Origin of the sequence: Pseudomonas kulmbachensis, assembly GCF_963681935.1 — a bacterium.
Lineage (GTDB): Bacteria > Pseudomonadota > Gammaproteobacteria > Pseudomonadales > Pseudomonadaceae > Aquipseudomonas > Aquipseudomonas kulmbachensis.
On the sequence record NZ_OY817088.1, the window covers coordinates 4,502,672 to 4,618,014 of the forward strand.

The window sequence follows — 115,343 nt, forward strand, 5'->3', positions numbered from 1 at the left end:
TGGTACCGCGCACAGCCTCTTCCAGATCCAGCTCCAGCGTATAGCGCAAATCGCTACCACGCTGAGCGCCGCCCCGGGAGCCGCCACGACCACCGCCAAAGAAATCACTGAACACATCACCGAAAATATCGGAGAAGTTCTGACCGCCAAAACCGGCACCGCCGCCGCCCATTTGCGGATCAACACCGGCATGGCCGTATTGATCGTAGGCCGCACGCTTGCTGGAGTCCGACAGAACTTCGTAAGCTTCGTTGGCTTCTTTGAACAGATCTTCCGAGGCCTTGTCATCCGGATTACGGTCCGGGTGATGCTTCATCGCCAGGCGACGATAAGCTTTTTTCAGCTCGACCTCGGTCGTAGTGCGTTCAACACCCAATATTTCGTAATAATCGCGCTTTGCCATAATTCTTTGCACTCTCAAGGACGTTCGACAAAACCCTCCCGAGCCTCGCCAAACCCGCCAAGCCCGAAAAGGATCAGACCCGACTCACGTCTTTTCAACGATATTGGTTTGTGTTTAACAGCCAATGCATTGGCCGACAGGAGCGGTTACCTCTGGCTGGAAAACAAGAAAGATCCAGTCCAAACCGCCAGCATTCGACCTTGTCGCATGCTGTAAAAATTCTGATACTCCAGACACGCCAACGCGGGAGCAAGCTCCCGCGCGGCGACATCCTACCAGTCACCGCTCAAGCGCGGTCAACTGGGCGACAAACAAGCGTCTTACTTGTTGTCTTTTACTTCTTCGAACTCAGCGTCGACAACGTCGTCCGCTTTTTCAGCCGAATCAGCTGGCTTGGCCGCTGCGTCTGCCGGGTTCGCCTGCTCGGCGTACATTTTCTGTGCAACCGGTGCAGACACCTTGGACAGCTCTTCAACCTTGGCTTCGATAGCAGCCTTGTCGTCGCCTTTAACAGCGGCTTCAAGTGCAACTACAGCAGCTTCGATTGCAGTTTTCTCTTCCGCAGTCACTTTATCGCCAGCATCGACGATCATTTTACGCGTCGAGTGAACCAGTGCGTCGCCCTGGTTACGTGCAGCTGCCAGTTCTTCGAACTTGCGGTCTTCTTCAGCGTTGATCTCGGCATCGCGAACCATCTGAGCGATTTCTTCCTCGGACAGACCCGAGTTAGCCTTGATCACGATCGACTGAGACTTGCCAGTCGCCTTGTCTTTTGCACTTACGTGCAGGATGCCGTTGGCATCGATGTCGAAGGTCACTTCGATCTGAGGCACGCCACGTGGAGCAGGTGGAATGTCAGCCAGGTCGAACTTGCCCAACGACTTGTTCTGTGTGGCTTGCTTACGCTCACCTTGCAGAACGTGAATGGTCACAGCGCCCTGGTTATCGTCAGCAGTCGAGAACACTTGCGATTTCTTGGTAGGAATCGTGGTGTTTTTCTCGATCAGAGCAGTCATTACGCCGCCCATGGTTTCGATACCCAAAGTCAGCGGGCTCACGTCCAGCAACAGAACGTCTTTAACATCACCCGACAGTACCGCGCCCTGGATAGCAGCACCCATTGCAACAGCTTCGTCCGGGTTCACGTCTTTACGTGCTTCCTTGCCGAAGAACTCGGTTACCAGCTTCTGTACCAGCGGCATACGAGTCTGACCACCGACCAGAATTACGTCGTTGATCGCGCCAATGTCGATACCGGCGTCTTTCAGAGCGATACGGCAAGGCTCGATGGTGCGCTGAACCAGGTCTTCAACCAGCGATTCCAGCTTGGCGCGCGAAATTTTCACGTTCAAGTGCTTAGGACCGGTGGCATCTGCAGTGATGTAAGGCAGATTCACGTCAGTCGACTGGCTAGAAGACAGTTCGATCTTGGCTTTTTCAGCGGCTTCTTTCAGACGCTGCATCGCCAGCGGGTCACCCTTAAGGTTCATGCCGCTTTCTTTCTTGAACTCGTCAACCAGGTAGTCGATCAGACGGATGTCAAAGTCTTCACCACCCAGGAACGTGTCACCGTTGGTTGCCAGCACTTCAAACTGGTGCTCGCCATCAACTTCGGCAATTTCAATAACCGATACGTCGAAAGTACCGCCACCCAGGTCATAAACGATGACAGTGTGGTCGCCTTTCGCTTTGTCCATACCGTAAGCCAGAGCAGCTGCGGTTGGTTCGTTGATGATGCGTTTTACGTCCAGACCCGCGATACGGCCGGCGTCTTTGGTCGCCTGACGCTGGCTGTCGTTGAAGTAGGCCGGAACGGTGATTACCGCCTCAGTCACTGGCTCGCCGAGGTAATCTTCGGCGGTTTTCTTCATTTTCTTCAGAATTTCAGCCGAGATTTGTGGCGGAGCCATTTTCTGGCCGTTCACTTCAACCCAAGCGTCGCCGTTGTCAGCCTTGGCGATCTTGTACGGAACCATCTGAATGTCTTTCTGTACAACTTCTTCGTCAAAACGACGACCGATCAGACGCTTCACCGCGTACAGGGTGTTATGCGGATTGGTCACTGCCTGACGCTTGGCCGATTGGCCAACCAGAATTTCACCATCGTTAGCGTACGCAACGATCGACGGCGTAGTACGCGCGCCTTCTGCGTTTTCGATAACTTTTGCCTTACCGTTTTCCAGAACCGAAACACACGAGTTAGTGGTCCCGAGGTCAATACCGATAATTCTGCCCATGTTTACTCTCCCTAAATTTGAATTTTTTTGCCGCAGCAGTAATGACCAACTGCGGCATTACTTAACGCTTGACTTCTAAATGGGGGCCTTGCGGCCGATTTCAAGCCTGCTCGTCAATCGATGGCGAAACCGGCGCTGGCGCCTTGCTGACTACGACCATAGCCGGGCGCAGCAAGCGACCATTGAGCTGATAACCTTTTTGAAACACCTTGAGCACGCTGTTTGGCTCAAGCTCAGCGCTTTCCTGCATTGCCATCGCTTGATGCTGCTCGGCATTGAAAGGTTCGCCATGCGGGTCGATAGCTTCCAGCTGATAACGCTTCAGGGTGTCCTGGAACATTTTCAGGGTCAGTTCGATCCCTTCGCGCATTGGACGGATGTTTTCATCGTCCGGGCTGGACAGTTCAAGACCGCGTTCCAGGCTGTCGATCACCGGCAACAGGTCACCGGCGAATTTCTCCAGTGCAAACTTGTGTGCCTTCTCAACATCCTGCTCGGCGCGACGGCGAACGTTCTGCAGATCGGCAGCTACGCGCAGAGCCTGATCATTAGCGGCTGCCAGCTGCTCTTCAAGCACCTGCACGCGGGTTGCCAGATCTTCACCGGCTACATCGGCTTCCTGGTTCTGCGTATCCATAGTCTGTTCGTCTGCCATAGATTTCTCCTTTCAAACTTCGTCCGCGAGCTCGACTCGCGCTTGTGCCAAGGTATATGGGGTCGCAATTCTCAGGTTCAAGAGCCAAAAAACCAGAAAAGACATGTTTGCCCTCCCTCGCCCCACTCGCAAAAAAAACGGATCGCGCTAAAAAACCGAAAAAAACAAGCAAATCGAACTAAGCACAACCATTGTCAGCACGAAACAAAACACTGTATAAATAACCAGACATTACGTTTTGGAGCGGCTCCTATGCTGGTGCACCTGTCCGTACACAACTACGCCATCGTTGAACATCTCGATCTCGAACTGGATCGCGGGATGAGTGTAATCACTGGTGAGACCGGTGCCGGCAAATCGATCATGCTCGACGCCCTGGGGCTGACCCTGGGTGACCGCGCCGACAGCGGCGTAGTCCGTCCAGGAGCCGACAAGGCCGATATTCTGGCCACTTTCGACCTGCAGGATATTCCCGAAGCCCGGGCCTGGCTTGCCGAGCGCGATCTGGAAGGCGACGGCCCGTGCATCCTGCGCAGGGTCATCACTGCTGAAGGCCGCTCACGCAGCTATATCAATGGCACGCCCTGCCCTCAAGGCGACTTGAAAGCCTTGGGCGAGTTGCTGATCGATATCCACAGCCAGCACGAACACCAGTCGCTGCTCAAACCCGACACCCACCGTCGCCTGCTCGACGAGTTCGCCGGTGCCACCGACCTGGCTCGCCAGGTGCAACTGGCCGCGCAGCGCTGGCGCCAGACCCGACAAGAGCTTGAGCACCTGTCCAACTCCGGCGACGAACAACGCGCGCGCCATCAATTACTGAGCTACCAGCTCGAAGAGCTTGAAACACTTTCACTGGGTGAAAACGAACTCGAAGAGCTGGAGCAGGAACACAAAAATCTGACCAACGCCGAAACCCTGCTGACCATTTGCCGCCAAGTGGTTGAACAGTGCAGCGAAAGTGACTCAGGCAATGTGCTCAATGCGCTGACCGCTAGCCTCAATCGTCTGTCGAGCATCAACAACAATTCGGGCTCACTGGGTGAAGCAACCGACCTGCTGGCCAGCGCACAGATTCAGGTCGAGGAAGCCGTAGGTGAACTCAATCGCTTTATCGACCATTTTGACGCTGACCCAGGCCGCCTGCAGTACCTGGAAGAACGCCTCGACACCATCTACACCCTGGCGCGCAAACACCGGGTTCACCCGACTGAAGTAGCCGCCCTGCTGCAAAAACTGCTGGATGAGCTCGAAACCCTCAACGCCAACGATGAAAACATCGAACGCCTGGCCAATGAGCTGACGTCCTATGCCCGCCACTATCACGAATGCGCACGCGAACTCAGTAACCTGCGCAGCCAAGCGGCTACACGCCTGAGCAGCGCGGTAGAAGAAGAAATCCAGCGTCTGGGCATGCCCGGCGGCCGCTTTGTGATCGAACTGCGCCCACAAAGCAGCAGCGACCCGATGCCTCACGGCCTGGAGCAGGTCGAGTTGCTCGTGAGCGCCAACCCTGGCCAGCCACTCAAGGCCCTGGCCAAGGTTGCTTCTGGCGGTGAACTGTCGCGGATCAGCTTGGCCATTCAGGTGATCACCGCACAAACCTCCCGCGTACCGACTCTGGTGTTCGACGAAGTGGATGTGGGTATCGGTGGCCCGACTGCAGAAATCGTGGGGCAACTGCTGCGCCGTCTTGGCGAGCGCGGTCAAGTGCTGACGGTCACTCACCTGCCGCAGGTGGCTGCTCAATGCCACCAGCACCTTTTCGTGCATAAGGTTCGCGAGAGCGATACCACCCGCACTGCCGTGGCCAAACTGAGTAAAAAAGAACGCGTGGAAGAAGTCGCACGCATGCTCGGCGGTGTTGATCTGACCAAGGAATCGTTGGCCCACGCCAAAAAAATGGTCGTCACTGCAAAAAATCTGGCAGCTTAACGACGAACGGTCATAAAAAGACCAACATCAGAAAGCACGAAGGCGGCCCTTGGGCCGCCTTCGATCGTTTCGCGAACCGTAATTCGCGTGACATGCTTACTTGGACTTCTTGCGCACGTACAGCACCAAGTTGTGATCCACCAACTCAACACCGTGCTTGGCTGCAATGGCGTGCTGCAGTTTTTCGATGTCTTCGTCGAAAAACTCGATCACTTCACCGCTGTCCACGTTGACCATATGGTCGTGGTGGCCGCCATCGGCATCAGCCAATTCAAAGACCGCATGACCGCCATCGAAATTATGGCGAATCACCAGCCCCGCTGACTCAAACTGGGTCAGTACACGGTAAACCGTGGCCAGACCGACGTCTTCGCCAGCTTGCATAAGTGCCTTGTAAACATCCTCGGCGCTCATGTGACGCTGCTCTGCAGAGTCAAGCATCTGTAGAATTTTGACTCGTGGCAGAGTCACCTTAAGTCCGGCCTTACGTAGTTCGCTATTTTCAACCATGGTTAGCTTTCTCGCGGAAGCCGCTTCGCAGCTTCTCTTAATACGGGTATGATCGGCGTTTACGTTGTCCCAGCCAAGATAGTGGAAGTCGCCCACCGATGCAAAACACCAAGCTCTTGCTAACCAGTTTCACCTTTGTGGGACTGCTCGCACTCGCCGGTTGTTCATTCCCCGGGGTTTACAAAATCGACATCCAACAGGGCAATGTCGTCACGCAGGACATGATAAACCAGTTACGCCCGGGAATGACCCGTCGGCAAGTGCGGTTTATCATGGGCAACGCCCTGCTGACTGATACATTCCACCCTGATCGCTGGGATTACCTGTATAGCCTGCAGCCCGGTGGCGGTGAACGCCAACAGGAACGCGTCAGCGTGTTCTTCAACCAAAACGACCAGCTCGTTAGCTTGTCAGGCGATTTCAAGCCTGGTGTAAGCCGCGACGAAGCCATTCTCGGCAAAACCGGCGGCACAAACGTGACCGAACCGGCAACTCAAGCCCCAGTCGAGAAGAGTGATGTACCAGCCAAACCTGGTTCGTTGCTTGACCAGATCCAGAAGGACGTAGACGGCGTTGAAGCCGTACCGGTTCCTACGCCACAGCCTCTGGATACCACCGAACAATAAGCGTTCGGCACAAAAAAGCCCGGCATGCCGGGCTTTTTGTTGTCTGCAATATAGCAATCAGAGCTGACTCAGTCGTTTGGCCTCTGCCGCTTTAGCCGCACGCTGGCGTCGAATCTCTTTAGGGTCAGCCAGCAACGGGCGATACATCTCGATCCGGTCACCCGCCTGCAATAGCCGAGTTTCAGGATCAGCCACCTGCTTGCCGAAAATCCCCACCGGACAACTCGCCAGGTCCAGCTCGGGGAACTCCCGCCCCATACCCGATGCCAATACCGCCGCGCGCACAGTCGTGCCTTGCGGCACAACCACGGTCAGCAGGCACTGGCGATCGACTGCGGCATAAACCACTTCAACCTCAATCACAGGCTCAGCCATACAATTGTTTGGCGCGCTGGCAGAATGCATCCACCAGCGTATTGGCCGCCTGATTGAACAAGGGGCCCAAGGTCGCTTTGACAATGGCACCGGCGTAATCAAACGTCATGTCCAGGCTGATCTTGCAAGCCTTCTCACCGAGTGGCTTGAACACCCATAGACCGTGCAGCTTGGTGAATGGCCCTTCTTCAAGGTTCATTTCAATGGATTGCCCCGGCACCAGCGTATTGCGCGTTACAAAGTGCTGGCTCAAGCCACCTTTGGCCACGCCCAGGCTGGCACGCATCAGCACCTCAGTGCTTTCCAGGATTTGGGCAGATGAGCACCACGGCAAAAATTCCGGGTAATGCGCAACATCATTCACCAGGTCATAAAGCGCCTGGGCTGGATAAGGCAACAAGGCGGAGCGTTGGATATGGGTAGTCATGTCAGCGTTACTTCCACAGCTGGGCGGCAAACACAATCAGAATGCCGAGTGGCGCCACATAGCGCATCAAAAAAAGAGTCAGGGCGAACAACATCGGGCTACGCATCGACAACTCGTCACGAACCGCACCGCGCCCCATGATCCAGCCTGCAAAGACCACAAAGCACAGGCCACCCAAAGGCAACATGATACGCGAGGTGAAGAAATCGACGACACCAAAGAAGTCCAGGCCACTAGCCGCACCCCACTGATAGAGATGAAAACCCGACTCTTCATTCACGAAAAACTTGGCCTGCTTCCAGATATTGAACGAAAACACCGTGCCCAGGCCAACAAACCAGCAGCTAAACGCCAGCCAGAACGTGACCCACAACCGTCGCACTTTGGTCCGTTCCACCAGATACGCCACCATCGGTTCAAGCAACGAAATGGCCGAACTCCAGGCCGCCACCGCTACCAGAACGAAAAACACCACGCCCATCAACTGGCCGAATGCCACATTGCCGAACGCAAATGGCAAGGTCACAAACATCAAACCCGGCCCTTCACTGGGGTTTAGCCCCGACGCAAAGACAATTGGAAACAATGCCAGCCCGGCGAGCAATGAGACAAAAGTGTCGATCAACGCCACGCCGACTACCGTTCCGGAGATCGATGCATTCTTGGGCATATACGCGCCGTAGATCATGATAGAACCCACGCCAACGCTCAGCGAAAAGAACGCATGGCCCATCGCTGCCAGCAAGCCGTCAAGCACGCGGTCGGGGTTAAAGTCGAACATGAAATGCACGCCTTCCATAAAGTGCCCGGTGGTCATGCTGTAACCCAGCAACACCAACAGCAGCACAAATAGAATGGGCATCATGATCCGCAGGCTGCGCTCAAGCCCTGCAACCACGCCCTTGGCAATCACATAAGCAGACAGCAACATAAATGCCGTGTGCCAAAACGTGAGGCGCCAGGGGTTGGAAATCACACCGCCAAAGTACGCACCGACCTGATCGGCAGTCGCCCCCTGAAAATCGCCCTTGCCCATATTGATGATGTAATCCAGCGACCAACCGCCCACCACGCTATAGAAAGACAAAATCAGCAGCGCCGTGATCATCCCGGCAAAAGCTCCCCACGACCAACGCCCCGAATGCCCCGCCTCAACCGCCAACACCTTCAAGGCATTCGCCGGACTGAGCCGCGCACGCCGCCCGATCAGGGTTTCAGCCAGCATCACCGGCACACCGATCAGCGCGATACAGGCCAGAAACACCAACACAAAAGCGCCGCCGCCATAGACGCCAACCATGTAAGGGAATTTCCAGATACTGCCCAAACCCACGGCAGAACCGGTCGCAGCGAGAATAAAGACCCAACGGCTTGCCCAACTGCCGTGGACAGAAACCTTGTCTGTCGACATCGTTACTACGCCCAACCACTAAAAAAAGAGGGCGCATTGTCCGGGAATCAACCTAGGTGCTCAAGCACGCAGGTGCCCGTAGCCGACACGCTCGCAACTGCCTATAATGCCGCCCCTATGGCTAAACAGAAGAAACACCCTACAGGGACCATCGCGCAGAATAAAAAAGCGCGACACGATTACTTCATCGAACATCGGTTCGAGGCTGGTCTGGTCCTGGCCGGCTGGGAAGTAAAAAGTCTGCGTGCAGGCAAGGCACAGCTGGTCGACAGCTACGTGCTGCTCAAGGATGGTGAAGCATGGTTGCTCGGCAGCCATATTGCGCCTCTGACGACTGCCAGCACCCACGTTATTGCCGACCCTACGCGCACCCGCAAGCTGCTGCTTAACCAGCGCGAGCTGGAAAAGCTGTTTTCAGCGGTGCAGCAGAAGGGTTACGCCTGCGTATGCCTCTCGATTTACTGGAGCAAGCACTTGATCAAGTGCGAAATTGCCCTCGGTAAAGGGAAGAAGGAATACGACAAGCGTCATACCGAGCGCGAGCGCGATTCCGATCGAGAGCTGCAGCGAGCGGTGCGCAACAAGGGCAAGGAAGACTAGACCAAGCCCGATGGTCTTGTAGCCGCTGCCGCAGGCCGCGATCGGCCGCGCAGCAGCCGCAATTTGCGATGCCCGAAAACCTCTTCGAGGTTTATCGCAGCCTGCGGCAGCGGCTACAAAAAATAATCACAACCCATTGCGCCGCTCAGCCCGTGCCACGCGCTGCACCTCTTGGCGCACCTCTTCCAGCACTTCCTGCACATACACCAGATGTCGGCTCGCCACTTCGCGAGCATCCTCCGCCCGCCCCTCAATAATCGCCAGATACAACTCGCGATGCTGACTGATCAGCATGTCGCGCGTTTCGCTGCGCTGCTTGTACATGCCACCGATATTGGTCACCACGTTGCGCTTGAGCAGGTCGAATAACCCGCGAATCGTGTGCAACAACACGGCGTTATGACTCGCTTCAGCGATAGCCAAGTGGAAGTTCGCATCCGCCTCCCCCTCTTCGGCGCGACTGACCTCATCAACCCGCGCATAGCAATCCTGTAGCCGCTCAAAGGCTAGCCGCAGCCGCTCGCGATCCATCTCGGTGGCCCGCGATGCCGCGTAAAAAGCGCACGAGGCCTCAAGGGTGTGACGAAACTCAAGCAAGTCGCGCTGTGCCTCGGGGTTGCTTTCGAGCAACTGCAGCAAGGGGTCACTGAACGTCGAACCCAGCGATGCCGCCACGTAATTGCCACCGCCCTGGCGACTGACCAGCAAGCCCTTGGCCGACAATTTCTGGATCGCCTCACGCAACGACGGGCGTGATACACCAAACTGCTCGGCCAGTGCACGCTCCGCGGGCAAGCGCTCACCCGACTTCAACGTGCCCTCAAGGATCATCCCTTCAAGTTGCTCGACAATGTCGTCCGACAAACGGCGCTGACGGATCTGATCAAACCCCATAACTGCTCTCCACCCTCCCGACCATGCGCCGGGGGCCGCTATTCTCGCCGATTGGCGCAACTCATACACCCATCAGAAACACCGCTTGAAACCCCATCAGATGCTCCGACAACGAACACCTCGACGAAAGATTTAGAGGCGGCAAATTGACACATGCCACATAAGGCTTTTAACCTAGCCAACAGCGATTGTAAATTGGTAATACCAATTTACCAAGAGCAATCGACAGCATCGACCAATAACAATTAGGGGCCACCCCATATGCAAACCTGGCAACAGCTCTACAGTCCGCTCGGCAGCCTCGGCCTGTCCGCTCTCGCGGCCGTAATCCCAATCGTATTCTTCTTCCTGGCCTTGGCCGTGTTCCGCCTCAAAGGTCACGTCGCTGGCAGCATTACCCTTGGACTGTCGATTCTGGTAGCCATCTTTGCCTTCCAGATGCCTGTCGACATGGCCTTCGCAGCAGCGGGCTACGGCTTTGCCTACGGCCTGTGGCCGATTGCCTGGATCATCGTTGCCGCGGTGTTCCTCTACAAACTGACCGTCAAAAGCGGCCAGTTCGAAATCATCCGCAGCTCGGTACTGTCGATCACCGACGACCAGCGCCTGCAAGTACTGCTGATCGGCTTCTGCTTCGGTGCATTCCTTGAAGGTGCAGCCGGTTTCGGTGCACCGGTAGCGATTACTGCCGCGTTGCTCGTAGGCCTGGGTTTCAACCCACTCTACGCAGCAGGCCTGTGCCTGATCGCCAACACCGCCCCGGTTGCATTCGGCGCACTCGGCATCCCGATCATCGTGGCCGGCCAAGTGACCGGCATCGACTCATTCAAGATCGGCGCCATGGCGGGCCGTCAGTTGCCCCTGCTGTCGCTGTTCGTACCGTTCTGGCTGGTGTTCATGATGGACGGCCTGCGCGGCGTTCGCGAAACCTGGCCTGCGGCACTGGTTGCTGGGCTGAGCTTCGCCATCACTCAGTACTTCACCTCGAACTACATTGGCCCGGAGCTGCCAGACATCACCTCGGCGCTAGCCAGCCTGATCAGCCTGACTCTGTTCCTTAAAGTCTGGCAGCCAAAACGTACCGCTGGTGCGCAGATCGCAGGTGTTACCTCTGACGTAATCGTCACCGCAAGCGCAGGTGGTTTCGGCAAGCCGACCAACCTGATGGCGTCGCCTTACAGCCTGCTGCAAATCTTGAAAGCCTGGTCACCGTTCCTGATCCTGACCGTACTGGTCACCATCTGGACCCTCAAACCGTTCAAGGCCATGTTCTCCGCCGGTGGCTCGATGTACGGCTGGGTATTCAACTTCGCGATCCCGCACCTGGATCAACTGGTGATCAAGACTGCACCGATCGTCAATGCCCCGACCGCCATTGCTGCCGTATTCAAGCTTGATCCGATTTCGGCCACCGGCACCGCGATTTTCTTCTCCGCGCTGATTTCGATGCTGATCCTGAAAATCAACATCAAGACTGGTCTGACCACTTTAAAAGATACCTTTTTCGAACTGCGCTGGCCGATCCTGTCCATCGGTATGGTGCTGGCGTTCGCCTTCGTCACCAACTACTCGGGCATGTCTTCCACCATGGCTCTGGTACTGGCAGGCACAGGCGCAGCATTCCCGTTCTTCTCGCCGTTCCTCGGCTGGCTGGGCGTGTTCCTGACCGGTTCCGACACCTCTTCCAACGCCCTGTTCAGCTCGCTGCAAGCCACCACGGCACACCAAATTGGCGTCAGCGACGTACTCATGGTGGCGGCCAACACCAGCGGCGGCGTGACCGGCAAAATGATTTCACCACAATCGATCGCCGTGGCCTGTGCGGCAACCGGTCTGGTGGGTAAAGAATCCGACTTGTTCCGCTTCACCCTCAAGCACAGCCTGTTCTTCGCCACCATCGTCGGCCTGATCACACTGGCTCAGGCGTACTGGTTCACTGGCATGCTGGTGCACTAATACGCGCTATGGTTACAGCACATTAATGGCGCCGGGGTACTGCCCCGGCGTCAATAATTCACTACCCGGTCCACCTCGGTGGACACATAACCGGGACCACCCGGAGACGCCTGATGAGCGAGCTTTTCTATAATGCCGTGCCAAATGCGACCCGCGTCGCCCCGCCCCTTCCGACTCCCCGCCAGTACCCTGCGCACAAGCCGCGCAAGGTCTACCTGTTCGGCACCTGCGTAGTCGACCTGTTCTTCCCCGAAGCAGGGATGGACGCTATTCACCTGATCGAGCGCGAAGGCATCGACGTCGATTACCCGCAAGGTCAAAGCTGCTGCGGACAACCGGCCTACACCTCGGGTTACACCGATCAGGCGCGAGAAGTCGCACGTTCACAGCTTGCCCTGTTTGCTGAAGACTACCCGGTGGTCGTGCCGTCCGGCTCCTGCGCCGGCATGCTGCGCGAACACTACGAAGACCTGTTCAAGGACGAGCCCGAGACCCTGAAAAAGGTCCACGCCTTGGCCGAGCGCACCTTCGAGCTGACCGAGTTTTTGCTGTTTGTATGCAAGGTCCAATTCAAGGACCACGGCGCCCCGGTCAAGGTCGCATTGCACACCTCATGCTCCGCACGCCGCGAAATGAATACTCACCTGCACGGCCGCGAAATGCTCGCGCAACTGAGCAATGTGGAACGCATCGACCACAGCCACGAAAGTGAATGCTGCGGTTTTGGTGGGACATTCAGCGTCCGTATGCCGGACATTTCCGGCGCAATGGTCGCGGACAAAACCCGCTCGCTGATTGATACCGGCGCGCACCAAGTACTCACCGCCGACTGCGGCTGCCTGATGAACATCAACGGCTCGCTGGAAAAGCAGAAACAAGCTCTACGCGGCCAGCATCTGGCCAGTTTTCTGTGGCAGCGCACCGGAGGTGAACAATGAACGCAAGCACGCTGATCCCTACCGTCACCGTGGAAGAAGACTTCCGCGAACGCGCCCACGAAGCCCTGGGTGATGTGCAACTGCGAAACAACTTCCGCAGCGCCATGGATTCGCTAATGACCAAACGCGCCGTGGCCTTCAGCGACGCCCATGAGCGCGAACACTTGCGCGCCCTCGGCAACGCGATCCGCGCCCGCGCACTGTCCAAACTGCCCGACCTGCTGGAACGACTGGAAGCCAACCTGACCCGCAACGGCGTGCAGGTGCACTGGGCTGAAACCGTCGACGAAGCCAACGAAATCGTTATATCCATTGCTCGCCGCCGCGCCGCCAAACAGGTGATCAAAGGCAAGTCGATGGTCAGTGAAGAGATGGAGATGAACCACGTGCTTGGCGCCCAGGGCATTGAATGCCTTGAGTCCGACATGGGCGAGTACATCGTTCAGCTCGACAATGAAAAACCGTCCCACATCATCATGCCCGCGATCCACAAGAACGCAGGGCAAGTGGCCGACCTGTTTCACGAAAAACTCGGCGTTGAATACACCAAGGACGTCGACCAACTGATCCAGATCGGCCGTCGCGTATTGCGACAAAAATTCTTTGAAGCCGATATCGGCGTCTCCGGGGTCAACTTCGCCGTTGCCGAAACCGGCACCCTGTTGCTGGTAGAAAACGAAGGCAACGGCCGTATGTCGACCACCGTGCCGCCTGTGCATATTGCCGTCACCGGCATCGAGAAAGTCGTCGAAAACCTGCGTGACGTTGTACCGCTGGTGTCGTTGCTGACCCGCTCGGCCCTTGGTCAGCCAATTACCACCTACGTCAACATGATCTCCGGCCCACGCAAGCCCGGCGAGCTGGACGGCCCTGAAGAAGTGCATCTGGTGTTGCTCGATAACGGCCGCAGCCAGGCATTTGCCGACAGCGAACTGCGCCAGACTCTGAACTGCATTCGCTGCGGTGCCTGCATGAACCACTGTCCGGTTTACACCCGCATTGGCGGTCACGCCTACGGCGAGGTGTATCCGGGTCCGATTGGCGCAATCATCACCCCACACATGGTCGGTCTGGCCAAAGTCCCGGACCACCCGAGCGCCTCGTCACTGTGCGGCGCCTGTGGCGAAGTGTGCCCGGTAAAAATTCCGATCCCGGCCCTGCTGCGGCGCTTGCGCGAAGAGAACGTCAAAGCCCCCGGCACCTCGCCCCGCATCATGCGCGGTCAGGGCAGCAAGTACTCACGCAAGGAACGCCTGATCTGGAACATGTGGGCCAAGCTCAACAGCTCCCCTGCCCTATACCGCGTTTTCCTCAAGGCCGCGACCCGCCTGCGCGGGCTCACGCCGAACAATGTCGGCCCGTGGACACAAAACCACAGCGCCCCCAAACCCGCTGCCCGTTCGCTGCACGATATGGCCCGCGAGCATTTGGCGAAAAAGTCGGGAGACCAGTAATGAGCGCTAAGCAAAACATCCTCAACAAACTGCGCAAAAGCCTTACTGGCACCACGCCCGTGCCTGACAACTTCGATGAAGTGCTGGTGACAGAGCCATGGACCTACGCCCCGGAGCAACGCATCCCGCAACTGCGTAAGTTGATGGAAGCCGTACACACCGAAATTCACCTCAGCACCGAGCAAGACTGGCCCGCGCTGCTGGCGCAATTGGTCACCGACCGTCAACTGCCAAGCCTGCTGATCGCGCCAACTACACCCCACGGGCAAAAAGTGACCGACCACTGGGCACAAAACCCTGCGCTACCAGCACTCAAGGCCTACGACCGCCCGGTAGAAGAATGGAAAGCCGAGCTGTTCAACGACACCCCGGCCAGCCTGACCACCACCTTGGGCGCGATTGCTGCCACCGGTAGCCTGATCATGTGGCCGACACCGGAAGAGCCACGCCTCATGAGCTTGGTACCACCGGTGCATTTCGCCCTGCTCAAGGCCAGCGAAATCCGCGATAACTTCTATCAAGTACAGCGTGAGATGAACTGGGCGGCGGGTATGCCGACCAACGCATTGCTGGTGTCCGGCCCGTCGAAAACCGCCGATATCGAACAAATCCTCGCCTACGGCGCCCACGGTCCGAAAGACCTGATCGTGCTGATTCTGGAGGACGCATGAGTCTGCCCGCCGCCTTTGTGCAAGATGCCCAACGGCTGATCCCGCAAGACCGTCGCTTCAGCGACCCGCTATCAACCCTGGCCTTTGGCACTGACGCGAGCTTTTATCGGCTGATTCCCAAGCTGGTGATTCGCGTTGAGTCCGAAGACGAAGTGGTCGAACTGCTGCGCCTGGCCCGTCGCGATCAAGTGTCGGTGACCTTCCGCGCAGCGGGCACCAGTTTGTCTGGCCAAGCCATCAGCGACTCGGTACTGATCGTACTGGGGGATAACTGGAATGCTAAGGAAATACGCGGCCAGGGTATGCAGATCCGCCTGCAACCCGGCGTAATCGGCGCTCAGGCCAACGCTTGGCTGGCCCCGTACGGACGCAAGATCGGCCCCGACCCGGCATCGATCAACGCCTGCAAAATTGGCGGCATTGTCGCCAATAACGCCAGCGGCATGTGCTGCGGCACCGCGCAAAACACTTACCACACCTTGGCAGGCCTACGCGTAGTGCTGGCCGATGGCACCCGGGTCGACACCGAAGACGCAGCCAATATTGCCGCCTTTCGTCAAAGCCACGGCACATTACTCGAACAACTGGCGACATTGGCCCGCGAGACCCGCGCCAATACCGAACTGGTTGCCCGAATTCGCCACAAATACCGACTGAAAAACACTACCGGCCTGTCGCTTAACGCCTTGGTGGATTTCGACGACCCGCTGGATATCCTCAGCCACTTGCTGGTGGGCAGCGAAGGTATTTTGGGCTTTATCAGCGCAGTAACCTACGACACCGTGATCGACCATCCGAACAAAGCCTCGGCGCTGATCGTGTTCCCGGATGTTGAAACCTGCTGTAACGCCGTAACCGTGCTCAAAAGCCAGCCTGTTTCCGCTGTAGAACTGCTGGACCGCCGCAGCCTGCGCTCGGTACAGGACAAACCCGGCATGCCAGCTTTCGTACAACAACTGTCGGCCAATGCCTGCGCTCTGCTGATCGAATCTCGCGCCGCGTCCCAAACCTTGCTGCACGAGCAACTGGCGCAAATCATGGCCTCGCTGTCGGCCTTTGCGGTCGAGAAACAAATCGATTTCACCGAAGACCCAAAAGAAAACGCCAAGCTGTGGGCGATCCGTAAAGACACCTTCCCCGCCGTTGGCGCGGTGCGCAAAACCGGCACCACGGTGATCATCGAAGACGTGACGTTCCCGGTCGAACAACTGGCCATCGGCGTCAACCGCCTGATCGAGCTGTTTGACAAGCACCACTATGACGAGGCGATCCTGTTCGGCCACGCGCTGGAGGGCAACCTGCACTTCGTCTTCACCCAGGGCTTCAACAACCCCGAAGAAGTCGCGCGCTACCAAGCCTTTATGGATGACGTCGCACAACTGGTGGCCGTGGAGTTCGGCGGCTCGCTCAAGGCCGAACACGGCACCGGGCGCAATATGGCGCCCTTTGTCGAACTGGAATGGGGCAGCGACGCCTACCAACTGATGTGGACACTCAAACGTTTGCTCGACCCACAGGGCATTCTCAACCCCGACGTGGTACTCAGCGAAGACCCGCACATCCACCTCAAGCACCTGAAACCGATGCCAGCCGCTGACGAGATTGTGGATAAGTGCATCGAGTGCGGCTTCTGCGAACCCGTGTGCCCATCCAAAGGGCTGACCCTCAGCCCGCGCCAGCGGATTGTGATCTGGCGTGATATTCAGGCCAAAAAAAGCGCCGGTATCGACACTACTGAACTGGAAAAAGCCTACGCCTATCAAGGTATCGATACCTGCGCGGCAACCGGCTTATGCGCGCAACGCTGCCCGGTTGGCATCAACACTGGCGAACTGGTGAAAAAACTGCGTGCCCGCAGCGCTCACAGCGTGAAAACCGCCGACTGGCTGGGCAATCATTTTGCAACCACGCTGCAAGGTGCACGCTTCACCCTGCATGTGGCCAATGGCGCGCGCATGCTACTGGGCGCGCCGCGTATGGCAAAAATCTCGTCTGCACTGACCAGAGCCAGCAAGGGCCGCGTCCCGCTGTGGACAAACGCCATGCCCCAGCCGGAGCGGGCGATTCGCTTCACCGCGCCCCTCACGGATGCCCGACCACGGGTGGTCTATCTGGCGGCCTGCGTATCGCGGGTCATGGGCCCTGCGGCAGGTGACCAAGAACAAATGTCACTGCTGGATAAAACCCGCGGGCTGCTGGAAAAAGCCGGTTATCAGGTCGTGTTCCCCGACAATATGGACAGCCTGTGCTGCGGCCAGCCGTTTGCCTCCAAGGGCTACAGCGAACAGGCCGAACATAAGCGCCAGGAACTGATCGGCGCATTGCTGCATGCCAGCCGTGGCGGGCTTGACCCGATCTACTGCGACACCAGCCCGTGTACCTTGCGCCTGGTGCAGGACCTGGGCGAAAGCCGCCTCGACCTGTACGACCCGGTACGGTTCATCCGCACCCACCTTGTGGATAAGTTGAAATTCACCCCACAAACCGCGCCGATAGCCGTGCATGTAACCTGCAGCACCCAGCACTTGGGCGAAAGCCAGGCGCTGATCGATATCGCCCGTCTGTGCAGCACCGAAGTCGTCATCCCGGAAGGCATTCACTGCTGCGGTTTTGCAGGCGACAAAGGCTTTACCACCCCCGAGCTGAATGCCCACTCACTGCGCACCTTGAAAGACGCGGTCCAGCATTGCAGCGAAGGAATATCGACCAGCCGAACGTGTGAAATTGGCCTGAGCCAACATGGCGGGATTGACTACCACGGCCTGGTGTATCTGGTGGATCGGGTGACAACCTCCAGCACGCTATAACTCTGTAGCCGCTGCCGAGAGGGAGCGAGGCAGCGGCTACAAAATCCGGCCTGACCTCACCAAAAGTGATCAGCATCAATCCCTGTGTTCGAGCGCAAAAAAAACCTGAAATTAATAGCCTGCCACAAGCAAAACTCCTGAGCGTGGCTATAGTCAATTGGCTTAAGGCCCCAATGTTTGGGGCATAAAACCGAGCCTGGAGCCACCGGGCCTATCATGAGCACAAGGAGTTTTCCCCATGAAGCGTACCGCTCTTGCTGGTTTGTTTATTTCCGCTGTGATGTTGGCCTCACCGGTGTTTGCGGCAGAAGACCTTTGCCAAATCAACCTGCAGAAAATCAAGGACGCTGTGGTCAGCTCCGGAGAAATGAGCTCAGATTTACAAGACAGCATCGATAGCCGAGTCGCTGATGCCAAGGCTGAGCAAGCCAAAGGCACGAAAGAAGGCCTCGATAACTGCATTTCACTGACGACCCAGACGCTTCAGGATATTGCCGATAACAACAAAGGTGGTGAGTAGCCCCTTTAGGTTGGCCTTCTGCGCCAGAAAGGCGTAGACTCCGCAAGCTTGCTGGTTACACACAGCAAGCATCGGGGCCGTTTAGGATTCGACGCCGGTTGCGAAACTCTAGGTGCATGCCGAGTTGGTAACAGAACTCGTAAATCCACTGTTGCAACTACTTATAGTTGCCAATGACGAAACCTACGAGGGTCAAGCTCTCGCAGCGTAAGCTGCCTTAGCCATCCTCCTGGTACCTTCGGGTCCAGCAATCACTAGGGGATGCCTGTAAACCTGAAGTGATTGTCATATAGAACAGGATCGCCGTGCAGTACGTTGTGGACGAATCGGCTAAAACTTACACAACTCGCCCAAAGCACCCTGCCCTTCGGGTCGCTGAGGGTTAACTTAATAGATACGGCTAAGCATGTAGTACCGACAGCGGAGTACTGGCGGACGGGGGTTCAAATCCCCCCGGCTCCACCAAATAGCTGCCCAGACCTGTCTCAGACAGTCTGCGAAACACCCAAGAAGCCCGCCCCGTGCGGGCTTTCTTGTTTCTGGCTATCCGTCCCTGTCTCCCCTTATGCATTCCCGCCGTGTATCCCTGCGTCTCTTTGCTCTAATTTTTAACCAAAGGGATACACACCAATGAAACGTGCCGATATCAAGCGCCGCCCTTTGTCTGATACCACGCTGCTTGGCCTGGAATGCACGCAACGACTTGCAGAGCTACTTCCAAGGCTTCGACAGCGCACAGCGCGCACGCTTGGTCGCACGACTGGGCTGGTATGACAGCGCCTTTCTACTGCCAGAACAGCAAGTCGGCTCCCACACAGAGCATCTGCACTTCTATGAAGCAGGCGCCCAGCTTCCGCCTATCAGTGAAGCTGGCACCCTGGAGCAGTGGCAAGAGCAAATCGGCGCCTTGTGCGTGGGTAATCATCGCTTGGCATTTGTGGCCAGCGCGGCGTTTGCTGGACCACTGCTGCACATGCTTGGTCATGAATCAGGCGGCTTTCACCTGTACGGCGATAGCTCGGGCGGTAAAACCACCCACCTGCAAGTCGCTGCCTCTATCTACGGCGGGCCGCGCTTGGTGCGGTCATGGCGCTCGACCGATAACGCTTTGGAGTCCATCGCCGCAGCGCACTCGGACGGCCTTCTGGTTCTCGATGAAATCGGTATGTGCGACCCGCGCATCATTGGCGAAACCGTTTACATGCTCGGCAACGGCACCGGTAAAGCCCGCGCTAATGATCGTGGCCAAGCGGGCCGACAGGTTCAAGAGTGGCGCCTGCTATTTCTATCCACAGGCGAAAAAACCTTGGCGCAACACATGGCCGAGGCCAACAAAGAGCTCAAAGCGGGTATGGAAGTGCGCATGCTCGCCGTGCCTGCAGACGCCAGTAAAGGGCTCGGCATGTTCGACGTGTTGAAGGTTTCGAGGACGCTGCCGCCCTTTCTGACGCACTCAAGGCCCGAGTAGCCAAGTACTACGGCACACCGCTTACAGCCTTTCTATCAGCGTTGTGCGAGCCAGGGAAAATGCACGGCTGGGCGATCATCCTGCGCCGCACCCTGGAAGGGTTTATTGCCAAGTCCCTGCCCGCCTCAGCGAGTGGTCAGGCACATCGTGCAGCACTTCGCTTTGGTCTTGCGGCTGCAGCTGGTGAGCTCGCTACCGCATTGGGTATCACCGGTTGGCCTGACGGCACCGCAACCACAGCAGCCCGTGTCTGCCTCAACGCATGGCTGAATGAACGCGGCGGCACCGGTAACTATGAAGGTGACGCCATCGTTACTCGGCTGCGCCAAGTCATCGAGCGCTTTGGTGAAAGCCGATTCACTCGCTGGGAGTCTGCCGCAGCCAAGATCGATGAGCACGGTCCGCGCACCATTGACCGGCTGGGCTTTCGAAAGTCGTTGGAGCACGGCCTGGGCGACGAGCTTCACACCACCAACACTTACTACGTGCTGCCCGAGGCTTGGCGCTCCGAAGTATTCAAAGGCATGAACATCAATGCCGTGAACAAGGAGCTGCTACGTCGTGGAGTGCTCGAGCCGGGAAGCGATGGTAAGGCGTATAGCCTCGTCCGCCTGCCGGGACTAGGGCCACAACGCTGCTACATCGTAAATACGGTTCCGGGGACAGATGAGAGCGAGGCCAGGGCTGCCTGACGGTTGCCCATTGATAGAGGTAGTGCCGGCTTATTCCCGGTCTCGCCAGCCGTTCAGCCACCCTCTAATCGAATTACATTGAGATAGAACCAATGAACGAGATCCAAGAACTGAAAGACCGCCGCGAACAAAAAATTCTCGAGAAGAAACACTTGAGCGCGAACTGATCCCCTACGCCGCAGCACTCGAAGACTATGAAGAGCTGCAAAGTTTGGAAGAGAATTTGCGATATAGAATCACCGATAAAAAAAGACAGGTCGGCTACCGTGAACGGGACATCGAGCCCCTCAATCAGCAGATCCATCGCCGAGAAACACTGGCCAATCACCAAAGCCTGATGGCTGGCTACATCGAAGCCATCACTACATGGAAGGCTGACGAAGAAGAGCTAAACCAAAAACGTGACAGCATCAGTACGCGCTTGGAGCAGGTCCGTCAGCAAGCACATGAAGATATGACAAAAGCTCGGCAGGCAGAGACAGAGGCCGCTACAGCTTATGCACAGGCAGTCGCTTGGGGCGATGTCGAAGGTGAGAAAAAAGCTAATGACGACGCTCAAAAAGCTGCAAAACATCTCACCTCAGCCGCAGAGCATCATCGTCGCCAACAGCTGATTATTACTGCGCTGGAGCAAGAAATCGTCACTATTGATCGACACATCTCAGAAGCACAGAAAACGCGCGCAGACATTGAAAACCAAGCGTCACGCTTGGCAAACACAGTGCTTGAAGAAAAGTGGAATGCTGCTGCAATAGCTCTGCTCGAGGTAGGCGGCAAGCTGTGGGCCGCTCGGCGTCTTATCGATCGCGACCCAATAGCGCTGACGAACCTGAAAATCCCTGAGCAGGGCGAAAACTACGGGCCTTGGGGCTGGAGCGATCTTTCAGAACGCTCATATCAGCATAGCTTTGAAGACGTACTCGCTATGTAACGCAGCTTTCCCCCGAGACGGCTTTGAAGCAAGGCCGTCTCGGTCATCCACGAGGCCCCACCATGAACGCTGCTACACAAAGCAAAATCAGCTATTCGGATTCCCTGAAAGCCAGGAAAACGCATTTGAACGGACTAATAAACCTCGTAAAACCAAGGACAGGGAAAACTACAAAAATAGAGACTTTGACGATTGCAGCAATGAATGCAGAGATCAGCGTTATAGAGCAACAGCTGAATAAACGGAGTTAACACTATGGCGGTAGCAGACAAGGCTTCCGCCATAGTCTGAGCCACAAGCATCTACCATTAGTCATTCCTAACAGCCCTGCACTGAAAAACCTCCACGCGCCCATCAGATTTATTACAGCTGCGCACTTAACCGCTTGAAGGCCTTAGCGACAGACCTTCAAGCGGTCATAAGCGGTCACCAAGACACGCTAATGAAATCAGAGACGACTAAAACTTATTAAACACTGGACTCAATCGACACTTCAGTCGCGACATCTGCCGCGATTTTGCTAGCAATCTCGGCATACAATTCTACGTCTTCGCCTTCAGATGAAATGGATATGATTAAACTGTAACGAGCATTAGACTGATGTCTATTCAAATGCGCTCTATAACGCCACCACCCTGACACTGGATATACAGCTATTTTATCTCTAGCAGCCAAATCAATTGCATGACCAATCCAAACATCGCTATGCACTGAGCCAGCCGCAATGCTTTTAGGTCCGAAAGTCCAGTTATTATCAACTTCAGCGGGCTGAGGCTTTACATCTGCTTTTTCAAGCTTATTTATTCGATGCCTGAAATCCGAATCAGTATCTGATTTTTTCTTAAGCTCAAAACGAAGACCATACGACTGATATCTAGCAGGTATAACCTGCGCCATTTCGCCAGGGCTAGGCTCAATAAAATATGATAGCGTTATCTTCAGCTGTACCTCTCGGTTTTCTAAGCGCTCAAGCTCGCTCTTCGGCCATGGAAGATCGTAATAGTGAACCTCGTTAAACGACGGAGATCCGATCTCTCGACCTTTATCATTAACTTCTTTTTTGAAGGGTTTAATGTACGCCTCAGAAATTAATGCAAGGTCATTTTGTGCAGATGCTAAAGCCCGCTCTAGCTGCGGCACTCCATATCCAAACTGACGCGCAAGCATGATGCACTCTTTTTTGCTTTTCCTGTGAAGCCTAGCAAGCATTGCTGGAGTCCACTGGGCACTATGAATAATCAGAGCTCTTATAGTTTCTGGCCAAAGATCTGGAAACCGCGCCATAATCTCCGCTGCAAGACCAGCAGCTTGTGCCGTCGCAGAGCTAGTCGCCCAAAATTCTTCAATGGGATTTTTTGTGAAGTTTTTCCCAGTGGTTAATATCGAAAGTGCAGGCACGCCAGATACCAGTTCCCGCCCGTCAGGACTGATAGCTTTATTTCCTGCCTCAAATACTATTTCTGGCTTGATTGGACTTCTAGAGTGCTCCCAGTCTGTACTAATACGACTATAAGGGCTATGGTCACCTACTTCGGCGAGGGTTTTCCAGCCATCCATTTTCGGCTGTTCCGACAGATCTACCTTGTCCGTGAAACCACCAACAGCAATAGCATTCCATGACTGCCCTGGGTCTTCTATTGGAAACTCATCGTAATCAGAAACATCATCTGGATTCGATGAATCAGGAATATTCCCTGCTGAAAGAATGAACAGTCGCTTAGGGCCTGATTGATTGTCATCTCTGGTATCGAAATCACCAAGCATTGAGCCAGAACAAATTTGGTCAATTGCAGAACTCCAGGTTGTTGGACGCTCGCCTGAAACATCCTCATTGGAGATTGCCATGCAATAAACTCGTTTTCGCCCTGGCGCTCGAGCTTCTGCAAGGGCAACGGCCGCCTGAGTAATAACGCCATAACTGGACGGTTCGTTTCTTGACCAACCAGGAGGAGGAATAAATTTTACTGACTCTAATCGGATATTTAAGTCGATATTCCGTTGGTCCGCCAATGCAAAAGTGAGATCACCATATAACGCAGCGCCCGCCATATTGGTCCCATGGCCGTGATGGTCATCACCTCCCCAGTCAGGATGTATTGCTTGGCAATCTTCTGACGCTAGGGCGTGCTGGAGGAGCGGATGCGCTTGATTTACTCCATTATCAAGAACACAGACGGCGGGACAATCGACAGCGGGAGGGACTACTCGGTTTATTAAACTAGAAATCCAGTCTTCTTTTTCTATCGGGTTTAATCTTGTAAAGAAGTAGGGATTATCTGTTGCTTTACGCAGTTCCTCTATTGCATCAGTATTGCTAATTAATATACTCATCTCAAGTGGATTCGCATAAATTAACAAAATCTCCGAATCAGGAAAACTCAAAGCTGCTTCGTTTACGCGCAACCTTAACTTTTGAGCTATCCTTCGAAGCTTCTCAGACCTAGAAGATATGCACCAGCACTCCCACCACAAGCTTGTTGCCATGTCCCTAGGAAATGGTCTTGAGTCCGTCCAAAGACTTTCGATATCACCTATCAAAAAACTTTCCACTGGCGCAAACTTTAATTCATTTTTTGCCTTTCCTGATCCAACTCTCTCTTCAGCGTATTCCTGCACCTTTAGGGTTAGAAAATCTACAGCATCTTCCGGAACATAAAGAGCACCAACAATATCGCCCCCATCAGCAACTCTCAATGCCGAGAGTCTTATATCTTTACTTTTCCAATTTAGATTGGGAATAGCCGAATCAGAAGAAATTAAAACTTCCAGATAGATTGCCGGACAGCTTTCACTAATATCAGTACTGTAGAAACCATTTCTTCCAGCTGCAGCTTGAAAAGCCAAAGCTAACTTGTCACGAAGTTGCCTACCATGAGAAACATCCCTGCCAGACGTAATACCGCTTAAGTCTTTACTAGGCCGCTGATAAAGGTGACCACTCTGAAAACTTTCGACACGAAAATGCGGGAGATTGTAACTTAAAACCTTACTCGCTTCTTCCATAATCTTTACGGCTCCTGCCTGCACTTGCAATCTAGTTAGGGGTCAGACCCGACATAGTTTCCCTAAGTGCATGACGCTCTTTAAGTGCATTTATTATTATTTCGGCAGAAACCTGTTTTATATCGCCGAGAATCATTTCCTTCAAAACTTCACTTGCGGCCCTACTAAGCTCTGCTTGACTTAAGCCTGTAGCTGCCTCAATAATTTTCACCCAAGAAATACGTTTGGGTAAGTGAGAGTGTAAAAAAGAGCTCAATACAGCTTTTATACCTTCAGAGTCGGGGAGGTCGTACTCTAAAATGTCGTCAAATCTACGAAACAGTGCACGATCCAAAAGCTCCGGATGGTTAGTCGTAGCAACTACAAGACTATCTGTACTATTTGACTCTTCAAGGAACTGCAAGAAAGAGTTCAACACTCTTCGCATTTCACCAACGTCATTATCTGCGTTGCGACGCCCACCAATAGCATCAAACTCATCAAACAAATAAACGGCCCGAACAGATGCGATCTGATCGAAGATCAATCGCAGCTTCGAGGCAGTCTCACCCATAAACCTAGTGATAACTGTTTCGAGCCTGATTGTAAATAGCGGCAACTGCAACTCACCAGCTAATATCGAAGCAGTTAATGTTTTACCAGAACCAGGCGGCCCCACTAAAAGTAACCGAGAACTTGGTGGAAAACCATGATGTCGCAATCGGTCACGTTGTCTTTGTTGATGAATCAAGCGATTTAACCGATCGCGCATAGACTCTTGCAAGATTAAGTCTTGCATTTGTGCTTTGGGGTACGACACAGACAAGAGGTTCTCGAGATCACCTCGAGGCTTAGAGATTGGAATAGCAACTTCGCTTCCAGGCCGACCAGATACACTACGGATTGAAGTTTTACGCTTGCGTGCGGCATCCACGAGAGTCTTCAATTCGTCTGCCACTTCCTGACGGCCCCTACGCGCTTCGGCAGCGGCAACTTGTAGAGCGATCGAGAGAAACTGTTCCTCGTCTCCCTGATTGTGGCTGCTAAGCAGTGCGATAATTTGTCGGGCCGTAGCCATAGGAGCGTCTTCCCTGTCCGGTCTATGGGCTGCTGCTTGGATTCATCCCGCAGTTTAGACCATCGGCTGCCCCGAGCCTACTCTCAGTCGTCAGATAACGCCCAATGGAGTTCTCTAGCAAGCCGAATACGCACGCTACAGGGCACTCATCTCAGCTATACAGACCATATGAGCTGGCTCAGACTGATCGATTGTTGCCATTGATACCCTTGTGTGGTGCGCACCCTGTGAGACTGCGACACCCCACAAGGCTTTAAAATTGCTTTGCTTGAGTTTTAGACGATCCGATTTCAGCCAATGCTTGCCGCTAGAATTAGGTCGTTTCCTGTCAGCCGTGACAAGCCAAAATCTACCCGAAAGTGACCTCGACCCAATAGCAGCTTCCGGCAAGAAGCGCTCCTTAGCACCATTACCGTAGACTCGACGTTTGGCACCCTCTCTAGGCGTTTTTCAAATCAACGTTCCAGCTGCGACCAACGTATTAGGCAACGATCAATGAAGCACGCTTGTAGGTGTTATAACTTAGAACCAGCTCGCATCATTGAACATAATCGAAACAGTCCGAAACACGGGCTATGAGTGAGAAATAGGAATGGCTCTAGAGTGGCTTGCGGTACTCAAGACACCTGCTGTATGGATCTTGAAGAAAATCCTGACGACTGCAGGTGAAGAGTACGATCGACATAAAGCCAGCAACAGGGCCATGCAAGGTGAGGACCTAGCCAGCCAAACCAGCCTTCATAACCTGATATGCGAAGGGCTGAAAAAGCTTGCAGACAGTGGTAAATCTTTTTCAGGGCTTCAGCCTCATGCCTTCCGAAACTGGTTGCGGCAAGACGCCAACGTCGAGCTATTTGTCAAAGCGCTGGTAGCGCGGGCAGGTGGTAACTTGGAAACGTCAGAACGGTCCGAGAGAGAGCTCGCTGCAAATTACGAAGTTTTCGCTCGGAGTACAGGATCGCTAGCTGATAGCTCCGTGACACAAGTCGTCTCGTATGTCTTGGGGCAACTCCAAGCGACAGAGAAGGGCAAACAAGCATTACAGTCTGCTATTGCGTTTCGCTCATCTGCGCAACTGCAAATGCTGCTTCATCCCACGCAGCTTCAATTTCCAAGTGATGCCGATTTGGATCGTGTTCGAGCCATGGCCACAAGCTTGCTGGAGGCAGGCAAGCGCAGTTGGAAAATGCCTGAGTTCATTGCGCCACTCACGTTAGAGGCTCATGAGAAACAAGGTGACCACGACACGAGCCCGCGACCAATTAGTACCCCTGAGCTTGTGACAGTCATCGAGACTGGAGTCAGCCTGATCCTGTTCGGCGAGGGCGGTATAGGCAAAACTACATTTCTATTAGAGCTGTGTTCGTCTTGTTTCAGCGCAGGTAGCCGTATACCTCTGTTCGTGGACGCCGCGCTCTGGGGGCGGGCTAATACGAGCCTTCTTGAATACATATCTAAACGTTCCTCAGCAATAGCAAATGGTGTAACTGTCGATGAACTAACCAAATTGGCCGAAGCTGGTCGGCTGGTCGTCATGCTCAACGGCTGGAATGAGGTGCCTGCCTCACTGAAGCTGGCCTGTCTAGAGGAACTAAACCAGTTATCAGTCGCTGCTGACTCACTAGGCATTGTGGTCGTATCACGGAGTTCAAGTGATGTGCCCAGGCTACCAAATACGAGGCGTGTGGAGGTTCGAGGCCTTACATGGGATGGCCAGTCGGCGGTACTCCGTGCTGAACTTGGCGATGTCGGATCGGCACCGCTACTGGTCTTACTTGCCAAAAATACGCACCTGCGCCATGTAACTAGGAGCCCGCTCATACTTCGAGGCTTCATTGCACAAGCTAGGAGAGGTGATGCCTCGTATTCGAGCGTATTTGACCTCCTCGGTGCCACAGTGCAGGCCTTTGAAGAAGATGACCTGCGTACTTTGGTGCTGTCTGACTCACCTGTAGATGGCCATTCTCGCGAATACCTTGAAGAGCTGGCCTGCCAACTTACGCAGAAACGAACTATCTATTGCTCCAAAAACGACGCGCTTCAATTTATTCACGCCGCAGCCACTCAACTAGCCGAGCGCAGGTTAATAGGCGCTCCTCCACAATTGGCCCCAATCTTAGACTTGCTGGTCAGTCATCACTTATTGCACCTCGACGATGGTGTGGTTCGCTTCGCCCACCAACGTTTCCAAGAATACTTCGCAGCTACACGACTGCTACGGAACTGCGGTGATGATGGCGTCTCGCCTGCGATTCTGCGTGCAACGATCAACCAACCGGCCTGGGACGAATCTTTTGCACTTATCGCAGACAAGCTAAAAGGTGACAGGAGCTCGGCTGCCGCTAGAACCAGGATAGTAACGGTTGGCCTAGCGATAGACTTGGGGCGGGCTTGCGACCTGGCAGGAGTCTGCGGTTTTAGTGACGCAGACAACTCTGAGCTTCATCGTCACCTAGTGGCTAGCGTCAATGAACTAGCCTCATCCCCCTTGTACGAAGTTCGCGATATTGGAGTCACCTATCAAATTGCGTCCGGCTTACCTGCTTTCGCCGATAAGCTGTGGCCACTCCTTGAGAGCGAAGATCAACAGACCCGCTTGCATACGTATCAATTGAAAAGTTCCGGCATATCCCTGCTTCAGCTTGGAGCCGGGGCTGAACTCCGAGTTGCCTCATGGCCATCAGAGCGCCGAGTAGAATTTGTACACGAGATCGCTGATAGAGCAGACAACTACGAGTTTCTCGTGGAGCTGGCTCAAAGTGAGCCTGAACCTGCCGTTAGGGCAGCAGCGATTTGCGCCTTATTTTGGCATTTCCCTGCCTCGGATGTGCCTTTCCTAGCCTGGCTGGATGCTCCAATTGAAGTCCAGACTGAACACGAAGTCATGAACTACGTCCAATACGCTTTAGAGGATGGGTACGCTAGCGAGGAGGTACGAGAGCGTTTACTAGCCATCTATGGCAACGATATATCCGACAGCACACGGCTAAAGCTTGTGCAGGCCTTCCCTAGCGAGGTTGGGCCGAGGGCTATAGAGGTGATCTTCGAGTACTTAGGTAGTGGTGAACATCACGGAGACAATCGCCCCTTGATTGACATTGCACAGATCAATGCACCCGAACGCTTATTAGACCTTGCTTCGGAGCTCGCCTTGCAAGCACGAGTCGTGCCTGAATGGGTGGGTAAATTTCTGCACCAAGCCTCAACTGACGTAAAGACCAGTATATTCGAACGAGCATGGCTAGCTCTGCAGGGGGAAGACTTCAAGAGACTGAGTGGCGAGATACTGGGACCTCTTGCTGACCTAAACCAAACCGAGCGCAGCGTTGCCTCCTTGTTGCATCACCCAGAAACTTATCGAGGGACACTGACGGACCTAGACCACGAAAGGAATAGGCAACTGCGGTACTTGCTTGTGCATGCACCTGGGCATGACCTGCTTAATGTTGTAATGAAGCGAGCACAGGCATCCTCCTACTATGAGGCTGCTCAATTAGTTGAGCTTGTGTGGCGGCGAATTTGGCGCGACGAGGGTAGCCCCAGCACAGCTAATCAATGGCTGCCAACAGTTGATGAAGTCCGACAGTTAGTAACCCAGTTTTCTCAGAAGGAAGAGATCGCGGAGGTTCCACAGGACAGGATTTGGATATACCTTTCTTGCATAGCAAGTCAGGTCGCACCAGCGGAGTTCGGACCTCTTTTATTAGAGGCTTTTAGCCGTCATTTAGATGCTTGGAGTACTTTCAAGGAGAAAGTCGATCTGTGGTCTGAGAGCCCCTCATCGCCACGTCCATCTAACCCCCAGCTTGGCAACTATCTGCTATCGGCTATGGTGAAGCGTGGGCCTGAAGCGCTGCCGAGCCTGTTGGAACTAATGGCCCATCCTAGTGCGGTGAGGTTTATCCCAGATGTGATTGCTCGAATCGCCAGCTCTCCTTGGGCTAGCAAGAAGGAGCGGTCGTACAGCAGTGTCAGCGCGGATATCAGAGAGGGAATGCGGCGTAGGAATCTGGGCCGCGAGCATCGTCAACCTGATGACACCTTTCAATATTGGACTGATGAGGCGGCCAGCATCCTTGGGCAGAAGCTGAGCGAGCTTGTGACACGCTGCCAAGAGAAGAGATCCAATGACGAGAAGTGGAACCTACGAGAGGCGCAGTCCCAAGTTGGGTACCTCGCGGGGGTTGTCGCGAGAATTCCAAGTTCTAGCGTTATCGAGCCAATGCATCGCGCCTTAGCCAGTGCTCTGATGGATATCCACGGTACGGTTGATGCGTTGCGTGGACTCGTACGCCAAGGCTTTTACATCTCCGATACAGTAATTGTGAAGCAACTTGAAGCCCTGCACGAGCAAACGGCCGATGCCACGTGGATCGACAATGAATCGAGCTATGTGATGTCAGATCTAAGTGAACTACTGCTTATCGCGGTGCCCCCATCGCTCTTGAGCAAAACGGTGGGGTACTACCTTCAGCAATGGCGAAGATTCACGCACCCCACTGAAATCATGCGCCGTTTGGGTGCCACGCATTCAGAAGCCGCTTGGCCCGTTCTTTTGGAGTTGGGCAGTGAGTTTGATGATAGCGAAGAACTCGCACGCGCTCTGGTTTCCTCTCTGACGCCAAGGTATCTCACCGAGTTTCTTGCCCTTGTCTCCAATGGGAGACTGTTTGAGTGGTGTAGAAGCGCTTGGACGCTGGAACAACTTGCTGCCAGCGTCGCGGCCACCGTTGGCGAGGGAACTAGTCAGATTGAGGCCTTCCTGAACGCATGCCGGAAACCCAAATTGCCTCTCGCTGATGTACTTGCCGGTGCAGTTCTCACGCACATCAAAGGAAGCGAGGCGGCTCGTCAGCTCTTCCTCTTAGAGGCACTTGATACAGGGAGGGCAGCTCACCCGAACATGCCAGCGTACAGGATGCTACTAGATGCATTCACGCTAAAAGAACCTTCCAGCAGCGCACAGTATGAAGTTGTACAGAACGCCAACAACGAACTAAGGGCGGAGCTTTATGCTCGTGCAAAAGGTACGGGCCTAATAGCAGATAGTTGCAGACGTCTACTTGCTTCATTGGAAGGCATGCGCCGCAAAAATGTCCGCCCCAACGACGAGCCGCGTCATCCCTCCCTAGAAGATGGCTTAGCGTGGACTGATGCCCTACTGGGACGCTACTAACTCATTGAGAGCCCGGTTTAGTAGGGCGTTCTCTGATATTACGTGACCCTAAGGGCTGGCAAGTATGTGAGGTGATCCAGCCTACAGGAACACATTCATATCTACTTTTGGCCGGAGTCTGACGTATGTGAGTGGCAGCTCTTGGCCTAATCCTGCCGTCGGCCAACTATAGGCTTGGGGTGGGTGATAGCGACCAATGAAGAGTTAATAACATGTAACACCAGCAGCTCTTGTAACACTTACCTACGAGTACAATCCAGAGCGGTGTAACCATTACAAAACCCTTTAAAGTCAGCTATATATGTAATCAGAAACACCTGTAACACTCGTAACACTGCTTTTGAGAGGGTTCCCCCTGCCCCTCTAATCAATGGTTCCTCCAGCGATAGATGCTAAAGCGCTTTTCGGTGCCTAAAAACTGATGGGGGCCCCTAGGAATTTTGGCTAGGTACGGGGCAGGAAACCCGCGCGATTGTGGTAGAGGAAAAGTGCACAGCTTAGTGAACAGGTGATCCGGGTGAACTGCTGGTTCACCAGTGCATTTGCACTATGGCTCAGGAGCCGCTGGGGACCCTGGGCATTTCGAGGAGATACGGGGCAGGAAACCCGCACGAAATCGTTAGTGGCTGGGTTTCAAAGTTTGTTGACCACACTTGACCGGTTGACCCAGTTGACTCACCTAGGTGTTCACTATCAGCAACACATCCGGTGCCCTGCTGGGTGCCTAGTCCCCCTCTCCTCTTTTCTTCAATATCTTTCGATTTCAACGATTGAAATTTCAATAAGCTGGGTGCCCTGCTGCTAAAAAAATCCTGCGGGTTTCATGCCCCGTACCCTAAAGAATTCGTCAGGGGCCCCCGGCAGTTTTTTCATGTATAGAGCAGGGCTCAATCAGCCACGTCTGGATGTCACCACATCCATTCAAACATAGGCTCCATTCCAACCACGGAGAGGTATCGAATTGTTGAACGCAAAAAAACCCACCAAGGCTTTTTTCATCAAGCTGGGGACCAGCGGACAATGGGAGAAAGAGTGCATCGAAAACGGCACCCTGAGAATTGGCTACCGTGAGGTACCCCATGAGTACTGTTTGGGTGGCGATTGGGATGCAGCTCGAAACTCTTTTCCTGAAAGCTCGAACCCAGGCAGCGTTACAAGGCATATCAACCAAGTACGGCAATTCTACGAGGAGCCAGAATCTACCATCTGGATAACCTTCTTTTCTGACCGACTGTGGTGGTGCTTCGCTAAGCCTGGAATTACCCAGCTCCCAGACCTAACAAAAACTAGGCAGGCCTCAGGTGAGTGGCGTGACACTGACATCAATGGAAGGGTACTTATCAAAAGCCACCTGAGCGGCAAGCTCTTAGCCGTGCAGAGCTTCCAAGGAACAATTTGTACCGTCCGAGAGTTCAACTACTTGATTCACAAAATCATGGGAACATCTGAGCCTCATATCGCAGAGGCTCAGCTAGCTGTCGACAACCTGATTGCAGCTGTCATACCCATTATTAAAAACCTCCACCCCAAGGATCTTGAAACACTCACTGATTTGATTTTTCGGCAGGCCGGTTGGCAGCGAACAGGAGTGGCAGGAGAGATTGAGAAGGACATTGATCTCGATCTCTTGTCTCCCATTACCCAAGAGCGAATTGGCATCCAAGTGAAATCAAAAGCTTCAGCGTCGGTTTACCGCTCCTATCAAGAAAAATTTACAGACATGAGCGGCTTCACACACTTCTACTTCGTAACACATTCACCGGATTCCAGCCTCAAGGCCTTAGCTGCAGAAAGCAGTGACGGTTCGTTTATTTACTGGGGGCCTGAAAAGCTAGCACTCCAAGCGGTTCGAAACGGTCTCGTGGGCTGGCTTATAGACAGAGCGTCATAGGGAAAACAGAATCCACACGCCCAAATAAGGTCGCGATTACTCCTCAAGACGTGCACGGAAAAAATTCCAGGCTAAAGATTTACTCCACAACGGATCATTGAATTAACCACAGCAGATAGGCCCATGTATCCCCTGCTGTATCCCCAAAAAGTCAAAGCCCATCAAAACCCAACAAATACAGGCTTATTTCATACTTGTTCAAATTACCCCGGCACATCTAAAGACGTCCACAGACGTCTTTAGATGTGCCTGAAATCCAGCAGAACCGAGGCGCTGAGCCCCACGCAGGGCAAAATATGCTTTATGCGCTCTAACCGTTGCTGTATCCCACTTTGCATCCTAAATATTGCGCGACTATTTTTTGAAATGCTTTTTCTAAGACGAAACAGTTATCCATGCTCTGCCGCCAATAAGGCCCTGAACTGGGAAACAATCTCGGCAGACAGCCCCGCAGCTTCGAACACAGCGCAGGTAAAGCTGACAGGAGCTGGACCCGGAGCAGTGATGATGCGCTCGCTAACTACAGCGCCTTGGCTACTTTGATAAAGCGAAGCGCCCTGATAACCCAAGGCATTCTGCAGCAGGAAGTCAGCACTGTTTGAGGTATGCGCAACCTTGTCCAGAAGACCCGCCCTTGCAAGCGCAAGTGTCCCTCCACAGATCCCGGCAATTGCCGCTCCATTTGAACGACTGGTATCCAGGAAGCCACGTATATCCGGTGCATCCGCACGCTCCCAGATCATCCCACCAATCACGACGACAACGTCTGGCTTCCAGTCAAGGCACTGCTGCAAGCTGCTGTCCACCGTGACAACCAATCCACCCTGCGAGCAGAACTGTCCCGTTACAGGCGCGAAAAACCTGACGTCGATCCCGTAAAACGGAAATGCGGTCCCTGCAATAAATGCGTATTCCCAATCTGCAAAACCAGGTGTCAGTACCAAACCCACGCGAGCCATCAATTAAATCCTCCATGAATACGAATAACCTTACGCGAGCGCTGGCGCTGTGGAAGCGAGTCCGCTCGCGAAGGCCGCTAACGATACCGTGTGCCTACAGGATAATCGCGATGTTCTTAAGACCTTCGCGAGCTGGCTCGCTCCTCCAGTTGAAGTCACACGGCCCCGTCAGGTCGCGCCAGACGCACACCCCGCCGCCCTTTAATCAACCCCACAACCAGCGACGAAAGAATCAGCACAATCGATACCCCTTCATTGAAATCAGTCTGATGCCCCAGCATCAGCATCGAACCTGCGATCCCGAACACCGGAATCAGCAAGGACAGGGGTGCGACCCTCGATACCGGGTACTCACGCAGCAATAAATTCCAGCCCCAATAACAGAAATGCGTCGCCGCGTAGACCTGAAACAACAGCGAGAGCAGCGCCACCCACTCAAAGTGCGTGAGCAGTGCGGTAAACGGCGCAGGCCCATGCGCAAGCCAGGTGAGCAGCAACAAGGGGATCGGCGCAAACAGGCTGGCCCAGACCACAAAGGCGAACATTTCCCGCACTTTTGACTGCTTGATGATGACGTTGCCGACACTCCAACTGAATGCACTAACCAGTAACAAGCCATAGCCTACGGTCGTGCCATGACCGGGGCTGGCGAGGATAATGCTGGCCAGACCCAGCACTGCCAGCCCGATTCCGAGTATTTGCCCAAGGCTCAGGTGTTCGCGAAACAGCAATACGCCCCAGCCCATGGTGAAAAAAGCACTGAACTGGATCAGCAGCGCGGCGGTTCCGGGCGGCACGCCCGCTTCGATGCCAAGGTTGATCAGCGCCCACATCGCAACCCCGAAAATCAGCCCATAAGCAGCCAGCCATTTGATGTCGATCGGGGGGCGCTTGACGAAAAAAACCCACGGCAGTGCCGCGAGGGTGAATCGAAGCGCCGTCAGCAGCAGCGGATCAATCGCCGCCAGGCCCAGCTTGGTAATGGGGAAGTTCAGGCCCCAGATCGCTGTCACCAGTACAGCTAAAATCAGGTGTTTCTTTTGCATAGTGTGCTAATTCCGCAAGGCAGGGCTGACGGCTGTATGCGCCAACCAGAACAACACTATGAACAATTTCAGCATCGGCCCGCTTGCACTATCAGGTCATAGATCATTAAATTCGGGCCATGCGCGAAACTGACATAGACACCTACGAAAATATCCCCCGCGACGCGGTAGTCACGGCCAATAACTATCGAGACGGGCAGCACTTTGCCCTGCATACCCATCAGCGCGGGCAATTTGCCTATGCAGCTTGCGGTGTGATCACGGTGTTCACCAGCCAGGGCAACTGGGTGGTGCCGCCACAAAGGGCTATCTGGGTTCCCGCGGGAGTACCTCACGAAATGAGCATGGCCGGGCCGGTGACCATGCTTAACACTTACATCCGCAATCCCGTTGCCAGCCGGCTTGGCCTGACCGAGCACTGCCAGGTCTTCGACGTGTCGGCATTGCTTCGCCAGTTGTTGATCCAGGCCATGGATATTCCGGCGCTGTATGACGAGGCCCAGCGGGAAGGTCTGGTGATGAGCTTGCTGCTTCACGAGATTGCCGAAATGTCGCCCCTGTCACTCAGTGCGCCACTTCCAACCGAGCCACGGCTGGCAGAGGCTTGCCGCAACCTGCTGGCGCAGCCGTCACTGGATATCGGGATTGATGATATGAGCCGCCAGGTTGGCATGAGCCGCCGCACATTCACCCGACTGTTTCGCCAACAGACCGGCATCAGCTTTGTTGAGTGGCGCCAGCAGGCATGCCTGTTGGCCGCGGTGGTGCGTTTGGGTAACGCAGAGCCGATCACGCGAGTGGCGACCGATCTGGGCTATAGCAGCCCAAGTGCCTTCACCAGTGTTTTTCGCAAGGTATTGGGCGAGGTGCCCAGTCGGTATTTCCCCAAAGAACTGTCCTTGAACAACAAGGTGATTTTGTAGCCGCTGCCGCAGGCTGCGATAAGGGCCGCAGGTCCTTCTGAGGGACTGCTGCGCACTCCATCGCAGCCTGTGGCAGCGGCTACAAAAAATTGCTGTGTTTCCTGCCCCATAAAAAACCTCGCCGCCCTTTCACAGGAGGCGAGGTTTTTTATGAACTGCGCTTAAACCGCGTTTGTAGGCTGCGGCCGACGCACGTCAGGCTGCTTCCAGGACTCAGCCGTCGACTCGTCGATGGCTTGCTGAATGGCTTTTTTACGGTGCTCTTCAGCTCGGCGGCTGAAGAACCACACCATAAAGGTCATCAACGACACCGCCAGTAGAATCAGGCTGGCCACGGCGTTGATCTCGGGTTTAACCCCCAGACGCACCGCCGAAAACACTTCCATCGGCAGGGTCGTGGACCCCGGTCCCGACACGAAGCTGGCCAATACCAGGTCGTCCAGCGACAGGGCGAACGACATCATGCCGCCCGCAGCCAGTGACGGCGCGATCATTGGGATGGTGATCAAAAAGAACACTTTCCACGGTTTGGCACCCAGGTCCATGGCTGCTTCTTCGATCGACAGATCAAGTTCACGCAGTCGCGACGACACCACCACGGCCACATAGGCCGAGCAGAACGTGGTGTGGGCGATCCAGATGGTGACGATACCGCGTTCTTGCGGCCAGCCAATCATCTGCGCCATGGCCACGAACAACAGCAACAGCGACAGACCGGTGATCACTTCCGGCATTACCAACGGCGCCGTCACCAAGCCGCCAAACAGGGTGCGACCCTTGAAGTGGCTGATGCGGGTCAGTACAAACGCCGCCAGAGTACCCAGCGCCACCGCTGCAATCGCCGTGTAGCAGGCAATCTCCAGCGAACGCATGACCGAGCCCATCAGTTGCGTGTTATCCAGCAAGCCCACGTACCACTTCAGGGACCAGCCGCCCCACACCGTTACCAGCTTGGAGGCGTTGAACGAGTAGATCACCAGAATCAACATCGGCAGGTAGATGAAGAGCAGCCCTGCAACCAGCATAAAGCTCGAAAAACGGAAGCGATTCATATCTTGCCCTCCAGCTCTTTAGCCTGGCTGCGGTTGAACAGAATGATGGGCACGATCAGGATCGCCAGCATCACCACGGCAAGCGCGGAGGCTACCGGCCAGTCACGGTTGTTGAAGAATTCTTGCCACAACACTTTACCGATCATCAGGGTTTCCGGCCCGCCCAGCAGTTCCGGGATCACGAACTCGCCCACCACCGGGATAAACACCAGCATGCAGCCAGCGATAATGCCGTTTTTGGACAGCGGAACGGTGATTTTCCAGAAGCTGTTGAAAGTGCTCGAACCCAGGTCAGACGCGGCTTCCAGCAGGCTGGTGTCGTGTTTTACGAGGTTGGCATACAACGGCAGGATCATAAACGGCAGGTACGAATACACGACGCCGATATACACCGCGATATTGGTGTTGAGAATCTGCAGCGGCTCGCTGATCCAGCCCATCGACATCAGGAAACCATTGAGCAGACCGTTGTTGCTGAGGATGCCCATCCAGGCATACACGCGGATCAGGATCGCGGTCCAGGTCGGCATCATGATCAGCAGCACCAGCACGGTCTGCATCTCTTTGCGCGCATTGGCGATGGCATAGGCCATCGGATAACCGATCAGCAGGCACAACGCCGTGCTGAAAAAGGCCATCTTCAACGACCCCAGGTAGGCGGCGAGGTACAACTCGTCGTCGCCCAGCATGGCGTAGTTGCCCAGGTTCAGCAGCATCTGGATTTTTTGATCAACGTAGCCGTAGATCTCGGTGTACGGCGGAATGGCGACGTCAGCCTCAGCAAAACTGATCTTCAGAACGATAAAGAACGGCAGCATGAAGAACAGAAACAGCCACAGGAATGGAATCCCGATGACCACTTGACGGCCACCGGGGGTTATTCGTTGCAGTCGGCGTTTGAGTTTTCGCATGTTCATGAGCGCAGTACCACGCCGCTGTCGTCTTCCCACCAGACGTAGACTTCGTCGTCCCAGGTCGGGCGTGCGCCACGGCGTTCGGCGTTGGCCATGAACGACTGGACAATCTTGCCGCCAGGCAACTCCACATAAAATACCGAGTGCCCGCCGAGGTAGGCGATGTCATGCACCTTGCCCTGCGACCAGTTATAGGCGGACTCGGGCTTGATAGTACTGACCAGCATTTTTTCCGGGCGGATGGCGTAGGTAATCGACTTGTCCTGCAGTGACGTTGTCACCCCATGGCCGACGTAGATCTTGCGCTCCAATTCCGGGCTGTGAATGATTGCGTAGCCTTCCTCGTCGTCTATGACCGTGCCGTCAAAGGAATTCACGTTGCCGATAAACTCGCAGACCATACGGCTGACGGGTGCTTCATAGATGTCTACCGGGCTGCCGATTTGCGCGATCCAGCCCAGGTGCATGATGGCGATACGCTCAGCCATGGTCATGGCTTCTTCCTGGTCGTGAGTCACCATCACGCAGGTCACGCCTACGCGCTCGATGATCTGTACCAGTTCGAGCTGCATCTGCGAACGCAGTTTTTTGTCCAGCGCGCCCATCGGCTCGTCGAGCAACAGCAATTTCGGACGCTTGGCCAACGAACGGGCCAGGGCCACACGCTGACGCTGACCACCGGACAACTGATGCGGCTTGCGTTTGGCGTACTGGGTCATGTGCACCAACCGCAGCATTTCCTCTACGCGGGCGTCGATATCACTGGCGGACAAGCGATCCTGTTTCAAGCCAAAGGCGATGTTCTGCGCCACCGTCATGTGCGGGAACAGCGCGTATGACTGGAACATCATATTGATCGGCCGCTCATAGGGCGGCATGTCAGTGATGTCTACACCATCGAGAAAAATACGGCCCTCTGTTGGACGCTCAAAGCCTGCCAGCATGCGCAGAAGGGTCGATTTGCCGGAGCCGGAACCTCCGAGCAGGGCGAAGATTTCGCCTTGATGGATCTCCAGGGATACATCGTCAACAGCAATGGTTTCGTCGAATTTTTTGCTGACTCGGTCGACTTTTACCAACACCTTTTTCGGTGCCTGATGACCTTCAAGAGCCTTCCTGTAAGTACTGGAGGCGTTTGCCATATGAAACTCCCAACAGCTTCAGTCGCCAGGCCAACACGGCCCGACTTAATAGTTGATCGCAAACCCGCAGCGACGGGTTTATTCGGCGCCGACGTCCCGGCAGCCTGGTAGTACTTGTTGTTATCGCAGCTTGTTGTGTGACGCAAAGACACGCCCGCCAGCGTTACGCAGGCAGCAAAATCGATGTGAGCGAGCTTTTCCGGAGCTTAGTCTTGTTGATTTTAATTAACAACTCCAATGTAAAAAATCTAAAACACTTTTCAGTGATCTTCATGATCCAAGCGCGCACTGCCACCGACACGAGACCAAAAGACCCTATAAAAGCCTTTAAATTAACAATTTCAGGCCAAGTGTTCGCTATTGACTTCACATCGCCTTTCGGATTGACTGAGCTTGCGAAAGGGCAATGAACATAATAATTAACATAATAGGTGCATCATGTCGGTTCCACTGCGCGCAGTTCAGCTCAATGAAGCGAACGCATTCCTTAAGAAATATCCTGAGGTTTTGTACGTCGACCTTCTTATTGCGGATATGAACGGCGTGGTGCGCGGCAAGCGCATCGAACGCACCAGCCTGCACAAGGTTTACGAGAAAGGCATCAACCTGCCGGCTTCTCTATTTGCACTGGATATCAATGGTTCTACGGTGGAAAGCACCGGCCTGGGTCTGGATATCGGTGACTCGGACCGAATCTGCTACCCCATCCCCAACACCCTGTGCATCGAGCCTTGGCAGAAACGCCCGACTGCGCAATTGTTGATGACCATGCACGAACTTGAAGGCCAGCCGTTCTTCGCTGACCCACGGGAAGTGTTGCGCCAGGTCGTTTCCAAGTTCGACGACATGGGCCTGACCATTTGCGCAGCCTTTGAACTCGAGTTCTATCTGATCGACCAGGACAACGTGAACGGTCGCCCGCAATCGCCGCGGTCGCCGGTGTCTGGTAAACGTCCGATGTCGACTCAGGTGTATCTGATCGATGACCTCGACGAATATGTCGACTGCCTGCAAGACATCCTCGAAGGTGCCAAAGAGCAAGGCATCCCGGCTGACGCGATCGTCAAGGAAAGCGCCCCGGCACAGTTCGAAGTCAACCTGCATCACGTTGCCGACCCGATCAAAGCCTGCGATTACGCCGTGCTGCTCAAGCGCCTGGTGAAAAACATCGCCTACGACCATGAGATGGACACCACGTTCATGGCCAAGCCATATCCGGGCCAGGCGGGCAACGGGCTGCATGTGCACATTTCGATTCTCGACAAGGAAGGCAACAACATCTTTGCCAGCGAGGATCCCGAGCAGAACGCCGCATTGCGTCACGCGATCGGCGGTGTGCTCGAGACCCTGCCAGCGCAAATGGCCTTCCTTTGCCCCAACGTTAACTCGTACCGTCGTTTCGGCGCACAGTTCTACGTGCCGAACTCGCCGAGCTGGGGTATCGACAACCGTACGGTAGCGGTGCGTGTACCGACCGGCTCTGCCGATTCCGTGCGCATTGAACACCGCGTCGCGGGTGCCGACGCCAACCCTTACCTGCTGATGGCGTCGGTTCTGGCCGGTATTCACCACGGTCTGACCAACGAAATCGAACCGGGCCCACCGGTGGAAGGCAACAGCTACGAGCAGAACGAACAGAGCCTGCCGAACAACCTGCGCGACGCACTGCGCGAGCTGGACGACAGCGAAGTCATGGCCAAATACATCGACCCGCTGTACATCGACGTATTTGTCGCCTGCAAGGAAAGCGAGCTCGCCGAGTTTGAAAACTCCATCTCGGACCTTGAGTACAACTGGTACTTGCACACCGTCTGATTGGCCAAGTGGTGTACGCAGTTGCGCGTACACCACCTCCCCCTGTGGGAGCCATCCACTATCGATGCCGCCTGACACACCACTTTCGCGGACAACCGCGCTCCCACAGTGCCTGTGTTTTTCGAATCGTTAATGGATCGACTTCAAATCCGGCGACCCAATTTCCCCCTGCATCGAGTCACTTCAATGGCAAACACTCGCAGTGACTGGGAGCAACGCTTTCAGTCTTTGACACTAGAAGGCCGAGCATTTATTGATGGCCAATACCGCTCGGCACTCAGCGGTGAAACCTTCGAATGCACAAGCCCGGTAGACGGTCGCTTTCTGGCGAACGTCGCCAGCACCGACGAAGCCGACGCCAATGCGGCGGTGATCATCGCCCGCCAGGCATTCGAGTCAGGCATCTGGGCCAGGCTCGCTCCGGCTGAGCGCAAGCGCATCCTGATTCGCTTTTCCGATTTGATTCTGGCAAACCAGGAAGAACTGGCGTTGCTGGAAACCCTGGACATGGGCAAGCCCATCAGCAACGCCATGACCATCGATATCCCGGCGACCGCCAACGCGATCCGCTGGAGCGCCGAAGCCATCGACAAGCTCTACGACGAAGTTGCGCCCACGCCACACGATCAACTGGGCCTCATCACTCGTGAGCCTGCAGGTGTTGTGGCGGCCATCGTGCCGTGGAATTTCCCGCTGATCATGGCCAGCTGGAAATTCGCCCCGGCTTTGGCGGCAGGCAACTCGTTCATCCTCAAACCTTCGGAAAAATCACCACTCACGGCGATCCGCATCGCTCAATTGGCGCTGGATGCCGGTATCCCGAAAGGTGTGTTCAACGTGCTGCCAGGGTTCGGTCATACCGTCGGCAAAGCACTTGCCCTGCACATGGACGTCGACGTTCTGGCCTTCACAGGCTCGACGGCAATTGCCAAGCAACTCCTGATCTACGCAGGTCAAAGCAACATGAAACGGGTGTGGCTCGAAGCTGGCGGCAAGAGCCCTAACGTGGTGTTTGCCGACGCGCCTGATTTGCGTGTGGCCGCGCAAGCAGCCGCCAGCGCCATTGCCTTTAACCAAGGCGAAGTCTGCACTGCTGGCTCGCGCCTGCTTGTGGAGCGCTCGATTCGCGAGCAATTCATCCCACTCCTGGTAGAAGCACTGCAGGCCTGGAAACCCGGGCATGCCCTGGACCCGGCGACCACCGTTGGCGCAGTGGTCGATCAGCGCCAGCTGGAGTCGGTCCTGCGTTACATCCAGATCGGCAAAGACGAAGGCGCACAGCTGATCACTGGCGGCAACCGCACCCTCGAAGACACCGGTGGCCTGTACGTTGAGCCGACCATTTTTGACGGCGTGACCAACGCCATGACCATCGCTCGGGAAGAGATCTTCGGCTCGGTGCTGTCGCTGATCACCTTCGATACCGAACAAGAAGCGCTGGCGATTGCCAATGACTGTATCTACGGCCTGGCCGCAGGCGTGTGGACCAGCAACCTGAGCAAGGCGCATACCTTTGCCCGCGGCTTGCGCGCTGGCAGCGTCTGGGTCAACCAGTACGACGGCGGCGACATGACTGCGCCGTTTGGCGGCTTCAAACAGTCGGGTAACGGTCGGGACAAATCGCTGCATGCGTTCGACAAATACACCGAGCTCAAAGCCACCTGGATCAAGCTCTAACACCTTTACGACGGCTGTCGCCAGCACGTGTCGACAGCCATCGGAGAAATTTATGAAACAAACCCATATAGACAGTTACTACGCCGCAACCCGCAACCACACCGGCGACTTCCCAACACTTGAAGAACTGGTGGAGTGCGATGTCTGCGTGATCGGCGCTGGCTACACAGGCCTGTCCTCAGCCCTGTTCCTCGCCGAAGCAGGCTACAGCGTAACCGTGCTCGAAGCCGCCAAAGTCGGCTTCGGGGCCAGCGGTCGCAACGGCGGTCAACTGGTCAACTCCTACAGCCGTGACGTTGACGTCATCGAAGCACGCTACGGCGACAAAACTGCCGAAGTCCTTGGCAGCATGATTTTCGAAGGCGCCGACATCATCCGTCAGCGCATCCAACACTACGATATCCAGTGTGATTACCGTCCGGGCGGCATCTTTGCGGCGCTGAACAAGAAGCAGCTCAAAGGCCTGACCGAGCAAAAAAACAGCTGGGAGCGTTACGGCAACAAGAACCTGAGAATGCTCGATGCGACAGACATCAAGCGTGAAGTGGGGTGCGACAACTACGTCGGCGGCCTGTTGGACATGCAGGGCGGACACATCCACCCGCTGAACCTGGCACTCGGCGAAGCCTCGGCAATCATCGGCCTGGGGGGCAAGATTTTCGAACAGTCGGCCGCCGTTGAAATCACTTACGGCGAGCCGATTACCGTGCGCACCGCCAAAGGTGTGGTTCGGGCCAAATACCTGTTGATCGCCGGTAATGCCTACCTGCCCCAGGGCCTGGACAATCGCGTGACCAGCAAAAGCATGCCCTGCGGCTCGCAAATTGTCGTGACAGAGCAACTACCTGAAAAAGTCGCCCGCAGCCTGATCACCAACAACTACTGCGTTGAAGACTGCAACTACCTGCTCGACTACTACCGCCTGACTGCCGATAACCGCCTGCTCTACGGTGGCGGCGTGGTTTACGGTGCCCGCGAGCCGGATGACATCGAGCAACTGATCAAACCAAAAATTCTCAAAACCTTCCCGCAACTGAAGGACGTGAAAATCGACTACCGCTGGACCGGCAACTTCCTGCTGACCATGTCGCGCATGCCGCAATTTGGCCGCATCGAGAAAAACGCCTATTACATGCAAGGCTACAGCGGACACGGAGTCACCTGCTCGCACCTGGCTGGCAAACTGATTTCGGAAATGATCCGCGGCGACGCCGAGCGTTTTAATGCGTTTGCGTCCTTGCCGCACATGCCCATGATCGGTGGCCGGACCTTCCAGGCACCACTTACCGCCATGGGCGCTGCGTACTACGCAATGCGCGACCGTTTCGGGATCTAGCTGTGTAACCCTTGTGGGAGTGAGCTTGCTCGCGATTGGAGCAGCGCGGTTTAACCCGCTGACCGCGGCGCCTGCATCGCGAGCAAGCTCGCTCCCACCGCTCTCCTTGACTGACCGGTATCAGGCAATCAGGGTTGGCCAGCGCTATTTACCGAACCTGCTGAGCAACACGAACAAACGTGATTTAATAGTCGCCTTACACGTTTCTGGGACAGGGGTACGGTGTGATTTGCAGCATCCGTCGACCGCCATCTCCCCCCATCACCCTTAAGTAGTTCTCACATAAGGCTGTCATGGACACGGGCTCACGACTCAAATTAGTACGCGAAAGCTACAAAATGTCCCAGCGCGAGCTGGCCCGGCGTAGCGGCGTCACCAATGCCACCATCTCCCTGATCGAACAGAATCGCGTCAGTCCTTCTGTCAGTTCCCTCAAGAAATTGCTTGAAGGCATTCCCATGTCTCTGGCTGATTTTTTTACCTTCGACCAGCCTCCCCGCGAACACCAGTACGTCTTCCGTGCGAATGAACAGCCGGACCTCGGACGTGATGGCTTGCGGTTGCTGTTGATTGGCGCTTCGGTGCCGGGCCGGCAAATGCGCTTATTGCGCGAGCAATACGCGCCGGGCGCCAGCTCCGGGGAAGAGCCGATTGTGCACGCCGAAGGCGAAGAATGCGGGCTGGTTGCCAGGGGCACGGTTGAACTCACCGTAGACGGGCAAATCAGCGTGTTGAATGCCGGGGACGGCTATTACTTCCCGACCACCCTGCCGCACCGGTTTCGCAATATCGGCGCGGATGAGGCAGAGATCATCAGCGCCAACACACCGGCCAACTTCTGATCCTGACTACCCCGTCTGCCAGGTAACTCGCGGTGTTGCCATCGCGAGTAAGTCCGCTCCCACAGACACACCAAGATTTGTGTTCAACACATGACCTGTGGGAGCTGGCTTGCCTGCGATGCAGGCGACGCGGTCGCTCATTTACACCCGCGACCTGCGCCCAAAAAACGGATGGCTCGGGTCGTTGTAGCCCGGTGTCGATGAGTGCCCGGTCACCACCAGATCATTGATAAACGCTTCGTCCTGCGCAGTGAACCTGTAGTTCAACGCCGGTACGTAGTCTTCCCATTGCTGTTCGGTACGGGGACCGGCAATGGCCGAGGTGATCAGGGCGTTGTTCAGCACCCAGGACAAGGCGAACTGGCCAGCGGTGATGCCTTGCCCCTCGGCGTATTCACGTATGCGCTGGGCCAGGTTCAGAGACTCGGGACGCCATTCGGTCTGTTGCAGGCGCGGGTCGTTACGGCCTGCACGGGTATCCTCGCCGGGTGCCTGATCGGGGTCGTATTTGCCCGTCAGTACGCCGCGCGCCAGCGGGCTGTAAGAGATCACGCCAATACCATAGTGCTCGGCAGCCGGCAGGTGCTCGACTTCGATCTGGCGGTTGGCCAGGTTGTACAGCGGCTGGCTCACGCTGGGCCGCTGGATGCCCAACAGGTCGGCGCTGCGGCTGAATTCGGCAAGCTTCCAGCCGCGATGGTTGGACAACCCGTAACCGCGAATCTTGCCTGCCCGGATCAGGTCATCAAGGGCTCGCAGGGTTTCATCTACCGGTGTGTCGTGGTCTTCGCGGTGCAGGTAAAACAGGTCGATATAGTCGGTGTTCAGGCGTCTGAGGCTGGCCTCGGCCGAGGCGATAACGTTCTGACGCGAAGCACCACTGTTGTTCGGCCCGCTACCACCCGGGTCGGGATTGACGAACTTGGTCGCCAGCACCCATTGCTGGCGGCGCTCGCCGATCAAGCGGCCGACCACCTCTTCCGAAGCACCGCCGTTGTAGCCGTTGGCGGTGTCGATGGAGTTGATGCCCTGCTCAAACGCGCGGTCGGTGATACGCCGGGCGACGTCGTCCGGGGTCTGCCCGCCGAACATCATGGTGCCCAGGGTGATGGGCGAAACCTTCACACCGTTGCGGCCCAGGTTGCGGTACTGAATGTCGCTCATGATGACTCCCTGCGTGGTGATCGTGAAATCGAATGGCGCAAACATTAGTCAGCGTGGCTAGGGCGGTCAACGCCCAACGAGGCATAACCATAGAGCGGTTTTGTCAGGATTCCTCTTATTCGCAAACGATCTTTAAACGTCGAAATTAATTATTTATGGATCTAAAAAACCATCGGTAATCTCATGACTTTTCGGACCGCATGAAAAGGAATCATCATGAGCCGTCGCCCCCATGGCCCTGACTATTCACCTGCACTCACTCACGTTGCAGGCTCGCGCCCATGAATATCCCTACCGGTTTTCTCGACAGCAGCGGCAGCATCCCTTTTAGCCTGCCCGAGCGCGACCACCAGGGCGACGACCCCATCGCCCAGCGTATCAGCCTGAACCTGCGGCGCCTGCGCGACAAGCGCCAGGTATCGCTGGAAGCACTGGCGCATGCCAGCGGCGTACGCCGCTCGATGATTGCGCAAATAGAGGCAGGCCGCAGCTTTCCCTCGGTCAAAGTGCTGTGCAAGGTGGCTGGCGCGCTCAAGGTCTCGATCGCCGAGTTTCTCGACCCCGGCACCATTGTCCGCCGCGCCCTGCCCCCCGAGCACGGTGAAACGAAGGTGGAGTTCCATGAGCTGCGCCTGAGCCCGCAGGCCAGGCAAAACGTGCCCGGCAAACCACACAGCGGGCAAAAAAACCTGGTGGTCGCTCAAGGCACTGTGGAGCTGACCATCAATGACGAACACTTCGTCCTGAACACTGGCGATTCAATTCTGTTCCACACCGAACAGCCCCCCACCTGCCACAACCCGAGAGACAGCGAAGCCGTCGCCTATCTGGTGACCAGCCCTGCGCAAGTGCAGGAATAGCCCGTTTTTGCCTACCCACTGCCAGGAGCGTTCGCCTTGTCACGTCACCTATCCCCTCTGGATTTCCCTGAAAGCCCTCTGTCCCGTGCCTTCGAACAACCGTTGTTTCTGGGCCTGTTCCTGCCGGTGCAGTCGGGTGGCTGGAGCCCTTCGGCTCTGCCGCGCAGCACCACCTGGACATTCGACTACAACCGCCAGCTGACCCTGCGCGCCGAAGCGCTGGGTTTCGATCTGGTGTTCGCCCTGGCCGAATGGTTGGGCAAGGGCGGCTACGGTGGCGATATTCGTTATCACGATGAGTCGCTGGATGCCTTTATCACCCAGGCAGCACTGGCGTCGGTGACCGAGCGAATCCTGCTGATCTCCACCCTGCACGTACTTTACGGCCCTTGGCATCCGCTGCATCTGGCCAAGTTCGGCGCCACCCTGGACCACATCAGCAAAGGCCGTTGGGGCCTGAACCTGGTGACCGGCCACCGGCATCGCGAGCACCGGCGTTTTGGGCAGGCACCCATCGAACATGATCAGCGTTATCGCCAGGCCGATGAGTTTATCCGCGTAGTGCAGGAGCTTTGGCACAGTCAGGACAACGTCGATTTCAGCGGCGATCATTACAACCTGGAAGAGGCCTACATCAGCGTCAAACCGAGCTTCGGCCGCCCGGTGCTGGTCAACGCCACCGGCTCACCCGCAGGCATCGATTTCGCTGCCCGCCACTCCGACATCGTGTTTACCACCAGCCCCGGCAGTGCCGAAATCGAGAACGCGCTGGACAAGCTGCCCGAGCATTTACAGCGGATAAAACATGCGGCCCGCGGCTATGGCCGTCAGGTGCGCACCCTGATCAACCCTCTGGTGATTTGCCGCGACAGCGATGCCGAAGCCTGGGAAGTCCACGCCGCGATTACCGCCGCAGGCGACCCTGGCGCGCTGGAAGGCCATGCCCGTGAAGCCAGCGATGCCCATGCCTGGCGCGGCCACCAACCGGCAGAGCGTTATGTCGGCGGCAATATCCAGCTGGTCGGCAGCCCCGAGACCGTGGTGCGCGACATCATTCGCCTGAAAGAAGCAGGCATCGATGGTCTGCAACTGAGTTTCTTCGATTTCGCCCCCGACCTTGAGCAGTTTGGAGAGCGAGTGTTGCCCCTTTTGCGCCAGGCCGGCTTGCGCCGCTAACCCACTCCCAGGATGACCGCCATGCCCTTTACCCGTCGTCAATTCATTGTTGGCTTGTCTGCCCTGTCCGCACTCGGCGCCAGCATTCCGTTCCTGCCCTCAGCCCTGGCCGACGCGACGGGCGAAGCCGTCAGCGGGCGACGGGTGTTCAATCTGTTGATCAATCCTGAACCACCGTCACTGAGCTCGTTCAACACCACCGCGGGCACCAGCGTCACGGCCAGCAGCAAGGTGCTGGAGGGTTTGCTCACCTATGACGAAAACCTCAACGCCCGCCCTGCACTGGCGACCGCCTGGGAGGCTGCACCCGATGGCTTGAGCTACCGTTTCACCCTGCGCGAAGGCGTCAAATGGCATGACGGCGAGCCCTTCACCTCGGCCGACGTGGCCTTTTCCCTGGACCTGATCAAACGCTTCCACCCTCGTGGCTCCAGCACCTTTGCCAACCTTGAACGGGTCGACACTCCCGACGATCACACCGCCATCGTCCACTTGAGCAAGCCTGCGCCCTATCTGATCCGAGGCTTTGCCGGCGGAGAAACGCCGATCCTGCCCAAGCATCTCTACGCCTCAGGCGATCCTCTGAGCAACCTGCACAACAACGCCCCGGTCGGCACCGGCCCCTTCCGTTTCAAGCGTTGGGAACGTGGCAGCTTTATCGAATACGAACGCAACCCGCAGTACTGGGACCCGACGGCAACTGTGGTAGATACCCTGATCCTCAAGGTCATCCCGGACGGCGCCGCACGCATGGCAGCCTTCGAAAACGGCACGCTGGATGCCGGCGGGCAAAGCCCGGTCCCCCTCAGCGAGCTGGACCGCCTGACCAAATCCGGCCGACTGAAGGCCACAACCCGGGGCTACCGCTACACCATTACCCCGACCATTCTTGAGTTCAACCTTGACCACCCGCTGCTGTCACGCCTCGACGTTCGCCAGGCGATTGCCCATGCACTGGACCGCGAAGTCATCCGCAAAGTGGTGTACTACGGCTACGCCGAAGCCAGCTACTCGCCTATCCCGAAAAGCTTCGCCAATTATGTCTACGAAGGCCCCAACCCGTACCCGTTCGACACCGAGGCCGCCAACGCACTGCTGGACAAGGCCGGGCTGACAAAAAAAGGCCCCTGGCGCTTCAGCCTGACCCTCGATCCGCTGCCCTACGGCGACAGCTACAGCCGCACCGCCACCTATGTGCGCAGCGCTCTGGCGCGTATTGGCATCGAAGTGAAGCTGCGCGCCCAGGACTTCCCCACCTACATCAAGCGCATCTATACCGACCGCGACTTTGATTTCGCCGTGGTCGGCATGGGCACCCTGTATGACCCTACCGTCGGTGTTCAACGCCTGTACTGGTCAAAGAACTTTCGCAAAGGCGTGCCCTTCTCCAACGGCACCCACTACAACAACCCTGAAGTCGACCGCCTGCTGGAAAGCGCTGCCGTGGAGACCGATGAACAAAAACGCGGCGATCTGTTCAAGGCGTTCCAAAAAATCGTTATCGAAGAGGTACCGTCCATCACCCTGGTGATGCAGCAGCAGGTCTCGGTGTACAACTCGCGGGTCAGCGGCTTCGAAGACGACGCCAACGGCCTGGACAGCAGCCTGGCCAATATCAGCCTGGCCGCCAGCGGTGGCGAGCATGCTTGAGCGACGCAGAATGTGGCGCCTGTCACGGCGCACCTTGTGGCAGGCCATCCCCACCGTGATCGGCATCCTGGTACTTAATTTTCTGCTGCTGCGGCTGATCCCCGGCGACGCGGTAGACGTGCTGGCCGGTGAATCCGGGGGCGCCAGCGCCGAGACGCTGATCCAGTGGCGCAGCCATTTCGGCCTGGACTTGAGCCTGATGGACCAACTGCAGCGCTACCTCGTCCAACTGGCCCATCTGGACCTGGGCCTGTCGCCGCGCTTCAACCTGCCGGTCAGCCAACTGGTGCTGGATCGACTGCCCAACACCCTGCTGCTGATGGTCGGCGCACTGGGGCTGGCACTGGCTATCGGGATTGCTGCCGGGACCGCAATGGCGACCTGGGTCGGGCGCTGGCCTGACCGCGTGTTGTCACTGGCGGTGTTGTTGCTCTACTCCACCCCGGGATTCTGGATCGGCCTCATGGCGGTGCTGCTGTTCTCGGTCAAACTGGGCTGGCTACCCAACAACGGTTTCCAGACCCTGGGCCTGAACCTCAATGGCCCGGCCTGGCTGCTCGACCGGCTGCAACACGCTGTGCTGCCCGTACTGGCCCTGGCCACGTTTTATATCGCCCTGTATGCCCGCCTGACCCGCGCCGCGATGCTTGAAGTGCAACGTCAGGACTACGTGCGCACCGCTCGCGCCAAGGGGCTCACGCCCTGGCGGGTGGTGTCGCGGCACGTGTTGCGCAACGCCCTGTTGCCCGTCTCGACCCTGGCCGGGCTGCATTTTGCCGCCCTGCTTGGCGGTGCTGCCGTCACCGAAACCCTGTTTGGCTGGCCCGGGCTGGGCCGCCTCACCCTGGAGGCGGTGATGTCCCGCGACTACAACCTGCTGCTGGGCATCCTGTTGTTGTCATCGATGCTGGTGGTGCTGATCAACATCGCCGTGGACCTGCTGCAAGCCTGGCTCGACCCCCGTATCCAGGCCGACTGATAAGGAGCTGCCACATGACTTCTGCCGTGCTGCAAACCGCTCCAACCGGATACAGCGAAAGCGTCTGGACGGCCCTGCTGCGTAACCCCTCGGCACTGATCGGCGCGACGATGCTGGCGCTGGTGCTCATCCTGGCGCTGTTGGCCGGCACGCTCTACCCCGGCGATCCGCTGGACATGGTGGCCATGCCGATGCTCTGGCCCGGCGACGATCCTGGCTACTTTCTGGGCAGCGATTCACTGGGCCGCGACGTGGCTGCCGGTATCGCCCACGGCGCCCGGGGCTCCTTATTGATTGCCTCCAGCGCCACCCTGATCAGCGTGTTGATCGGCGGGCTGGTCGGTGCCTTGGCCGGCTACCACGGCGGCAAGCTGGGGGATGTGCTGATGCGCATCTGCGAAGTGTTCCAGACCGTGCCGTCGTTTTTGCTGGTGATCGTCATCGTGGCCATCGGCAACCCGACACTGGGGATCATCGCGCTGGCGATCGGCATCTCCTCATGGCCAACAGTCGCACGGCTGGTGCGCGCCGAATTCCGTACTTTGCGCGAAGCCGACTTCGTCACCGCCGCCCGCAGCCTGGGCTTCAGCGATAGCGCCATCATCCTGCGCGAAATTCTGCCCAACGCCCTCGCGCCGCTGGTGGTCACCACCTCGATTCTGATCGCCCAGGCGATTCTGGTGGAGGCCGGACTGGCCTTTCTGGGCATGAGCGATCCGAACCAAGCCAGCTGGGGTGCCATGCTCGGCAGTGGTCGCGAACAGATCGCCAGCGGCTGGTACCTGACCGCCCTGCCGGGGCTGGCAATCATCTTCGTGGTGCTGGCCCTCAACCTTCTGGGCGACGGTCTTAACGACGCCCTCAACCCTCGCCTGCGACGGTATATCCCATGAGCCTTCTGGACGTACGCGGTTTGCGCGTGAGCTACGACAACGCCGATGCGGTAAAAGACCTGAGTTTCACGTTGCAGGCTGGCGAGACCCTGGCACTGGTGGGTGAATCCGGCTGCGGCAAATCCACCACGGCCCTGGCGCTGATGGGCCTGCTGCCGGACAACGCCCGGCTGGGCGGCCAGGTCTTATTTGAAGGCCAGGACCTGCTGAGCATCGCGCCCCGGCAGATGCGCCAGTTGCAAGGCAACGCGCTGGGGATGATTTTTCAGGACCCGCTGTCCAGCCTCAATCCGGTATTGACCCTGGGCGAACAGGTAGCCGAAAACCTGCTGGCGCACACCGACCTCACCCGTCGCCAGGCCTGGAAGCGCGCCGAAGAACTCTTTGCGCTGGTGCAACTGCCCCGCCCCGCGGCGCACCTGCGCGAGTACCCGCAACATTTGTCCGGCGGCCAGCGCCAGCGGGTTGTGATTGCCATGGCGATTGCTTGCCAGCCGCGCCTGTTGATCGCCGACGAGCCGACCACCGCGCTGGATGTGAGCGTACAAGCGCAGATCCTCGAATTGCTGGCGCGATTGCGCGGTGAACTGGGCATGGGCCTGCTGTTGATCACTCATGATCTGGGCGTGGTTGGCCAACACGCCGACCGGGTGATCGTGATGCATGACGGTCACGCGCTGGAAAGCCAACCGACCCGCGCCCTGATCGATCGCCCGCAACACCCCTACAGTCGCGGCCTGCTTCAGGCTTCGCTGGGAGCGGAACATGACCAGCACTACCTGAACAACCGCCTGGCCGAAATCAACATCGAGCGCCAGCCCGACCAGGCCACGCGCTACAGCGTCAACAGCAGCCACTACGGGCCGGGGCGCAAGCCACGGGCACCCGCGGGCAACCCGGCGCTGCTCAAGGTCAGCGACCTGACCACAGGCTACGGCGACAGCACTGTGCTCAACCGCATCAGCCTGGAAGTGGGCGAGCGCGAAAGCGTGGGGCTGGTCGGCGAATCGGGCTGCGGCAAGTCGACCCTCAGCCGCACCCTGCTGCGCTTGCTGCCTGCACGCAGCGGTACTGTCGAGTTCGACGGGCGCGACATCGCCAGCCTCGCCGGTGAGGAGCTGCTGGGCTGGCGACGTCAGGTGCAAATGATTTTCCAGGACCCCTATGCCGCGCTCAATCCGCGCCACAGCGTGGAGACCATTCTCGACCGCGTGCAGCGCCTGCACGGGCAGAACGACCCAGGGCAGCGCCAACAGGCACGCCTGGCAATGCTCGACTCCGTCGGCCTTGCGCGCAGCAGTCTGGCGCGTCTGCCCCACCAGTTCTCCGGTGGCCAGCGCCAGCGCATCGGCATTGCCCGGGCGCTGATCCTCAAGCCCCGGCTGGTGATCTGCGACGAGCCGGTGTCGGCACTGGATGTCTCGACCCAGGCCCAGATTCTCAACCTGCTGGTGGAACTGCGCGAAGAGCTGGGCCTGTCCTACCTGTTTATCTCCCACGACCTGTCGGTGGTGCGCTATTTCGCCGACCGGATCCTGGTGATGGAACAAGGGCAGATTGTCGAGCAAGCCACCCCGCACACCCTCTGGCACTCACCCCAGCACCCTTACACCCGTCGCCTGTTGGCGGCGATACCGGGCGCTGCGGCGCCGAGCCCCACACCCCTGCCTGTATCCGGCCTGCGCTTTGCCGTTGGCTGGTAATTCCAAGGAGCATCACATGTCGCAAATAGACTCAGCCTGGGGCGCCGTCCCGTCGGCCGGATACGAAGACCTGGCGCAACGTTTTCGCCCCCTGTTCGCCCGGATTCGCGAGGGTGCAGTGGATCGCGAACTGGAGCGGCGCTTGCCGATCCAGGAACTGCAATGGCTCAAGGAAGCAGGTTTCACCACGGTTCGCGTACCCAAGGCATACGGCGGCGCGGGCGCCAGCCTGCCCGAGCTGTTCAACCTGCTGATCGAGCTGGCCGAGGCCGATTCGAATCTGGTGCAGTCATTGCGCGGGCACTTTGGTTTTTGCGAAAACCTGCTCAACAGCCGCGACCGTGAGTATCAGGGCATTTGGCTGGAGCGACTGGGCCGTGGCGAGACCGTCAGCCCGGCGTCCGGCGAAGTGGGCAACGCCAAACAGCTTGAATTCGGCACCCGCCTGAGCCTGCACGGCGGCCATTGGCAACTGAGCGGCAGCAAGTTCTACACCACGGGGGCGCTGTATGCCGACTGGGTCGATGTCAGCGCCAACAACCCTGATGAACAGCGGGTCTCGGTGACTGTACGCACCAGCGACCCCGGGGTTGAAATCATTGATGACTGGAACGGTTTCGGCCAGACCCTGACCGCCAGCGGCACGACCCATTTTCGCGAAGTGCCGGTCGATCCGATCAACGTCATCCTGGCTGAAAACCGCTTTCGCTATTCACCGGCTTTTTACCAGACCGTGCACACCGCGACCCTGGCCGGACTTGGCCGAGCGCTGGCCGCAGAGACGGCCGGGCACGTGGCCAAGCGCACCCGCAGCTTCAGCAGCGGCAATGCCCCGCGCGTGGCTCAGGATCCACAAGTGCTGCAAGTCGTGGGCAACCTGCGCAGCGCGGCCTACACCGCGGGAGCCATCACGGCACTGAACGCACAGGCCCTGCAACGCGCCCATGAAGCGAGTTTGAGCGACGACGAACAGGCCCTGGCCCTGGCCCTGGCCCTGGCGGTGAACATCGCGGAGCTGGAAGTGGCGCAATCACAAACCATCGTTTCGGACCTGATCATCAAGGCCAGTGGCGACTTGTTCGATGCGCTGAGTGCGTCGGCCACCCTCAAGCCATTGGGGCTGGACCGTTTCTGGCGTAATGCGCGGACGTTGTCGTCCCACAATCCGCGTATCTACAAGAGCCGCATCGTGGGTGACTTCGCGGTCAACGGCACACCGCCGCCTGCGCAATGGCGCATTGGCGTGGTGTAGACCCCGCACACCTGTAGACACTCTGTTGCCAGTCAACCCTCCCTGTGGGAGCGAGCCTGCTCGCGAAGTTCGTTCGCGAGCAGGCTCGCTCCCACAGTTGAAGTTTCCTTCAGACCTTGTAGCCGCCAAGGCTCAATGACACACCAGCCCATCCCCAATCTTCAGGCTGTCCACCAACAAGGCATTACTGCGCAAATCCCAGGCGCGGGTCTGGCCGCCACGGGCCTGCCAGTCATGCAACGCCGCATTGATCAGCGCCCGGCTCTGTTTGTCGGTGCGGCTCAGGTAAACCCGTACATCACTGCTCGCCTTTAATGTCTGCGGCAACAACGTGTAGAAACGCCAATCCGGCGCCTGTGCAAGCGCCTGCAAGCTGTTGCGTTCTTCAGCCAACAGGTTGCACTCGCCCGCCATAAACGCCACCGCGGCACGAATCGACGACACATAGGTTCGCAACTCGGCGCCCTGTTGCGTCAAGGTTTGCGCCCAAGGACTGCCAACGGCAATGCACACGCTTTGCCCCTGTATCGGGCGCCGAGGTGCATTACGCAAGCCAATCAACGCCCCCTCCCGGTACTGCACCGGCAACTTGCGCAAACTCGCCACCCGATCAGCCGTCACAGGCAGCTTCAAGCTCCCGGCTATCACCAGATCGACGCTGCCATCGTTCAAGTTGGTCATATCGGGCAACGCCTGCAGTTGCACCTTCAAGCCAAGGTAAGACCCCAGGGCTTCGGCCAACTGACTGTCCAGTTCATCCGGCTCGGCAACCAGCGCTTCCTGTCCCAGGGTCGGGCGCGGATAACTGCGTACACCCACGCGCAACACCTGGCGCTGTTCGGCTGCCTGCAACAGCGGCCCCCGGGGCATATCGCCCGGTGCCGCAGGCCAGTGCCAGGCGACCAGCGCCGCTGCGCCAATCACCGCTGACGCCAGCCACCTAACCACCGTGGCGCAAGCCCCGGCGCCAATAGGTAAAACGTCGCTCCAACAAGGCCAGCAAAAAGTTCAGCAGCAAACCCACCACCGCCAACAGCAGAATGCCTGCGTACATGCTGGGGATCTGGAACACCTCCTGGGAATTGAGCGTCAGAAAACCCAACCCGGAATGAGCACCGATCATCTCGGCGGCCACCAGTGCGGTGATGCAATACGCACCCGCCAGACGAATCCCGGTAAAGATCGAAGGCGACGCCGCTGGCAGTACGATTTTGGTAAACAAAAACCAGCGGTTCGCCCCCATCGACAGCGCCGAGTTGATCAGCAACCCATCGACCTGCTTCACCCCGCTGATGGTACTCAACAGAATCGGCCAGAACGACGCCCAGAAAATGATCGCGATCTTGGACAATTCACCAATGCCCAAAAACAGAATAAACACCGGGAACAATGCCAGCGCCGAGGTCTGGCGAAAGAACTGCAACAACGGATCAAGCACGCTTTCGACCCGTGCAAACCAGCCCATCATCAACCCCAGGCTGACACCCGAGGCGATGGCCAGCAGCAACCCGGCAAAAGAACGAAACAGGCTGGCCTGCACGTGCTTGAGCAAGTCACCGCTGCTGGCCAGGTCCAGCACCGCACCCAACACCGCCGACGGCGGGCTCAGGTAGCCGGGGTTGACGATCCCCAATTGCGGCAACGCCTCCCAAAGGGCCAGGAACGCCACAATGCCCACGGTGCTGTCGAACACCCGGCGTGAAGTCAATTTAAAGCCCATGGTCATACTCCAATCCGATAACCACCCAGAGTCGCAATGCTCTGCCAGTTCTGATGCGTCGCCGCTGCTGCTGGCTCACGGGTTATGTCGTTCACTTCATCGCGCAGGGCCTCCCAGGCGCGCTGGCGATAGTGAACAAAGGCTTGGGTATTGCGCAGTTCAGGAAGGCGGGGGCGGGCCAGGTCGATATCGAAAATCTCTTTGATCCGCCCCGGACGCTGAGTCATCACCGCCACCCGATCCGACAGGAAGATCGCTTCGTCCAGGCTGTGGGTGATGAACACGATGGTTTTTTTATGGGTGTCCCAGATGCGCAGTAACTCGCTCTGCAAGGTCTCGCGAGTTTGCGCGTCCAGGGCCGCGAAGGGCTCGTCCATCAACAGCACGTCCGGGTCGTAGGCCAGCGAACGGGCAATGGCCACGCGCTGGCGCATGCCGCCGGACAACTCGTGGGGGTAGCGCGAGGCAAAGCCGTTGAGTCCCACCAGCTCTAGGTATTCGCGGGCGGTTTCCAGTCGCTGTGCCTTGCCCACGCCGCGGATCTCCAGGCCCACGGCGATGTTGTCGAGCACCGTGCGCCAGGGCAAGAGTGCATACCCCTGAAACACCACCCCCTGATTGCGGTTGATGCCTTGCAGGGGTTTGCCGTCCACCAGCAGGTCACCGCCGGTCTTGTGCGCAAGCCCGGCGAGGATGTTCATAAAGGTCGACTTGCCGCAGCCCGACGGCCCGAGAATGGAGAGAAACTCGCCCTCGTGTACCTGCAGGTCGAACCCCTCCAGCACGGGCACCCGCTCCTCACGCCCGGATTCATCGCGGGCCTGGAATTCCATGCTCAGGTCTCGGGCGACGATCTTGTGGGCCGTCATCAGGCGTGCCCCTGGGCGAACGGATTAAATTCGTTGGTGTAGACATCCTTGACCGCAATCGAGCCTTTTTTGATCTTGCCTTCGTTCTCCAAAATATCGATGTAGTACTGAATCGGCGGTTCGGTGACGACCAGGTCGTCGACATAGGCAAAGCGCTCCACCAGTTCAAGCTTCATGCCGATACGCTCGGAGGTGATCTTGCGCGCATCATCGGGGTTGGCATTGACCCAGTTCGCCGCCCGGGCGATGGCGTTGACCACGTCGCGGGTCGCCTCCGGGTGCTCGCGACTGAACTTGCCATACACGCTGTACGGCGCCATGCCACCCAGCCCGCCGTCCAGGTCGAAATCGCTCCACAACTTGCGCAGCGCCGGGTTGTTCTCGGCACCACCGGACGATGGCGGGTGGATGATGGCAACGTCGATATTGCCGGTGGCCAGGGTTTGTTCGCCCTGATTGTCCGGCACCACGACCCAGTTGATCTTGTCGACATTGACGCCCTGCTCGCGCAGGTACTTCTTGGTGACGAACTCGGCGCACGCACCGAAGCTGTTGAAGCCGACGGTTTTACCTTCAAGGTCCTTGGGTTTGACGATGCCCGAATTGTCGCGCACGAAGTATTTCATGTGCGGGGCTTCCTGCAGCGTCCTGCCACCGGCGGCGACCACCTTGAGATCCAGGCCACTGGCGATGGCTGAAATCACCAGGGGCACCATGCGCGCACCGAAGTCGATTTCGCCGGTGCCGGTCAACGGAATGATCTGCGGTGCGGCGATGCGCCCGATGTACTTGGGCCGTGCGCGGGTGCCCTCGAAATAGCCGAGGGAGTCGGCGACGTAGACCAGATCGAATGACGGGTTGTCCGGGTACTTGAAGTCCACGACTTGATCGGCGCGGCTCTTGATCACGGCGGCGCTTTTACCGGCGCCAGCGTCCTTTTTTTCGCAACCGGGCAGCAGAATGCCGGCAGCGCCAACTGCGCTCAGTACGGCGCAACTTCTAAGAAAAGCTCTTCTGTTATTGATCGGGTTCATGCCCGCTCCTTATGGTCTTGTAGTAGCCCCGTAGCAGCTGACGAGCTCCGCGAGGCTGCGTTCGGCTGCGAAGCAGTCGCAAATCCATGCACCACTGTTAATCAGATACACCGCGATCAGAGGGTTTACGAGGGCTGCGCCCTCGAACGCAGCCTCGCGGAGCTCGTCAGCTGCTACAGGTAATCAGTTAATGCTCAAGCTGTTTTAAGGGCGTAGCGCGACTCCGGGCGCGTCAGGCCGTAGTGCTCGCGCAAGGTGCTGCCCGCGTACTCGGTGCGGAACAAACCGCGCTTGCGCAAAATCGGCAGCACTTCATCCAGGAATACTTCAAAGCCATCGGGAAATGCCGGAGGCATCACGTTGAAACCATCGGCCGCGCCGCTGCGGAACCACTGCTCGATCAAATCCGCAATCTGCACCGGGGTACCCACCGGCACCCAGTGCCCACGCGCTCCGGCCAAGCGGTTGATCAACTGGCGCAAGGTGGCGTTTTCACGGTCGACGATATCGATGATCAATTTGAAACGGCTGGACTGGCTTTCAGTACCGCTAAAGTCGATCAGGTGGCGCGGGAATGGCGCATCCAGGTCATGTCCAGTCAGGTCCACGCCCAACATGCGCCGCAGTTGGCCCAGGGAAACATGGGGCAGCACCAGTTCGTTGAGCTCGTCGAATTTACGCTGAGCCTCGGCTTCGGTACTCGCGATATACGGACTGATGCCCGGAAGGATTTTCAACTGGCGCGGGTCGCGGCCCACGGCCTTGGCCCGGGCCCGAATGTTATTGGCAAATTCGGTGGCGCTTTGCAGGGTCTGGTGCGCAGTAAAAATCGCTTCGGCATGCCTGGCGGCGAAATCACGGCCATCCTCGGAAGAACCGGCCTGCACCTGCACCGGCCGCCCCTGGGGCGAACGCGGCGAGTTCAGCGGTCCCTTGACCTTGTAGTAGGCGCCAACATGGTTGATCGCATGCACCTTGCCACTGTCGGCAAACACTCCGGCGTTCTTGTCCAGCACCAGTGCATCATCTTCCCAGCTGTCCCATAAATCCCCGACCACTTGCACGAACTCTTCGGCCTGGGCGTAACGATCATGGGCCGAAGGGTGTGCGTCGAGGCCAAAATTGGCAGCGGCAGCGGCCATTGAAGTAGTGACGATATTCCAACCGGCGCGACCTTTACTCAAGTGGTCGAGCGCGCTGAATGAGCGGGCCAGGTTGTAGGGTTCGCTGTAGGTGGTACTGGCCGTAGCGATCAGGCCAATGCGCTGGGTAACTGCAGCAATGGCCGCCAGCCAGGTCACCGGTTCAAAGCGGATCCGCAGGCCTTCACGGCCGCTTTCGGCCAGTGACGGTGAGTCGGCAAAGAAGATCGCATCGAGCTTTTCCCGTTCAGCGCGCAATGCAAGCTGCTGGTAATAACCGATGTCCATCGACGATTCCGGCACCGACTGCGGGTGGCGCCAGGCAGCTTCGTGATGACCATTGGGGTAGATAAACAGATTGAGGCTGAGCTGACGTTCGGACATTTTCCGTTCTCTGAATTTTAGGTAGCAAGGGTTCAGTGCAATTCGGCGAAGTCGCTCAGCACATCGTCGCGCAGGGCGATAAAGCGGCTGTCACTACGGTTGCGCGGGCGCGGCAAATCAATATCGAGGATGCGGCGGATACGCCCTGGATTGGGCTGCATAACGACCACGCGGTCGCCCAGAAATACCGCTTCATCCACATCGTGGGTGACCAGGATCATGGTGATTTTTTCCTTGGCCCAGATGTTTTGCAGCTCGCCTTGCAGGCGGGCACGGGTCAAGGCATCGAGGGCCCCCAGCGGCTCGTCCAGCAACAGCACGCTGGGGCGATTGACCAGGCCGCGAGCGATAGCCACCCGCTGGGCCATGCCGCCGGAGATCTGGTGCGGGTAGGCATCGATAAAGTCTTGCAGGCCCACCAGTTCAATGTGCTCGCGCACGGTGTCGCGCTTTTCCTTTGCGCTCAGCGGCGAATTCTTGAGGGCAACTGCAACGTTCTGCTCAACATTGAGCCAAGGGAACAAACGGTGATCCTGAAACACGATGCCGCGCTCAAGACCGGTGCCGTCGATGGGCTTGCCGTCGAGCAGGATGCGCCCGTCGTATTCCTCGTCCAGTCCCAGGATCAACCGCAACAAGGTGGATTTGCCGCAACCGCTGGCGCCGACGATGCTGATGAATTCGCCGGGGGCGATGTTGAGCTGAATATTGTCCAGGACCTGCAATTGGCTGGTGCTGCCCGGTCGGGAAGCAAAGCGCTTGCTGATGTTTTCCAGGGTCAGGCTGTTATTGAGCATGCTGCAATCCTTCTGAAAGTGCCGATCAACGCGGGTCAATGCCGTACAGGCGCTGCATCCGTCGCTCAAAAATCCGGGCCAGGGCATTGAGGCTCCAGCCCACCAGGCCGATGACCACCATGCCGAACAGCACCAGGTCCATCATGAAATGCTCACTGCCATCGATCAGCGTGTTGCCAATGCCCTCCCCCGATACCAGCAGGTATTCGGCACCGATAGTTGCCAGCCACGAGTACACCAGCGCCAGATACAGCCCGGTGAAAATCGACGGCAAGGCGGCGGGCAGCATGACCCCGACGATGGTTTGCCAGCGGCTGAAGCGGTATACCCGCGCCACTTCCAGCAGATTGGGCGGGACGTTGCGCAGCCCGTCGCAGGTGTTGACCACCACCGGCACCAATGCCGCCAGCGACAGAAACACCACCTTGGCCACATCCCCCAGGCCGAACCACACCGAGATCAGCGGGATCCAGGCGAACAGCGAAATCTGCTTGAACGTATTGAAACTTGGGCCCACCAGACGCTCGAAGTAGTGCGACAGGCCAAGCAGGCAGCCCAGCACCAGCCCAAGCGTGGTGCCGATAAAAAAGCCACTGAGGTTGCGCGCCAGACTGGCGCTGATGGCCCGCCAGAATTTGCCTGATGCAATCTGGTCCCAGGCCGTGGCTGCGACTTTTTCCGGTGAAACCAGCAGACCGGACTGGCTCCAGCCCATGTGCGAGGCCAGCCACCACAGGGCGACGGCGCCAATCGGCAACACCCAACCGCGATAGCGACGGCTGCTGCCTCCATGACTGATTGCCAGAGCGCTACTCATGACAGGCGCCCCGCTGCGGGTGTGCGACCACGATTGAGACGCCGCTCGGCGTAATCGAAACCGCGATCGATCAACAGGCCGATCCCGCCGACCACCACCACGGCAGCCATCACCAGATCCAGCTGGAACAGTTGACGACCATAAACAATCAGGTAACCCAGCCCTTCGCTCGACGCCACCAACTCAACCACCACCAGCGATAGCCAGGCCTTGGTGAAGCCCAGACGCAGGCCGGTAAACAGGGTTGGAACAGCCGCAGGCAAGACGATAAAAATCACGCTCTGCCAACGACTGAAACCGTATGCCCGCCCGGCTTCCAGCAAGCCCTTGGGCGCTTGATGGAAAGCCTGCAAGGTACACAGCGTGATCGGCACCAGGGCCGCCTTGGCAATCAGCACATACTTGAGCGGCTCACCGATGCCGAACAGCAACAAGGCAAACGGCAGCCAGGCCAGTACCGGAATTTGCACAATGGCGTTGAAGGTGGGCAGCAGATAATCCTCGATGGTTTTCGACAGCCCCATGGCCAGCCCCAACACCACACCAATGGAGGCCCCGAGGGCAAAACCGACCACCACCCGCTGCAGGCTGGCGGCGGCATTTATCCACAGGTCGCCGGAGGCAAAGAGGTCCGAAAGGGTTTCGTAAACATAGGCGGGTGGCGGTAAGACCTGCTCTGACAGCCAGCCCTGCTCCACCCCCAGATACCACAGGCCCAGCACGGCCAGCGGCAACAGCCAAGGCAAGGCTCTGTCACCCAACTGCGAAGACCAGGCCCAAGTGCGCGGCACCTCGACCTTGCGTACCGGGCGCGTCGGTGCTGGCGGCAAGCGCTGGACGTTGCCCTTCGGTAGCGCCGGTACGTACTGCTCTGGTGCAACTGTCTGTGCCTTGGCCATATGCGTGATTCCTTAGCTACTACAAAAAACGGAGTTCCTGTTGGCGACCTTGTGGGAGCGGGCTTGCTCGCGATGCAGACGACATGGTCTGTCTGGATAACCGCGTCGATTCAATCGCGAGCAAGCCCGCTCCCACAGGGGTATGCAGTTACTTGCCCGCTACCGCATTGCCTTCAGGCTGCTTGCCATCCGTGCCATAGGCCGTCCAGAAGTTCTCCAGGCCTTTGGCCTTGAGCGCGGTCTGCAGGTAGCCGGGCTCAAACCAGCCATCGATGCTGACCGGACGGCGGATCAATTTTTCGTCCTTGGCCTGATCCGCCACCGCCTGATAGCGGCTGACCAAAAAGGTGTCGATCAGCGGCGAAGCCCTGTCCCGCAGGCTGACCCCAGTGAAATCGGCGCGCAGTGAGTCCACAGGGTCATTGCTTTTGGCCCACTCGGTGAAGACCTCATCACGGTGGCTGTCTTCAGAGGTCCAATGCGCGGCATCCACCAGCGTATCGACCACTTTTTGCACATTGGCCGGATGCTCTTTTTCATAAGCACCACGCACCACCAATGCGGTTTGACGGGTGTAGCGCACATCCTGGTCCGGGTTGTCGTAAACAATGTCGATCAGGCCCTTGTCGCGCAGCTTGAACAGTTCACGACCGCCAAAGGCGGCATCCACGCCGTTGGAAACCAGCGCTGCCTGAGTGCTGCCGGTATCGAGGTTGATGACCTTGATATCGCGCTCGGTCAGACCGTGCTCGGCCAACAGGTTGATCGACACCAGATGGCCGTTGGTGCCGCGAAACACTGCGACCTTCTTGCCTTTAAGGTCTTCGATAGTCTTGATCTCAGAGCCTTTTGGCACCGCCAGATACAGATTGGCTCGCACACCCAGTGCTGCCAGCAGCCTGGTGTCCAGCCCATTGGAGCGCCCGACCACTGCGGGCAAGTCGCCCTGGTAGGCGAAGTCCAGCTGCTGATTGGACAAGGCTTCGTTAACCGCAGGGCCAGCCCCTTTGAAGAAGAACCACTGCACCTCGGTGCCCGTTCCGGCGAAGGCTTTTTCCAGCAGTTGCTGGTTGCGCACTATGCCCAGGGGCGAGCCGCTGAACGTGACCGGATCACCGCCACCGGCGCTCGCCACGCCGATGCGCAACACATCGGCCTCGGCCAGCGGTACAGCCATGACCACAGCCAGCACGGCAGCGATGCGGGTCTTGCGCAGCAGGGTATTTACTTTGAATGAGGCCATGGGCAGATCTTCCTTGGAGCGATGAGGTGCGGCCCGTCAGGCGGCGAGGTGTTTTTTGTCGGCTTCGGTTTTCGGCGAGCGGGTGTCCGGGGTCGGCTTGAGCGCCTGGCTCAGGCGGCCGTCCACACCCACCGGCACATCGCCGTCGATGGTGGTGCGGCGCACGATGCGCTGGGCATCGCCGTAGTCGTTGATCGCTATATGCTGGGTGGCGCGGTTGTCCCAGATCACCACATCGCCTTCCTGCCAGCGCCAACGCACGGTGTTGTCGACATGGGTAATGCGGTCGTGGAACAGGCGAATCAGCTGCTTCGAGTCGCTGCTGCTGACACCCTGGATCTCTTTGACAAAGTGCCCCAGCAACAAACTTCTTTCGCCAGACTCCGGATGAACGCGAACTAACGGATGTTCGGTTTCATAAACTTGGGCGGTGAATTGTTCGCGATAACGCTTAAGGCCAGACTCATCGGTATTGCGCGGCGCGGCATAGTCATAAACATTGGTATGCAAGGCGCGCAGGCTGTCGGCAAGTTGCTTTAGAGGTTGTGGCAAGTCGGCATAGGCTGACGCCGTATTAGCCCACACCGTGTCGCCGCCATAAGGGGGAATGACCACACCGCGCAAGATCGAAATTTTTGGATAATTGGCAACAAAGGTCACATCGGTGTGCCAGGAGTTGGCTCGGGTTTCCTTGGCATCCAGATTCAGGATGGCAGCACTTTGCTCGGCAGAGCGTACGGTTGGATGGGGTACTTGATCGCCGAAACGTCGGGAAAACGCTTCATGCTCAGCGTCATCCAGATGCTGGTCACGGAAGAACAGGACTTTATATTTCAACAAGGCCTGATTAATAAACTCGAACGCTTGGGCACTGATATCACCGCCCAGTTTAACGCCTTCAAGTTGTGCACCAATTCGACCCGCCACGGGTTTTACTTGAATAGTCATTACGCCACTCCTGCCTCACGAGTTGTTGTGGACAGATCATAAAGGCATAAAAGTAGCGCTGACTAATCACTATTTAATCTAAAGATAGATGGGCATTTTAATAGAACAAAGACTATTTAAACTCCGACAAACAGTTATAAATCCTAGGATTGTAAGTTAATAACCAATTTAATTATTTACCTGTTTACTTGGCCGCCTGCACCACCGCTGAACGCCCTGGCAAGCGGCCATTGAGCACCGCGTAGGCCACCAACCCGATCAGTAGCCCCCAGAATGCCCCGCCAATACCCAGCAACGTGATGTTGGCGGCGGATGCCAGAAAGGTGATCAGCGCCGCTTCCCGGGATTTGGCGTCTGCCATCGCGCTGGCCAGGCTGCCACCGATGGTGCCGAGTAACGCAAGCCCGGCCAGAGTCGTGATAAAAGTGGCTGGGAATGCCATGAATACTGCCGCCAGGGTCACGCCGAAAATCCCCACCAGAATGTAAAACACCCCCGCCGCAATGCCTGCGATCCAGCGTTTGGACGGATCCTGCGAGGCTTCCTTGCCCGTACAAATAGCCGCTGTGATCGCCGCGATGTTGAACGCGTGGGAGCCAAAAGGCGCCATCAGCAAAGAACCGAGCCCGGTGAGCGTGACTATCGGATTGGCGCTGGTTTTATACCCGTCGTTACGCAGCACCAGCATGCCGGGCATGTACTGCCCGGTCAGGGTGATCAGAAACAATGGCAGCGCCACGCTGAGCAGAGCATTGAGTGAGAACTCGGGCCGGGTGAAGACCGGCGTCGCCAATTGCAGTGACAGGCCCGTCAGGTCAACACGCCCCTGACTCAGCAGAAACACCAGCCCCAACACCAGAATGCCCACCACGGCGTAGCGCGCACTAAAGCGTTTGAGTACCAGGTAGGCGGCGATCAACAGCCCGACCAGCAGCGGGTCAATGCTCATGCCGGCAAACGCGCCGATACCGAACTGCAACAGAATCCCGCCCAGCAACCCGGCAGCTATACCCGGCGGGATCAAGCGAATGAGCTTTTCGAAATAGCCGGACAAACCCAGCAGCACGAAGGCCGCAGCCGAGATCATGTACGCACCTATCGCTTCGGCATAGGGCGTGGTGGCCAGCGCCACAACCAGAAACGCCGCAGCCGGTGTCGACCAGGCAGTGATGATCGGCGCACGGTATTTCCAACTGAGAAACAACCCGCTCACCCCTACCCCAATCGATACCGACCACACCCACGAGGCGGTCAGTTCAGGGCTCAACCCGGCGACCTTGGCCGCCTGAAAGACCAGAATGAACGTACCGCCATAATTGACGATCACCGAGATTAAACCCGCGATAACCGGGTGAAGCAGATCGCGTAAACGCAGGGTTGAAGTTGAGGCGGTGGATGACATGGCGATGCTCCGTGCAAGTGGCGACGGGCAAAGTGTACGGATAGAATGGCCCGCCATTGCAGGCCAATTTACCCATCCAGAGCAGACCACATGGGCAAAACATTTGAGCTTGAAACCCTGAAAATCCGGCTCAACGATGTCGAGTTTCAACCGTTGGATTTGCACCAGCGAATTCAGCGAGCCCTGCGCAGCCTGATCCTCGACGGTGCTCTGGACCCCGGCCTGAAACTGCCCGCCACGCGAGTGCTGGCCCGGTCGCTCGGGGTAGCTCGCGACACGGTGGAGAACGCCTATGTGCAATTGCAGCGTGACGGTTTTATTGTGCGCCGCGAAGGTTCGGGCAGTTATGTCTGCCAGAGTGTCGGCAGCCAATTGCACGGGGTAAGGCGCAGTCGCAATCAACGACCTGCGGCCCGGCGCAGTCAGGCGCTGCCCGGTTCGGGCTTGAGTCGACGCGGGCAGATGATCCTCGACAGCGGCGGCGTAAACGATCAACAGATGATCAGGGCGTTTGCCACCGGCCTGCCGGAAACCCGCTCTTTTCCCGTAGCGGTCTGGGAACGCCTTCAGCGCCAGGTCATGAAGGAACACCGCGCCCATATTTTGTTGCACGGCGACCCGCAAGGCGCCGAACCGCTGCGCAAAGCCATTGCAACGTACTTGAACCTTGAGCGCGGGGCCAAGTGCGTCCCCGAACAGATTCTGGTGCTGAGCAGCACCCGTCAGGCCCTGTTCCTGTGTGCCCAGTTACTGGTCGACGCCGGTAAACCGATCCTGCTCGAAAACCCCGGCTACTTCGGTGCAAAAAAAGCTTTTGAGAGTGCCGAGGCCCAGATTGTGCCGATAGACGTTGATGCCCTGGGCATCCGCACCGACCTGCTGCGCGCCGACCGCAGCGGCGCAAACTGTGTGTATGTCACGCCGTCTCATCAATACCCCACCGGGGCGACCTTGCCACTGCAGCGCCGTCTGGAGTTGATCAACTGGGCGCTCGAGCAGAGCAAGTGGATCATCGAGGACGACTACGACAGCGAATTCCACTACGACGGTTTGCCCACCGCCTGCGTGCAGGGGCTGGATAAACACCAACGCACGCTCTATATCGGCACTTTCAGCAAGACGCTCTATCCGGGCTTGCGCATGGCCTACATGGTGCTGCCTGACGAGTTGGTCAAACCTTTCACCTATGCGCGCAGCATCATGGACGGCCACACGCCCCAAGTCCTGCAACTGACCCTGGCGCGCTTTATGGAAGATGGTCACTACAACGCCCACGTGCGTGCCATGCGCAAACTCTACGCCGGGCGTCGGGCCACGATGCTCGACGCTATCGACCGACATTTGCCGGGCATCGTCACCGCCCTGCGTCCGCAAGGCGGGTTACAGATCCCCTGTTTTCTGGCCGAAGGCCTGTCAGAACAAACAACCATTCGCCAAGCTGCCGCTGCCGGTATCCAACTGCCCGGCCTGAGCCGCCTTTACGCAGGCAAAGAGAAGCAACAAGGCTGGCTGTTGGGTTATTCATCCCTGACCGCCCATGAAATCGAGACCGCCATGGCGCGACTGGCCAGCGCCATTAGCTAGAGGCTGTTCTCTGAAGCGATTTCTGCCTCTTGTGGGAGCGTTGCTCTTAAGTGAACAACATTGCACCCGTAGACTGGTTTGTTGGCTGGTTTGTGCCGGTACGGATTTAGCCCATCGTACTTTTGATAAATATATAACGCGCCTGTCGCCAATCAGGCGCGTGCTGCCTCAGTGCGTTGCCAGCGTGTCCAGCGATTTATCGACATAACCCTTGGCCAGCTCCACCAAGTGCACGGTCGACAACACCAAATCGCGCGCGGGCCCGCTCAAGCCATTCCCCGCCTCATTCGCGCAGGCACCCGCACAGCGCAACAAGTCTGACGCCTGGGCCAAAGCCGCTTCTGAATTGACGCTGTCCGGGATGGCATACAGGGCCGTGCCCACAGGGCGAAAAGGCTTATGGTTTTGCAGGTAATAATTGAGCGCACGCTCGGTGGCGATACGGTCCAGCAACGGGTCGTGACTGTCAGCAGCATCGAGGGGAGAAACAGGGGGATCGGGAGTGATTTTTTTCATCGTGAAGACTCCTAGTACATCAAAAGGAGCTGTCACTTATCGCGACTAAACGAATGGGTGGCAGCCGTGCGCAGGTTAGTCGACCGGTGTACTAGGAACCCGGCGCACCCGAAGGCGCCCTGCGCACGGCCACCATAAAACGCAGGCCGAAAAAAAGCGCCTCGCTAAGGTGGCGCATTGCGCCTAGTAACACCGGGCGACTAAACCCGACCGCTGTTTTGCAGCGGTGGAGCGAGACTATTCCCCGATTTGGACAGGCGCAAGCGAACGGGATTTTCTCGGATGTTTCACGGGAATGAAAGCGAATCGTCGTACGAATCACCTGATTATCTCTAGCTAGGCTCACAGAGCTGACCGCCCTTCTTTGGTTTGGCGGCTTAAACTCAGGAGCACATATGAACAATGCAGAACATTCAACCGCCCAATGGCACTTGAATAAGAAACGAGCAGATGCCAACGTAATGACAAATGTCATTACACGAGTCAAAACCATGGCCTCCATCAATATCCGCATCGACGATGAACTCAAAGCCCGCGCCTACAAGGAACTTGAGCGTTTGGGTGTCACCCCCTCGGAACTGGTCCGCCAGGCATTGCAGTACGTAGCCGAACGCGGCCAACTGCCCTTTCGCCCCATGCTGGTGACAGAAGAAGACGAAGCACTCATCAACACCGTGCGCGAACGCCTGGCAGCGCCGCAAAGGGTCAAGGTGACACTGGATGACCTTTGATCTTGAGTTTGACCAGCGCGCCCTCAAGGAATGGCACAAACTCGCTGACACGGTCAGGCTGCAATTCAAGAGCAAATTGTCAGAGGTGTTGCTCAACCCCCGCGTTGAAGCCAACCGGCTGCGCAAGCTGCCCGATTGTTACAAAATCAAGTTGCGCAGCGCGGGTTACCGCTTGATCTATCAGGTCATTGATCAAGAGGTTGTGGTGTTCGTCGTCGCCGTTGACAAGCGCGAACATCAGGCCGCGTATCGCAAGGCGCAAGACCGCTTGAAGTAGACCAGCCCATCAAAGGCAACGGCTAATCCAAAGCCCTTTAACAGCGGGATTTCAACTGGGTTTACCCCTCTGGCATATGCCTTGCACCCTCGCTGTATGCTTTTCGCCAAGGTGCAACTCCCATGATCGAACCACACACAGGCCCTCTGGCCTGGGTCAACGGCAGCGATGCCCCGGAAAAAACCGAAATCAACCTCGGCTTTATGGCCCTCAGTGATTGCGCCTCGGTGGTGGTCGCCGCCACGCAAGGGTTCGCCCAGCCTTATGGCCTGACTCTGAACCTCAAGCGCCAGTCGTCCTGGGCCAGCCTGCGGGACAACCTGGTCAGTGGCCAGATCGACGCCGCCCATAGCCTGTACGGCCTGATCTACGCCGTGCACTTGGGAATTGGAGGCGTGGCGGCCACTGATATGGCCGTGCTGATGGGGCTCAATCAGAATGGCCAGAGCATCAACCTCTCCCACGGTTTGCAAGCCCTGGGCGTGACCCGTCCTGAGGCGCTGCAACAACACGTGCACCAAAGTCGCTCAAAACTGACCTTCGCCCAGACTTTTCCCACCGGCACCCACGCCATGTGGCTGTATTACTGGCTGGCGAGCCAGGGTATCCACCCGCTGCAAGACGTCGACAGCGTGGTGGTGCCACCGCAACAGATGGTCGCGCACTTGCAGGCAGGACGGATTGACGGGTTCTGCGTGGGCGAACCGTGGGCCGCCAGTGCGGTAAAACAGAACATGGGCTTCACCCTGAGCACCACCCAAGCGCTGTGGCCCGACCACCCGGAAAAAGTCCTCGGCTGCACCAAGGCTTTTGTCGAGCAGTACCCCAATACCGCCAGGGCGCTGGTAATGGCGATTCTCGAAGCCAGCCGCTTTATCGAGCAAAGCGCCGAAAACCGGCGCAGCACCGCGCAGTTGTTGAGCGCCCCCGAGTACCTGAATGCCCCCGTTGAGTGCATTGAACCGCGCCTGCTCGGCGACTACCGCGACGGGCTGGGCAATCACTGGCAAGACCCCCACGCGCTGCGCTTTCATGGCGACGGCGCGGTCAACCTGCCGTACCTGTCCGACGGCATGTGGTTTATGACCCAGTTCCGCCGCTGGGGCTTGTTGCGCGAAGACCCGGACTACCTGGGCATAGCCCGGCAGGTTCAGCAACTGGCCCTTTACCGCGACGCCGCCAGCGCCGTTGGCGTGACCGCTGGTACAACGGACATGCGCAGCAGCCAACTGATCGACGGCAAGGTGTGGGACGGCACGGACCCTGCAGCTTATGCACGAAGCTTTGCGCTGCATGCCATGAGCGCCAACACTCCTCTTCTCGCCCGTCGTTGACTGGAACCTGCCCCATGCTGCGTATCTTGCTGATCAACGACACGGCGAAAAAAGTCGGCCGCCTTAAAGCTGCGCTGACCGAAGCCGGATTTGAAGTCATCGACGAGTCGGGCCTGACCATCGACCTGCCCGGGCGCGTCGAAACGGTGCGCCCGGATGTCATCCTGATCGATACCGAGTCACCCAGCCGTGATGTGATGGAGCAAGTGGTACTGGTCTCACGGGACCAGCCACGGCCGATCGTGATGTTCACCGACGAGCACGACCCCGGTGTGATGCGCCAGGCGATCAAGTCCGGGGTCAGTGCTTACATCGTCGAAGGTATTCATGCCCAGCGCCTGCAACCGATTCTCGATGTGGCCATGGCCCGCTTTGAAAGCGACCAGGCTCTGCGCGCCCAACTGCACGCCCGCGACCAGCAACTGGCCGAGCGCAAGCGCATAGAACTGGCCAAGGGCCTGTTGATGAAAATGAAAACCTGCAACGAAGAAGAGGCCTACACCCTGATGCGACGCCAAGCCATGAGCCGCCAGCAGAAGTTGATTCAAGTGGCGGAACAGATCATAGCCATGAGTGAGTTGCTGGGCTGACACCCTTCCCTGTAAATACTTCAACTGTGGGAGCGAGCAGGCTCGCTCCCACAAGGGGTGAGTTATTCACCTGTTGGCACACTTCTCGCTAAGCACTCACTACCGGTAACCAACGGCGGTTGCCCTACTTACGACAAAGACGTCGCTCACCTCATTCGCCCATGGCGGATCAGGTAGCGGCGTTTTTTCGTTTTGGCAACAGACCCACGCTCATGACTCCTTCTCGAAACGATTAACCGTTGAGGTGCGCGATGAATTCAAGCTTCTGGAAATCCGGCCATACCCCGACCCTGTTCGCGGCGTTTCTCTATTTCGACCTCAGCTTTATGGTCTGGTATCTGCTCGGCCCGCTGGCGGTGCAAATCGCCGCCGACCTGCACCTGACCACCCAACAGCGCGGGCTGGTGGTGGCCACGCCGATTCTGGCCGGGGCCCTGCTGCGCTTTGTGATGGGCCTGCTGGCGGATCGCCTGTCACCGAAAACCGCCGGGCTGATCGGCCAGGTCATTGTGATCTGCGCGCTGTTTGTCGCCTGGAAACACGGGATTCACAGCTACGAGCAGGCCCTGCTGCTGGGGCTGTTTCTGGGCATGGCCGGTGCATCGTTCGCGGTGGCCCTGCCGCTGGCCTCGCAATGGTATCCGCCGCAGCACCAAGGCAAGGCGATGGGCATCGCCGGTGCTGGCAACTCGGGAACGGTATTCGCCGCCCTGCTGGCCCCGGTGCTGGCTGCGGCCTATGGCTGGAGCAATGTATTCGGCTTTGCCCTGATCCCGCTGGTGCTGTGCATTTTCGTATTTGCCTGGCTGGCCAAAAATGCCCCCGAGCGACCAAAAGCCAAATCCATGGGCGACTATTTCAAGGCCCTGGGTGATCGCGACAGCTGGTGGTTCATGTTTTTCTACAGCGTAACCTTCGGTGGTTTTATCGGCCTGGCCAGCGCCCTGCCCGGCTACTTCAACGATCAATACGGACTGAGCCCGGTGACTGCGGGCTACTACACCGCAGCCTGCGTGTTTGGCGGCAGTTTGATGCGGCCTTTGGGCGGCGCACTGGCGGATCGCTTCGGCGGGATTCGCACGCTGCTGGGGATGTATGCCGTGGCGACCATCAGCATCGCCGCCGTAGGTTTCAACCTGCCAAGTTCCTACGCTGCATTGGCACTTTTCGTCTGCACCATGCTGGGACTGGGCGCTGGCAACGGTGCGGTTTTCCAATTGGTGCCGCAGCGTTTTCGACGTGAAATCGGGGTAATGACCGGCCTGATCGGCATGGCTGGCGGTATCGGCGGCTTCGCCTTGGCGGCAGGTATGGGCGCAATCAAGCAAAGCACCGGCAGTTATCAACTGGCCTTATGGTTGTTCGCCAGCCTTGGGGTTCTGGCCTGGTTCGGCCTGCATGGGGTCAAACGTCGCTGGAGAACCACCTGGGGCTCCGCTGCCGTGACCGCTGCCCGAGTGTGAGGCCGCGATGAGCCTGCAACTGAGCTTTGCCCACGCCAGCGCGACCGGGCCACGCCCGGAGAATCAAGACGCACTGCGCGAAGTCACGCCAGTGCCAATGCTGGCGGCGAGCAAGGGGTATCTGTTCGCCATCGCCGACGGTGTCAGCCAATGCGCCGACGGCGGTCTGGCCGCCCGCTCGACCTTGCAGGCTCTGGCGCTGGACTACTACGCCACGCCCGAAACCTGGAGCGTTGCGCAGGCCTTGGAGCGCTTATTACTCGCGCAGAACCGCTGGCTCCAGGCCAATGGCGGCGGGCAACCGCTATTGACCACGGTCAGTGCCCTGGTGCTGCGTGGCAAGCGATTTACCCTGGCCCATGTCGGCGATTGCCGGGTGTACCGCTGGTACGCCGGGGCCTTGCAGCGCATCAGCGAAGATCATGTCTGGGATCAGCCGGGCATGCAGCATGTGCTTAAACGGGCGCTTGGGCTTGATCAGCATCTGGTGGTGGATTTTCTCGACGGTGAAATGCGCCAGGACGAGACCTTTGTGCTGCTCAGCGATGGCGTATGGTCGACCTTGGGCGATAGCGCTATCGCCGCCCTTTTGCGTGACCTGCCCGACCTGCAAGACGCCGCCAGCACACTGGTCAATGCCGCGCACCGGGCAGGCAGCCAGGACAACGCCAGCGCCCTGCTGGTACGGGTCGATGCCCTGGGCGAGAGCGGCATCGGCGATGCATTGATGCAGTTGCAGCAATGGCCACTGCCGCCCGTGCTAAGGCCGGGGCAGCACTTTGAGGGCTGGCAGGTCGAAAGCCATCTTGGCCAGAGTCAGCAGTCGTTGCTCTACCGGGTACACGACGCGCAACAACAGCCTTGGCTGCTGAAAACCCTTCCCGCCCGCCTGCACGACGATCATCTGGCCGGGCAAGCGTTGCTATCGGAAGAATGGTTTCTCAAGCGCGTGGCCGGGCGACATTTTCCTGAAGTACACCCCGCCAACCTGCGTCAGCATCTGTACTACGTGATGCGTGAATACTCAGGTTCAACCCTGGAAAAACTCTACGCCAAGGGCGGGCCGCTGCCTCTGGCGCAATGGCTGGAACTGGCCGAGCGTCTGCTGGGGGCCGTGGGCCTGCTGCATCGACGACAGATTTTTCACCGCGATATCAAGCCGCACAATGTGTTGTTGGGTGACGACGGCGAACTGCGCTTGCTGGACTTCGGGCTAGCCTACTGCCCGGGCCTCTCGGAAGACCTGCCATCAGCGCTGCCCGGCACACCCAGTTACATCGCCCCGGAAGCCTTTCGAGGCGAAAAACCTGGCCCTAAGCAGGATATTTACGCGGTGGGGGTGACCTTGTATTTCCTGCTGACCGGGCATTATCCCTACGGTGAAATCGAAGCCTTCCAACGCCCGCGGTTTGGCGTTCCGGTGAGTGCCAGTCGTTATCGGCCCGACCTGCCGGAATGGATTGCCCACAGCCTGGAGCGCGGCGTTGCAGCCGACCCCGAGCAGCGTTTTGAAACGGCCGAAGAGTGGTTGCTGCAACTGGAACAGGGCGAGCGCCAGAGCCTGAACATCCGCCCCAGACCTTTGCTGGAGCGAGAGCCGCTGAAGGTGTGGCGAGGGGTGGCTTTGGTGTCGTTGGTGATCAATCTGGTGCTGATGTTTTTGCTGCTTCACACATGACATACGCTCGAAAACCTCTGTAGATACTCTGTTCCAGGTCAAGCCCCAGTGGGAGCGAGCCTGCTCGCGAATGATCTTCGCGAGCAGGCTCGCTCCCACGCTTGAAGTATCTCTGTAGCCGCTGAGGAGGAACGAAGGCTGCGATCAGCGTAATACGCTCGTCAGCGGCTACGGGAATAACGCTCCAATATTGGGCGCGGCGCTTTTATTCGGTGCACAAAACTCCGCCCCTAAAAACTTCCCCCCCTTTAAACATGGGCTTTTGACGACTTGGCACAACCGCTGCATTAGCTGAATCATCAATCATAAAACCCGGCCTTCAACGACGAAGAACGGGTTTCCCGAGAGAACGGGACAAGGACAAAGGTGTCCTCGCCAGGTAACTGGCGGGACGCCTTTTTTTGTTTGCACACAATTTGTCGAGCAAGGCCGCAATGCCCCATATAAGGCAGGCCCCAGCTCCCGGAGAACCTGATGAAAAAACTAAAGCTGGTGATGATCGGCAACGGCATGGCCGGGGTTCGCACCCTGGAAGAATTGCTCAAGCTGAGCAATGAGCTGTACGACATCACGGTCTTCGGCGCCGAACCCCATGCCAACTACAACCGCATTCTGCTCTCGCCAGTGCTGGCCGGTGAACAGACGTTCGAAGAGATCGTGCTCAACGATCTGGACTGGTATCTGGACAACAACATCAAGCTGCTGCTCAACCGCAAAGTAGTGAAGATCGACCGGGTCAAGCGCCGAGTCATCGCCGAAGACGGCACTGAAGCCGAATACGACCGTCTGCTGATCGCCACCGGCTCAACCCCATTTATATTGCCAATTGCGGGCAACACCCTGAACGGTGTTATCGGCTATCGCGACATTGCCGACACCCAGGCAATGATCGACACCGCCAAAACCCATAAGCACGCGGTGGTTATCGGTGGCGGCCTGCTCGGTCTGGAGGCGGCCAACGGCCTGATGCTGCGCGGTATGCATGTGACCGTGGTGCATATCGGTGAATGGCTGCTTGATCGCCAGTTGGACCCGATCAGCGGCCAATTGCTGCAAACCGCCCTTGAAGCACGCGGCCTGCATTTTCGCCTGCGCGAACAGACCAACGCCCTGCATGACGCGGGTAATGGCCGGGTCGGCTCGGTCGAGTTCAAGAACGGCGACATCATCCCCGCCGACCTGGTGGTGATGGCCGCGGGCATTCGCCCCAATACCGAACTCGCCGAGCAGGCAGGCATCCCGTGCAATCGCGGGATTCTGGTCAACGACACCCTGCAAACCTACGACCCTCGTATTTACGCCATCGGTGAGTGCGCCAGCCATCGCGGCATCGCTTACGGCCTGGTGGCACCATTGTTCGAGCAGGCCAAGGTCTGCGCCAACCATCTCGCGCAACTGGGCTTTGCCCGTTATCAAGGTTCGGTGACTTCGACCAAGTTGAAGGTCACCGGCATCGACCTGTTCTCCGCTGGCGACTTTATGGGCGGCGAAGGCACCGAAACCATCACCCTCAGCGACCCGATTGGCGGGGTCTACAAAAAACTGGTGATCAAGGACGATATTTTGGTCGGTGCTTGCCTGTACGGCGACACTGCCGACGGCGGATGGTATTTCCGGCAGATCCGTGAGAATCACGCCATCGGTGAGATCCGCGACCACCTGATGTTTGGTGAAAATGCCATCGGCGACGTAGGCCATCAGGGCCAAGACAAGGCCATGAGCATGGCCGACACCGCCGAAGTCTGCGGCTGCAATGGGGTGTGCAAGGGCACCATCGTCAAGGCGATCCAGGAGCACGGGCTGTTCAGCGTCGACGATGTCAAAAAACACACCAAGGCCGCCAGCTCCTGCGGCTCCTGCGCAGGCTTGGTGGAACAGATTCTGATCAACACCGTGGGCGGCGCGGCAGACGTCAAACCCAAAAGCGAAAAAGCCATCTGCGGTTGCAGCGACCTGAACCACGGGCAAATCCGCCAGGCCATCCGCGACCAACACTTGCTGACCATCGCCGGCACCCAGAGCTACCTGAACTGGCGCACGCCCAACGGCTGCGCCACCTGCCGCCCGGCACTCAACTACTACCTGATTTCCACCTGGCCGGGCGAAGCAAAAGATGACCCGCAATCGCGCCTGATCAACGAGCGCGCCCACGCCAACATTCAAAAAGACGGTACCTATTCGGTGGTCCCGCGGATGTGGGGCGGTGTCACCAACCCGTCAGAGCTGCGGCGCATTGCCGACGTGGCCGACAAGTACAACGTGCCGATGGTCAAGGTCACCGGCGGGCAGCGCATCGACTTGCTGGGGATCAAGAAACACGACCTGCCCGGCGTATGGAAGGATCTGGACATGCCTTCCGGCCACGCCTACGGCAAATCAATCCGCACGGTGAAGACCTGCGTGGGCAGCGAGTTCTGTCGCTTCGGTACGCAAAATTCGACGCAACTGGGCATTGAGCTGGAGCACGACCTGTTCAATATGTGGTCGCCACACAAGGTGAAACTGGCGGTATCCGGTTGCCCGCGTAACTGCTCGGAAGCAGGTATCAAGGACGTAGGGATTATCGGTGTGGACTCCGGTTGGGAGATGTATATCGGCGGTAACGGCGGGATCAAGACCGAGGTTGCCGAGTTCTTCGTCAAAGTCAAAACCGCTGAAGAGGTGCGCGAGTACAACGGCGCCTTTTTGCAGCTGTATCGCGAAGAAGCCTTCTACCTCGAACGCACCGTGCATTACCTGCAGCGGGTCGGTATGGAGCACATCAAAAAGGCCGTGCTTGAGGACCCGCAGCGGCGCAAGGCGCTCAATGACCGGCTGCAATTCTCCCTGTCGTTCGAGCAGGACCCGTGGAAGGAGCGTCTGGCTCAGCCCCAGCTGAAAAAAGAGTTCGACGTTATCCCCCTGAAAAACCTGGAGGTGCTGGCATGAACTGGCTGGATATCTGCTCACTTGAGGAAATCAACGCCCTGGGCTCGCGGATCATTAGTGGGCCAAAGGGTGACATCGCGATTTTTCGCACCAGCGACGACGAAGTGTTCGCCCTCGATGACCGCTGCCCGCACAAGGGCGGCCCGCTGTCCCAGGGCTTGATCTACGGTAAGCGCGTGTCGTGCCCGCTGCACAACTGGCAGATCGACCTGCAAAGCGGCGAAGCTCTGGCCCCGGACATCGGCTGCGCCCATCACCACCCGGCGCGGGTCGAAAATGGCCGGGTGCAACTGGCCCTGCGGGACGCAGGCTGATGAACCGCCAGCTCACCGCCTCCACCTGCTGCTACTGCGGGGTCGGCTGCGGCGTGCTGATCGAGCATGACGGCGAGCGCATTCTCGGCGTCAGCGGCGATCCGGCGCACCCGGCCAACTTCGGCAAACTGTGCAGCAAGGGCTCGACGCTGCACCTCACCGGCGACCTCAACGCCCGTGCGTTGTACCCACAATTGCGCCTGGGCAAGGAGCTGGCCCGTGGCCGTACCGACTGGGACAGCGCCCTCGATCACGCCGCCAATGTGTTCGCCGCCACCATCGCCGAACACGGACCCGACAGCGTGGCGTTTTACATCTCCGGGCAGTTGTTGACCGAGGACTACTACGTCTTCAACAAACTGGCGCGGGCCCTGGTGGGCACCAACAATATCGACAGCAATTCGCGGCTGTGCATGTCTTCGGCCGTGGTCGGCTACAAGCGCAGCCTGGGCGCCGATGCACCACCATGCAGCTATGAGGATCTGGAGCTGAGCGACTGCGTGATGATTGTCGGCAGCAATATGGCCTACGCCCACCCGGTGCTGTTTCGTCGGTTGGAAGAGGCAAAAGCCCAGCGCCCGCAGATGAAAGTCATCGTGATCGACCCGCGCCGTACCGATACCTGCGATCTGGCCGACCTGCATCTGGCGATTCTGCCCGGCACCGACGTCGCATTGTTTCACGGGATCTTGCACTTGCTGTTGTGGGAAGACTGGGTCGACCGCGACTTTATCCAGGCCCATACCCAAGGCCTGCCCGAACTGAAAAACCTGGTGCGCGATTACACCCCGCAAATGGTGTCGCAGTTGTGCGGCATCAGCCTCGAGCAACTGCAGCAATGCGCCGAATGGGTCGGCACGTCGCCGAGTTTTCTGTCGTTGTGGTGCATGGGCCTGAACCAGTCCACTGCCGGTAGCGCGAAAAACAGTGCGCTGATCAATCTGCATCTGGCCACCGGGCAGATCGGCCGTCCAGGTGCCGGGCCGTTCTCCCTGACTGGTCAGCCCAATGCCATGGGCGGGCGCGAAACCGGCAGCCTATCCAACTTGTTGCCCGGCCATCGCGACGCCGCCAATGCTGAGCATCGAGATGAGGTCGCCGCCTACTGGGGCGTTGAGCAACTGCCGCAGAACACCGGCCTGAGCGCTATCGAGTTGTTTGAGCAGATGGCCAACGGCAAGATCAAAGCAGTGTGGATCGCCTGCACCAACCCCGCACAGTCCATGCCGGATCAGACAGCTGTGCGGGCCGCGTTGCGGGCCTGCCCGTTTGTGGTGCTGCAAGAGGCGTTTCATACCACCGAAACAGCCGCCTTCGCCGACCTGCTGTTGCCCGCCGCCAGTTGGGGGGAAAAGGACGGAACGGTGACCAATTCCGAACGGCGTATTTCCCACGTGCGCAAAGCCATCGCTGCACCGGGTGAGGCGCGCTCCGACTGGGCGATTACGGTTGATTTTGCACAACGACTGGAGAAGCAACTACGCCCGGCGCACAGCAGCCTGTTTGCGTTTCAAAGCGCAGCGCAGGTGTTCGACGAATATAAGCACCTGACCCAAGGCCGTGATCTGGACTTGTCGGGTATCAGCCATGCCGTGCTCGATGCCATCGGCCCGCAGCAATGGCCGTTCCCGGTGGGTGCCCGTAAAGGCACTGCGCGGCTGTATCTGGACCGGATTTTCCCAACTGCCAGCGGCCGGGCGCAGTTTGTGGCCGACCCTTATAGGGCAGCCAAGGAGCAACGCGATGCACGCTTCCCGCTGACCCTGATCACCGGCCGCCTGCGTGACCAATGGCATGGCATGAGCCGCACCGGTACCGCCTCGCAGTTGTTCGGTCATGTCAGCGAAGCGGTATTGAGCCTGCACCCGGACGAACTGCGCCGCCATCGCCTGCAGCCCGGAGATCTGATCAGCCTCAAGAGTCGGCGCGGAGCGGTGATCCTGCCGGTCAGCAGCGACGACAGCGTGCGCCCTGGGCAGGCGTTTTTACCGATGCACTGGGGCGACCGCTTCCTCAAGGGCGGGGTCAATACCCTCACCCTGCCAGCGTTCGACCCGCTGTCCAAACAGCCGGAACTCAAACACAGCGCCGTACGGCTAGAGCCGGTGCAATTGCCCTGGCATCTCTTCGCCCTGATTGAGGGTGATGTTCAACAAAGCTTCGAGACACTGCGCCCACTCTGCGAAGCCTTTTCTTACGTTAGTTTCAGCCTGACCGGCCGCGAGCGCCCTGCGATGCTGATTCGTGCGGCCAGCGCCAGCGCACCGGACCCGCAGTTGCTGCGTGATATCGACCAATGCCTGGGCCTTAACCAGGGGCCGGTGCTGGCTTACGACGACCCGCGCCGCTCCATTGGCAAGCGGGTGCGTATCGAAAGCGGGCGCATTACCGCCATTCGCTTGGCTGGCGAAACCCTCGCCCAGCACTGGCTGCAAAGCCTGTGGCTGGAAGGCCGGGCCGATGAACAACTGCGGCGCTGGTTACTGGCGCCGCTGAGTGTGCCGCCGGGCAACGTCGACACCCCGGCCGGTGGCAACAAAATTGTGTGCAACTGCAAGAACGTCAGCCAAAGCGCGGTCTGCACCGGTATCAGCCAGGGACTGGACTTGCAGGGGCTGAAAAATACATTGGGCTGCGGGACGCAATGCGGTTCCTGCGTCCCGGAAATCAAGCGTTTGCTGGCTGCCCAAGCGCAGCCGATCGCCGTTATCGCGTGAGGAAAACACTATGAGTGCAAAAGTCTGGCTGGTGGGTGCTGGCCCGGGTGACCCGGAACTGCTGACGCTCAAGGCCGTGCGCGCCCTGCGCGAAGCGGATGTGGTGATGATCGACGATCTGGTCAATGACGCAGTGCTGGAGCATTGCCCCGCTGCCCGGGTAATTTCGGTGGGCAAGCGCGGCGGCTGTCGCTCGACTCCGCAGGCGTTTATTCATCGCCTGATGCTGCGTTATGCCCGTCACGGTAAATGCGTGGTGCGGCTCAAGGGCGGCGACCCGTGCATCTTCGGCCGGGGCGGTGAAGAAGCGCAGTGGTTACGCGAGCACGGGGTTGAGGTGGAACTGGTCAATGGCATTACTGCCGGGCTGGCCGGGGCGACGCAATGCGCTATCCCGCTGACCCTGCGCGGCGTCGCCCGGGGCGTGACGCTGGTGACGGCGCACACTCAGGATGACAGCCAGGTAAATTGGCCGGCACTGGCGCAAAGCGGCACCACGTTGGTGGTGTATATGGGTGTGGCGAAGCTGAGTGAGATCCGCGAGCAATTGCTGGCCGGGGGCATGGCGGCGGATATGCCGGTGGCCATGATCGAAAATGCCTCCCTGCCCCACCAGCGCGAATGCCGCAGCCAACTGAGCGCGATGGAACACGATGCCGAAGCCTTCCAACTGAAAAGCCCGGCGATTTTGGTGATTGGCCGGGTGGCGGCCCATGCGCAGCAGAACCTGGAAGAGCAGAGCCAACGTGGGAGCGAGCCGGCTCGCGAAAGTCGTTACCAATAGCGCGACGCTCTTGAGACCTTCGCGAGCAGGCTCGCTCTCACAATATGGCCGATCAGGTAATCGGCGCCGGGTTGAACAGGGTGATGTCGTTGTGCAGTTTGTGCTGCTCGGCCCAGGTGTGTTTTTTGCCGCTGGCCACATCCAGGTAGTAGTGGAACAGTTCCCAGCCCAGGTCTTCGATGGTCGCCCGCCCGGTGGCGATGCGCCCGGCATCGATATCGATCAGGTCCGGCCAGCGCTGGGCCAGTTCGGTACGGGTCGAGACTTTCACCACTGGGGCCATCGCCAAGCCATACGGCGTACCGCGCCCAGTGGTGAACACGTGCAGGTTCATCCCGGCGGCCAGTTGCAAAGTGCCGCAGACGAAGTCACTGGCGGGCGTCGCACAAAAAATCAGGCCTTTGCGCTTGAAGCGTTCACCAGGGCCAAGTACGCCATTGATCGCGCTGCTGCCGGATTTGACGATGGAACCCAGGGATTTCTCGACGATATTCGACAACCCGCCCTTCTTGTTCCCAGGCGTGGTGTTGGCGCTACGGTCCGCTTCGCCTTTGGCCAGATAGCGGTCGTACCAGTCCATTTCGCGCACCAGTTCTTGAGCAACGGCTTCGCTCTCGGCACGGGAGGTCAGCAAGTAAATCGCATCGCGCACTTCAGTCACTTCGGAAAACATCACCGTTGCTCCCGCGCGCAACAGCAAGTCCGAAGCGTAACCCAGGGCCGGGTTGGCGGTGATCCCGGAAAACGCATCACTGCCGCCGCATTGCATGCCCAGGATCAGCTCGGACGCAGGCACGGTTTCGCGGCGGCGCTGATCGAGCTTCTTCAGGCGAATTTCAGCCAGTGCCATGATCTGCTCGATCATCTCGGTAAAGCCGTGGCTGGAGTCCTGCAAGCGGTACATCCACGGCTCGCTCAGATCCACCGAGCTGTCGTTCTCGTGCATCACTTGCCCGGCCTGCAATTTTTCGCAGCCCAAACCAACCACCAGTGCTTCGCCCCCTAGGTTCGGGTTGCGCGCCAGATTGCGCACGGTGCGGATCGGGATGTATGCATCGGTGGCGCTGATCGCCACGCCGCAGCCGTAGCTGTGAGTCAGTGCCACCACATCATCAACATGCGGGTAACGGGGCAGCAGTTCATCCTTGATCCGTTTGACCGCATGGTCCAGCACCCCGGTCACGCACTGCACCGTGGTGGTGATGCCCAGGATGTTGCGCGTACCCACGGTGCCGTCGGCGTTGCGGTAACCCTCGAAGGTATAACCCTCAAGCGGCGCCTGCGCTGGCGGAACTTCGGTGGCCAGCGGCAGGCTGTCCAGCGGCGGGGCCGTGGGCATGCGCAGTTGGTCTTCGTTGACCCAACTGCCCCGTGGAATGGCTTGCAAGGCATACCCGATGGTCTGGCCGTAGCGAATCACTTCGCCCCCCTCAGCAATATCCTCCAGGGTGACTTTATGGCTCTGCGGCACGAAGTCCAGGGTCACCAGACCGTCCGCAAAGACAGTACCGGCCGGCACACCTTGATCGTTAACCACCACCGCAACGTTATCCAGCGGGTGCAAGCGGATCGAGCGCGGCGAATCGGAATGTTCAATCAACGTCATGGCACCGCTCCTCAAAGATGGGCAGGTGAAAGTTCAACGGTTTCAGGACCGCTGGTGGGTGGCTCTTTGAGTACCACTCGCTTGATCGGTCCTACGATCACCAGATAGCTGAATACCGCTACCAGTGCATTGCAGCCGACAAACACCAGCGCCCATTTGAACGAACCGGTGGAGCTGATGATGTACCCGATGACGATGGGGGTAGTGATCGAAGCGATGTTGCCGAAGGTATTGAACAGGCCACCGCTCAGCCCGGCGATCTGCTTGGGCGACGTGTCGGACACAACGGCCCAGCCCAGTGCACCCACCCCTTTACCGAAGAATGCCAGGGCCATAAAGCCAACCACCATCCATTCAACATCCACGTAGTTGCACGCCACGATACTGCTCGATACCAGCAGGCCAACGATGATCGGCGCCTTGCGCGCGAACGTCAGGGAATGGCCTTTACGCAGCAGGTAATCGGAAATCACCCCGCCCAGCACCCCGCCGATAAACCCGCAGATGGCGGGCAACGAAGCGATAAAACCGGCCTTGAGGATGGTCATGCCGCGTTCCTGCACCAGGTACACCGGAAACCAGGTCAGGAAAAAGTAGGTAATGCCGTTGATGCAGTACTGGCCCAAATAAACGCCGAGCATCATGCGATTGGTCAACAGTTGGCGTATGTAATCCCACTTAGGGCCATCAGCCTTTTTACCTTTCTGGTCCATGTCGACCATGCCGCCGTTTTCAGCGATGTACTTGAACTCGGCTTCGTTAATGCTCGGGTGTTCGCGAGGGCTGTAGATAACTTTTAGCCAGATGCCCGAAAACACCACGCCGAACAGGCCCATAACAATGAACACATGTTCCCAGCCGTAGGAATAGACGATCCAGCCCATCAATGGCGCGAACAGTACCGTGGCGAAGTACTGCGCCGAGTTGAAAATGGCCGATGCAGTGCCACGCTCTGCCGTCGGAAACCAGGCGGCTACGATGCGGGCATTACCGGGAAAGGACGGAGCCTCGGCCAGACCCACCAGAAAGCGCAGCATAAACAGCGCAACCACGGCTGTAGACATACCGAAGTCGCCGACAAAGCCTTGCAGCACGGTGAACAATGACCAGGTAAAGATACTCAGGGCGTAAACTTTTTTCGAACCGAAACGGTCGAGCAGCCAGCCACCGGGGATTTGTCCGGCCACATAGGCCCAGCCAAATGCAGAGAAGATATAACCCAAGGTAACAGCGTCGATGCCGAGGTCTTTTTGCAGGCTGGAGCCTGCGATGGCGATGGTGGCACGGTCGGCATAGTTGATCGTGGTCACCAGAAAAAGCATGAGCAAAATCAAATAGCGGACGCGCGTAGGCTGGGTCGCTTGCATGTCGTACTACTCCCACTGATTATTTTTATGCGCGGGTGAATATTTTTAGGTGTGGCGGACTTACGGGTGACGCTGTGTGTGATTCCTTGGGAGAATTTTTACAGCCGCCGAGCATATTCCCTTACGCAAAAGGCCGCTGATTTCTCAGCGGCCTTGGTGCTTACTTACTGCGGGCCTTGCTTGTCGATCAAAGCGGCCAGTGCTTCGTATTCTTCTGGCAACAGATCGGTCAACGGAGTGCGTACCGGGCCTGCGCTGTGACCGGAAATGGTTGCCCCGGCCTTGACGATGCTTACCGCGTAACCGGCTTTGCGGTTGCGGATGTCCAGGTACGGCAGGAAGAAGTCATCAATGATCTTGCCCACGGTGGCGTGATCTTCGCGGGCCACGGCCTGGTAAAAATCCATCGCCGTTTTCGGGATGAAGTTGAACACTGCCGAAGAATAAACCGGCACGCCCAGCGCCTTGTAGGCGGCGGCGTAGACTTCTGCGGTCGGCAAGCCGCCCAGGTAGCTGAATCGATCACCAAGGCGGCGACGGATCGACACCATCAACTCGATGTCACCCAGGCCATCCTTGTAACCAATCAGGTTCGGGCAGCGCTCGGCCAGACGTTCCAGCAGTGGTGCGGTCAAACGGCAGACGTTGCGGTTGTAGACGATCACGCCAATTTTCACCGACTTGCACACGGCCTCAACGTGGGCGGCAACGCCGTCCTGGCTGGCTTCGGTCAGGTAGTGAGGCAGCAGCAGCAAACCTTTGGCACCCAGACGCTCGGCTTCTTGAGCGTATTCGATGGCCTGGCGAGTCGAACCGCCGACACCGGCGAGGATCGGCACGCTGTTAACGCAGGTATCGACCGCGGTTTTAATCACTTGCGAATATTCGCTGGCCGCCAGGGAGAAGAACTCACCAGTGCCGCCAGCGGCGAACAGGGCCGAGGCGCCGTACGGGGCCAGCCATTCCAGCCGCTTGATGTAGCCCTCACGGTTGAAATCACCTTGAGCATTGAAGTCGGTTATCGGGAAGGACAACAGACCGGAAGAGAGGATGGACTTCAGTTCTTGTGGATTCATTATTCGAACACCCTGGGAGCACGTTGTGATGAAAAGTAAGTTAATGCTTCTTTGCGTCGTACGTCATCGTACAACTTAAAAAAGTAACGTCAATCTCATTTCTTCAATCGGTGCTTGCCAGGGGACAAATTCCACTCAGCAAAAACCATAAAAACCGTCTAGGACGGGCTTTATGGTGTTAAGCCAGATAAGAATTTAATTTTAGAATAGAGATAGGTTGTCTGAGAACCGTACAAAACTGTAGCCGCTGACGAGGAACGAAGGCTGCGATACTTCAAGCGTGGGAGCGAGCCTGCTCGCGAAGAACATTCGCGAGCAGGCTCGCTCCCACTGGGGGGCTTGACCTGGAACAGAGAATCAACACCGGTCCGTCAGTGCCCTACCCGCGCTGCGCCTCGGCTTCTTCATGGGCATGGCGCAGGCGTTCGCGGCTGTTAGTCAGGTGCAGGCGCATGGCCGCACGAGCCGCCTCGGAATCCTGGCGGGCAATGGCCTGGTAGATTTCTTCGTGCTCGCGGTTCAGTCGGTTCATGTATTGCTGCTGGTCATCATGGGCCAGGCGCGCCGAATTCAGCCGGGTACGCGGAATGATGCTGGTGCCCAGGTGGGTCATGATGTCTGTGAAGTAACGGTTGCCAGTCGACAGCGCGATTTGCAAATGGAACTGAAAATCCGAAGCCACGGCATCACCGTTACGGGCCGTGTTTTCGTTCAGGGCATCCAGCGCCGCCCGCATTGCAGCCAATTGCTCGGCACTGCGGCGTTGAGCGGCCAACCCGGCAGACTCCACTTCAAGGCTGATACGCAGCTCCAGAATCGCCAGTACATCGCGCAAAGTAATGACGGTTGCCGGATCGATCCGAAAACCGCTTGGGCTCGGCGTGTCCAGCACAAAAGTACCGATGCCGTGCCGGGTCTCGACCTGCCCTGCCGCCTGCAACCGGGAAATCGCTTCGCGCACCACCGTGCGGCTAACGCCGTGGGCCTCCATGATCGCTGACTCGGTAGGCAGCTTGTCGCCACGCTTGAGCATGCCGTCGCGGATCTGCTCGGACAGCACCGTCACCAACTCTTGCGCCAGGCTGCGGCGCTTGCGAGGGAGGCGGGGTACGTCGTTCTGGTTTTCCATGGTGAACATTTTTCTCGAAATCAAAAGGATCGGGGACTTTGATCATTAAAGCAGCTGAACCATCGCCCTGGCGGATCTGGACACTGTGTTGTCCTGCCCCCGTATAGGCGCATCATAGCTTAAGCCGGTTGTACGATCACCTGCTGCGGGTTCACGACAGACGCTGCTCAACAAATTGCATTTGCCTACATCCTAAGCGGAGCCCTCTCGCATATAACCCCGCCACGTCTGATTCGCAGCCTGTGGGTAATTGCCCACGCTTCACAGCTCATTTCAGACAAAGAACTTTCAGGCATGCTCAACTCAAAAAAACGCGACAGGCAGCTCGCTTCCTGCACTTTCCATCCCTCATTACGCGTATCCCCCCTGACCCTGAGCCTGCTTGCAGGTATGTGGACGATCCCCACTCAAGCATTGGCGTATAGCGAACAGGGACGCTTGCACGACGCCGCCAGCTGGCACAGCGCGGAGTTCAAACTGGATTGGGGGTTGGCCGCAATTGGCGCGGATGTGGCCTATGCCCGCGGGCTGAGTGGCAACGGTGTACGCCTGAGCCTTGGCGATACTGGTGTTGATTTACGTCACAGTGAATTCGCTGCAAAAGATAATCGCCCTGTGCGCATCGCTGACTTCGGATGCGAGAAAGAAATGCTGCCTACAAAGGGCAATCGGGGCTGCTTCTTCTCCGAGGGTGATCGCGCGAACATCGAGTACAACGACTTACCGCCAGAAACCTTGGCCCGACTGGAACAATTGATCGCCAACCGCGAACTGTCCAGAGACGAGCTTGATGAGTACAAAGCCATGCTGGGCGCAGCATACGAACCCCATGGCACTCACGTAGCGGGAACGATGCTCGCCAACCGTGATGGCAAAGGCATGCACGGCGTGGCCTATGCGGCCAATCTGAGCTCGATACGCTTGTTCGGTAACGTCTATAACGATGCTCCCGAATCACAGGGGCAAGACAAGACCGTCATGCCTGCCCTCGAGGCCTATCTGCCAGCGTATGAGCAACTGCGTGCACAGAACGTGCGAGCCATCAATCACAGCTGGGGTATCCCCGAGGACTTGTCCACCGTTGAACAACTGGATGCAGCCCTGCAAAAGCATCGCTCGGGCCTGATCGATGTGTTTGCCAAAATGTCCCAAGACAGCGGTTTACTACAGGTGTGGGCGGCCGGCAATTCCGAGAACAACCCGACCCCCGAACTGTCCCCTTTCGCGGATACGCTGGCCTCCTTGCCCCGCGCCATACCAGAGCTTGAGCCGTACTGGTTGAGCGTGGTCAATGTGAATAAAAACCTGCTGCTGAACTCGGATTCGTTTCGCTGCGGCTACAGCATGAATTGGTGCGTGGCCGCTCCGGGAACCGTAATCACCTCCTCCGTCGTCGATGGTGAGATCGACGTTAAAAAACGCTATGCCGAGGATGGCGAAGTCAACGGCGTTGATGTCATCGCCGACCGTCCCCGCTTTGGCTATGCAACCTATACCGGCACGTCAATGGCCGCCCCCCATGTAACCGGTGCGCTGGCGCTTTTGATGGAACGTTTCCCGTATCTGAGCAACCCGCAAGTACGCGATGTACTGCTGACCACGACCCAAGACCTGGGTGCACCCGGCGTGGATGACGTGTACGGCTGGGGCCTGATCGACCTGAAAAAAGCCATCGACGGGCCAGGCCAGCTGCGTGTCGATACCACCGTGGCAATGGACCGCCGCGCCGGTGGCGCCGTGATCTGGCAAGGCGGCGCCTGGGATGACTGGCGTAACGACATCAGTGGCCCTGGGCGCTTGGGCAAGACCGGTGATGGCTGGCTGCGGCTCAGTGGCAACAACAGTTTTGCCGGTGTGACCCTCAGCGGCGGCATCCTCGAACTCGATGGCAATAACCGCTTGGCCAGCGACATCAACGTTGCAGGCGGATTGCTACGCCTTAACGGCACCTTGCAGGGCACTGAGCTCAATGTGAACGGCGGCATCGCTCATATCAACGGCCAACAAACCGGCGCCATTACCCGAGTAGGTGCAGGCGGTTGGCTCAGTGGCGACGGCACACTGGCTGACACCCAAGTACTGGGAACCATTGCCCCCGGCAGCGAACACCGGCCATTGACGGTCAACGGTAATTATCTACAGGGCGCAGGTTCGGCTTTGATCGCCACTGCGGGGCAACTTGGCGCTGTACCGGCGCTGCAGGTCACAGGCCTGGCCGAACTGGAAGCGAGCACGCTGCGTTTGGCCCGCAATCCCGGTGTATTTGCGCTTGGTGAGCACTACCGCGTGTTGCAGGCCGATGCGGGAATCAAGGGCCATTTCACCTCGTTTGATCACCGGGCGTTCTCGCCATTTTTAAGCTTCACCCAGACCCAGGACACACACTCCATCGGGGTTGATGTCGCCCGTGGGTTGCCGCTGCTCTCGGCCGCCAGCACCGCCAACCAGCGCGCCACGGCCAGCGCCGCCGACAACCTGGCCATGTCCGAGCCGCTGGCCCAGCGCCTGACCTCGCTGTTCCCTGACGAGGCGAGACACGCACTGGGCCAGCTCAGCGGCGAACTGCACGCCAGCACCCAATCAATACTGCTCGAAAACACCCAGGTGCTGCGTAACGCCGCGCTGGTTCGTGCGCGTGAGGTCCTCGACAGCCCCTCCCGTCAGGGCGTCTGGGTGCAGTCGCTTCTGCAAGGCGGGCGCCTGAACGGTGACGGCAATGCTGCGTCTGCCAGTCACAAACTCAGCGGCATACTGGTCGGTGCTGACCATGACTTCGAACAGGGCACTAGCGCCGGGCTGCTGCTTTCCAGCGGTCAAACCCGCGTAAAAACCGCAGGTGGCGACCGGGCCACCCTCGACGGTTACCAGTTCGGCCTGCATGCGGGGCACGCCTGGGATGCCTTCGGGCTTTACGGCGGGCTCGCCTATGGCCACAACAGGATACAAACCAAGCGCCACATCAATATTGCCGGGATCGATGAAAACCTTTCCGCCAACTACCGCAGCCGGACCCAACAGGTATTTGTTGAAGGCAACTATCGTTTGAGTCAGGGCGCGTGGGACTGGCAACCCTTTGTGCAACTGGCCAGCGTGCGCAGCCAGACTGACGGGTTCAGCGAACGCGGCGCCAAGAGTGCCCTGAGCGGACGCGCTGCCAGCAGCGCGGTTAACCTGACCACCGGCGGCGTGCGCTTCAAGGTCGATTTGCACAGAACCTCAGCCGGGCCTTCCTGGCTCAGCCTCAACGGCAGCGCGGCCTATACCCGCGCCAGCGGCGACCTGAGCCCAACCACCGATGTCGCCTGGCAAGGCGCAAGCAGCATGCGCGTCGCAGGAGCGCCGCTGAACAGCACGGCGCTGCAACTGAACCTTGGCGCTGTTGCACGGCTCACCCACAGCAGCGCCTTGAGCATGAACCTGAGTGATCAGCGCGGTGAACGCGCGCGCGAGCGCAGCGTGTCAGCGCAGTATCAGTTCGAGTTCTGAAGACTGACCTTCCTCAACATCGCTCACGGCAAACGTGTCGTCAGGGACCCAGAACAAAAACGGGTCCTTGGCCGGACGGTTGTCATAGGGCCGCACACGGCCCTCCTCATCCACGGCACCGGCGCGTCGAAAGCCATATACCTGGCGCCGCTCGACATGAATGCTCGGTGCCGCCCCTTCGCCACTGGCAGGTTCAATGTTCATTGCCTTCAAAGTCGCCAACAAATCATCAATGATCTGCTGTCGATTGAGAGTGAACGCCGAGGCAAAGCAGCGCCAGAAGCGCCAACCGGCACGTTCCAGAATACGTTGGCGGCGCATGTCGCTGTCCCAGCGGTCCGGCCCGTGGAAACGGTCGCCGTCACACTCGATTGCCAAGCGACTGTCGTTGTCACCTTCAACCACCATATCAATGCGATAGGCCCCTACACCGACCTGCGGGATCACCCGATAGCCGCGCCGGGTCAGTTCATCGTACATGTCGCGTTCAAAGCCCGACTCGCATAACTCGCGCAAATCGCTGACCTGCGCTGCATCCTGAGTAAAGGGCGTTTCAAAGTGCTCGATCAAGCCACGGCGCAAACCATCGACCGCACTGAGGTCGGTCAGTTCGACGCTGCGCACCAGGTACATGCGATCCCGCGCCCGGGACGCGGCCACGTTGAAGCGCTGGGCTATCGAGTCGCGGCTGTTGGCAAAACAATCACCGGGGCTGGCGACCATCGACAGGAACATGATGTCCCGCTCCTTGCCCTGGAACGTGCGCGCATCACCACAGCTGATCTGGAATTGGGTGATCACCTCTTCGCCCAGCTCTTTAGTCAGCATTTGCATGACTTTTTGCGCCTGCTCCGCCCCCAGCAGCGAAACCACACCGATGCTGCGCCCGGCAATCTGCGGCAGGGCGATCAGGCGACGGATTTCCTCGACAATCACATTGGCTTCGCCGAGGTTGAACTTGCCCTTTTTCTCCCCGTCCATCACCAGCAGATCCACCAGCGGCGGATCCAGGCGCTCGGTCATCATCGGCAGGCGCAGCGGCTTGAGCTCGTGGTTATAGAACTCGCGTTTGGAGTACTCGATGATCGGCGCCACACAGCGGAAATGCTCACGCAACATGGTGCCGCTCTTGGCAAACACTACTTTAAACAGGTCATACAGCGAGCGCTCAGGAGACATCAATGGCCGATACAGCCCCACCTGATTACCCAGATAGCGCGCCATCATGTTCTGTACGCGCTCTTCTTCCATGCCGATACCGTCCGGCGAAACCTGTTTGTCATCGCCCACCACCAGCACTTTTTTCGCGCGCAGCAAGGCAGGCAAGGCGCTCAGATCGGACTGTGACGCTTCGTCGATGATCACCAGGTCAAAGGCCCCGTACTGGGCCGGCAGGCTCTCGCAGATACGGTAATGCGGCATGATCCAGCACGGGATCGCCGAAATCGCCACATCGGCGGCCAGTCGCGCATCCTGTCGATAACGCCCGGCACGCACGCCGGTGCCCTTGCCGATCTTGCGGATCGCGGTGCGATACAGCTCAAGGGCCGCCCTGACACTTGGCGTGGCGTTTTCCGAAAGGCGCAGCCAGGTTCGCTTGACCACCGCATCCTGGTAAAGGCGCGACAGACTCAGTTCCAGCTCACCGCGCAATGTGAACAAACGCTTAAGATCTTCACGCCCGTCGATGCTGTCCAGGTAGCGTGCCAGACGGCTCAGACGCCACACGTCCAGACAGTTGTCCGCCAGCAGGCCATCCACCGGGCCGGTGCTCGGCTCGTCGCGTAAACGTGCAGCCCAGAGCAAGCCGCCACTCTGCGCGATCACCTCTGTCACCCGCTGCACCGTGGCCAGCGCACTCGTCAGCGCTAACACCCGGCGCAACTCGTCCATCAACTCGGACCACTGCGCCTGAACCTCGGCGGTGGTCACCTGCGGCTGGCCCAGACTCAAATCCAGAAACCCTTGCAGGCGTTCGCTCACCGCGCCGCCACAACCGGCCAACGCCTTGTTGAAGGCTTCCTTGAGCGCCCAGGTGGCCGCCAATCGGTGGCGTATCAGGTAATGGCGCAAAATGCCCTCACCCTTGCCCATCACCGCCTCGTCACTGCGCAACTGAGCGACTTCAGCCCAGTCCGGGAGCAGGTGTTTGAGTTCGGTTTGAGCGCGGACTTCGCCCTGTTCGGCGCGGATGATATCGCCGTATTGTTCAATCGCCCTGGCCGCCGCCAGCAGTTGCTCGGCGTCGGTTTCAAGGGTCGGCAACGGCATCTCGGCGGCCAGTGCATTCCAGCGCAACAACAGGGTGCGGCCCAGTTGCTGAAAGCGCACAAACGCCTGCACGTGGGCCCAGTCCTGATCACTTTGCGGCTTGCTGCCCAGCACCACAATGTTGTCCAGCAACTGCTTCTGGCTGCCCTTGCCGATCAGGCCGGACAAGCCGAACGGGCGCCGCCCCTGGGCCAGGTTATCGATGGCGGCGACCACCTCGGGCTGTGCCTGCAGCTCGAAGGCCAAACTCACCGGCCGGGCGACAAACGCCTTGCGACCGGCCAGTGCCTCTTCGATTTCGCCCTTGAGGCTGTCGAAAAGCGCCAGCACATCGGCATTGGGGTTACGCATCAAATAGGCCTGCATGGCCGGCACCCAGCTGTGCTCCGCACTTTTGAGCTGCGTACGCAGTGCCTGCAATTGCCCCAGGTGCTCGACCAGCGTCTGCGCCTGTTCAAGGGTCTGCGCGCTGGCGTCGAGCAACCGCGGCACCTCGCCGGTGCTTTCCTTGTGCTGCAACTGGCTTTCCTGAGCCAGATCCTGATGGACCTGAATCAGCGTCTGCGCATCCGGAAAGTCGTCCAGTTGCGGGACTTTCAGGCCCAAATAAGACAGCGAGTCCTTGAGCTCAAGCCGTGCCTCGCGCAAGGCAATAATGTCTTGCAGGGTGAAGCGTGGGCGGTGCTCCTCGCCAATACCGATCTGATCGGCAAAGCCGTTGATTTCATCTTGCGCCGCGGCGACCTGCAATGCGGCATGGGTGGGGCTGAGGCGTTCACCGTCGATTTCCAGGTCCGACAGGTTACGCTCGGCCCACTGCGTAATTTCACGGTCGGCGCTGGCCATCTGACCGTGGAGCGTATTGATTTCGTCGTCGATCTGGCCGATTTCGCGCTTGTACAGCGCCCGATCAATGCGCTGGACCTCAGATGAAATCTTTTGAATGGCAAATTCGAACTGCTTCATGCCGTCCGCTTCGCTGCTCAGCAGGCTGATCGCCAGCGGGCGGATGTCTTCCGGGAGTTTTTCCTGCAACACAGCCAGCGCCGGGTCTTTCATCGACGTCACCAGCACCCGCTTGCCATTGGCCAGGTAATGGCTGATGACGTTGGCAATGGTGTGGGTCTTGCCGGTGCCAGGCGGGCCCTGCACCACCACACCATCGTGCACTTCCAGCAGTTGGATGATTTGCACCTGCTCGTCGTTGTAGGGCTTGGGGAAATACAGTTCGTGGACTTTAGCCGCTGGCGCATCACCGCCTTGGGAACCACTGACGTAGGACAAACCGCGAAACGGTGGCAGAACTACGTCTTCCAACACGCTGGAAGGCTCGGTCAAGATCGCCTGCAAGGCTGGCGGCAAATCGCCGATTGCCTCTATCTCGCCTTCAAAACGGGCCAGGTCTTCAATAAACATATTGCTGTCGCGAACACGGGCAAACAGGCACCAGGTATCTGTCACGCACAGGTGCTCACCGGCCTTGGGCACGCTGCGATCGCCTTCGGCAACCGTCACCGGCACAAACTGCCCCTGAGCATCGAGCAATGACGACGCCGAGCGAATCACCGGCTCATGACTGCCCGGATTGAACGGGCTGATCCCACCCTGGTCCTTGTTGAAAAAATCCTTGGCCAGCGTCGCCAATGGCCCGACACCGGCAATATCTGCCGCGACATAAGCATCCACTTCCAACCGCGGCTCAGCGGCACGCGGACGTACTTCCAGCGCCATGGTGTCCGGGTTGATGGCGATCTCGACCAACTGGCTAATCAACGGGTAATGGATGACACCGACCTCGGGATGTTCCCACGTCGAAACCCCTAGCCCCCAGACCAGTTCCAGCTGCGCATCCCCCAGATTGCCCTGCATCTGCTGCACCAGCAGAAACAGCTCGGCATACAGCTCGATACTTTTGCGCCGCTGCTTTTCCTCTACCGCCCACAGGCGCCAGGCAGTCTGGCTGTAGGACTTGAACTGGGCCTTGATCTCGCCTGCATCCAGGCAGTCTTCCAGATTCACCCACTCATCGACCGGGGCGTCTTCGCTGACATTGATCCCCACCAGAGTCAGGCGCGCAAGCTCGGCCTCGGACAGTACGCCGCTGTTGATCAGCGCTTCACGCGCTACCCGCAGTTTTAGCGCCGGCTCGGTTTGCGGGGTGCCTTTAAGCTCGATCCACAGCGCCAGCAGCGGGCTCAATGGCGCGGGCGGACGGGTCTCGTGCAAACGCTCAAGCCGCAGCCAGATTTCATCATCGTCGCCTTCCAGTACATCCAGGCCGACACCTGGCAATGCGCGCAGCTTTTCTTCGCTGGCGCTGAATGCGTTGTGCTGGCTGACGGTCAACGCGGGCCGCTTTTGCATGAGTGCCGTCTGTTTTACAAATTCAATCAGACCAGCGAGACGTGCGCGTAATGTATCCATGTTTGAGCTGAACCACTTTGATAAGGGGGGGCATCGAGAAAGCCTGAAGGCGCCGGAAGAAAGCGAAAAATCCTACAATGGCCGACACAATACAGAGGTTCAGGTGGTATTCAGATACATCATTCTGTAAAAACTTCTCGCTATAAAAGACGGCCCGGATATTCCCGATAAGGTCGCTACCCATGCCCCCCTCTCCCCAACGTCTCGCACTTGCCATCGCGCTTTTAAGCTCAAGCGGGTTTACCCCGTTGGCACTCGCCAGTGACACCATTTTGAGCGCTCCCAGCACCAGCGCCCTCAACCTGGGCGCCAGCGACTCGTTGACCGTGACCCCAGCCGGGAGCCTGACCACTGCCAAAGTGGCTGTCACGCTCAAGGGCAGTACCAGCGGTACAGGCGTGGTGATCGACAACGCGGGCAGCCTGATATCGACGGGTGGGCGCGCTATCGACAGCAGTGGCAGCGCAACTGGCGAGCGTAACTACAGCATTCTTAACCGCAGCGGCGCGACGATCCAGGGCAGCAACGATGCCCTGCGCATCGACACCCACTTCAGCAGTGGCAGTGTGCTGATCGACAACAGCGGCACCATTCGCTCAACCGACAGCGGCCAGGCCATCGACCTCGACGCGGTGCGCAACGATGACGTCAACATCTCCCTGATCAACCGTGCAGGCGGGTTGATTCGCGGCGAGTTCAGCGACGGCATGAAAACCGGCTCCAACGCCACGATTGTCAACTACGGCGAGATCTCATCGGGCGATGCACTGAGCGACGACAACAAGTTCGACGGCATCGACATCGACTCGGCCACCGGCGTGACGGTGACCAACTACGGCACCGTTACGGGCGGGCGCCACGGGATCACCACCGATCTGGGTGCAACGCTGATCAACCATGGCGAAGTGACCGGGCGTAACGGCTCGGGCTTCGGCTCGGACGGTGATGGCACTGTAATCAACTACGGCACCATCACCGGTGCCTACTCCGGGCTCAAGCCTAACGGTGATGGCGACGGAGTGGATATCGACCTTATCGCCCACATCGAAAACTACGGCGTGATTCAGGGCACCGGCGCGGGCGGTGTCGATAAAAACGGCTTTGCCAACGGCAGCGAAGGTATCGCGCTGGGCGGTGGTTATATCTACAACGCTCAAGGCGCGTTGGTCAGCGGCGCCAACAATGCAGTGCTGGTGGATGATGGCAGCGATGGCTCAGGGCTCGCCGCCACCACCTTGATCAACCACGGCACGATCAAGGGGCTGGACGGTTTTGGCGTGAAGTTTGTGGGCGAGTTCGATGATGTGGTGATCAACAATGGCCTGATCAGTGGCAGCAATGGCCAGGCGCTGGATCTGGGCGGCGGCAATGACCAGCTGACGCTGGGTAGCGCCAGCCGCTTCGACGGTTTGGTCGATGGCGGCAGCGGTTTTGATCAGGTCACGCTCGATGACCCGGCCGGTGGCAGTTTCGGCAATAGCCAGAACTTTGAATGGCTGGACGTGAGGTCCGGTAGCTGGACACTTACCAGCCAGAACGATTTCAGTGACGGCGGCGTGATTTTCAGCGGCGCCCGCCTGATCAATCAGGGCACCATCAGCGGTGCCCTGATCGTCGACGAAGGTGGCGTGTATGCCGGTGGCGGCAGTGTTGCCAACCTGCTGGTCAACGGCACGTTGCAAGCTAACCCACAGTTGGGAGGTCCAAGTATCATCCATGACCTGACCCTGACCAGCGACGCGACCCTGGCTTATGGAGTCAATGCCGATGGCAGCAGTGCGCCGGTAAAGGTCGGTGGCACTGCCTGGCTCAACGGCGCAACGCTGGCGATCAATGCCGGTAGCGGCAACTACCCGTGGCTCAGCCAGTACACGGTGCTCAACGCAGGGGGCGTCGACGGCACCTTCGCCAAGGTCACCAGCGACTACGCCTTCCTCACCCCGACCCTCAGCTACAGCCCCACCAGCGTCGAGCTGACCTATGCGCGTAATGACGTGGCTTTTGCCAATTACGCCAGCAGCGCCAACGGCAGGAGTGCCGCCATCGGCCTCAGCCAGCTCAAGGCCGGGAATGCGCTGTATAACGCCTTGCTCAACACCAGCACGCAAACGGCGGGAGCGGCCATCGAACAACTGGCGGGTAGCAGCACTGCAAGCCTGAGCAGCGCAACGTTGGGCGCCACCTCACAAGTGGGCAGCAGCATGTTGACGGCCATGCAGTCCTTGGGCGCAGCCGGTGGATTGCAGGTTGCCAGTGCTGCCAGCGACACCCCGGCCCTGGCCGCCACTGGCGTACCTGCGGGTGTGCGCAACCTCAATGACCCGAATGCCCAGGGTCGTCTCTGGCTTCAGGGCCTGGGCAGCTATGGCCGCCTGGACGGGACACACGGCAACAGCGATCTGACCCAACACACCAAAGGCGGACTGCTCGGTGCCGACTGGGCGCTGACACCCGACTGGCGCATGGGCGTGCTCGGCGGCTACTCAAAAACCGACGTGAACAGCACCGGCATGGATGGCACCGTCAACAGCTGGCATGCGGGCGCCTATGCGATCCGCCAGAGCGGCGCGTTGGCCCTGCGTCTGGGCGCGGCCTATAGCGGCCATAACGGTGACAGCAAACGCAGCGTGGTGTTTAACGGCTTCAGCGATCAGCCCAAGGGCGATTACCAGGCCAGCAGCCAGCAAGCCTTTGCCGAACTGGGCTACGCCTTGGGCAGCGGGCGCCTGAGTGCCGAACCGTTTGCCAATCTTGGTTATCAGCGTTACCAGCGTGATCGCTACACCGAAAAAGGCGGTGCTGCCGCGTTACAGGTCGATCAGCAAACACAGGACAACTTCAACAGCACCCTGGGGGTGCGTCTGGCGCATCTGAGCCAACTGGAAAACGGCATGAGCGTCACTCCACGCCTGAGCGCAGGCTGGAAGCACACCTATGGCGATGTCAGCAGCACAACCAGCCAGGCCTTTGTGCTCGGTGGTTCTGCCTTCAATGTCGAAGGCAGCGCGCTGGACCGCAACAGCCTGGTATTGGAGGCAGGGCTGGATATTGGCGTATCGGCCCGTCAAACACTGGGCGTGGGGTATACCGGCGATATCGGCAGCAACAGCCGCAATCACGGGCTGATGGGGCAATGGCAAATGAGTTTTTGATAACGTAGCCGCTCGGCGGCGAAGCCGTCGTAAACCTTGAGAGCCGGTTTTAACTGGCACACCGCAGCATCTGATTTCACGACGGCTTCGCCGCCGAACGCAGCCTTCGTTCCTCGGCAGCTGCTACAGGGGTTGCGTTTCACGCACAAAAAAAAGGCCCTCCCCGAAACCGGGGAGGGCCTTTTGCTTAACGCCGGGGGTTAGCCCAGGTTAACGCCAAAGTTCGATGCCAATGGCGCCAGGCCACCTGCAAAGCCTTGGCCGATAGCCTTGAACTTCCACTCTTCGCCATTACGATACAGCTCGCCGAAGACCATCGCGGTTTCGGTCGAAGCGTCTTCGCTCAGGTCAAAACGTGCCAGCTCTTTGCCGTCTGCCTTGTTCAGAACGCGGATGTAAGCGTTCGAAACCTGACCGAAGTTTTGCTTGCGGCCATCAGCGTCGTGAATGGTCACCGCGAAAGCCAGTTTTTTAGCTTCTTGCGACAGGCCCGCCAGGTTGACGTTCACTTGCTCGTCGTCACCATCGCCTGCGCCCGAGCGGTTGTCGCCCTGGTGCACAACGTTGCCGTCCGGCGAAGTCTTGTTGTTGTAGAACACAAAGCTGCCGTCATTCAGCACTTTGCCGCTCTCGCCAACAATAAACACCGAAGCGTCGAGGTCGAATTCCTGACCGTCAGTCACTCGTGGGTCCCAACCCAGACCTACGATAACTTCGGTCAGGCCCGGAGCTTCTTTGGTCAGGGAAACGTTGCCGCCTTTACTCAGACTTACTGCCATGTGCGTGAACCCTTATATGAAAAGTTGATGGGTTGCGGATTAAAATTTCAGACCGTAGCTTTCAGCCAATGGCTTGAGACCACCGACAAACCCTTGACCGACAGCGCGGAACTTCCACTCGGCGCCATTGCGATACAGCTCGGCAAAGATCATCGCGGTTTCGGTGCTGGCGTCTTCAGCCAGGTCATAACGCGCCACTTCATTGTTGTTGTCCTGGTTCACAATGCGGATGAAAGCATTGCGTACCTGGCCGAAGTTTTGACGGCGTGCGTCAGCTTCGTGAATGGTCACGGTAAATGCGATCCGGTCGATGTCGGCTGGCACCTTGGACAGGTCGACCTTGATCGCCTCGTCATCGCCGTCGCCTTCACCGGTACGGTTGTCGCCCGTGTGCTCAACCGAACCATCGGTGCTTTTGAGCTGGTTGTAAAAAATGAAATCGGAGTCAGCGCGTACTTTACCGTCAGCCTTGAGCAAGAAAGCGCTCGCATCCAGGTCGAAGTCTTGACCATCGGTGGAGCGTGCATCCCAGCCCAGACCCACGAGGACTTTAGTCATCCCCGGAGCTTCTTTGGACAGAGACAGGTTGCCGCCTTTGGAAAGGGAAAGTGCCATGTGTAGTTCTCCTTAGTAATGTGCGATCAAGCGTTCGTGTCGTTTTTAACGTCGGACTGCTCTTCTTCCTTACCGGGAAAGATGATGCTGGCCACAATACCAATGGCCAATACCACCAACACCACGATCAAACTGGTGTTTGGATCAATGCTGATACCGTGGCCAAACAGGTGATCGGTTGCGTTCAGGGCCAGCTTGCCGGCGATAAAGAACAGCAGTGCGATAACCGATTTCTCCAGGTGTACCAGGTAGCGTTTCAGCGCTTCGAGAACGAAGTACATGGTACGCAGGCCCAGAATTGCAAACATCATGGCCGAGTACACGATCAAGGGTTCACGGCTCACGGCAATCACTGCCGGCACGGAGTCGAAGGCAAACAGAATGTCTGAAACCTCAACCACCACCACACACAAAAACAGTGGTGTTGCAAAAAGAGCGCCCTTACCTACAAGGGTCATTCCCTTGTTCTGCGGCTTCGTGATCTCTTTTTCAAGCTCTGTACGTGAAACAAAGAAATTATGTCCGTGCAGCTTCGGCCAAACCGGGAACAGTTTTTTCGCAAAACGGTAGGCCATATGCGTGGAGTAATCCTCCTCTTCGTCCTCTTCCTTGCTGCGCAGCATCATGATCGCCGTCCAGGCCACGACCACCGCAAACAGCACTTCGACCCAAGGGCCGAACGCCAGCAGACCAGTACCGATCGCCACGAAGATCAGACGGAACACGATGGCGCCGATGATGCCCCAGTACAGAACACGGTGACGCAGCGCGTCCGGGATCTTGAACCAGGCAAAGATCGCCATGAACACGAACAGGTTGTCGACGCTGAGAACTTTTTCCAGCGCGTAACCGGTTACGAACAGGCTGGCCACGCTTGGGCCGTGGGCGTAATACAGGTAGCCCGCAAATGCGAGGGAGATCAGCACCCAGAATACCGACCAGACGGCGGCGTTGGTCAGCGTGACCGGTTTATCGCTTTTGTGGGTAAACAGGTCGATTGCCAGAGCAATGACCGCCAGAGCCACAAATACAGCGATGGTAGTTGGCGGAAAGCCAATTGCCGTGTTTTCCATGATGTCCTCAGAGATCAAAATCGCCAGGGTTCAGCCCCAGCTCATTGCAGATGGTGCGGCAAGCAGCCCGCTCACTTTCATCAAAGTTGCCGTCGGCGCTACCGATTGCGCAGCAAACACGCACCAGCAGACGGGCGGCATCTTCTTTTTTACGCAGCTGACCAATCGACTTAAGCGCTTCAGCGCGGCCGATTTGCTGGTCAAACTCAAATTTTTCGCAGACGGCGTTGAATGCCTTGATCACGTCTTTAACGTCAAAGGCCTTCAGCTCATTCGAGTTCTGAATAAACCCGACCATCTTCTGTTTTTCGTCGCTGCTGATATTGCCATCGGCAGCGGCCACCAGTGCGCACCCGGAAACTACGGCTTCCATGAACTCACGGTTTTTGAACTTGCTGACTTCCGTCGAGAGCTTGTCACGGGCGGCAGTGGCGTTGGTTTTGAGCCATTCGAGCATTGGAGTCACCTTGTCAGAAATTATTGGAGCGGCGCCTGCGTCAGCAGGTGGCCAATTACATAGCGCTCATTTGGAGCCAGCAGCCCAGCGCATACCCCAACCGAACGCTTTATCCATATCGGAATGGCCCTTGAAAAATTCAACCCTGCGGTTGACCTTCACACTGCCTCCGATGTTTTCAAGCAATGCGATGGCGCACATGCCTTTGGTGCCACCCTCCTCGCTCAGACGCACTTCAATCGGCGGTTCACCCGGGATATACAAGGTGATAACGCCGTCAGTCGCCTGCCAGTTCGGTGCGCCTTCGTAGATGAACGCATACACCAGCACGCGACGCATCTTGCGCCACTCCTTGCCGTTGATACGCAGCCACTCGCCGTCGCTCACCGAGCCGGTACGGTCGTCGCCCATCAACTGGATAAACGGCTCGTCACGGAAGTCGCCAAAGGCATTGCCCAGGGCCTGAACCGCGCCCTTGCGGCCGTTTTCCATTTCGTACAGGCAACCCACGTCCAGATCGATACCGCCCGACTTGCCGGTCGCCTTGTTACGCAGGGTCGCGAAAAAACCGCCACCGCCACTGCCCGCGCTGTCGTTCGGGTTGGTGCGGTTCCAGTTCAGGTTGATCTTGATCTCGCCAAAGTCACCGTCCTTTTTCTCAAGGCTGATGGACGGGCGCTGCTTGTCCAGGGTGATCTTGGACAGGTTGATCTTCGACGCCGGAGCAGGCGCAGGCGCAGCAGGTGCAGCAGGTGCTGGAGACGGCACTGGCGTCGGAGCGGCAGCCGGAGCGGGCGCGGCAATATCAACGCCAAAATGCTGAGCCAATGGCGCAAGGCCACCGGCAAAGCCCTGGGCGACGCAGCGGAATTTCCATGCGCCCTGACGGCGATAGAATTCTCCGAGGATCAACGCAGTCTCTTGCATACCCTGGGTAGGAATCGGCGCTTCAATACCGCCACTCACCGCTACATTCAGCTGTGGGAAGGCATCGAAACGGGCCTTGTTCTCGTAAATGGTCGCGGTCAGTGCGACTTTTTCGATGGCCGGGTCAATGGCCTCCAGGTTGACGCTGAACACACTGCGCCCGGCAGCCGACTCGACCAGCTTGACCGCGCCATTGTTGACGCTCTGCTGGCCGAAGAAGCACATGTCGTTGTCGCCACGCACCTTGCCCGACTCATTGAGCAGGAAGGCCGACACGTCCAGATCAGCGCCCGCCACCGGGGTGTAGCTGATGGTCACGCTCAGGGTGCCAGAGGCAACGCCAGTATTGGCGCCAGGCGTCAAAGTCGTCATGCGCGCACCGCCTTGGCCGCATCACTGGCCAGGTCTTGTGCGGTACGGCCATTGGCCACGGTTCCGATAGCGGTCAGGTCCCAGCCCGCCGAGGTGCGGCTGATGTACGCCATGACCACCCCGGTGTGACGCCCCTTGTCCGACAAGTTGAAGCGCGCCAGCTCTTTGCCGGTCAGCTCGTCAACGATGCGGCAGTAGGCGTTTTCGACCGCTTCAAAATTTTGCCCGGTGAACGAGTTCACGGTAAACACCAGGTGTTTAACCCCGGCTGGCAGTTGCTCCAGATTGACCTGGATCGATTCGTCGTCGCCATCGCCCTCACCCGTGCGGTTGTCGCCGGAGTGAACGATGGAGCCGTCATTGGACTTGAGCTGGCGGAACCACACCAGGTCTGTCGGTTGTTTGGCACTGTCGAGCAGGATGCACGAAGCATCCAGATCGATAGCGGTGTCACTGCTCAGCAGTTTGGCAAAAAAACCGCTCGGCTTGACCGGGTCCCAGCCCAGGCCCATACGGATTTTTTTAAGACCGGTTCCGGCTTCTTTCTCGAGAGAAATGGTTTGATTCTTGGACAGCGAAATGGCCATGAAGCGTCTCCTTGTCTGCGCTGAAGCACGATAGGTAATTGCTGATTATTGACACGCTTTGCTTACGCCTGGCTTACAGCCCTTCACGTAAACACACGTCAAGTGGCCGCTTGCGGCGCCACAGCGCGTGAAATTCGCGCCAATGTGGCTCCTGAGCGGCCCCGAGCATTTGTTCATCGCCTACGGTGTCACCCCAGGCGCGTAAGATGTATTGGTCCAAAGGCCCGTATTGCGCCTCTAACCGAATGACTTTTTGCTCACAACGACAGTTGATACCGTCGATCTGCCCCGTCAGTACGCCATCGACTGAAGCCAGCCGGGTACCGATCAGGCCGATACCGAGTTTTTGGGCGAACGGTGTAAGCACCAGCTCCGGGGACGCCGAGCAAATAGTGACGTTGGCGCCCTGCTCAACTTGGTTGGCGACGGATGTTAATCCTAAAGGACGCATTAGACGCTGCCAGGAAACGTCACAAAATGCTTCGGCGCGTTCTTTTACCCACGCCTCTTTGGCACCGGTCAGGTAGACGGCGATCAGTTTTTCTTTCAAATCATTGCGCGAAATCCTACCCAGCAGATAGCAAGCGGTGGCCGGGATCATCCGCAGCAAACGCATCGCGAACAGCCGATTACCAAAGGCAAAGCGCAAAAAAGGCACAAAAGTATCGTGATAGGTCAGCGTGCCATCAAAGTCGAATGCCGACAGAACTTGCTTGCCATTGATCGGTGTCTTCAAAACGTCGTTCAACCCACTAATTCAGCCAATCGCAGGCTGCCTCCAAAAGTGTCTGACGAGCTGGCAACTTCGGGACGAACCCCTTGCCAATGTGCTCGTTCAATAATTGTTTGCGCCCATTTGTAATGGGTCGCGGGTTCACACATGGCGTCATTGAACTTGAACACCGCAGGCGCCGCCTCACTCAGTATGTGGCGTGCGCTGTTGAGATCTTCAAGGCTGACTTGCAACGCTCTGTGGATAACTGCAATTTGCGACGGATGAATAGCGGTTTTACCCACAAGCCCGTGGGCCATATCCAGCGCCAGCTCTTGCTCCAGCAAGTGCGGTGCGTTCAGTTGTTCAAACACCGGTGCGGTCAGGGCAAAGCCTGCCGAGCCCATAATCCCGCATAACATGGGAATCACATAGCTCATGGGTGTGCTGTACAGGGTCATGGTCTGTGGGCGACGCAAGCCCAGGCAGCCCATCAAGTCATTGCCGCCTATGCGCAGGGCAATAATGCGCCCCGGCAATTGCTCCAGCATGGCGCTGCGCAGCTCAACCATGGCATTGGGCACAAAGACTTCAGGGGTTTCCAGGGTGGGCATCAGCATCAAGTCGTCGCGGGTAACCGCCTGCTGCCACTCGCGAATATTACCCAGGCTGAGCTTGGGTACTACAAAGCCGTCAACATGGCGCATCAGCGACCACTCGTTGAGCACCGCCGCCATGGCGGCATCCCGGGGCCGCACAAACAGGATCGGCCCGGTAGACGGTCGACCGCCACGTGCCTCAATCCCCAGCAGCAGGCTCTTGAGGTTGTTCAGCCCCTGCTGCACGTCGGTTTCGGCCACGGCGTCTTCCAGGCACACCACCAGTGAGCGCAAACCCTGAATTTTGTCCCCCAGCACCACGTCAAGAATGTCGGGACGGGTGGCCGGCATATAAAGTGTGGCGCCCAAGGCATAGGCTGAATGTTTGATCATCAGCGAACACTCCTGATTACGGTCACTGCACGATACGGCCCCAACTCATCACCGACTTCCTGGACCTCGATGTTGGCCTGGCGCGTCAAGTGCAGCAGCAGTTGCACGTCCTGATCGTCAAGGTTGCGGACCAGTACGTGGTCCGGCACCCGGCGCATAACGGCGCGGGTGGCCTCGGCAATACCCGGTTTGACCCGGTTGGGGTTGGTCACCGCAAACCGGGTCGAGATACGTTCGACCGCCGCCACCGCCGAGTGTTGCAAAACTTCGGCCTGCTCCGTTGTCCACGGCTGTGCAGCGACCAGCGGTGCTAGCTGCGCACGCTCGGTCTCGATGCTGTGGATAAAACTCATGGTCACATCGTGTTCCGCCAAATGGTCGTACACCACACAGCCATGCAGCCCAGGGTCTTGTGGCCAGATAGAGCGAGAAACCAGCCCTGAAACCGTAGCCCCCAGGATGCCCGACGGGATCAGCCAGTCTTCAGCCGAAGCCGCCAGCCAGGCGCGCCCACAGGGGTCGGCCAACACCACCAGTCGCGGATCTGCCGGGAAACGCGAGTCTCCCGCCAGGCTGTCGCGAATCTGCCCGCTGATTGCACCCTTGCCGGTCCAGCCATCGACAAACACGATGTTCTCGGCACCGTGGGCCTTGATGATAGCTTCGAGTGCGACGTTGTCGATTCCACGGTCGCGAATAATACTGATCCCGTAATGCGCAGCCTCGCGCCCCAGATCAACCAGTGCCCGACGCAGCAACACGCCCAACGGCAAGCCTGCCCGTACAAACGACACCAGCGCAATCGACGGGCCGCTGTAGCGTTCGTTCAAGGCCTGTGCCAGCGCCTGCACATCCGCTGCCATGCGTGCGCCGTTCTGTGCCAACGCAAGCTGATAGAGGCTTTTATGGGTGTCGGACGGTGCATGCTCCTGGCTGATCATCTCGGAGTAATGGCGCTGCTGGGTCTGGATCAGGCGCTCTTTTTCCTGCACGTCGGTGACTTCAATCTGCATGGCGCGCAGCAAAAAGTGCACGTCATCGGCGTCATAACTGCCACTGCCGACGGTATGCAGTCCTGCAAAAGCGTTACTCATGGTCGACACTCGCCAACACATGGCTGGCCAACTGACCGCGCTTGGGCGTGCCCCACCAGTCGCACTCGGCCATAAAGCCCAGGTCCGACACGCTGTCACCAAAGCCCAGCAGCGGGCGCTTGCCGTTGATCGCCTGATCACGGCGGATCCACTCGCGCACTGCTTCGCGCTTCTGCAAGGCCTGAGGCAGGAACGCCAGATTGTTGCCATTGCCGTGCACGTACAGCCCGTCCAGCAAGCCCCGCGCCTTGACCTCAGCCAACACGGTGAGCAACGCCTGGTCAGTTTCATTGTTGTGCTTGGTGACCACGTAATTGGCCAAGCCCTGTTCTTCTACCACCCAGCCGCGCAACGAGAAGCCAAGCTCCGTGCCAATGGCCAGGGTTTGCTCGCTCAACTGATGCAGCCGGGTTTGCTCAAGCGCCAACTCGTCGCACATGCGGGCATGCCATTGGGCATCCAGCGAGCCGTCCGGGTTGAGGATCACCCCACCGTGGGCACAGACCGCGCCGTGGACAAAGGGCAATTGCACCCGCTGATAGGCTTCGATGCTGCGCGCAGTCACCGGGACTACGTCGCTGGTGGCCAGCAGCCACTCAACAAAACTCTTCTGGGTCGCGCTCATAAAACCGTTGGGCTGACCATCCACATCCAGCGTGGCGGCAAAGCGTGGCTCATCGCCCATTTTGCGGGCGGTTTGAAACAGGGTGTCGTCCAGATCGACGAACACCAGAGGGCGATTACTGCTCATCAACGATTACCTGCGCATTCAGTGCGCTGATCAGCGCCGGGTCGACGGCGGCTGCCGGGGTTTCGCTGCAAATCAGCACCCGGTCAAACTGGCCGGGGGCGACGTTATAAAGAAAGTTGGGAATACCCAGGCCGTAGTTGTCAGAGAACGACAACGCGTGGTCGATGGCATGCCCCAGGGCAATCGGCGAGCGGCTGGTGGAGCTGAAGCGCACATCGGCACCCGCCCGCTCCAGGCGCTCGGCCAGCAGAAAGGGGCGCCAGACAAATTCACTGGTGCCAATCACCAATACCCGCTCACCGGGTGTGACCTGTAAATCAGGCGCCAGCGTGTCGAGGTGTTGGCGAACGCCCATGCGCCCCCAGTCACGACTCGAATCGAGCGCCCAGTCGCCTTGGGCCACACTACCTACTTCAGGCATATCCGGCAGCTCTGCGGTTGGATCTTCGGCGAACGTGTAACGACCGTCGAGCAAAGAGACGCTAGTGACGTGGTCACCCATCGCCTTGCGCACCGCATCCTGGGACCAGTCGGTCAGGGTCGCGGTAACGATGCGTTCAATCGAATCGAGCCCCGCCTCGGCCAGCGCCCGTGACAGGTTGATAAAGGTATTGCCGGTCGACGCTTCGTCGTCCACCAGCACCAGCGAGCGGGCGTTGAGCATCATTTCGCGGGTTTGCGCATCTTGTGGCAGATGCAGCAGGTGCGAACTGGCGTGGCTGTGTTCTTCTTCAAAACGGGCAAACAGTGCGCTGCCCGTGGGGTGACGGCTGCTGCACAGATACACGCTGTCATTGCGGGTCTGGCTCAAGGCGCGGTGTACGCCAGCACCCAGACCGACGGCCGTTTCAGCCATGCCAATCACCAACACCGGGCCGGGCAAGTCGGCAGGAATCTTGGCGGCCAGGGCATTGAAGCTTTCAGCCATCAACGATGGACGGGCCGGGATATGGCGACCCAGTACCCGGGAGACAAACAAAAAGGCCCGCTTTGGATTGCGCCGCTCGGCAAAATCGAAAAGTGCCTGTGGATCAAAGGTCGATGCATTGACCTCTACCTCCAGACGACCGCGCTTGAGGTTTGCATGCAAAACCTTGGGTTCAGTCGTGGGGTTAGCGCTATTCATCAACATTTACTACCTGAAAATACTTAAAAAGTGGGGGACGATCAGCGAGTCGATAACTTTAGACAAGCGATAAATAGTTACCGGAAACGTCAACTCAACCTGGTAGCGAGTCCCCGCGTACCGGAACCACGACCGTGATCGCCTTTACCTGAATATCATCGCGCCAGACGCTGGCAGGCACGGGCATGCCGAGGCGGCGAGCGGCAAAAATACCGGGCAGGTTGACCCCGGCTTCACGGGTGTAGCCGATGCCACCGGAGTAACGCAGATTGATCTCCAGCAAATGTGGCTGGCCCGCCGCGTCGTCACGGGTTTGCACGTTGACGATACCGTCGCACTTGAAGTGCCGTGCGGCCTTGATCGCCAGCTCAACCGCTGGGCCGTCGCGCTCGAATGTCTGCATCAGGCCTTGCTTGCGTCGCCCGACATAAGCCACGGCTTCACCGGCCTCGCACACCATGTCTACCGAGCATTCGCTACCTGGCATATAAGGCATGACCAGCAACGGCTTGGGCGTCTCGGACAGGCCATAGGCCTGGGCAAACACGGTCGCGTTGACTTCATGGGCGTCAGCGTTGGCAAAACTGCGAAACGGGTCGACATCATCGGCCAAACGCCAAAAGCCTTGGCCGTAAATGCCGCGCGTTGGCTTTACGCAGACCTGACCGTCGCGGGCCAGTTGGGCGTAGGCCTCTTGCAGCTCGGCCTGGGTGCTCACGGTAATCGCCGGAATACACGCCAGTCCCGCCGCCAATGCCTCACGAGTAAACGCCGACTTGTCATCAACCCGTTCAAAGGTGTCCAGGTCCAGAGCACCTGTGATCAGTTGCAGCCCCACAGATTCGAACTCGCCACGGTGCGCTTCATAAACCTGACCCACGCGCCCGGCCAGCACCACCTTGATCTGATGGGCCCGCGCCTGCTCGATGACCCAGTCGATGCGTTCTTGATTGTCCTGCGGCTCGCGCCAGGCGACATCGGCCAACCCGGTAATTTCAGGGCGACTTTGTCGGTGTGAAGCATAAACCCGTACCGCATCCGGCAGCGCCGCTCGGGCACCTGCAATCACGTCGCGTTGGCTGGATTGCCCTTCAAGAAACCAGATCATGAACATCCCTTGGTACGGATAAACGCGGGAGTCTAGCGGATGGGGGCTACCGACGCCCTTAGTCATTACGGGGATGCCGTGTAACCAAATATGAAAATTATTAACTAACTAGTTCATAATGTGCGGCATCGTGTCGCGCCCTGTCGCCGACACTTCATATAAAGGAGCACCCGTAGATGTTTTTCTCTTCCCGCGCCCTGCTGAACACCAGCCTGTGCGGCGGCTTGTCATTGCTGGCCCTGGCGCCTGCCTGCGTACTGGCCGATACCACCGACAACCTGATGAACCGTTCGACCCTGACCGGCGACTGGGGCGGCGAGCGCCAAAAGCTGATCGACAAAGGCGTCAAGCTGACCGGCGATTACAACTCCGAAACCTTTTCCAACCTGCAGGGCGGGATCAAGCACGGCACTCGTTACTCGCAACAAGTGCGCATCGGTGCCCAGTTCGACCTGAGCAAAATACTCGGCACCGCCGAAGCTGGCCTGGTGCAAATCACCGTCAATGATCGTCGCGGTCACAGTGCTTCCGAAGATCTGGTAGGCAACCGCTTGCCGATCCAGGAAAACGCCGGCGGTAACTTCACCCGTCTGTCCGAGTTCAGCTACCAGCGCACCCTGTTTTCCGAAGACCTGACCACCAAGCTGGGCTTCTTGCCGATGGGCAATGACTTCGGTGGCATGCCGCTGCTGACCAGCTTCGTCAACGCCGGTTTTTGCGCCCACCCGCTGACCCAGTCCAATGGCAGTGGCTGGACCAACTACCCCACCGGCCACTGGGGCGGTGAGTTGCGCTACACCGTGAGCCCGGCACTGACCCTGCAAACCGCCGTGTTCCAGGTCAACCCCGAGTACAACAGCCGTTCCTCCGAAGCCTTCAGCATGACCACCAAAGGCACCACGGGGGCGATCATGCCGCTGGAAGCGATCTTCACCAACAACGCCTGGCTCAATGGCCAATACAAAGTGGGCTGGTACTACGACACGTCCAACACCCGCAAAATTGGCAGCACACAAAAGGCCAACAATCGCACCGGCGCCTATGTGTTGGTCGACCAGGCCATCTGGCGTGACGAGCAAGACCCCGAAAGCGTGTTGCGCGCCTTTGGCCAGGCGGCCAGCAGCAATGCTGCAACCTCGCCGATGAGCCATTGGTACTCGGTGGGTCTGGTCAAGCAAAAGCCGTTTGCCAGCCGCCCCAAAGACAGCATCGCCTTCGCCTATGGCCGCGCCGTGTTCAACTCACGCTCACGGGATGTTCAAGAAGCGGCGGCCAGCAGCCCGGAACAAGCGGACATGATCGCTAACCTGGACAGCGGCGAGCAGTTGCTCGAACTCAACTATGGCGCGCAAGTCACGCCGTGGTTGCTGTTGCGCCCGGACCTGCAATACATCATCGAGCCGGGGGCCTTCTACGGCGCCAGCCGCAGCAATGCGCTGGTCGCGGGATTGCAGGTTAAAGCCACGTTCTGACCGACAACCCTCTGTAAATACTCTGTTCCAGATCAAGCCCCCAGTGGGAGCGAGCCTGCTCGCGAATGTTCTTCGCGAGCAGGCTCGCTCCCACGCTTGAAGTATCTCTCTCCACTGACGAGGAACGAATGCTGCGATCGAGTGCAAAACAGTCGTAAAAGACTTTAACGATCGCTTCGCTCCTCAGCGGCAAATTGGGCAGGCAGGTTTCACAATTTGTTAAGAATTGCCCTCCTATACTCCAGCGCAGTATTCCATTCGATTTCTGCCTGGTAGCCCAATGCGTCTGACTCGTCCTGCTTTGCTGTTATTGCTGCTCGGTTGTGTCCTGCTGTTTTTTGCACTGGGCAATCATCAACTACAAGGCTCTACCGAATCTCGGGTGGCGGGCATCGCCATGCAAATGCACTTGAGCGACGATTGGGTAACGCCCAATTTGCTCAATGACCCCTTCCTCGAAAAACCACCCCTGAGCCTGTGGCTGGATGCAGGCGCCATTCGCCTGTTCGGCGCCGAGTTGTTCGCGGTGCGCCTGGCCTCTGCCTTCGCCGGCTTATTTAGCGTGCTGTTGCTGTACGCCATGTTACGCAAACTCGGGCGTCCAACCGCTCTGGCCTGGACTGCAGCGGCGATGCTGGCAACCATGGGGATTTTTTGGGGTAACGCCCGCCAAGTGGGCGAAGACTCTCTGCTGACCTTGGGGGTAACCATGGCGTTGCTGGCGTTTTTTTATGCCAGCCGCCAGCTTCGTTTTGCCTGGGGCAGTTGGCTGTTGTTTGCCGCCGGGATTGCCATTGCGACCTTGAGCAAAGGCGTACTGGGACTTGCCCTTCCGGGGGTGGTGATTTTTGTCTATTTGCTGTGCGAAAACCTGATCGAAAAACGCTTCGCCCTGCACAATTGGCTGCGCCCCGCCCTGCTGACTCTGCTCGGACTGGTCCCACTACTGATCTGGCTGTGTGTGCTGTATCAGCGCGGCGGGATGCAGGCGGTAAGCGAACTGTTATGGACCAACAGCGTTGGGCGCTTTAGCGGATCGTTTGTCGAAGCCGGGCATTACGAACCGTTTTACTACTACCTGAGAAAACTGCCCGAAGCCTTCCTGCCGTGGAACCTGCTGACCTATCTGGGCCTGTGGCACTTTCGCAAGCAGCTGCGCGACAACCCGTTTCTGCTGTTCTTCTGTGTGTGGCTGGTGGCGCAATTTCTACTGTTGAACTTCGCCTCCAGCAAACGCGCGGTATACATGATGTCGCTGGCGCCAGCCGCCGCCGTCATTGCCGCAGAATACGCCCGGGTGATTCTGGACTGGCTACGCAAAAAAAGCCCGGAGTCGGCAACAGCCAGGTTCCTCAGCGATTACCACCGCCCTCTTGCCATCGCGCTGTTAGCTGGCCTGGTGGCCGCCTATATGCTGGCAGCGCATTGGGCCCCGCGAGCCGACAAAGAAGAGTCATTCCAGCCCATCGCCGCCCATGTCATGGACCTGCAAGCCAGTGGCAAACAGGTGGCGCTGCTCAGACCCGACGAGCGCTTGGGTGCCGTGGTGTTTTACACCCAGCAATTGCAGCACACGCTCAAGACCACGGACGAACTGCAAGCGTTTCTCAGTGCATCGCCTGACAATATCGCCCTTGTCGAGAAGCCCGAAATACCGGGCATCTCCTTGAACGTACTGGACAAGGTCAGTGTGGGGCGTCACCACTTTTACTTCGTCAGCCTGGCAGCACCCACCCCATAAACTTGATCCGAGGCAACAGATACGCAGATGGCGTGGCCGATCGTGGTGCATTGGCTACGCTCCTTGGGCGATTCCCAGCCAAGGAGCCTGTCATGACCATCAGCATCACCAGCAAGACCCTGAGCGACTACGACGCTAATCTGGCCTTCAACACCGCCACCGCGTTTCTACGCAAATCGGATCTGGCCAATTACCTGATTGATCAACTTGAACAGCAGCGCGTAAAGCTCCACGTGGAGGTCAGCACCGACCCGGCACTGGCCAATCAGGATGTATCGAATAACGGTTCGATTGTCTGGAACCTGCACAGCAACGTATCGCCCAGTGCGGATTTGACCGACGTGACAACCCTGCTCAGTCGTATCCCTGCGCCGCAAAAGCCCTATATCACCAGCCAATGGGTGCTGCTGCATTTGCTCGCCCTTGCCATCGAGCAATTGAACAGCCAGCTCAACTTCCGTGACGCGGATGCGACCTGGCCGTGGCTGGATGAAAAAGTGCTCAGCGCCAGCGATATCGAAAATGTGGTGGCTCGCGAACTCAGCGACCTGCCGTTGCCCGATGAGCAAAACTGGGACCGCCTGCTAAAGCGTATTTGATGGGTATGCAGTGACTCAGCAGGAGCGAGCCTGCTCGCGAAGCGAGGACACCTTCGCGGGTAGGCTCGCTCCCACAGACGGGGTCACACGGGCCTTCACCGCAGAGTGTTTCAGAATTGTGAGGATTCAATCCCGTGGTGTGTAGTCACCACCGGTACAATGCTCGCCCAGTCCTTGGTCTCGATATAACCGAGCATCTGCGGCGCTGCGTTCACACCATTGGTGTTGATAAACAATGAAGCGCCGTAGCCAAAGGTAGTGTCCGTTGACAGGTGCATGTCCACCAGCATTTGGTCCATGCACTCGCTGTGGCTCACGAGTATCAGATTGTGACCCGGCACTTTGTGCTTGAGCGCATCACGCAACATCGTGCCACGGCAGTTGAACAACCAGTCCTGTGCCTCTACCGGTCGATCAAACATGGCGTTGGCCGTTTGCCGGGCCCGGGTCAGCAGGCTGCTATAGATATCGGCGTTATTGAGCCCCAGCTGCTTATAGTCTGCACCCAATACCTGGACCGCCTGCGCACCGCGCACCGTCACCCCGTCTGCGGGGCCAAGGCACTGCGTAGTCGAGCGATCACAGCGTTCGGCATGCCGCACCAGCACAATCACATCGCCCTTGGCCCAACTGTTAGTCAGTTGCAACACCTGATCGGCATGGCTCGGCTGCCCCAGATTGGCCGGGGACGCGGGAGCCAATATCGCCAATGTCAGTGCTACGGCCAGCACGGCGGCAAAGATCACCACCAATGTATTTTTATAGCGGGCCAGCCCACAGCGCAGCATTACGCGATTGATTGCGTTCAAACCAAGACTCAACGTCACAGTACACACGCTCCTATGGCAGTCAGTGAACGACACTGGCCGCCACCCTATAGCCCGAATATGACAACGGGTCGCTTAGCGTCCCTGCTGCAAGAAATAGACTTACACAATGTTGTTTTCTATTAGCTGAACACGAGTTTAAAAAAGCGCAGGTCAGTGACAGGTGAAACAAATGTGAAAAAAAACGTGAGCCGTTAATGAACGACGCACACAAGAAAACGTTTCAGCTCTGACAAATGCCGCCGATATAACCGAATACAACACTCGGCTGGGCCAAAAAAATAAAACCCTCCAGCGAACTTAGATCATGCGTGCAGCGTTCCTGGAGAACTCAATGAACAGATGGCTGAGCAACATCAGCGTCAACCTGAAACTGTCCCTGGGCTTTGGCCTGGTACTGGCCCTAACCTGCGTGATGGCCGTCTGCAACTGGATCAGTCTGGACAAGATGATTGATCGCAGTAACTGGATGAGCGACATCACGCGCCTCAATACCGCGTTTACCAACCTGCGGGTCACGCGCTTGCAGTACATGCTGACGGACGGCGACGAAACTGCCGCACAGAATGTACAAACCAGCATTGATGCGTTTAAGACCCAGCAAAATGAGCTGATCAGCACTTTTCAAAGCCCTGAAAACCTCAAGTTGCTCAAGGAGCAGCAAGAGGTCATCGGCCGTTACGAGCGTGCACTGGCGAACATGCGCAAGGCGTATATTGAGTCTGCCGCGTCGCGAGCCAGCATGGACCGCAACGCCACACTGGCACAGGACGCCATCGCGACCCTGATTGCCCGTGCCCTGCAACTGCCTGTGGGTGATGAAAGCCGTTTCGACATGTTCCAGACGGTATCCGAGGTACGCGAGCAGTTCCTGCTCTCGCGTTATCAGGTGCGCGCCTATATTGCCGCGCCCAACCCCACCACCGAGAAGGCTGCACGCCAGCAACTGGACAGCGCCGTCGCCAGTCTTGAACGCTTGACCGCGCATTTCGGCGCGAATGCCGGCGACACCCTGGGCACCCTGACCCAGACCATGGCGCAGTACAAACAAGCGCTGCAGCTGTACGCCAGCACCGACAACACCATCATCGCCATGCGCAAGGACATGACCGAGTACGGCACCAGTATCCTTGGCCACAGCGATGAGTTGTACAAGCTCCAGCTGGAACGCCGCGATATCGAAAGCGCCACGGCCAACAGCATGCAACTGATCACCACCTTGCTGGTGTTGCTGTTTGGCATCACTGCAGCCGTCATCATCACTCGCCAGATCACCGTGCCCCTGCGTGAAACCCTGGCCGTGGTTGATCGCATTGCCAGCGGCGACCTCTCGCAGAACCTGCGGGTGACCCGTCGCGATGAACTGGGCGTGCTGCAACAAGGTATTGCGCGCATGGGCACAACCCTGCGTGAGTTGATCAGCGGTATTCGCGACGGTGTCAGCCAGATCGCCAGTGCTGCCGAAGAGCTGTCGGCCGTCACCGAGCAAACCAGCGCCGGGGTCAACAGCCAGAAGATCGAGACCGATCAAGTAGCCACTGCGATGCATGAAATGACCGCCACCGTGCAGGAAGTCGCACGTAACGCCGAACAGGCCTCGCAAGCGGCGGCCGCGGCAGACAATGAAGCCCGCGAAGGCGACACCGTGGTCAACCAGGCGATTGATCAGATCGAGCGTCTGGCGGTAGAAGTCGGCCGTTCGACTGAAGCCATGGCCGTGCTGCAACAGGAAAGCGACAAGATCGGCAGCGTGATGGACGTGATCAAGGCTGTGGCCGAACAGACCAACCTGCTGGCCCTCAACGCCGCCATTGAAGCGGCCCGTGCCGGTGACGCAGGCCGTGGCTTTGCCGTGGTTGCCGATGAAGTGCGCGGTCTGGCCCAGCGCACGCAAAAATCCACCGAAGAAATCCAGACCCTGGTTGCAGCCCTGCAAAGCGGCACGCAGCACGTGGCCAGCGTGATGCACAACAGCCGCAACCTGACCGACAGCAGCGTGACTCTCACACGCCAGGCAGGCACGTCGCTGCAAGGCATCACCCGCACGGTGTCGAACATTCAGTCGATGAACCAGCAAATTGCCGCAGCCGCCGAGCAGCAAAGCGCAGTGGCCGAAGAGATCAGCCGCAGCATCGTCAACGTGCGCGACGTCTCCGAGCAAACCGCAGCGGCCAGTGACGAGACGGCCAAGTCCAGCGTTGAACTGGCGCGGTTGGGTAATCAGCTACAAGAGATGGTGAGCCACTTCAAGGTGTAACCACTCGAACCTGTGGGCGCGGGCTTGCTCGCGCCCACAACAGCAATATCAGCGAGCTAAAAACACTCCGGCGCGATTGCCACTGGCTGCGCCCTGTTGATAACTCAACACGCCGTTGACCCACACCCCGTCTATCCCTTCAGCTGCCTGCTGCGGTTGGTTGAAATCTGCCACATCGCGCACTGTCCCGGCGTCGAACAGCACCAGGTCCGCCCAGCTGCCTTCGCGTATTTCGCCCCGCTCCCTCAGACCAAAACGCTGCGCCGACAACCCGGTCATTTTGTGTACTGCCGTGTGCAAAGGGAACAGGCCCACGTCTCGGCTGTAATGCCCCAATACCCTTGGAAACGCCCCCCACAGACGCGGATGCGGAAACGGGTCTTCGGGCAACCCGTCCGAGCCGATCATCGATAACGGATGCGCGAGGATCCTGCGCACATCGCTTTCATCCATCCCGTAATACACCGCGCCTGCAGGTTGCAAACGCTGCGCCGTGTCCAGTAACGACAAGCCCCAAAGCCCGGCAATGTCCTGTAAATCACGCCCACCCATCTCAGGGTGCGGCGTCGACCAGGTGATGGTGATGCGAAACGCATCAGTCACTTGCTTGAGGTCCAGGGTCGAAGAACTCGCCGCATAGGGATAGCAATCGCAGCCCACCGGGTGGGTCTTCGCCGCCTGCTCCAGCGCCGCCAGCAACTGCGGGCTGCGCCCCCAATTGCCCGCACCGGCGCATTTGAGATGGGAAATGATTACCGGCACTCGAGCCTGGTGTCCGATCAAAAACGCTTCGTCCATCGCCTCCAGCACGGGTTCGAACTCACTGCGCAAATGGGTGGTGTACAAAGCCCCGAACGCAGTCAGTTCGCCAGCCAGTTGCAGCACTTCGTCGGTCTCGGCACTGAATGCACTGGCGTAGGCCAGCCCTGTGGATAACCCCAAAGCCCCCGCTTCCAGGCTTTCGCGCAGTTGTTGACGCATGGCCTGGATTTCACTGGCGCTGGCGGTGCGCTGCAAATCGTCCATATGGTTACTGCGCAAGGCCGTATGACCGATCAGCGCGGCAACATTCACTGCAGGGCTGGCCGCCTCGACCGCGGCACGATAGTCACTGAAACGCGGGTATACAAACGCAGCCTTGGCCCCCAACAG

At 58.1% G+C, this 115,343-nt stretch carries 88 protein-coding genes, 1 other RNA gene and 3 pseudogenes (2 of these 92 running past the window's edge); 45 read left to right on the forward strand and 47 right to left on the reverse strand.

Translation table 11 applies throughout. From position 1 onward, the window contains the following. The 3 genes from dnaJ to grpE form a co-directional block, all read right to left on the reverse strand. Window positions 1–403, reverse strand: the start of a protein-coding gene (dnaJ, locus tag U5A05_RS20820) for a molecular chaperone DnaJ (RefSeq protein WP_261739743.1). 722 nt of this gene lie to the left of the window's left edge; 403 of the gene's 1,125 nt are visible here — the first part of the coding sequence; it begins with the start codon at window positions 401–403; its stop codon lies beyond the left edge, outside the window. A gap of 320 nt (window positions 404–723) precedes the next feature. Further along, window positions 724–2,640, reverse strand: a complete 1,917-nt coding sequence (gene dnaK / locus U5A05_RS20825; RefSeq protein ID WP_261739744.1) for a molecular chaperone DnaK — start codon at window positions 2,638–2,640, stop codon at window positions 724–726. Window positions 2,641–2,740: 100 nt separating this feature from the next. Further along, window positions 2,741–3,295: a nucleotide exchange factor GrpE gene (grpE, locus tag U5A05_RS20830; RefSeq protein WP_261739745.1), complete on the reverse strand. Its 555-nt coding sequence runs from the start codon at window positions 3,293–3,295 to the stop codon at window positions 2,741–2,743. 252 nt (window positions 3,296–3,547) lie between these two features. Between grpE and recN the strand changes: the two genes are divergently transcribed. Further along, a complete protein-coding gene (gene recN / locus U5A05_RS20835; RefSeq protein ID WP_261739746.1) occupies window positions 3,548–5,230 on the forward strand; it encodes a DNA repair protein RecN in 1,683 nt (560 codons plus the stop codon). Window positions 5,231–5,326: 96 nt separating this feature from the next. Here the strand turns inward: recN and fur are convergent, their stop codons facing one another. Beyond that, entirely contained in the window at window positions 5,327–5,740 is a 414-nt protein-coding gene (gene fur / locus U5A05_RS20840; protein WP_019825889.1) for a ferric iron uptake transcriptional regulator, read from the reverse strand. A gap of 98 nt (window positions 5,741–5,838) precedes the next feature. On the opposite strand from fur, the gene U5A05_RS20845 reads away from it, so the two are divergent. Next, complete coding sequence (locus U5A05_RS20845) at window positions 5,839–6,366, forward strand: outer membrane protein assembly factor BamE (RefSeq protein ID WP_261739747.1); 528 nt, start codon at window positions 5,839–5,841, stop codon at window positions 6,364–6,366. A 57-nt stretch (window positions 6,367–6,423) separates the two neighbouring features. On the opposite strand, the gene U5A05_RS20850 is transcribed toward U5A05_RS20845, so the two are convergent. From U5A05_RS20850 to U5A05_RS20860, 3 genes are read right to left on the reverse strand one after another with little or no spacing between them, the layout of a single operon-like run. Then, window positions 6,424–6,741: an RnfH family protein gene (locus U5A05_RS20850; protein WP_261739748.1), complete on the reverse strand. Its 318-nt coding sequence runs from the start codon at window positions 6,739–6,741 to the stop codon at window positions 6,424–6,426. Beyond that, the gene (locus U5A05_RS20855) at window positions 6,734–7,168 is read right to left on the reverse strand and encodes a type II toxin-antitoxin system RatA family toxin (RefSeq protein ID WP_261739749.1); all 435 of its coding nucleotides are present in this window, start codon (window positions 7,166–7,168) and stop codon (window positions 6,734–6,736) included. Before U5A05_RS20855 ends, U5A05_RS20850 begins: the two co-directional genes overlap by 8 nt. 7 nt (window positions 7,169–7,175) lie before the next feature. After that, a complete protein-coding gene (locus tag U5A05_RS20860; protein WP_321834586.1) occupies window positions 7,176–8,579 on the reverse strand; it encodes a sodium-dependent transporter in 1,404 nt (467 codons plus the stop codon). 117 nt (window positions 8,580–8,696) lie between these two features. Here U5A05_RS20860 and smpB point away from each other — a divergent pair, with 117 nt between their 5' ends. Continuing rightward, the gene (gene smpB / locus U5A05_RS20865; protein WP_261739751.1) at window positions 8,697–9,179 is read left to right on the forward strand and encodes an SsrA-binding protein SmpB; all 483 of its coding nucleotides are present in this window, start codon (window positions 8,697–8,699) and stop codon (window positions 9,177–9,179) included. Window positions 9,180–9,305: 126 nt separating this feature from the next. Here smpB and U5A05_RS20870 read toward each other — a convergent pair whose 3' ends face one another. Next, window positions 9,306–10,073 (reverse strand): GntR family transcriptional regulator, encoded by a 768-nt coding sequence (locus tag U5A05_RS20870; RefSeq protein WP_261739752.1) that lies wholly within the window; start codon window positions 10,071–10,073, stop codon window positions 9,306–9,308. Window positions 10,074–10,334: 261 nt separating this feature from the next. Between U5A05_RS20870 and U5A05_RS20875 the strand changes: the two genes are divergently transcribed. The 9 genes and pseudogenes from U5A05_RS20875 (at window position 10,335) to U5A05_RS20915 (ending at window position 21,510) form a co-directional block, all read left to right on the forward strand. Beyond that, complete coding sequence (locus U5A05_RS20875; protein WP_261739753.1) at window positions 10,335–12,029, forward strand: lactate permease LctP family transporter; 1,695 nt, start codon at window positions 10,335–10,337, stop codon at window positions 12,027–12,029. A 113-nt stretch (window positions 12,030–12,142) separates the two neighbouring features. Continuing rightward, window positions 12,143–12,967, forward strand: a complete 825-nt coding sequence (locus tag U5A05_RS20880; RefSeq protein WP_261739754.1) for a (Fe-S)-binding protein — start codon at window positions 12,143–12,145, stop codon at window positions 12,965–12,967. Beyond that, on the forward strand, window positions 12,964–14,421 hold the full coding sequence (locus tag U5A05_RS20885; RefSeq protein WP_261739755.1) for a LutB/LldF family L-lactate oxidation iron-sulfur protein: 1,458 nt from the start codon (window positions 12,964–12,966) through the stop codon (window positions 14,419–14,421). Before U5A05_RS20880 ends, U5A05_RS20885 begins: the two co-directional genes overlap by 4 nt. Further along, the gene (locus tag U5A05_RS20890) at window positions 14,421–15,092 is read left to right on the forward strand and encodes a LutC/YkgG family protein (protein ID WP_321834592.1); all 672 of its coding nucleotides are present in this window, start codon (window positions 14,421–14,423) and stop codon (window positions 15,090–15,092) included. The genes U5A05_RS20885 and U5A05_RS20890 overlap by 1 nt, the downstream gene beginning before the upstream one ends. Next, complete coding sequence (locus U5A05_RS20895; RefSeq protein ID WP_321834594.1) at window positions 15,089–17,899, forward strand: FAD-binding and (Fe-S)-binding domain-containing protein; 2,811 nt, start codon at window positions 15,089–15,091, stop codon at window positions 17,897–17,899. Before U5A05_RS20890 ends, U5A05_RS20895 begins: the two co-directional genes overlap by 4 nt. A gap of 238 nt (window positions 17,900–18,137) precedes the next feature. After that, entirely contained in the window at window positions 18,138–18,419 is a 282-nt protein-coding gene (locus tag U5A05_RS20900) for a hypothetical protein (RefSeq protein WP_321834595.1), read from the forward strand. A 73-nt stretch (window positions 18,420–18,492) separates the two neighbouring features. Continuing rightward, window positions 18,493–18,884, forward strand: a transfer-messenger RNA (tmRNA) gene (gene ssrA / locus U5A05_RS20905). Between the two features lie 223 nt (window positions 18,885–19,107). Next, window positions 19,108–20,579: pseudogene (locus U5A05_RS20910) on the forward strand (DUF927 domain-containing protein); the annotation flags it as partial. Window positions 20,580–20,671: 92 nt separating this feature from the next. Beyond that, window positions 20,672–21,510, forward strand: a pseudogene (locus U5A05_RS20915) (chromosome segregation protein SMC). 468 nt (window positions 21,511–21,978) lie between these two features. Here U5A05_RS20915 and U5A05_RS20920 read toward each other — a convergent pair. Together U5A05_RS20920 and U5A05_RS20925 are read right to left on the reverse strand one after the other, a co-directional pair. Next, window positions 21,979–24,513: a S8 family peptidase gene (locus U5A05_RS20920; RefSeq protein WP_321834597.1), complete on the reverse strand. Its 2,535-nt coding sequence runs from the start codon at window positions 24,511–24,513 to the stop codon at window positions 21,979–21,981. Between the two features lie 31 nt (window positions 24,514–24,544). Beyond that, entirely contained in the window at window positions 24,545–25,570 is a 1,026-nt protein-coding gene (locus U5A05_RS20925; RefSeq protein WP_321834598.1) for an AAA family ATPase, read from the reverse strand. A 592-nt stretch (window positions 25,571–26,162) separates the two neighbouring features. Here U5A05_RS20925 and U5A05_RS20930 point away from each other — a divergent pair. Both U5A05_RS20930 and U5A05_RS20935 read left to right on the forward strand, forming a co-directional pair. Next, window positions 26,163–30,746, forward strand: coding sequence for an NACHT domain-containing protein (locus U5A05_RS20930; RefSeq protein ID WP_321834599.1), 4,584 nt, complete (start codon window positions 26,163–26,165; stop codon window positions 30,744–30,746). Between the two features lie 961 nt (window positions 30,747–31,707). Next, window positions 31,708–32,637, forward strand: coding sequence for a hypothetical protein (locus U5A05_RS20935; protein ID WP_321834600.1), 930 nt, complete (start codon window positions 31,708–31,710; stop codon window positions 32,635–32,637). A gap of 389 nt (window positions 32,638–33,026) precedes the next feature. Here the strand turns inward: U5A05_RS20935 and U5A05_RS20940 are convergent, their stop codons facing one another. Both U5A05_RS20940 and U5A05_RS20945 read right to left on the reverse strand, forming a co-directional pair. After that, window positions 33,027–33,596: a DJ-1/PfpI family protein gene (locus tag U5A05_RS20940; RefSeq protein ID WP_321836544.1), complete on the reverse strand. Its 570-nt coding sequence runs from the start codon at window positions 33,594–33,596 to the stop codon at window positions 33,027–33,029. Window positions 33,597–33,751: 155 nt separating this feature from the next. Next, window positions 33,752–34,642 (reverse strand): EamA family transporter, encoded by an 891-nt coding sequence (locus U5A05_RS20945; protein ID WP_321834602.1) that lies wholly within the window; start codon window positions 34,640–34,642, stop codon window positions 33,752–33,754. Between the two features lie 119 nt (window positions 34,643–34,761). Between U5A05_RS20945 and U5A05_RS20950 the strand changes: the two genes are divergently transcribed. After that, on the forward strand, window positions 34,762–35,565 hold the full coding sequence (locus U5A05_RS20950; protein ID WP_321834604.1) for an AraC family transcriptional regulator: 804 nt from the start codon (window positions 34,762–34,764) through the stop codon (window positions 35,563–35,565). Window positions 35,566–35,726: 161 nt separating this feature from the next. On the opposite strand, the gene U5A05_RS20955 is transcribed toward U5A05_RS20950, so the two are convergent. The 3 genes from U5A05_RS20955 to U5A05_RS20965 are packed head-to-tail and all read right to left on the reverse strand — an operon-like array spanning window position 35,727 to window position 38,673. Then, window positions 35,727–36,617: an ABC transporter permease subunit gene (locus U5A05_RS20955; RefSeq protein ID WP_321834606.1), complete on the reverse strand. Its 891-nt coding sequence runs from the start codon at window positions 36,615–36,617 to the stop codon at window positions 35,727–35,729. Then, the gene (locus U5A05_RS20960; protein ID WP_321834607.1) at window positions 36,614–37,534 is read right to left on the reverse strand and encodes an ABC transporter permease subunit; all 921 of its coding nucleotides are present in this window, start codon (window positions 37,532–37,534) and stop codon (window positions 36,614–36,616) included. Before U5A05_RS20960 ends, U5A05_RS20955 begins: the two co-directional genes overlap by 4 nt. Beyond that, window positions 37,531–38,673 carry an ABC transporter ATP-binding protein gene (locus U5A05_RS20965; protein ID WP_261739771.1) on the reverse strand — a complete coding sequence of 381 codons (1,143 nt, stop codon included), beginning with the start codon at window positions 38,671–38,673 and terminating at the stop codon, window positions 37,531–37,533. The genes U5A05_RS20960 and U5A05_RS20965 overlap by 4 nt, the downstream gene beginning before the upstream one ends. A gap of 137 nt (window positions 38,674–38,810) precedes the next feature. Between U5A05_RS20965 and U5A05_RS20970 the strand changes: the two genes are divergently transcribed. The 5 genes from U5A05_RS20970 to U5A05_RS20990 all read left to right on the forward strand — a co-directional run bounded on the left by U5A05_RS20970 (window position 38,811) and on the right by U5A05_RS20990 (window position 44,343). Further along, complete coding sequence (locus tag U5A05_RS20970) at window positions 38,811–39,083, forward strand: hypothetical protein (protein WP_321834609.1); 273 nt, start codon at window positions 38,811–38,813, stop codon at window positions 39,081–39,083. A 28-nt stretch (window positions 39,084–39,111) separates the two neighbouring features. Next, complete coding sequence (locus tag U5A05_RS20975; protein ID WP_261739772.1) at window positions 39,112–40,488, forward strand: glutamine synthetase family protein; 1,377 nt, start codon at window positions 39,112–39,114, stop codon at window positions 40,486–40,488. A 186-nt stretch (window positions 40,489–40,674) separates the two neighbouring features. Continuing rightward, window positions 40,675–42,165 carry an aldehyde dehydrogenase gene (locus U5A05_RS20980; protein WP_321834612.1) on the forward strand — a complete coding sequence of 497 codons (1,491 nt, stop codon included), beginning with the start codon at window positions 40,675–40,677 and terminating at the stop codon, window positions 42,163–42,165. Between the two features lie 52 nt (window positions 42,166–42,217). Further along, window positions 42,218–43,501 (forward strand): NAD(P)/FAD-dependent oxidoreductase, encoded by a 1,284-nt coding sequence (locus tag U5A05_RS20985; RefSeq protein ID WP_261739774.1) that lies wholly within the window; start codon window positions 42,218–42,220, stop codon window positions 43,499–43,501. A 293-nt stretch (window positions 43,502–43,794) separates the two neighbouring features. Further along, window positions 43,795–44,343 carry a cupin domain-containing protein gene (locus U5A05_RS20990; protein ID WP_261739775.1) on the forward strand — a complete coding sequence of 183 codons (549 nt, stop codon included), beginning with the start codon at window positions 43,795–43,797 and terminating at the stop codon, window positions 44,341–44,343. Window positions 44,344–44,484: 141 nt separating this feature from the next. Here the strand turns inward: U5A05_RS20990 and U5A05_RS20995 are convergent, their stop codons facing one another. Next, window positions 44,485–45,507 (reverse strand): aldo/keto reductase, encoded by a 1,023-nt coding sequence (locus U5A05_RS20995; protein WP_321834615.1) that lies wholly within the window; start codon window positions 45,505–45,507, stop codon window positions 44,485–44,487. Between the two features lie 281 nt (window positions 45,508–45,788). On the opposite strand from U5A05_RS20995, the gene U5A05_RS21000 reads away from it, so the two are divergent. Genes U5A05_RS21000 through U5A05_RS21030 form a run of 7 tightly spaced genes read left to right on the forward strand, consistent with a single transcriptional unit; the run spans window position 45,789 to window position 54,020 of the window. Then, window positions 45,789–46,367, forward strand: a complete 579-nt coding sequence (locus tag U5A05_RS21000; protein WP_261739777.1) for a helix-turn-helix domain-containing protein — start codon at window positions 45,789–45,791, stop codon at window positions 46,365–46,367. A gap of 36 nt (window positions 46,368–46,403) precedes the next feature. Next, the gene (locus U5A05_RS21005) at window positions 46,404–47,543 is read left to right on the forward strand and encodes an LLM class flavin-dependent oxidoreductase (RefSeq protein ID WP_261739778.1); all 1,140 of its coding nucleotides are present in this window, start codon (window positions 46,404–46,406) and stop codon (window positions 47,541–47,543) included. A 21-nt stretch (window positions 47,544–47,564) separates the two neighbouring features. Then, a complete protein-coding gene (locus U5A05_RS21010; protein ID WP_321834617.1) occupies window positions 47,565–49,193 on the forward strand; it encodes an ABC transporter substrate-binding protein in 1,629 nt (542 codons plus the stop codon). Beyond that, window positions 49,186–50,172 (forward strand): ABC transporter permease, encoded by a 987-nt coding sequence (locus U5A05_RS21015; protein ID WP_321834619.1) that lies wholly within the window; start codon window positions 49,186–49,188, stop codon window positions 50,170–50,172. Before U5A05_RS21010 ends, U5A05_RS21015 begins: the two co-directional genes overlap by 8 nt. A gap of 14 nt (window positions 50,173–50,186) precedes the next feature. Then, window positions 50,187–51,065, forward strand: a complete 879-nt coding sequence (locus U5A05_RS21020) for an ABC transporter permease (RefSeq protein WP_321834620.1) — start codon at window positions 50,187–50,189, stop codon at window positions 51,063–51,065. After that, window positions 51,062–52,768 (forward strand): ABC transporter ATP-binding protein, encoded by a 1,707-nt coding sequence (locus U5A05_RS21025; RefSeq protein WP_321834621.1) that lies wholly within the window; start codon window positions 51,062–51,064, stop codon window positions 52,766–52,768. The genes U5A05_RS21020 and U5A05_RS21025 overlap by 4 nt, the downstream gene beginning before the upstream one ends. A 16-nt stretch (window positions 52,769–52,784) precedes the next feature. Further along, window positions 52,785–54,020 (forward strand): acyl-CoA dehydrogenase family protein, encoded by a 1,236-nt coding sequence (locus tag U5A05_RS21030; RefSeq protein ID WP_321834623.1) that lies wholly within the window; start codon window positions 52,785–52,787, stop codon window positions 54,018–54,020. A 132-nt stretch (window positions 54,021–54,152) separates the two neighbouring features. On the opposite strand, the gene U5A05_RS21035 is transcribed toward U5A05_RS21030, so the two are convergent. From U5A05_RS21035 to U5A05_RS21085, 11 genes are all read right to left on the reverse strand, one after another. Continuing rightward, the gene (locus U5A05_RS21035) at window positions 54,153–54,944 is read right to left on the reverse strand and encodes a type 2 periplasmic-binding domain-containing protein (protein WP_321834625.1); all 792 of its coding nucleotides are present in this window, start codon (window positions 54,942–54,944) and stop codon (window positions 54,153–54,155) included. 16 nt (window positions 54,945–54,960) lie between these two features. Next, a complete protein-coding gene (locus U5A05_RS21040; protein WP_048352525.1) occupies window positions 54,961–55,740 on the reverse strand; it encodes an ABC transporter permease in 780 nt (259 codons plus the stop codon). Window positions 55,741–55,742: 2 nt separating this feature from the next. Then, window positions 55,743–56,609, reverse strand: coding sequence for an ABC transporter ATP-binding protein (locus tag U5A05_RS21045; RefSeq protein ID WP_321834629.1), 867 nt, complete (start codon window positions 56,607–56,609; stop codon window positions 55,743–55,745). Beyond that, entirely contained in the window at window positions 56,609–57,643 is a 1,035-nt protein-coding gene (locus U5A05_RS21050) for an ABC transporter substrate-binding protein (RefSeq protein ID WP_321834631.1), read from the reverse strand. Before U5A05_RS21050 ends, U5A05_RS21045 begins: the two co-directional genes overlap by 1 nt. Window positions 57,644–57,837: 194 nt before the next feature. Further along, window positions 57,838–59,169: an LLM class flavin-dependent oxidoreductase gene (locus tag U5A05_RS21055; RefSeq protein WP_321834633.1), complete on the reverse strand. Its 1,332-nt coding sequence runs from the start codon at window positions 59,167–59,169 to the stop codon at window positions 57,838–57,840. 32 nt (window positions 59,170–59,201) lie between these two features. Continuing rightward, a complete protein-coding gene (locus U5A05_RS21060; protein WP_261739787.1) occupies window positions 59,202–59,966 on the reverse strand; it encodes an ABC transporter ATP-binding protein in 765 nt (254 codons plus the stop codon). Between the two features lie 25 nt (window positions 59,967–59,991). Beyond that, a complete protein-coding gene (locus tag U5A05_RS21065; protein WP_321834636.1) occupies window positions 59,992–60,783 on the reverse strand; it encodes an ABC transporter permease in 792 nt (263 codons plus the stop codon). After that, window positions 60,780–61,682 (reverse strand): ABC transporter permease, encoded by a 903-nt coding sequence (locus U5A05_RS21070; protein WP_321834637.1) that lies wholly within the window; start codon window positions 61,680–61,682, stop codon window positions 60,780–60,782. Before U5A05_RS21070 ends, U5A05_RS21065 begins: the two co-directional genes overlap by 4 nt. Before the next feature lie 148 nt (window positions 61,683–61,830). After that, window positions 61,831–62,925, reverse strand: coding sequence for an ABC transporter substrate-binding protein (locus U5A05_RS21075; protein ID WP_261739790.1), 1,095 nt, complete (start codon window positions 62,923–62,925; stop codon window positions 61,831–61,833). A gap of 36 nt (window positions 62,926–62,961) precedes the next feature. Further along, entirely contained in the window at window positions 62,962–63,873 is a 912-nt protein-coding gene (locus U5A05_RS21080; protein ID WP_261739791.1) for a TauD/TfdA dioxygenase family protein, read from the reverse strand. 184 nt (window positions 63,874–64,057) lie between these two features. Next, the gene (locus U5A05_RS21085) at window positions 64,058–65,275 is read right to left on the reverse strand and encodes a benzoate/H(+) symporter BenE family transporter (RefSeq protein ID WP_321834641.1); all 1,218 of its coding nucleotides are present in this window, start codon (window positions 65,273–65,275) and stop codon (window positions 64,058–64,060) included. Between the two features lie 90 nt (window positions 65,276–65,365). On the opposite strand from U5A05_RS21085, the gene pdxR reads away from it, so the two are divergent. Continuing rightward, window positions 65,366–66,859 (forward strand): MocR-like pyridoxine biosynthesis transcription factor PdxR, encoded by a 1,494-nt coding sequence (gene pdxR / locus U5A05_RS21090; RefSeq protein WP_261739793.1) that lies wholly within the window; start codon window positions 65,366–65,368, stop codon window positions 66,857–66,859. A 168-nt stretch (window positions 66,860–67,027) separates the two neighbouring features. Here pdxR and U5A05_RS21095 read toward each other — a convergent pair whose 3' ends face one another. Beyond that, entirely contained in the window at window positions 67,028–67,375 is a 348-nt protein-coding gene (locus U5A05_RS21095) for a DUF6124 family protein (RefSeq protein WP_261739794.1), read from the reverse strand. Between the two features lie 491 nt (window positions 67,376–67,866). On the opposite strand from U5A05_RS21095, the gene U5A05_RS21100 reads away from it, so the two are divergent. From U5A05_RS21100 to cobA, 10 genes are all read left to right on the forward strand, one after another. Next, window positions 67,867–68,106 carry a type II toxin-antitoxin system RelB/DinJ family antitoxin gene (locus U5A05_RS21100; RefSeq protein WP_019827369.1) on the forward strand — a complete coding sequence of 80 codons (240 nt, stop codon included), beginning with the start codon at window positions 67,867–67,869 and terminating at the stop codon, window positions 68,104–68,106. After that, window positions 68,096–68,383: a type II toxin-antitoxin system RelE family toxin gene (locus U5A05_RS21105; RefSeq protein ID WP_019827368.1), complete on the forward strand. Its 288-nt coding sequence runs from the start codon at window positions 68,096–68,098 to the stop codon at window positions 68,381–68,383. Before U5A05_RS21100 ends, U5A05_RS21105 begins: the two co-directional genes overlap by 11 nt. A 122-nt stretch (window positions 68,384–68,505) precedes the next feature. Continuing rightward, window positions 68,506–69,717: a CmpA/NrtA family ABC transporter substrate-binding protein gene (locus U5A05_RS21110; RefSeq protein WP_321834648.1), complete on the forward strand. Its 1,212-nt coding sequence runs from the start codon at window positions 68,506–68,508 to the stop codon at window positions 69,715–69,717. 14 nt (window positions 69,718–69,731) lie between these two features. Further along, window positions 69,732–70,307 (forward strand): ANTAR domain-containing response regulator, encoded by a 576-nt coding sequence (locus U5A05_RS21115; protein ID WP_261739797.1) that lies wholly within the window; start codon window positions 69,732–69,734, stop codon window positions 70,305–70,307. 251 nt (window positions 70,308–70,558) lie between these two features. Next, on the forward strand, window positions 70,559–71,770 hold the full coding sequence (locus U5A05_RS21120; RefSeq protein WP_261739798.1) for a nitrate/nitrite transporter: 1,212 nt from the start codon (window positions 70,559–70,561) through the stop codon (window positions 71,768–71,770). A gap of 7 nt (window positions 71,771–71,777) precedes the next feature. Beyond that, window positions 71,778–73,448 carry a bifunctional protein-serine/threonine kinase/phosphatase gene (locus U5A05_RS21125; RefSeq protein ID WP_321834651.1) on the forward strand — a complete coding sequence of 557 codons (1,671 nt, stop codon included), beginning with the start codon at window positions 71,778–71,780 and terminating at the stop codon, window positions 73,446–73,448. Between the two features lie 474 nt (window positions 73,449–73,922). Next, the gene (gene nirB / locus U5A05_RS21130) at window positions 73,923–76,376 is read left to right on the forward strand and encodes a nitrite reductase large subunit NirB (protein WP_321834653.1); all 2,454 of its coding nucleotides are present in this window, start codon (window positions 73,923–73,925) and stop codon (window positions 76,374–76,376) included. Continuing rightward, window positions 76,373–76,690, forward strand: coding sequence for a nitrite reductase small subunit NirD (gene nirD, locus U5A05_RS21135; RefSeq protein WP_261739801.1), 318 nt, complete (start codon window positions 76,373–76,375; stop codon window positions 76,688–76,690). The genes nirB and nirD overlap by 4 nt, the downstream gene beginning before the upstream one ends. Then, a complete protein-coding gene (locus U5A05_RS21140) occupies window positions 76,690–79,407 on the forward strand; it encodes a nitrate reductase (RefSeq protein ID WP_321834654.1) in 2,718 nt (905 codons plus the stop codon). Before nirD ends, U5A05_RS21140 begins: the two co-directional genes overlap by 1 nt. A 10-nt stretch (window positions 79,408–79,417) precedes the next feature. Then, the gene (gene cobA, locus U5A05_RS21145; RefSeq protein WP_321834655.1) at window positions 79,418–80,191 is read left to right on the forward strand and encodes a uroporphyrinogen-III C-methyltransferase; all 774 of its coding nucleotides are present in this window, start codon (window positions 79,418–79,420) and stop codon (window positions 80,189–80,191) included. 52 nt (window positions 80,192–80,243) lie between these two features. Here the strand turns inward: cobA and garD are convergent, their stop codons facing one another. The 4 genes from garD to U5A05_RS21165 all read right to left on the reverse strand — a co-directional run bounded on the left by garD (window position 80,244) and on the right by U5A05_RS21165 (window position 85,369). Then, window positions 80,244–81,797, reverse strand: a complete 1,554-nt coding sequence (gene garD, locus U5A05_RS21150; protein WP_321834656.1) for a galactarate dehydratase — start codon at window positions 81,795–81,797, stop codon at window positions 80,244–80,246. A gap of 11 nt (window positions 81,798–81,808) precedes the next feature. Then, on the reverse strand, window positions 81,809–83,164 hold the full coding sequence (locus U5A05_RS21155) for an MFS transporter (protein ID WP_261739805.1): 1,356 nt from the start codon (window positions 83,162–83,164) through the stop codon (window positions 81,809–81,811). A gap of 164 nt (window positions 83,165–83,328) precedes the next feature. Next, window positions 83,329–84,240: a 5-dehydro-4-deoxyglucarate dehydratase gene (kdgD, locus tag U5A05_RS21160; protein ID WP_321834657.1), complete on the reverse strand. Its 912-nt coding sequence runs from the start codon at window positions 84,238–84,240 to the stop codon at window positions 83,329–83,331. 379 nt (window positions 84,241–84,619) lie between these two features. Next, entirely contained in the window at window positions 84,620–85,369 is a 750-nt protein-coding gene (locus U5A05_RS21165) for a FadR/GntR family transcriptional regulator (RefSeq protein ID WP_261739807.1), read from the reverse strand. 294 nt (window positions 85,370–85,663) lie between these two features. On the opposite strand from U5A05_RS21165, the gene U5A05_RS21170 reads away from it, so the two are divergent. Further along, entirely contained in the window at window positions 85,664–88,855 is a 3,192-nt protein-coding gene (locus U5A05_RS21170) for a S8 family serine peptidase (protein ID WP_321834658.1), read from the forward strand. Here U5A05_RS21170 and U5A05_RS21175 read toward each other — a convergent pair. Further along, window positions 88,829–93,490, reverse strand: coding sequence for an AAA domain-containing protein (locus tag U5A05_RS21175; protein ID WP_321834659.1), 4,662 nt, complete (start codon window positions 93,488–93,490; stop codon window positions 88,829–88,831). The genes U5A05_RS21170 and U5A05_RS21175 overlap by 27 nt on opposite strands. 242 nt (window positions 93,491–93,732) lie before the next feature. Here U5A05_RS21175 and U5A05_RS21180 point away from each other — a divergent pair, with 242 nt between their 5' ends. Beyond that, entirely contained in the window at window positions 93,733–96,702 is a 2,970-nt protein-coding gene (locus U5A05_RS21180) for an autotransporter outer membrane beta-barrel domain-containing protein (RefSeq protein WP_321834661.1), read from the forward strand. Between the two features lie 200 nt (window positions 96,703–96,902). On the opposite strand, the gene U5A05_RS21185 is transcribed toward U5A05_RS21180, so the two are convergent. The 12 genes from U5A05_RS21185 to U5A05_RS21240 form a co-directional block, all read right to left on the reverse strand. Beyond that, window positions 96,903–97,481 (reverse strand): TerD family protein, encoded by a 579-nt coding sequence (locus U5A05_RS21185; RefSeq protein WP_261739811.1) that lies wholly within the window; start codon window positions 97,479–97,481, stop codon window positions 96,903–96,905. A gap of 39 nt (window positions 97,482–97,520) precedes the next feature. Next, the gene (locus U5A05_RS21190; RefSeq protein WP_261739812.1) at window positions 97,521–98,096 is read right to left on the reverse strand and encodes a TerD family protein; all 576 of its coding nucleotides are present in this window, start codon (window positions 98,094–98,096) and stop codon (window positions 97,521–97,523) included. Between the two features lie 26 nt (window positions 98,097–98,122). Beyond that, window positions 98,123–99,169, reverse strand: a complete 1,047-nt coding sequence (locus U5A05_RS21195; protein WP_261739813.1) for a TerC/Alx family metal homeostasis membrane protein — start codon at window positions 99,167–99,169, stop codon at window positions 98,123–98,125. A 7-nt stretch (window positions 99,170–99,176) separates the two neighbouring features. Beyond that, window positions 99,177–99,626 (reverse strand): tellurite resistance TerB family protein, encoded by a 450-nt coding sequence (locus tag U5A05_RS21200; RefSeq protein ID WP_261739814.1) that lies wholly within the window; start codon window positions 99,624–99,626, stop codon window positions 99,177–99,179. A 66-nt stretch (window positions 99,627–99,692) separates the two neighbouring features. Next, window positions 99,693–100,925: a TerD family protein gene (locus U5A05_RS21205; protein WP_261739815.1), complete on the reverse strand. Its 1,233-nt coding sequence runs from the start codon at window positions 100,923–100,925 to the stop codon at window positions 99,693–99,695. Next, entirely contained in the window at window positions 100,922–101,512 is a 591-nt protein-coding gene (locus tag U5A05_RS21210) for a TerD family protein (RefSeq protein WP_261739816.1), read from the reverse strand. The genes U5A05_RS21205 and U5A05_RS21210 overlap by 4 nt, the downstream gene beginning before the upstream one ends. A 73-nt stretch (window positions 101,513–101,585) precedes the next feature. Further along, window positions 101,586–102,260: an HAD-IB family hydrolase gene (locus tag U5A05_RS21215; protein WP_261739817.1), complete on the reverse strand. Its 675-nt coding sequence runs from the start codon at window positions 102,258–102,260 to the stop codon at window positions 101,586–101,588. After that, window positions 102,257–103,216, reverse strand: coding sequence for an HpcH/HpaI aldolase/citrate lyase family protein (locus tag U5A05_RS21220; protein WP_261739818.1), 960 nt, complete (start codon window positions 103,214–103,216; stop codon window positions 102,257–102,259). The genes U5A05_RS21215 and U5A05_RS21220 overlap by 4 nt, the downstream gene beginning before the upstream one ends. After that, window positions 103,216–104,310, reverse strand: a complete 1,095-nt coding sequence (locus U5A05_RS21225) for a cysteine protease StiP family protein (RefSeq protein ID WP_321834663.1) — start codon at window positions 104,308–104,310, stop codon at window positions 103,216–103,218. The genes U5A05_RS21220 and U5A05_RS21225 overlap by 1 nt, the downstream gene beginning before the upstream one ends. Further along, window positions 104,303–105,061 (reverse strand): HAD family hydrolase, encoded by a 759-nt coding sequence (locus tag U5A05_RS21230; RefSeq protein ID WP_261739820.1) that lies wholly within the window; start codon window positions 105,059–105,061, stop codon window positions 104,303–104,305. The genes U5A05_RS21225 and U5A05_RS21230 overlap by 8 nt, the downstream gene beginning before the upstream one ends. Next, window positions 105,051–106,187 (reverse strand): phosphoribosyltransferase domain-containing protein, encoded by a 1,137-nt coding sequence (locus tag U5A05_RS21235; protein WP_321834664.1) that lies wholly within the window; start codon window positions 106,185–106,187, stop codon window positions 105,051–105,053. The genes U5A05_RS21230 and U5A05_RS21235 overlap by 11 nt, the downstream gene beginning before the upstream one ends. Window positions 106,188–106,281: 94 nt before the next feature. Beyond that, window positions 106,282–107,295 carry an ATP-grasp domain-containing protein gene (locus U5A05_RS21240; protein ID WP_321834665.1) on the reverse strand — a complete coding sequence of 338 codons (1,014 nt, stop codon included), beginning with the start codon at window positions 107,293–107,295 and terminating at the stop codon, window positions 106,282–106,284. 176 nt (window positions 107,296–107,471) lie between these two features. On the opposite strand from U5A05_RS21240, the gene U5A05_RS21245 reads away from it, so the two are divergent. The 3 genes from U5A05_RS21245 to U5A05_RS21255 all read left to right on the forward strand — a co-directional run bounded on the left by U5A05_RS21245 (window position 107,472) and on the right by U5A05_RS21255 (window position 111,107). Further along, the gene (locus U5A05_RS21245) at window positions 107,472–108,767 is read left to right on the forward strand and encodes a carbohydrate porin (protein WP_321834667.1); all 1,296 of its coding nucleotides are present in this window, start codon (window positions 107,472–107,474) and stop codon (window positions 108,765–108,767) included. Between the two features lie 280 nt (window positions 108,768–109,047). After that, window positions 109,048–110,508 carry an ArnT family glycosyltransferase gene (locus U5A05_RS21250; protein ID WP_321834668.1) on the forward strand — a complete coding sequence of 487 codons (1,461 nt, stop codon included), beginning with the start codon at window positions 109,048–109,050 and terminating at the stop codon, window positions 110,506–110,508. Window positions 110,509–110,600: 92 nt separating this feature from the next. Then, window positions 110,601–111,107: a hypothetical protein gene (locus U5A05_RS21255; protein WP_261739825.1), complete on the forward strand. Its 507-nt coding sequence runs from the start codon at window positions 110,601–110,603 to the stop codon at window positions 111,105–111,107. A 110-nt stretch (window positions 111,108–111,217) separates the two neighbouring features. Here U5A05_RS21255 and pmrG read toward each other — a convergent pair whose 3' ends face one another. Beyond that, window positions 111,218–111,895: a lipopolysaccharide core heptose(II)-phosphate phosphatase PmrG gene (gene pmrG / locus U5A05_RS21260; protein ID WP_261742502.1), complete on the reverse strand. Its 678-nt coding sequence runs from the start codon at window positions 111,893–111,895 to the stop codon at window positions 111,218–111,220. Window positions 111,896–112,403: 508 nt separating this feature from the next. Here pmrG and U5A05_RS24340 point away from each other — a divergent pair. Both U5A05_RS24340 and U5A05_RS24345 read left to right on the forward strand, forming a co-directional pair. Next, window positions 112,404–113,336: pseudogene (locus U5A05_RS24340) on the forward strand (methyl-accepting chemotaxis protein); the annotation flags it as partial. 141 nt (window positions 113,337–113,477) lie between these two features. After that, window positions 113,478–114,191 carry a methyl-accepting chemotaxis protein gene (locus U5A05_RS24345; RefSeq protein WP_425262913.1) on the forward strand — a complete coding sequence of 238 codons (714 nt, stop codon included), beginning with the start codon at window positions 113,478–113,480 and terminating at the stop codon, window positions 114,189–114,191. 48 nt (window positions 114,192–114,239) lie between these two features. Here the strand turns inward: U5A05_RS24345 and U5A05_RS21270 are convergent, their stop codons facing one another. After that, window positions 114,240–115,343, reverse strand: the 3' portion of a protein-coding gene (locus U5A05_RS21270; protein ID WP_321836545.1) for an N-acyl-D-amino-acid deacylase family protein. It continues 327 nt past the right edge of the window; 1,104 of the gene's 1,431 nt are visible here — the last part of the coding sequence; its start codon lies off the right edge, out of view — the gene reads right to left on this strand; it ends in the stop codon at window positions 114,240–114,242.

What these genes read in the sequence shown, in the direction of transcription:
- dnaK (WP_261739744.1), bottom strand. Translation starts at nt 2,640, where the DNA reads ATGGGCAGAATTATCGGTATTGACCTCGGGACCACTAACTCGTGTGTT.
- grpE (WP_261739745.1), bottom strand. Translation starts at nt 3,295, where the DNA reads ATGGCAGACGAACAGACTATGGATACGCAGAACCAGGAAGCCGATGTA.
- recN (WP_261739746.1), top strand. Translation starts at nt 3,548, where the DNA reads ATGCTGGTGCACCTGTCCGTACACAACTACGCCATCGTTGAACATCTC.
- fur (WP_019825889.1), bottom strand. Translation starts at nt 5,740, where the DNA reads ATGGTTGAAAATAGCGAACTACGTAAGGCCGGACTTAAGGTGACTCTG.
- U5A05_RS20845 (WP_261739747.1), top strand. Translation starts at nt 5,839, where the DNA reads ATGCAAAACACCAAGCTCTTGCTAACCAGTTTCACCTTTGTGGGACTG.
- U5A05_RS20850 (WP_261739748.1), bottom strand. Translation starts at nt 6,741, where the DNA reads ATGGCTGAGCCTGTGATTGAGGTTGAAGTGGTTTATGCCGCAGTCGAT.
- U5A05_RS20855 (WP_261739749.1), bottom strand. Translation starts at nt 7,168, where the DNA reads ATGACTACCCATATCCAACGCTCCGCCTTGTTGCCTTATCCAGCCCAG.
- U5A05_RS20860 (WP_321834586.1), bottom strand. Translation starts at nt 8,579, where the DNA reads ATGTCGACAGACAAGGTTTCTGTCCACGGCAGTTGGGCAAGCCGTTGG.
- smpB (WP_261739751.1), top strand. Translation starts at nt 8,697, where the DNA reads ATGGCTAAACAGAAGAAACACCCTACAGGGACCATCGCGCAGAATAAA.
- U5A05_RS20870 (WP_261739752.1), bottom strand. Translation starts at nt 10,073, where the DNA reads ATGGGGTTTGATCAGATCCGTCAGCGCCGTTTGTCGGACGACATTGTC.
- U5A05_RS20875 (WP_261739753.1), top strand. Translation starts at nt 10,335, where the DNA reads ATGCAAACCTGGCAACAGCTCTACAGTCCGCTCGGCAGCCTCGGCCTG.
- U5A05_RS20880 (WP_261739754.1), top strand. Translation starts at nt 12,143, where the DNA reads ATGAGCGAGCTTTTCTATAATGCCGTGCCAAATGCGACCCGCGTCGCC.
- U5A05_RS20885 (WP_261739755.1), top strand. Translation starts at nt 12,964, where the DNA reads ATGAACGCAAGCACGCTGATCCCTACCGTCACCGTGGAAGAAGACTTC.
- U5A05_RS20890 (WP_321834592.1), top strand. Translation starts at nt 14,421, where the DNA reads ATGAGCGCTAAGCAAAACATCCTCAACAAACTGCGCAAAAGCCTTACT.
- U5A05_RS20895 (WP_321834594.1), top strand. Translation starts at nt 15,089, where the DNA reads ATGAGTCTGCCCGCCGCCTTTGTGCAAGATGCCCAACGGCTGATCCCG.
- U5A05_RS20900 (WP_321834595.1), top strand. Translation starts at nt 18,138, where the DNA reads ATGAAGCGTACCGCTCTTGCTGGTTTGTTTATTTCCGCTGTGATGTTG.
- U5A05_RS20920 (WP_321834597.1), bottom strand. Translation starts at nt 24,513, where the DNA reads ATGGAAGAAGCGAGTAAGGTTTTAAGTTACAATCTCCCGCATTTTCGT.
- U5A05_RS20925 (WP_321834598.1), bottom strand. Translation starts at nt 25,570, where the DNA reads ATGGCTACGGCCCGACAAATTATCGCACTGCTTAGCAGCCACAATCAG.
- U5A05_RS20930 (WP_321834599.1), top strand. Translation starts at nt 26,163, where the DNA reads ATGGCTCTAGAGTGGCTTGCGGTACTCAAGACACCTGCTGTATGGATC.
- U5A05_RS20940 (WP_321836544.1), bottom strand. Translation starts at nt 33,596, where the DNA reads ATGGCTCGCGTGGGTTTGGTACTGACACCTGGTTTTGCAGATTGGGAA.
- U5A05_RS20945 (WP_321834602.1), bottom strand. Translation starts at nt 34,642, where the DNA reads ATGCAAAAGAAACACCTGATTTTAGCTGTACTGGTGACAGCGATCTGG.
- U5A05_RS20950 (WP_321834604.1), top strand. Translation starts at nt 34,762, where the DNA reads ATGCGCGAAACTGACATAGACACCTACGAAAATATCCCCCGCGACGCG.
- U5A05_RS20955 (WP_321834606.1), bottom strand. Translation starts at nt 36,617, where the DNA reads ATGAATCGCTTCCGTTTTTCGAGCTTTATGCTGGTTGCAGGGCTGCTC.
- U5A05_RS20960 (WP_321834607.1), bottom strand. Translation starts at nt 37,534, where the DNA reads ATGAACATGCGAAAACTCAAACGCCGACTGCAACGAATAACCCCCGGT.
- U5A05_RS20965 (WP_261739771.1), bottom strand. Translation starts at nt 38,673, where the DNA reads ATGGCAAACGCCTCCAGTACTTACAGGAAGGCTCTTGAAGGTCATCAG.
- U5A05_RS20975 (WP_261739772.1), top strand. Translation starts at nt 39,112, where the DNA reads ATGTCGGTTCCACTGCGCGCAGTTCAGCTCAATGAAGCGAACGCATTC.
- U5A05_RS20980 (WP_321834612.1), top strand. Translation starts at nt 40,675, where the DNA reads ATGGCAAACACTCGCAGTGACTGGGAGCAACGCTTTCAGTCTTTGACA.
- U5A05_RS20985 (WP_261739774.1), top strand. Translation starts at nt 42,218, where the DNA reads ATGAAACAAACCCATATAGACAGTTACTACGCCGCAACCCGCAACCAC.
- U5A05_RS20990 (WP_261739775.1), top strand. Translation starts at nt 43,795, where the DNA reads ATGGACACGGGCTCACGACTCAAATTAGTACGCGAAAGCTACAAAATG.
- U5A05_RS20995 (WP_321834615.1), bottom strand. Translation starts at nt 45,507, where the DNA reads ATGAGCGACATTCAGTACCGCAACCTGGGCCGCAACGGTGTGAAGGTT.
- U5A05_RS21000 (WP_261739777.1), top strand. Translation starts at nt 45,789, where the DNA reads ATGAATATCCCTACCGGTTTTCTCGACAGCAGCGGCAGCATCCCTTTT.
- U5A05_RS21010 (WP_321834617.1), top strand. Translation starts at nt 47,565, where the DNA reads ATGCCCTTTACCCGTCGTCAATTCATTGTTGGCTTGTCTGCCCTGTCC.
- U5A05_RS21015 (WP_321834619.1), top strand. Translation starts at nt 49,186, where the DNA reads ATGCTTGAGCGACGCAGAATGTGGCGCCTGTCACGGCGCACCTTGTGG.
- U5A05_RS21020 (WP_321834620.1), top strand. Translation starts at nt 50,187, where the DNA reads ATGACTTCTGCCGTGCTGCAAACCGCTCCAACCGGATACAGCGAAAGC.
- U5A05_RS21025 (WP_321834621.1), top strand. Translation starts at nt 51,062, where the DNA reads ATGAGCCTTCTGGACGTACGCGGTTTGCGCGTGAGCTACGACAACGCC.
- U5A05_RS21030 (WP_321834623.1), top strand. Translation starts at nt 52,785, where the DNA reads ATGTCGCAAATAGACTCAGCCTGGGGCGCCGTCCCGTCGGCCGGATAC.
- U5A05_RS21040 (WP_048352525.1), bottom strand. Translation starts at nt 55,740, where the DNA reads ATGGGCTTTAAATTGACTTCACGCCGGGTGTTCGACAGCACCGTGGGC.
- U5A05_RS21045 (WP_321834629.1), bottom strand. Translation starts at nt 56,609, where the DNA reads ATGACGGCCCACAAGATCGTCGCCCGAGACCTGAGCATGGAATTCCAG.
- U5A05_RS21050 (WP_321834631.1), bottom strand. Translation starts at nt 57,643, where the DNA reads ATGAACCCGATCAATAACAGAAGAGCTTTTCTTAGAAGTTGCGCCGTA.
- U5A05_RS21055 (WP_321834633.1), bottom strand. Translation starts at nt 59,169, where the DNA reads ATGTCCGAACGTCAGCTCAGCCTCAATCTGTTTATCTACCCCAATGGT.
- U5A05_RS21060 (WP_261739787.1), bottom strand. Translation starts at nt 59,966, where the DNA reads ATGCTCAATAACAGCCTGACCCTGGAAAACATCAGCAAGCGCTTTGCT.
- U5A05_RS21065 (WP_321834636.1), bottom strand. Translation starts at nt 60,783, where the DNA reads ATGAGTAGCGCTCTGGCAATCAGTCATGGAGGCAGCAGCCGTCGCTAT.
- U5A05_RS21070 (WP_321834637.1), bottom strand. Translation starts at nt 61,682, where the DNA reads ATGGCCAAGGCACAGACAGTTGCACCAGAGCAGTACGTACCGGCGCTA.
- U5A05_RS21075 (WP_261739790.1), bottom strand. Translation starts at nt 62,925, where the DNA reads ATGGCCTCATTCAAAGTAAATACCCTGCTGCGCAAGACCCGCATCGCT.
- U5A05_RS21080 (WP_261739791.1), bottom strand. Translation starts at nt 63,873, where the DNA reads ATGACTATTCAAGTAAAACCCGTGGCGGGTCGAATTGGTGCACAACTT.
- U5A05_RS21085 (WP_321834641.1), bottom strand. Translation starts at nt 65,275, where the DNA reads ATGTCATCCACCGCCTCAACTTCAACCCTGCGTTTACGCGATCTGCTT.
- pdxR (WP_261739793.1), top strand. Translation starts at nt 65,366, where the DNA reads ATGGGCAAAACATTTGAGCTTGAAACCCTGAAAATCCGGCTCAACGAT.
- U5A05_RS21095 (WP_261739794.1), bottom strand. Translation starts at nt 67,375, where the DNA reads ATGAAAAAAATCACTCCCGATCCCCCTGTTTCTCCCCTCGATGCTGCT.
- U5A05_RS21100 (WP_019827369.1), top strand. Translation starts at nt 67,867, where the DNA reads ATGGCCTCCATCAATATCCGCATCGACGATGAACTCAAAGCCCGCGCC.
- U5A05_RS21105 (WP_019827368.1), top strand. Translation starts at nt 68,096, where the DNA reads ATGACCTTTGATCTTGAGTTTGACCAGCGCGCCCTCAAGGAATGGCAC.
- U5A05_RS21110 (WP_321834648.1), top strand. Translation starts at nt 68,506, where the DNA reads ATGATCGAACCACACACAGGCCCTCTGGCCTGGGTCAACGGCAGCGAT.
- U5A05_RS21115 (WP_261739797.1), top strand. Translation starts at nt 69,732, where the DNA reads ATGCTGCGTATCTTGCTGATCAACGACACGGCGAAAAAAGTCGGCCGC.
- U5A05_RS21120 (WP_261739798.1), top strand. Translation starts at nt 70,559, where the DNA reads ATGAATTCAAGCTTCTGGAAATCCGGCCATACCCCGACCCTGTTCGCG.
- U5A05_RS21125 (WP_321834651.1), top strand. Translation starts at nt 71,778, where the DNA reads ATGAGCCTGCAACTGAGCTTTGCCCACGCCAGCGCGACCGGGCCACGC.
- nirB (WP_321834653.1), top strand. Translation starts at nt 73,923, where the DNA reads ATGAAAAAACTAAAGCTGGTGATGATCGGCAACGGCATGGCCGGGGTT.
- nirD (WP_261739801.1), top strand. Translation starts at nt 76,373, where the DNA reads ATGAACTGGCTGGATATCTGCTCACTTGAGGAAATCAACGCCCTGGGC.
- U5A05_RS21140 (WP_321834654.1), top strand. Translation starts at nt 76,690, where the DNA reads ATGAACCGCCAGCTCACCGCCTCCACCTGCTGCTACTGCGGGGTCGGC.
- cobA (WP_321834655.1), top strand. Translation starts at nt 79,418, where the DNA reads ATGAGTGCAAAAGTCTGGCTGGTGGGTGCTGGCCCGGGTGACCCGGAA.
- garD (WP_321834656.1), bottom strand. Translation starts at nt 81,797, where the DNA reads ATGACGTTGATTGAACATTCCGATTCGCCGCGCTCGATCCGCTTGCAC.
- U5A05_RS21155 (WP_261739805.1), bottom strand. Translation starts at nt 83,164, where the DNA reads ATGCAAGCGACCCAGCCTACGCGCGTCCGCTATTTGATTTTGCTCATG.
- kdgD (WP_321834657.1), bottom strand. Translation starts at nt 84,240, where the DNA reads ATGAATCCACAAGAACTGAAGTCCATCCTCTCTTCCGGTCTGTTGTCC.
- U5A05_RS21165 (WP_261739807.1), bottom strand. Translation starts at nt 85,369, where the DNA reads ATGGAAAACCAGAACGACGTACCCCGCCTCCCTCGCAAGCGCCGCAGC.
- U5A05_RS21170 (WP_321834658.1), top strand. Translation starts at nt 85,664, where the DNA reads ATGCTCAACTCAAAAAAACGCGACAGGCAGCTCGCTTCCTGCACTTTC.
- U5A05_RS21175 (WP_321834659.1), bottom strand. Translation starts at nt 93,490, where the DNA reads ATGCAAAAGCGGCCCGCGTTGACCGTCAGCCAGCACAACGCATTCAGC.
- U5A05_RS21180 (WP_321834661.1), top strand. Translation starts at nt 93,733, where the DNA reads ATGCCCCCCTCTCCCCAACGTCTCGCACTTGCCATCGCGCTTTTAAGC.
- U5A05_RS21185 (WP_261739811.1), bottom strand. Translation starts at nt 97,481, where the DNA reads ATGGCAGTAAGTCTGAGTAAAGGCGGCAACGTTTCCCTGACCAAAGAA.
- U5A05_RS21190 (WP_261739812.1), bottom strand. Translation starts at nt 98,096, where the DNA reads ATGGCACTTTCCCTTTCCAAAGGCGGCAACCTGTCTCTGTCCAAAGAA.
- U5A05_RS21195 (WP_261739813.1), bottom strand. Translation starts at nt 99,169, where the DNA reads ATGGAAAACACGGCAATTGGCTTTCCGCCAACTACCATCGCTGTATTT.
- U5A05_RS21200 (WP_261739814.1), bottom strand. Translation starts at nt 99,626, where the DNA reads ATGCTCGAATGGCTCAAAACCAACGCCACTGCCGCCCGTGACAAGCTC.
- U5A05_RS21205 (WP_261739815.1), bottom strand. Translation starts at nt 100,925, where the DNA reads ATGACGACTTTGACGCCTGGCGCCAATACTGGCGTTGCCTCTGGCACC.
- U5A05_RS21210 (WP_261739816.1), bottom strand. Translation starts at nt 101,512, where the DNA reads ATGGCCATTTCGCTGTCCAAGAATCAAACCATTTCTCTCGAGAAAGAA.
- U5A05_RS21220 (WP_261739818.1), bottom strand. Translation starts at nt 103,216, where the DNA reads ATGATCAAACATTCAGCCTATGCCTTGGGCGCCACACTTTATATGCCG.
- U5A05_RS21225 (WP_321834663.1), bottom strand. Translation starts at nt 104,310, where the DNA reads ATGAGTAACGCTTTTGCAGGACTGCATACCGTCGGCAGTGGCAGTTAT.
- U5A05_RS21230 (WP_261739820.1), bottom strand. Translation starts at nt 105,061, where the DNA reads ATGAGCAGTAATCGCCCTCTGGTGTTCGTCGATCTGGACGACACCCTG.
- U5A05_RS21235 (WP_321834664.1), bottom strand. Translation starts at nt 106,187, where the DNA reads ATGAATAGCGCTAACCCCACGACTGAACCCAAGGTTTTGCATGCAAAC.
- U5A05_RS21240 (WP_321834665.1), bottom strand. Translation starts at nt 107,295, where the DNA reads ATGATCTGGTTTCTTGAAGGGCAATCCAGCCAACGCGACGTGATTGCA.
- U5A05_RS21245 (WP_321834667.1), top strand. Translation starts at nt 107,472, where the DNA reads ATGTTTTTCTCTTCCCGCGCCCTGCTGAACACCAGCCTGTGCGGCGGC.
- U5A05_RS21250 (WP_321834668.1), top strand. Translation starts at nt 109,048, where the DNA reads ATGCGTCTGACTCGTCCTGCTTTGCTGTTATTGCTGCTCGGTTGTGTC.
- U5A05_RS21255 (WP_261739825.1), top strand. Translation starts at nt 110,601, where the DNA reads ATGACCATCAGCATCACCAGCAAGACCCTGAGCGACTACGACGCTAAT.
- pmrG (WP_261742502.1), bottom strand. Translation starts at nt 111,895, where the DNA reads ATGCTGCGCTGTGGGCTGGCCCGCTATAAAAATACATTGGTGGTGATC.
- U5A05_RS24345 (WP_425262913.1), top strand. Translation starts at nt 113,478, where the DNA reads ATGCATGAAATGACCGCCACCGTGCAGGAAGTCGCACGTAACGCCGAA.